88 protein-coding genes and 2 pseudogenes (1 of these 90 running past the window's edge) are annotated in these 115,343 nt (G+C 64.2%); 37 read left to right on the forward strand and 53 right to left on the reverse strand.

The genetic code is table 11. The annotated features are described in order from the left end of the window. The 5 genes and pseudogenes from R2N03_RS06610 to R2N03_RS06630 form a co-directional block, all read right to left on the reverse strand. Window positions 1–109, reverse strand: a pseudogene (locus R2N03_RS06610) (succinate dehydrogenase, hydrophobic membrane anchor protein); the annotation flags it as partial. Window position 110: 1 nt separating this feature from the next. Then, window positions 111–530, reverse strand: a complete 420-nt coding sequence (gene sdhC, locus R2N03_RS06615) for a succinate dehydrogenase, cytochrome b556 subunit (RefSeq protein WP_316656613.1) — start codon at window positions 528–530, stop codon at window positions 111–113. 87 nt (window positions 531–617) lie between these two features. Further along, on the reverse strand, window positions 618–1,073 hold the full coding sequence (locus R2N03_RS06620) for a DUF3429 domain-containing protein (RefSeq protein ID WP_316656616.1): 456 nt from the start codon (window positions 1,071–1,073) through the stop codon (window positions 618–620). After that, a complete protein-coding gene (locus R2N03_RS06625; RefSeq protein ID WP_316656619.1) occupies window positions 1,070–1,822 on the reverse strand; it encodes an SDR family NAD(P)-dependent oxidoreductase in 753 nt (250 codons plus the stop codon). Before R2N03_RS06625 ends, R2N03_RS06620 begins: the two co-directional genes overlap by 4 nt. A gap of 73 nt (window positions 1,823–1,895) precedes the next feature. After that, window positions 1,896–2,870 (reverse strand): MerR family transcriptional regulator, encoded by a 975-nt coding sequence (locus tag R2N03_RS06630; RefSeq protein WP_316656621.1) that lies wholly within the window; start codon window positions 2,868–2,870, stop codon window positions 1,896–1,898. 218 nt (window positions 2,871–3,088) lie between these two features. Between R2N03_RS06630 and R2N03_RS06635 the strand changes: the two genes are divergently transcribed. From R2N03_RS06635 to R2N03_RS06665, 7 genes are all read left to right on the forward strand, one after another. Continuing rightward, window positions 3,089–4,144: an NAD(P)/FAD-dependent oxidoreductase gene (locus tag R2N03_RS06635; protein ID WP_316656623.1), complete on the forward strand. Its 1,056-nt coding sequence runs from the start codon at window positions 3,089–3,091 to the stop codon at window positions 4,142–4,144. A gap of 104 nt (window positions 4,145–4,248) precedes the next feature. Continuing rightward, window positions 4,249–4,836, forward strand: coding sequence for a lipocalin family protein (locus R2N03_RS06640; protein ID WP_316657770.1), 588 nt, complete (start codon window positions 4,249–4,251; stop codon window positions 4,834–4,836). 14 nt (window positions 4,837–4,850) lie between these two features. Beyond that, a complete protein-coding gene (locus R2N03_RS06645; protein WP_316656625.1) occupies window positions 4,851–6,401 on the forward strand; it encodes an FAD-binding domain-containing protein in 1,551 nt (516 codons plus the stop codon). A gap of 8 nt (window positions 6,402–6,409) precedes the next feature. Further along, window positions 6,410–6,571 (forward strand): DUF2256 domain-containing protein, encoded by a 162-nt coding sequence (locus R2N03_RS06650; RefSeq protein WP_316656627.1) that lies wholly within the window; start codon window positions 6,410–6,412, stop codon window positions 6,569–6,571. Beyond that, window positions 6,568–7,869 (forward strand): DASH family cryptochrome, encoded by a 1,302-nt coding sequence (locus tag R2N03_RS06655; RefSeq protein ID WP_316656629.1) that lies wholly within the window; start codon window positions 6,568–6,570, stop codon window positions 7,867–7,869. Before R2N03_RS06650 ends, R2N03_RS06655 begins: the two co-directional genes overlap by 4 nt. Continuing rightward, on the forward strand, window positions 7,866–9,407 hold the full coding sequence (locus R2N03_RS06660; protein WP_316656631.1) for a cryptochrome/photolyase family protein: 1,542 nt from the start codon (window positions 7,866–7,868) through the stop codon (window positions 9,405–9,407). The genes R2N03_RS06655 and R2N03_RS06660 overlap by 4 nt, the downstream gene beginning before the upstream one ends. Before the next feature lie 112 nt (window positions 9,408–9,519). Further along, entirely contained in the window at window positions 9,520–10,446 is a 927-nt protein-coding gene (locus R2N03_RS06665) for a TIGR01777 family oxidoreductase (RefSeq protein ID WP_316656633.1), read from the forward strand. 30 nt (window positions 10,447–10,476) lie between these two features. On the opposite strand, the gene pdeM is transcribed toward R2N03_RS06665, so the two are convergent. The 5 genes from pdeM to R2N03_RS06690 form a co-directional block, all read right to left on the reverse strand. Continuing rightward, window positions 10,477–11,124, reverse strand: coding sequence for a ligase-associated DNA damage response endonuclease PdeM (gene pdeM, locus R2N03_RS06670; RefSeq protein WP_316656635.1), 648 nt, complete (start codon window positions 11,122–11,124; stop codon window positions 10,477–10,479). Then, window positions 11,121–13,736 (reverse strand): ligase-associated DNA damage response DEXH box helicase, encoded by a 2,616-nt coding sequence (locus R2N03_RS06675; RefSeq protein WP_316656638.1) that lies wholly within the window; start codon window positions 13,734–13,736, stop codon window positions 11,121–11,123. Before R2N03_RS06675 ends, pdeM begins: the two co-directional genes overlap by 4 nt. Then, the gene (locus R2N03_RS06680) at window positions 13,733–15,379 is read right to left on the reverse strand and encodes an ATP-dependent DNA ligase (RefSeq protein ID WP_316656640.1); all 1,647 of its coding nucleotides are present in this window, start codon (window positions 15,377–15,379) and stop codon (window positions 13,733–13,735) included. The genes R2N03_RS06675 and R2N03_RS06680 overlap by 4 nt, the downstream gene beginning before the upstream one ends. Beyond that, on the reverse strand, window positions 15,376–16,455 hold the full coding sequence (locus R2N03_RS06685; protein WP_316656642.1) for a ligase-associated DNA damage response exonuclease: 1,080 nt from the start codon (window positions 16,453–16,455) through the stop codon (window positions 15,376–15,378). The genes R2N03_RS06680 and R2N03_RS06685 overlap by 4 nt, the downstream gene beginning before the upstream one ends. 464 nt (window positions 16,456–16,919) lie before the next feature. Beyond that, complete coding sequence (locus R2N03_RS06690) at window positions 16,920–17,228, reverse strand: hypothetical protein (protein ID WP_316656645.1); 309 nt, start codon at window positions 17,226–17,228, stop codon at window positions 16,920–16,922. A gap of 195 nt (window positions 17,229–17,423) precedes the next feature. Between R2N03_RS06690 and R2N03_RS06695 the strand changes: the two genes are divergently transcribed. Together R2N03_RS06695 and R2N03_RS06700 are read left to right on the forward strand one after the other, a co-directional pair. After that, window positions 17,424–17,753: a hypothetical protein gene (locus tag R2N03_RS06695; protein WP_316656647.1), complete on the forward strand. Its 330-nt coding sequence runs from the start codon at window positions 17,424–17,426 to the stop codon at window positions 17,751–17,753. An 11-nt stretch (window positions 17,754–17,764) separates the two neighbouring features. After that, window positions 17,765–19,504 (forward strand): DUF2334 domain-containing protein, encoded by a 1,740-nt coding sequence (locus R2N03_RS06700; protein WP_316656651.1) that lies wholly within the window; start codon window positions 17,765–17,767, stop codon window positions 19,502–19,504. A 177-nt stretch (window positions 19,505–19,681) separates the two neighbouring features. Here R2N03_RS06700 and R2N03_RS06705 read toward each other — a convergent pair whose 3' ends face one another. From R2N03_RS06705 to R2N03_RS06715, 3 genes are all read right to left on the reverse strand, one after another. Continuing rightward, window positions 19,682–21,505, reverse strand: a complete 1,824-nt coding sequence (locus tag R2N03_RS06705) for a CocE/NonD family hydrolase (protein ID WP_316656652.1) — start codon at window positions 21,503–21,505, stop codon at window positions 19,682–19,684. Between the two features lie 517 nt (window positions 21,506–22,022). After that, window positions 22,023–23,420 carry an ATP-dependent RNA helicase DbpA gene (gene dbpA, locus R2N03_RS06710; RefSeq protein ID WP_316657771.1) on the reverse strand — a complete coding sequence of 466 codons (1,398 nt, stop codon included), beginning with the start codon at window positions 23,418–23,420 and terminating at the stop codon, window positions 22,023–22,025. Between the two features lie 14 nt (window positions 23,421–23,434). Continuing rightward, a complete protein-coding gene (locus R2N03_RS06715) occupies window positions 23,435–23,632 on the reverse strand; it encodes a hypothetical protein (RefSeq protein ID WP_316656654.1) in 198 nt (65 codons plus the stop codon). Between the two features lie 470 nt (window positions 23,633–24,102). Between R2N03_RS06715 and R2N03_RS06720 the strand changes: the two genes are divergently transcribed. Then, window positions 24,103–24,984, forward strand: coding sequence for a class II glutamine amidotransferase (locus R2N03_RS06720; protein WP_316656656.1), 882 nt, complete (start codon window positions 24,103–24,105; stop codon window positions 24,982–24,984). Window positions 24,985–25,221: 237 nt separating this feature from the next. After that, on the forward strand, window positions 25,222–31,062 hold the full coding sequence (gene uvrA, locus R2N03_RS06725) for an excinuclease ABC subunit UvrA (protein WP_316656658.1): 5,841 nt from the start codon (window positions 25,222–25,224) through the stop codon (window positions 31,060–31,062). Between the two features lie 173 nt (window positions 31,063–31,235). On the opposite strand, the gene R2N03_RS06730 is transcribed toward uvrA, so the two are convergent. The 8 genes from R2N03_RS06730 to R2N03_RS06765 all read right to left on the reverse strand — a co-directional run bounded on the left by R2N03_RS06730 (window position 31,236) and on the right by R2N03_RS06765 (window position 44,053). Continuing rightward, window positions 31,236–32,498 carry an MFS transporter gene (locus R2N03_RS06730; RefSeq protein ID WP_316656660.1) on the reverse strand — a complete coding sequence of 421 codons (1,263 nt, stop codon included), beginning with the start codon at window positions 32,496–32,498 and terminating at the stop codon, window positions 31,236–31,238. A 26-nt stretch (window positions 32,499–32,524) separates the two neighbouring features. Beyond that, complete coding sequence (locus R2N03_RS06735; protein ID WP_428984371.1) at window positions 32,525–33,310, reverse strand: peptidylprolyl isomerase; 786 nt, start codon at window positions 33,308–33,310, stop codon at window positions 32,525–32,527. Window positions 33,311–33,321: 11 nt separating this feature from the next. Beyond that, window positions 33,322–34,005, reverse strand: coding sequence for a respiratory nitrate reductase subunit gamma (gene narI / locus R2N03_RS06740; RefSeq protein ID WP_316656662.1), 684 nt, complete (start codon window positions 34,003–34,005; stop codon window positions 33,322–33,324). Between the two features lie 35 nt (window positions 34,006–34,040). Then, the gene (gene narJ / locus R2N03_RS06745; RefSeq protein WP_316656664.1) at window positions 34,041–34,751 is read right to left on the reverse strand and encodes a nitrate reductase molybdenum cofactor assembly chaperone; all 711 of its coding nucleotides are present in this window, start codon (window positions 34,749–34,751) and stop codon (window positions 34,041–34,043) included. Window position 34,752: 1 nt separating this feature from the next. Continuing rightward, complete coding sequence (gene narH, locus R2N03_RS06750; RefSeq protein ID WP_316656666.1) at window positions 34,753–36,279, reverse strand: nitrate reductase subunit beta; 1,527 nt, start codon at window positions 36,277–36,279, stop codon at window positions 34,753–34,755. Beyond that, on the reverse strand, window positions 36,276–40,055 hold the full coding sequence (locus R2N03_RS06755; protein WP_316656668.1) for a nitrate reductase subunit alpha: 3,780 nt from the start codon (window positions 40,053–40,055) through the stop codon (window positions 36,276–36,278). Before R2N03_RS06755 ends, narH begins: the two co-directional genes overlap by 4 nt. Before the next feature lie 429 nt (window positions 40,056–40,484). Further along, window positions 40,485–41,012, reverse strand: a complete 528-nt coding sequence (locus R2N03_RS06760; RefSeq protein WP_316656670.1) for a hypothetical protein — start codon at window positions 41,010–41,012, stop codon at window positions 40,485–40,487. 299 nt (window positions 41,013–41,311) lie between these two features. Further along, window positions 41,312–44,053: an FtsK/SpoIIIE family DNA translocase gene (locus tag R2N03_RS06765; protein WP_316656672.1), complete on the reverse strand. Its 2,742-nt coding sequence runs from the start codon at window positions 44,051–44,053 to the stop codon at window positions 41,312–41,314. A gap of 327 nt (window positions 44,054–44,380) precedes the next feature. On the opposite strand from R2N03_RS06765, the gene R2N03_RS06770 reads away from it, so the two are divergent. Further along, a complete protein-coding gene (locus tag R2N03_RS06770; RefSeq protein ID WP_316656675.1) occupies window positions 44,381–44,962 on the forward strand; it encodes a hypothetical protein in 582 nt (193 codons plus the stop codon). A gap of 15 nt (window positions 44,963–44,977) precedes the next feature. On the opposite strand, the gene R2N03_RS06775 is transcribed toward R2N03_RS06770, so the two are convergent. From R2N03_RS06775 to kdgD, 8 genes are all read right to left on the reverse strand, one after another. Further along, on the reverse strand, window positions 44,978–46,279 hold the full coding sequence (locus R2N03_RS06775; RefSeq protein ID WP_316656677.1) for an MFS transporter: 1,302 nt from the start codon (window positions 46,277–46,279) through the stop codon (window positions 44,978–44,980). Between the two features lie 61 nt (window positions 46,280–46,340). Then, the gene (locus tag R2N03_RS06780) at window positions 46,341–47,222 is read right to left on the reverse strand and encodes an SMP-30/gluconolactonase/LRE family protein (protein ID WP_316656679.1); all 882 of its coding nucleotides are present in this window, start codon (window positions 47,220–47,222) and stop codon (window positions 46,341–46,343) included. A gap of 4 nt (window positions 47,223–47,226) precedes the next feature. Then, a complete protein-coding gene (locus tag R2N03_RS06785) occupies window positions 47,227–48,072 on the reverse strand; it encodes an NAD-dependent epimerase/dehydratase family protein (RefSeq protein ID WP_316656682.1) in 846 nt (281 codons plus the stop codon). 1 nt (window position 48,073) lies between these two features. Then, window positions 48,074–49,675 (reverse strand): galactarate dehydratase, encoded by a 1,602-nt coding sequence (gene garD / locus R2N03_RS06790; protein WP_316656684.1) that lies wholly within the window; start codon window positions 49,673–49,675, stop codon window positions 48,074–48,076. A gap of 35 nt (window positions 49,676–49,710) precedes the next feature. Beyond that, a complete protein-coding gene (locus tag R2N03_RS06795) occupies window positions 49,711–51,120 on the reverse strand; it encodes an enolase C-terminal domain-like protein (RefSeq protein ID WP_316656686.1) in 1,410 nt (469 codons plus the stop codon). Between the two features lie 18 nt (window positions 51,121–51,138). Next, a complete protein-coding gene (locus tag R2N03_RS06800; RefSeq protein ID WP_316656688.1) occupies window positions 51,139–52,491 on the reverse strand; it encodes an MFS transporter in 1,353 nt (450 codons plus the stop codon). A 100-nt stretch (window positions 52,492–52,591) separates the two neighbouring features. Then, complete coding sequence (locus tag R2N03_RS06805; protein WP_316656690.1) at window positions 52,592–54,163, reverse strand: aldehyde dehydrogenase (NADP(+)); 1,572 nt, start codon at window positions 54,161–54,163, stop codon at window positions 52,592–52,594. A gap of 27 nt (window positions 54,164–54,190) precedes the next feature. Then, window positions 54,191–55,129, reverse strand: coding sequence for a 5-dehydro-4-deoxyglucarate dehydratase (gene kdgD / locus R2N03_RS06810; RefSeq protein ID WP_316656691.1), 939 nt, complete (start codon window positions 55,127–55,129; stop codon window positions 54,191–54,193). 349 nt (window positions 55,130–55,478) lie between these two features. On the opposite strand from kdgD, the gene R2N03_RS06815 reads away from it, so the two are divergent. From R2N03_RS06815 to R2N03_RS06835, 5 genes are all read left to right on the forward strand, one after another. After that, window positions 55,479–56,375: a LysR family transcriptional regulator gene (locus R2N03_RS06815; protein WP_316656695.1), complete on the forward strand. Its 897-nt coding sequence runs from the start codon at window positions 55,479–55,481 to the stop codon at window positions 56,373–56,375. A gap of 54 nt (window positions 56,376–56,429) precedes the next feature. Continuing rightward, window positions 56,430–56,795, forward strand: coding sequence for a hypothetical protein (locus R2N03_RS06820; RefSeq protein ID WP_316656698.1), 366 nt, complete (start codon window positions 56,430–56,432; stop codon window positions 56,793–56,795). A gap of 315 nt (window positions 56,796–57,110) precedes the next feature. After that, on the forward strand, window positions 57,111–57,758 hold the full coding sequence (locus R2N03_RS06825) for a cysteine dioxygenase family protein (RefSeq protein WP_316656700.1): 648 nt from the start codon (window positions 57,111–57,113) through the stop codon (window positions 57,756–57,758). Further along, complete coding sequence (locus tag R2N03_RS06830) at window positions 57,755–59,395, forward strand: rhodanese-related sulfurtransferase (protein ID WP_316656702.1); 1,641 nt, start codon at window positions 57,755–57,757, stop codon at window positions 59,393–59,395. Before R2N03_RS06825 ends, R2N03_RS06830 begins: the two co-directional genes overlap by 4 nt. Before the next feature lie 176 nt (window positions 59,396–59,571). Next, window positions 59,572–60,447, forward strand: a complete 876-nt coding sequence (locus tag R2N03_RS06835) for an EamA family transporter (RefSeq protein WP_316656704.1) — start codon at window positions 59,572–59,574, stop codon at window positions 60,445–60,447. A 6-nt stretch (window positions 60,448–60,453) separates the two neighbouring features. Here the strand turns inward: R2N03_RS06835 and R2N03_RS06840 are convergent, their stop codons facing one another. The 10 genes from R2N03_RS06840 to R2N03_RS06885 all read right to left on the reverse strand — a co-directional run bounded on the left by R2N03_RS06840 (window position 60,454) and on the right by R2N03_RS06885 (window position 72,881). After that, window positions 60,454–62,460 (reverse strand): putative bifunctional diguanylate cyclase/phosphodiesterase, encoded by a 2,007-nt coding sequence (locus R2N03_RS06840; protein ID WP_316656706.1) that lies wholly within the window; start codon window positions 62,458–62,460, stop codon window positions 60,454–60,456. Beyond that, window positions 62,457–63,026, reverse strand: coding sequence for a YfiR family protein (locus tag R2N03_RS06845; RefSeq protein WP_316656707.1), 570 nt, complete (start codon window positions 63,024–63,026; stop codon window positions 62,457–62,459). Before R2N03_RS06845 ends, R2N03_RS06840 begins: the two co-directional genes overlap by 4 nt. Beyond that, window positions 63,023–64,984 carry a TonB-dependent receptor plug domain-containing protein gene (locus R2N03_RS06850; protein ID WP_316656709.1) on the reverse strand — a complete coding sequence of 654 codons (1,962 nt, stop codon included), beginning with the start codon at window positions 64,982–64,984 and terminating at the stop codon, window positions 63,023–63,025. Before R2N03_RS06850 ends, R2N03_RS06845 begins: the two co-directional genes overlap by 4 nt. A 250-nt stretch (window positions 64,985–65,234) precedes the next feature. Further along, window positions 65,235–65,654, reverse strand: coding sequence for a F0F1 ATP synthase subunit epsilon (locus R2N03_RS06855; protein WP_316656713.1), 420 nt, complete (start codon window positions 65,652–65,654; stop codon window positions 65,235–65,237). Between the two features lie 167 nt (window positions 65,655–65,821). Further along, window positions 65,822–67,042: a TIGR03364 family FAD-dependent oxidoreductase gene (locus R2N03_RS06860; RefSeq protein WP_316656715.1), complete on the reverse strand. Its 1,221-nt coding sequence runs from the start codon at window positions 67,040–67,042 to the stop codon at window positions 65,822–65,824. A 3-nt stretch (window positions 67,043–67,045) separates the two neighbouring features. Further along, window positions 67,046–68,062, reverse strand: a complete 1,017-nt coding sequence (locus R2N03_RS06865; protein WP_316656717.1) for a putative 2-aminoethylphosphonate ABC transporter substrate-binding protein — start codon at window positions 68,060–68,062, stop codon at window positions 67,046–67,048. 55 nt (window positions 68,063–68,117) lie between these two features. After that, window positions 68,118–68,996: a phosphonoacetaldehyde hydrolase gene (gene phnX / locus R2N03_RS06870; RefSeq protein WP_316656719.1), complete on the reverse strand. Its 879-nt coding sequence runs from the start codon at window positions 68,994–68,996 to the stop codon at window positions 68,118–68,120. 47 nt (window positions 68,997–69,043) lie between these two features. After that, the gene (locus R2N03_RS06875) at window positions 69,044–70,795 is read right to left on the reverse strand and encodes a putative 2-aminoethylphosphonate ABC transporter permease subunit (protein ID WP_316656721.1); all 1,752 of its coding nucleotides are present in this window, start codon (window positions 70,793–70,795) and stop codon (window positions 69,044–69,046) included. A gap of 7 nt (window positions 70,796–70,802) precedes the next feature. Then, on the reverse strand, window positions 70,803–71,906 hold the full coding sequence (locus R2N03_RS06880; protein ID WP_316656724.1) for a putative 2-aminoethylphosphonate ABC transporter ATP-binding protein: 1,104 nt from the start codon (window positions 71,904–71,906) through the stop codon (window positions 70,803–70,805). Window positions 71,907–72,017: 111 nt separating this feature from the next. Next, window positions 72,018–72,881 carry a LysR family transcriptional regulator gene (locus R2N03_RS06885; protein ID WP_316656726.1) on the reverse strand — a complete coding sequence of 288 codons (864 nt, stop codon included), beginning with the start codon at window positions 72,879–72,881 and terminating at the stop codon, window positions 72,018–72,020. Between the two features lie 308 nt (window positions 72,882–73,189). Here R2N03_RS06885 and R2N03_RS06890 point away from each other — a divergent pair, with 308 nt between their 5' ends. The 5 genes from R2N03_RS06890 to R2N03_RS06910 all read left to right on the forward strand — a co-directional run bounded on the left by R2N03_RS06890 (window position 73,190) and on the right by R2N03_RS06910 (window position 79,249). After that, complete coding sequence (locus R2N03_RS06890) at window positions 73,190–74,890, forward strand: M30 family zinc metallopeptidase (protein ID WP_316656729.1); 1,701 nt, start codon at window positions 73,190–73,192, stop codon at window positions 74,888–74,890. A 387-nt stretch (window positions 74,891–75,277) separates the two neighbouring features. Further along, window positions 75,278–76,054 (forward strand): EAL domain-containing protein, encoded by a 777-nt coding sequence (locus R2N03_RS06895; protein ID WP_316656732.1) that lies wholly within the window; start codon window positions 75,278–75,280, stop codon window positions 76,052–76,054. A 130-nt stretch (window positions 76,055–76,184) separates the two neighbouring features. Next, on the forward strand, window positions 76,185–77,435 hold the full coding sequence (locus tag R2N03_RS06900) for a sensor domain-containing diguanylate cyclase (protein ID WP_316656735.1): 1,251 nt from the start codon (window positions 76,185–76,187) through the stop codon (window positions 77,433–77,435). A gap of 147 nt (window positions 77,436–77,582) precedes the next feature. Further along, the gene (locus R2N03_RS06905; protein WP_316656737.1) at window positions 77,583–78,518 is read left to right on the forward strand and encodes an SOS response-associated peptidase family protein; all 936 of its coding nucleotides are present in this window, start codon (window positions 77,583–77,585) and stop codon (window positions 78,516–78,518) included. Between the two features lie 119 nt (window positions 78,519–78,637). Then, on the forward strand, window positions 78,638–79,249 hold the full coding sequence (locus tag R2N03_RS06910) for a glutathione peroxidase (protein WP_316656740.1): 612 nt from the start codon (window positions 78,638–78,640) through the stop codon (window positions 79,247–79,249). A gap of 126 nt (window positions 79,250–79,375) precedes the next feature. On the opposite strand, the gene R2N03_RS06915 is transcribed toward R2N03_RS06910, so the two are convergent. Then, window positions 79,376–79,825 (reverse strand): hypothetical protein, encoded by a 450-nt coding sequence (locus R2N03_RS06915; RefSeq protein WP_316656742.1) that lies wholly within the window; start codon window positions 79,823–79,825, stop codon window positions 79,376–79,378. 683 nt (window positions 79,826–80,508) lie between these two features. Between R2N03_RS06915 and R2N03_RS06920 the strand changes: the two genes are divergently transcribed. Then, window positions 80,509–81,093 carry a PAS domain S-box protein gene (locus R2N03_RS06920; RefSeq protein ID WP_316656745.1) on the forward strand — a complete coding sequence of 195 codons (585 nt, stop codon included), beginning with the start codon at window positions 80,509–80,511 and terminating at the stop codon, window positions 81,091–81,093. A gap of 383 nt (window positions 81,094–81,476) precedes the next feature. Here R2N03_RS06920 and R2N03_RS06925 read toward each other — a convergent pair whose 3' ends face one another. Together R2N03_RS06925 and R2N03_RS06930 are read right to left on the reverse strand one after the other, a co-directional pair. After that, complete coding sequence (locus R2N03_RS06925; protein WP_316656748.1) at window positions 81,477–81,920, reverse strand: hypothetical protein; 444 nt, start codon at window positions 81,918–81,920, stop codon at window positions 81,477–81,479. Between the two features lie 202 nt (window positions 81,921–82,122). Continuing rightward, window positions 82,123–82,983, reverse strand: a complete 861-nt coding sequence (locus R2N03_RS06930) for a CHAD domain-containing protein (RefSeq protein ID WP_316656750.1) — start codon at window positions 82,981–82,983, stop codon at window positions 82,123–82,125. A 377-nt stretch (window positions 82,984–83,360) separates the two neighbouring features. On the opposite strand from R2N03_RS06930, the gene R2N03_RS06935 reads away from it, so the two are divergent. Beyond that, a complete protein-coding gene (locus R2N03_RS06935) occupies window positions 83,361–84,905 on the forward strand; it encodes a methyl-accepting chemotaxis protein (RefSeq protein WP_316656752.1) in 1,545 nt (514 codons plus the stop codon). Window positions 84,906–85,264: 359 nt separating this feature from the next. Here the strand turns inward: R2N03_RS06935 and R2N03_RS06940 are convergent, their stop codons facing one another. The 3 genes from R2N03_RS06940 to R2N03_RS06950 form a co-directional block, all read right to left on the reverse strand. Next, window positions 85,265–89,014: an EAL domain-containing protein gene (locus R2N03_RS06940; RefSeq protein WP_316656754.1), complete on the reverse strand. Its 3,750-nt coding sequence runs from the start codon at window positions 89,012–89,014 to the stop codon at window positions 85,265–85,267. A 489-nt stretch (window positions 89,015–89,503) separates the two neighbouring features. Continuing rightward, window positions 89,504–90,754, reverse strand: coding sequence for an EAL and HDOD domain-containing protein (locus R2N03_RS06945; protein WP_316656756.1), 1,251 nt, complete (start codon window positions 90,752–90,754; stop codon window positions 89,504–89,506). A gap of 929 nt (window positions 90,755–91,683) precedes the next feature. Next, window positions 91,684–92,010 (reverse strand): EthD family reductase, encoded by a 327-nt coding sequence (locus tag R2N03_RS06950; protein ID WP_316656759.1) that lies wholly within the window; start codon window positions 92,008–92,010, stop codon window positions 91,684–91,686. A 139-nt stretch (window positions 92,011–92,149) separates the two neighbouring features. Between R2N03_RS06950 and R2N03_RS21010 the strand changes: the two are divergent. Then, window positions 92,150–92,302, forward strand: a pseudogene (locus tag R2N03_RS21010) (type II toxin-antitoxin system HicB family antitoxin); the annotation flags it as partial. A gap of 84 nt (window positions 92,303–92,386) precedes the next feature. On the opposite strand, the gene gcvA reads toward R2N03_RS21010, so the two are convergent. Then, window positions 92,387–93,301, reverse strand: a complete 915-nt coding sequence (gene gcvA, locus R2N03_RS06955; protein WP_316656761.1) for a transcriptional regulator GcvA — start codon at window positions 93,299–93,301, stop codon at window positions 92,387–92,389. A gap of 268 nt (window positions 93,302–93,569) precedes the next feature. On the opposite strand from gcvA, the gene R2N03_RS06960 reads away from it, so the two are divergent. Next, window positions 93,570–94,250 carry a cupin domain-containing protein gene (locus tag R2N03_RS06960; protein ID WP_316656764.1) on the forward strand — a complete coding sequence of 227 codons (681 nt, stop codon included), beginning with the start codon at window positions 93,570–93,572 and terminating at the stop codon, window positions 94,248–94,250. After that, complete coding sequence (locus R2N03_RS06965; protein ID WP_316656766.1) at window positions 94,244–95,353, forward strand: flavin monoamine oxidase family protein; 1,110 nt, start codon at window positions 94,244–94,246, stop codon at window positions 95,351–95,353. The genes R2N03_RS06960 and R2N03_RS06965 overlap by 7 nt, the downstream gene beginning before the upstream one ends. A gap of 411 nt (window positions 95,354–95,764) precedes the next feature. Here the strand turns inward: R2N03_RS06965 and R2N03_RS06970 are convergent, their stop codons facing one another. Beyond that, entirely contained in the window at window positions 95,765–96,667 is a 903-nt protein-coding gene (locus R2N03_RS06970; protein WP_316656768.1) for a LysR family transcriptional regulator, read from the reverse strand. Between the two features lie 279 nt (window positions 96,668–96,946). Here R2N03_RS06970 and R2N03_RS06975 point away from each other — a divergent pair, with 279 nt between their 5' ends. From R2N03_RS06975 to R2N03_RS07000, 6 genes are all read left to right on the forward strand, one after another. Next, window positions 96,947–99,982 (forward strand): xanthine dehydrogenase family protein molybdopterin-binding subunit, encoded by a 3,036-nt coding sequence (locus R2N03_RS06975; RefSeq protein ID WP_316656770.1) that lies wholly within the window; start codon window positions 96,947–96,949, stop codon window positions 99,980–99,982. After that, complete coding sequence (locus R2N03_RS06980; protein WP_316656773.1) at window positions 99,979–100,794, forward strand: FAD binding domain-containing protein; 816 nt, start codon at window positions 99,979–99,981, stop codon at window positions 100,792–100,794. The genes R2N03_RS06975 and R2N03_RS06980 overlap by 4 nt, the downstream gene beginning before the upstream one ends. After that, complete coding sequence (locus R2N03_RS06985; protein WP_316656777.1) at window positions 100,791–101,366, forward strand: (2Fe-2S)-binding protein; 576 nt, start codon at window positions 100,791–100,793, stop codon at window positions 101,364–101,366. The genes R2N03_RS06980 and R2N03_RS06985 overlap by 4 nt, the downstream gene beginning before the upstream one ends. After that, window positions 101,359–102,912: an AMP-binding protein gene (locus R2N03_RS06990; protein ID WP_316656779.1), complete on the forward strand. Its 1,554-nt coding sequence runs from the start codon at window positions 101,359–101,361 to the stop codon at window positions 102,910–102,912. Before R2N03_RS06985 ends, R2N03_RS06990 begins: the two co-directional genes overlap by 8 nt. 10 nt (window positions 102,913–102,922) lie before the next feature. Further along, window positions 102,923–103,738: an enoyl-CoA hydratase/isomerase family protein gene (locus tag R2N03_RS06995; protein ID WP_316657773.1), complete on the forward strand. Its 816-nt coding sequence runs from the start codon at window positions 102,923–102,925 to the stop codon at window positions 103,736–103,738. Between the two features lie 114 nt (window positions 103,739–103,852). After that, window positions 103,853–105,208, forward strand: coding sequence for an MFS transporter (locus R2N03_RS07000; protein WP_316656781.1), 1,356 nt, complete (start codon window positions 103,853–103,855; stop codon window positions 105,206–105,208). Between the two features lie 185 nt (window positions 105,209–105,393). Here R2N03_RS07000 and R2N03_RS07005 read toward each other — a convergent pair whose 3' ends face one another. Continuing rightward, a complete protein-coding gene (locus R2N03_RS07005; protein ID WP_316656784.1) occupies window positions 105,394–106,395 on the reverse strand; it encodes a hypothetical protein in 1,002 nt (333 codons plus the stop codon). A 521-nt stretch (window positions 106,396–106,916) separates the two neighbouring features. Then, window positions 106,917–107,429 carry an NAD(P)/FAD-dependent oxidoreductase gene (locus tag R2N03_RS07010; protein WP_316656786.1) on the reverse strand — a complete coding sequence of 171 codons (513 nt, stop codon included), beginning with the start codon at window positions 107,427–107,429 and terminating at the stop codon, window positions 106,917–106,919. A 158-nt stretch (window positions 107,430–107,587) separates the two neighbouring features. Here R2N03_RS07010 and fdxA point away from each other — a divergent pair, with 158 nt between their 5' ends. Together fdxA and R2N03_RS07020 are read left to right on the forward strand one after the other, a co-directional pair. Next, window positions 107,588–107,926, forward strand: coding sequence for a ferredoxin FdxA (gene fdxA, locus R2N03_RS07015; protein ID WP_316656789.1), 339 nt, complete (start codon window positions 107,588–107,590; stop codon window positions 107,924–107,926). 84 nt (window positions 107,927–108,010) lie between these two features. Next, complete coding sequence (locus tag R2N03_RS07020; protein ID WP_316656791.1) at window positions 108,011–108,838, forward strand: crotonase/enoyl-CoA hydratase family protein; 828 nt, start codon at window positions 108,011–108,013, stop codon at window positions 108,836–108,838. Window positions 108,839–108,853: 15 nt separating this feature from the next. On the opposite strand, the gene R2N03_RS07025 is transcribed toward R2N03_RS07020, so the two are convergent. Beyond that, a complete protein-coding gene (locus R2N03_RS07025) occupies window positions 108,854–109,387 on the reverse strand; it encodes an Mpo1 family 2-hydroxy fatty acid dioxygenase (protein WP_316656793.1) in 534 nt (177 codons plus the stop codon). A gap of 155 nt (window positions 109,388–109,542) precedes the next feature. Between R2N03_RS07025 and R2N03_RS07030 the strand changes: the two genes are divergently transcribed. Together R2N03_RS07030 and fusA are read left to right on the forward strand one after the other, a co-directional pair. Next, a complete protein-coding gene (locus R2N03_RS07030) occupies window positions 109,543–110,262 on the forward strand; it encodes a Crp/Fnr family transcriptional regulator (RefSeq protein WP_316656795.1) in 720 nt (239 codons plus the stop codon). Between the two features lie 123 nt (window positions 110,263–110,385). After that, entirely contained in the window at window positions 110,386–112,488 is a 2,103-nt protein-coding gene (gene fusA / locus R2N03_RS07035; protein WP_316656798.1) for an elongation factor G, read from the forward strand. 54 nt (window positions 112,489–112,542) lie between these two features. Here fusA and R2N03_RS07040 read toward each other — a convergent pair whose 3' ends face one another. The 3 genes from R2N03_RS07040 to R2N03_RS07050 form a co-directional block, all read right to left on the reverse strand. After that, the gene (locus tag R2N03_RS07040) at window positions 112,543–113,727 is read right to left on the reverse strand and encodes an anion transporter (protein ID WP_316656800.1); all 1,185 of its coding nucleotides are present in this window, start codon (window positions 113,725–113,727) and stop codon (window positions 112,543–112,545) included. A 153-nt stretch (window positions 113,728–113,880) separates the two neighbouring features. After that, window positions 113,881–114,405 (reverse strand): helix-turn-helix domain-containing protein, encoded by a 525-nt coding sequence (locus R2N03_RS07045; protein WP_316656803.1) that lies wholly within the window; start codon window positions 114,403–114,405, stop codon window positions 113,881–113,883. Window positions 114,406–114,968: 563 nt separating this feature from the next. Then, a protein-coding gene (locus R2N03_RS07050; protein WP_316656805.1) for an error-prone DNA polymerase crosses the window boundary here: on the reverse strand, window positions 114,969–115,343 show its end. Its footprint extends 2,847 nt past the window's final position; the window shows 375 of its 3,222 coding nt (coding positions 2,848–3,222); its start codon lies beyond the right edge, outside the window; it ends in the stop codon at window positions 114,969–114,971.

Raw genomic sequence — 115,343 nt, forward strand, 5'->3', positions numbered from 1 at the left:
CGGTGTACACCGCCATGATCACCGCCGTCACGCGCTGCGCGAGGAAATCCTTCAGGCCATAGTGCGCGCCAACGACCAGGCGCTTGGGACCAATTGCGTGCTGTGTCATGTTATGCGTTTGCTCCAAACAATTTGAATGCCACGATTGCCGTGAGCGCCAACGACACCGCGAAAACGGCCATGGCCGTCCGCCGGCTGTTCATCTTGGTGGTGGCGTTGTGGTCCACGTCCATCCACAGGAAGCGCAACCCGGCGCAGAAGTGATGAAGGTACGCCCAGCTCAATCCCAGGACGACCACTTTTACAGGCAAGGTCGCCAGCGTCTGCCTGAAGCCGTCGAAGGCGGGCTCGGAAGCCAGGCTTCGCCCGAAGAGATGCAGCAGGAATGGCAGGGCCAGGAACAGCAGTGCACCACTGACCCGATGAAGAATCGACACCCTCGCCGCGACCGGCATGCGGTACTTGGTGGTGATGTCGGTGAAACCGATGTTCCTGTAGACGGCAGTTCCTTTTCTTGAATGGTTTGCCACGTTGTTCTCCAGACAGACTCCGTATAGATATGAGGTTGATCAAGCTTGTGGGCAGGCTCGGCGCCGTGGTGCGTCGGTCTCCAGCAATCAGCCTGTGCCTGCCACACCGGCGAGCGCAAGTGACACGGCCGCGACGGCGGTCAGCAGGCTGCGCAACCCGAAGTACCACGCCGGAATCGCTCTGCCCCGCCAGAACATGGCATCGACCACCCAGCAGACGGCCAGCACGATCGCCAGCCTGACGAGGGCAGCGCGAGGCTCCCCACTGATCGTCACGGCCCACGCGGCGAGCGACGGCACGACGCTCCAGGCAAGCTGAACGAAATGCCTGCGGGTGGCGACGGACTCGCGCAATACAAGACCCCAGTGCACGGCACCCACGAATGACGCGATGGACGCCCCATACATCAGCAGCGCATGTTCGTATTCACCGCTGGCGGCAGCGCTCCGCACGCAAAGCCACGCCAGCACAACGAACGGGATGAGACCGCCGATGCCAAGCACCACAGCAAGGACGCGCGCGTCCATCGATCGTCCGCTCATGATTTTGGCGGCACGAGCAACCGGCCATGGCCGCCATCCACGCTGATCTGCTGACCCGTGACCCAGGAAGCGGCGGGGCTGAGCAGGAATTCGGCAAGCGCTGCGGTGTCGTCACCCTGTCCGAGCCGGCCCAGCGGGTTGGCCTTTGCGAGTCGCTCCGCAACCGTCGGGGAGCCGGTCAGCCGTGCTGACATGGCCGACCTTGTCAGCCCCGGATGAATGCAGTTGACGCGGATGCCACGCTCCGCATACGTCGCGGCGGCGGACTGCGCAAGCTCCCCAACCGCAGCCTTTGCGCTGGCAATGGCTTCGTGATTCGGGAAGCCGGCAGTTGCGGCAACGGAGCCGATCAGCACGGCACTCGCGCGCGCCTTGTGCGCAATGGCCTGCTGCACGAACAGGCGCAGCACATTCCACGCTGAGACGAAATTGGTGTCGAGTGTCTGCCTGAGCTCGTCGTCCGACGTCAGGTGAAGCGGCTTGATGACGATGGATCCGACGCAATGCGCCAGCCCTTCCGGCGCACCGAACTGCGCGACACCTGCCTCGATGGCAAGCTGGGCACTGTTCTTGTCGATGACGTCGGCAGGGCAGACCAATACCTCAGGTGATGCAAGCGATGCAGCGAGCGTGTCCAACCGGTCCCGATCCCGCGCCGTCAGGACCAGCGGGATCCCCGCGTGGTTCAATCGCCGCGCGAGCGCGCTGCCAACGGCGCCGCTGGCACCGGTAATCCAAACAAATCCCATTGTTACGTCCTAACGTGTTCTGGCCTTGAAGCGACAAGCAACTGGCGCTGATGCATGGTGACCGCTGGCTCCGTCAACCGGCACGCGCCAGCTCGCGGTTCATCAATCCTTCCTGACGCACGATTTCCGCAAGCGCGGTCTCGAGCAGTTGGGCGGCGCGATTCGCGACGTTGCCAAGACGGCGGTGCAACAGGGCATCGCTCGGTGATCGCGATATGCATTCATCGCTGTAGCGTTGAAACGCACTGAGCTGCAGCACAAGTTCGGCAAGGTGCCGTGGGCATTCGCATTGGATGGCCGATGCGATGCCCGCGAGCGAGGCAAGCGCTTTCTCGTCGAACCGGCGCATTGCGCGCGGCGCGGTACCGGCATTCAGTCTGTCTGCCTGACGGTGCGCCGTCGCCCAGTCGGCCAGTTCTGCGATGAGGTGCGCGGGCCTGGCCTGCGTGTCGGCCCGACGGACAACGCGTATGCCCGCGAGCCCCGCCAATTCGGTCGCACGGCTGCTGCCAAATGCGTAGATCACACTGACCGCCTTGGCATGCACGGCTTCTGACAGCGACACGATGCGCGCAACCGTCTCGTCATGCAGCGAGGGGACGGAGACCAGCAACGCGTCCGCCGTTATCCCGGCATGGGCGTGTTGAAAAGCGTCTTCGAGGGAGCTCGCGTACGCGCAAATGCGCATACTGCCAAACGTCGCGCCGGCGCCCGGCATGTCGACCGGGCCGACCACCAGCAGAGAGAGCGTCTCGGGCAGTTCTGCCTGCGTGTCCTCGGGCGATAGCATCAGCGCCTTCAGGGCCTCCCAGTCCAGGCCAGCGATCGCGCTGATGGGGTGGCCTTGATCCACGAGAGTCCTGATCAAGCGCAGACGTCTCACGTCTTCGTCTGAATACAGCCGCTGCCCTGAGGGCGTCTTTGGGGGGGAGACCACGGCATACCGACGTTCCCAGATCCGCAACGTGGCAGCGGGCATCCGCGCCAGCCGCGCCGCTTCGCCGCTTCGATAGCGACGTGGCTCCATTGAGGTGAAGTGCTTTCCCACGGTCTCTCCTGATCACAACGTCAGGCTAGCGGCTGACTGCATCAGAAGACAAAACCTTTTTACGCCGGTGAAACGTCTCGTCAGTACATGAGTCGAGAATGTGTTGATATTCGTGGCCGAAACCGCGAGCAGAGGCGCACTGCGAACCGCCTGACGTCCCTATACTCAGGACCAAGTTCACAGCCATGCCGAAAGTCGCCCTCGGCCAGTTTCGTTTCATGAATCGAGAAGATGAGTCAGCCCGCGTCGCTGTCGTAGGCGGCGGCATTGCCGGCCTCGCTTGTGCGCATGTGTTGTCGCAAGGCGGACATCGGGTCACGGTGTTCGAGAAGAGTCGCGGTGTTGGTGGCCGCATGAGCACGCGCCGCGGTGACGGCTGGCAATGCGACCATGGCGCGCCGGACTTTCAGGCGCACGACGCGAAATTTGCAGGGGAGGTCGCGCGCTGGACAGCGGCGGGCGCGGTTGCGCCATGGCCTGCGCGCGTCGTGTCGTTGTCTCTGGGCATGCCTCCCGTGGCCACCCCGTCCGTTACACGATATGTGGGTGTGCCGGGCATGACGATGCCGGCTCGGCTGCTGGCTGCGGGTGTGAAGACGGTCACGGCCACGACCATCAACGCGCTGATACGCGAAGACCATTTCTGGCGGCTGTCGTCTGTCGAAAGCGGCCTCGTCGATGACCGGTTCGACATCGTCGTCGTCGGTGTTCCGTCGCCGCAGGCCGTGCCGCTGCTCGAGCGGCCAGCGCCTGATTTGGCGCATGCCGCCGCGAGTGCCCGGATGCGGCCGGTTTGGGTCGTGATGGCGCAGTGTGAAGGCGATGCAGACCTGGGCTTCGATGCGGCGGTGGTCAACGCAGGGCCGTTGGGCTGGATTGCAAGCGATACCAGCAAGCCCGGCCGCACCGGCCACGGAACGTGGGCACTGCATGCGTCGTCCGCCTGGACCGATGCGCATCTGGAAGAGGCGCCGGAGGACGTTGCGCGCATGCTGGTTGCCGCATTTCGCGAACTGGGCGGGCCGGCAGTGCACGCCGCGACAGCGCATCGTTGGCGTTATGCGGTACCCCTGGAGCCGAGGGGTGACGATGCACCGGGTTACATGTGGCGCGCACAGGACGGAATCGGTGTCTGCGGCGATTGGTTGGCGAGTGGCAGTGTCGAAGGGGCTTGGCTGAGCGGCAGCCGTCTTGGGGAAGCGATCCAACGTTCCCTGATGTCCCAAGCATGCGAGCCGCGCGCCGAGCCACAGGTGGTTGAGCAATCCAGTTGACAACACAACAGGTGAGAACGATGCACGATGAACACGCTGCTTCATGGAGATCCCCGATGCTCAAACGCATATCGAATGCATTGCGCCTGTTGAAGCGTCCCCTGATGCCCAGCGCGGTCACACAAGCGCGCCGTGGGCGGTTGCAATGGCTCGCGCTTGTGCTTGCGGGCGGTGTCTTGATGGCCGGCTGCGCGCCGACGACTCCGCCACCGGGCATCTCCCCGGTTGCGCCATTCGATCTCCAGCGCTACCAGGGCCGGTGGTACGAGCAGGCGCGGCTGGACCATTCCTTCGAGCGTGGCCTGACGGATGTTTCGGCGACGTACGAGCCGCAACCGGATGGGAGCGTCCGCGTCGTGAACCGCGGCTTTGATCCCGCCACGGGCATGTGGCGAGAGGCGATCGGCAAGGCCCTCTTCACGGGCGACCACGATACCGGTTCGTTGAAGGTGTCGTTCTTTGGGCCGTTCTACGGGGGCTACCACGTGGCGGCACTGGATCCGGGTTACAGCTGGGCGCTCGTGGTGGGGCCGGACCGTAGCTACTGCTGGATCCTGGCGCGCGACAAGCATCTCGACCCGGCGCAGCGCGAGTCGATCGTTGCAAAGGCGCGCGCGCTCGGCATCGATACCGCAGCGCTGATCCGGGTGTCGCAGGATCGACAGGATCCGGCTGCGGTTCCTGCAAGATAAGCGGGCGGGCGCCGATGACGTTTACCGTGGTGTGGTTCAAGCGCGATCTGCGGGTGCACGACCATGCCCCGCTGCTCCACGCCGCCAGGCAAGGACCGGTGCTGTGCCTCTACGTGGTGGAGCCGGGTTACTGGGCACAACCCGACGCAGCGCTGCAGCACTACCTGTTCTTGCAGGAGTGCCTGCAAGATCTCGATGCGCAGTTGCGCGCCTGCGGGGCGGCATTGCAGGTTGCGGTCGGCGACGTGACGCAGATACTCGCCCGGCTGCACGCAGCGGCGCCTTTTGCCCAGCTGGTGTCGCACGAGGAGACCGGCAATGGTCACACGTTCGAGCGCGACCGGGCCGTGGCGCGTTGGTGCCGGGATCACGGCGTGACCTGGCGGGAATGGCCGCAGCATGGCGTGGTGCGACGGCTGCAGACACGCGATGTCTGGCACGCGCGCTGGCGCACACACATGCATGCGCCTTGCCTGCCGGCGCCCAGCACCGGCAGCCTGAAGGGCGTCGGTTTGCCGTGGGGCAAACAGGTGTGGCCTGCTGGCACAGCGCTTGGGTTGGCAGCAGACGCACCACGGCGCCGTCAGCGAGGCGGACGTTCCACTGGCCAGGCATGTCTGCAAGACTTCCTGCTCGAGCGCAGTCAGCGTTATCGGGGCGGCATCTCTTCTCCGCTCACCGCCCCCAGCGCATGCTCGCGGCTGTCGCCATATCTGGCCATGGGGTGCCTGAGCATGCGCGAGGTCGTGCAGGCCACCGAGCAGCGCCTGCTGCAATTGAAGGGTTGCGCTGATCCCGCGGCAGCCTGGCAGAGCAAGGGGCTGGCGGCATTCATCAGTCGCCTGCATTGGCACTGCCACTTCATCCAGAAGCTCGAATCCGAGCCCGCGCTGGAGTTTCGGAATCTGCACCGCGGCTATGACGGCCTGCGGGAGGCTGAATGGAACCAGGCCCACTTCGCCGCACTGGTGAGCGGGCGCACCGGCTGGCCGATGGTGGATGCCTGCGTGGCCATGTTACGAGAGACCGGTTGGATCAACTTCCGCATGCGGGCCATGCTGGTTTCGGTGGCGTCCTATCCGCTGTGGCTGCATTGGCGGCCGGTGGGCCTGTGGCTGGCGAGGCAGTTCCTCGACTACGAACCCGGCATCCACTGGAGCCAGATGCAGATGCAGGCGGGTACGACCGGCATCAACACCACGCGCGTCTACAACCCGATCAAGCAGGCGCAAGACCAAGACCCGCAAGGCACGTTTGTCAGGCACTGGCTGCCTGCGCTGCGGCGTGTGCCAGACACGTGGCTGCTGCAGCCGTGGCGCATGCCGCCCGAGGTGCAGGCGCGCTGCGGCGTGCGCGTCGGCGTGGACATCCCCGAGCCGGTCGTCGATCTGGAAGCGGCAACCCGCCAGGCCAAGGCACGCATCCACGCCTTGCGGGGGCGCGCCGACGTACGAAACGCCAACGCTGCCATCGTGCAAAAGCACGGCTCGCGCTTGCGGCGCGACCGGGTTGACCGATCCTCTCGTGGAACGGCCATGCCCCAGCAGCAAAGTCTGGATTTCTGATCGCCTCCATGCACAAGAAGCAAAACCTGCCGAGCAAGCAGTGCCCTCAATGTGGCTTGCCCTTTGTCTGGCGCAAGAAGTGGGCAAAGACCTGGGATGAGGTCAAGTATTGTTCTGAGCGCTGCCGTCAGGCGCGCAAGCGCACCGCCGGAGCCGAGGTGGCCACTTGAGTACCGTACTGTTCTGGTTTCGTAACGACCTGCGCCTGCACGATCAGCCAGCATTGCGTGCGGCATGCGCAAGCGGGGCCCAGCACATCGTGCCGGTGTACTGCCATGCCGACTACGACGAGCCGACCGCATGGGGTTTCGCCCGGGTCGGCCGTCATCGCCGCGCGGTGGTGTCGGCAGCCCTGCGCGATGTCGACCGCCAGCTTGCCGGCTTGGGAAGCGGCTTGCTCGAATGTCGCGGTCCGGCGAGCACCACGCTCCCTGCGTTGGCACGCGCTGTCGGGGCCACCGCCGTGGTGTGCGAGGAAATCGCCGCGCCGCAGGAGCAGGCCGAGGTCGAAGCATTGCGCAAGGCGGGCCTGCAGGTGCATACCCTGTGGCAGAGCAGCCTGCTCGAGCCCGGTGATTTGCCGTGGGCGGTGCACGCCTTGCCGCGCACGTTCACGCCCTTTCGCCAGGCCGTCGAGCGCGCGAAGGTCAAGCCGCCAGTCCCCCTCAAGGCACCGGCAAGGGTGCCGCCCTGGCCCGCCGGGATCGATATCCCCCTTGATCTGCGTCTTGCGCCAGCATCGGACCGTGCCAAGGATGACGGCCCGGATGCGCGCGCGTCATTTCCCTATGACAAGCCTGCGTTCGATGGCGGCGAATCGGCCGGTCTTGCGCATCTGAAGCAGTATCTGGCGCGCGAACTCCCGCACAGCTACAAGCGCACCCGGAACGGTCTGTCTGGAGTGGACTACTCGAGCAAATGGTCACCGTGGCTGGCCACGGGTGCGTTGTCGGCGCGCAGGATCGTGGCCGAGCTCCAGCAGTTCGAGGCCACGCACGGGGCCAACGAAGGAAGCTACTGGTTGTGGTTCGAACTGCTGTGGCGAGACTACTTCCGTTTTCTGCACCTGCAGCACGGGCGGCGGCTGTACCGGGCCGAGGGGCTCGCTCAGCACCCGCCCATGCGACACAACGCGCAGGGGTTCGAACGCTGGTGCGAGGCCCGCACCGGCGAACCGCTGGTGGATGCGGCCATGCGCGAGCTGCAGGCCACCGGATACCTCAGCAACCGGCTTCGGCAGGTGGTGGCCAGCTATCTGGTGTACGAGCTGGGGGGCGACTGGCGCGCGGGCGCCGCGTGGTTCGAAGCCCAACTGCTGGACTACGACGTCTACAGCAACCAGGGCAACTGGCTGTACATCGCGGGCCGGGGGACGGATCCGCAGGGTGGGCGGCGCTTCAATATCCGGAAGCAGCTCTCGCAATATGACGCTGAAGGTCAGTACCTTCGCCTCTGGGGAATGCCGTGACGGATCGCGCCAAGACTGTGCGGCTGGTGCTTGGTGACCAGCTCAACCCGATGCACTCGTGGTTTGCGGAGGTGGATCGCCATGTGGTCTACGTGCTCATGGAGGTGCGCCAGGAAACCGACTACGTGCTGCACCATGCGCAGAAGATACTCGCCATCTTTGCGGCCATGCGCGACTTTGCGCGGCACCTACGGGGGCAGGGCCACCGGGTGCACTATCTCTGCATCGATGACGCGAACAACACCCAGTCGGTGACGGAGAATCTCGGCGCACTGGCGCAAGCGGTCGGCGCCGAACGCGTCGAATGGCAATCCGCCGACGAGTGGAGGCTTGACGCGCAACTGCATGCGTGGGCTGCAACCCAGACACTGACCACCCACGAGGCCGACACTGAACACTTCATGACTGGCCGGCGCGATTTGGCAACCCTGTTTGCAGGCCGCAAACAGTGGCTGATGGAGCGGTTCTACCGGGACATGCGCCGACGCCATCATGTCCTGCTGGATGACAAGGGCGATCCGGAAGGGGGGCAATGGAACTTCGATCACGAGAATCGGAAGCCTTGGCGCGGTACGCCCCGCGAACCCGCCGACGCGCGTCCGCTCCATGACCACCGGGACCTGTGGGCCACGGTGGAACGCAGTGGCGTCAAGAGCTTCGGCGACCCGCAGGCCGACCGGTTCCGCTGGCCCTTGAATCGCGCGCAGGCGCTGGCCTGCCTGGAGGCGTTTGTCAGTCAGGCGCTACCGCACTTCGGCGATTTTGAAGACGCGATGAGCAGCGCCAGCCCCAGGCTGTTCCATTCGCTGCTGTCGTTCGCGTTGAACGTGAAGATGCTCCACCCGCGCGAGGTGATCGCCCGGGTGGAAGCGGCGTACCGGGAGGGCGGGGCGCCGCTGTCCGCCGTGGAGGGTTTCATCCGCCAGATCCTGGGCTGGCGCGAGTACGTGCGCGGTATCTATTGGGCCCACATGCCGGGGTATGACGCGCGTAACGCGCTCGGCCATCAGACGCCATTGCCGGCTTGGTTCTGGAACGGCAAGACGCAGATGCGGTGCCTGCAGCATGCCATCGGACAGTCATTGGAAACGGCCCATGCGCATCACATCCAGCGGCTCATGGTGATCGGCAACTTCGCACTGCTGGCGGGGCTCGATCCCGGGGAGCTTCATCGCTGGTATCTGGGCGTGTACATCGACGCCTTCGAGTGGGTGGAGCTGCCCAACACCGTTGGCATGAGCCAATGGGCCGACGGCGGCCTCATCGCCACCAAACCGTATGTCAGCAGCGCCGCCTATCTCGGACGCATGAGTGACTACTGCAAGGGCTGCCGCTATGACAGCAAGCAGCGGATCGGGAAGGACGCCTGTCCGTACAACGCGTTGTACTGGGACTTTTTCGATCGGCATGCAGAGGTGTTCAGCCGCAATCCTCGCCTTGGCATGGTGTATCGGCAGCTTGCCAAGATGCCGGATGGGGAGCGCGATGCCCTGCGCACGCAGGCTGCGTGGCTGCGCGCCCGGCTGGATACGCTATGAAAGGCCACACGTGGCATTTACCGGATGTCATGCCGGGATGGAACGCCGACTGGCGTTCGGTTCCATGTGCCGCATGGCATCTTGATCTCAACGATTCAGAGGACCCATCACCTTGCGCATTTTGCTGACGGGAGGCACCGGCTTGATCGGGCGGGCCCTGTGCCACCACTGGAAAGCCCAGGGCCATGAGCTCATTGTCTGGAGCCGCACGCCGCTCCGGGTGCCGGCGTTGTGCGCTGGCGCACGCGGCATCGCCGCGCTGCAGGAGCTGGAGGATTCGCCGCCCATTGACGCAGTGGTCAATCTGGCGGGCGCCCCGATCGCAGACCGCCCGTGGACAGCGGAGCGGCGCAAGGTCTTGTGGCGCAGCCGCATCGACCTCACCCGGCATCTGGTCGACTGGCTCGGCACCCTTTCGCACCGTCCGAACGTGCTCGTGTCCGGCTCGGCAACGGGCTGGTACGGCGACCGGGGTGATGCGCCGCTCGACGAAGACAGCCCGTCGGGGAACTCCGACTTTGGCAGCGAACTCTGCGTCGCCTGGGAACAGGAAGCCGCGCGAGCCGAAGCACTGGGTATGCGGGTCGTCTTGTTGCGCACAGCCCCCGTGCTTGCCCGTAACGGCGGCATGCTGGCCAGACTGCGTCTGCCGTTCAGCCTGGGGCTGGGCGGGCGTCTGGGCGATGGTCAACAGTGGATGCCCTGGATTCATCTGGACGACGAAGTCGGGCTGATCGATTTCCTGCTGCAGCGCGAAGACTGCCAGGGCGCTTTCAATGCCTGCGCGCCCTACATGGTGCGCAATGTCGAGTTCACGCGGACCTTGGCCCGTGAGCTTCGCCGCCCGGCGTTCTTCTCGGTGCCGGGCTGGGTGTTGCGGACGGGCTTGGGTGAAATGTCGGTGCTGCTGCTCGGCGGCCAGAAGGCGCAACCCAGACGCGCGCTGGAGGCGGGCTACCGGTTTCGTCATCCGAGCCTCGACAGTGCATTGTCGGACCTGCTTACCGATGCCGGCAGCGGTACGCGGCGGGCAGGCTAGGCGGAACGGCAGCGCAATCCGATGCGGTAGTCATAGCCGCCAGACCTTGTGATCCGCAATGCCATAGAGCCTTTCACCGGGAGCGACGGGTGCCGTCCAGAGGCCGGTGAACTCGCCAAAGGCCGGTAGCAGTGCGCAAGTCTTGCCAAAGCGGAAGCATGGCAGGCGGAGCCTGTCCCTTCCGCGTCCGCTGAGGATGACGCCGGGATGCACGTGCCCGGCAATCACGTAGTGGCCCGCAACGTCCTGGGGTTCATGGCAAAGCGCAAATGGCCCCATGGTCCACGGTTCTTCCACCACGTTGAAATCGAGGCTCGCTGGCGGGTCGCCTGCGTGGCGGTCATGATTGCCGCGTACCAGCGTGCACGCGATCTGTGCATGTCGGGCGCGCCAGGCAGCAAGCGCCTCTGTCGCGGCAACCGCCTCTCGCGCGTGCAGCAGGTCACCCAGCCATGCGATATGCGCGACAGGCAGCCGCGCCAGCACCGCGTCCAGCCTGGCGACTGCCCGGGCAGTGCTGCCTGCCGGCACGGGCACACCACGCGCACGGAACGTTGCAGCCTTGCCGAAATGCGCGTCGGCCACCATCAGCATGCGCTGCGCGGGCCACCACAGGGCGCGCTCCGGCAGGAGCCACAGGGTGTCGCCCGCGCACGGGATTGCAAGGTCTTGCGTCATAGCAGCGGTAGCGGCTTGGATGCCTTGCGCGGGCGGCGCGCGCGGCGGCGCGTCTTGTCCCCCGCATCGGGTGCTTCCGTCATGCGCAATGCCGCCTGCACGTCAGCGTCGATTTCCGGTCGGCTCCCGGCATCCGGATCGGTTGGTTCGGGGCCGGCGGCGCGCTCGGCTTCCGCCAGCATGCGGGCAATGCGGTCGGCCAGCTTCTCGGTCGATAGCTGTTCGCGAAAGCGTTCCACCATCAACGGAAACCCGAAGGGCGACGGCCGTTCCAGCGCGCGCAATTCCAGTTGCAGTCCGCGCATGCGGATGAGTGCCGCCTCGATGCGGTCGAGGTCGAGCTCCTGCCGCAGCACTTCGTTTTCTGCTTGCGTGAGCAGCAGGTTGCCTGGGTCGTGGCGGCGAAAGACTTCAAAGAACAGACCGGACGACGCCTGCAACTGGCGCGTGCTCTTGTGCGCTCCCGGATAGCCCTGGAACACCAGGCCCGACACCCGTGCGATTTCCCGGAAGCGGCGCTGCGCCAACTCGCTTGCGTTCAGGCTGGCGAGCACGTCCTGCATGAGCGTGCCGGTCGCAAACAGCTCGCCTGTGGCCAGAAGCGCGGGCCAGTCGACCGGCGTGGCCGACACGAGTTCGAGGCCGTAGTCATTGAATGCCAGCGAGAAGGTGGCGGGCGTGCGGTTGGCCACCCGCCAGGCCAGCAGGCTGGCAAGGCCGAGGTGGGCGTGCCGCCCCGCAAACGGATACAGGAAGAGGTGCCAACCCTCGCGTGACTGCAGTGTTTCGGCGACCAGTGTCGAGGCAGTGGGCAAGGCAGACCAGCGCCCCTGCAACTCCAGCATCGGCCGGGCAGCTTCCATTTCCGGGCCGTCGAAGCGGCCCTGCGCGGCAGCGTCGAGCTGTGCGACCACGGCATGCGCCAGCTCGGTCGAGAGCGGCATGCGTCCTCCGTTCCAGCGCGGTACGGCGGCGCGCTTGCCGCTCGCGCGCTGCACATAGGCCGTCATGTCCTGCACGCGTACGAGTTCGAGCAGCCGGCCCGCGAACAGAAAACTGTCGCCCGGACGCAGCCGCGCAATGAAGCCCTCTTCGATCGAGCCCAGGGCGCCGCCGCCTGCGCCACGCCACCAGCGCACGGTCATGGTGGCGTCGCTGACAATGGTGCCGATGCTCATGCGGTGACGGCGTGCCAGGCGCGTATCGGGCACCCGCCAGATACCGCATGCATCGGGGATGACGCGGCGGTAATCGGGGTAAGCGGACAACGAGTGCCCGCCCTGGCGCACGAAGTCGAGCGCCCATTGCCATTCGCCGTCGAGCAGGTCTCGGAAGGCCCATGCGCGGCGCACCTCCTGCAGCAGCGCCTCGGGCGTGAAGCCGCCGCCCAGCGCCACCGTCACCAGATGCTGGACCAGGACGTCCAGCGGCTTGTGCGGTGAAGTCCGGGCCTCCACCTGGCCCGACACGGCGGCCATCCGTGCGGCAGACCCTTCCACCAGCTCCAGGCTGTGCGTCGGCACGACCGTCACCCGCGATGGCCGGCCCGGCGCGTGTCCCGATCGGCCGGCCCGTTGCAGCAGCCGTGCCACGCCCTTGGGCGAGCCGATCTGCAGCACCCGTTCGACGGGCAGGAAATCGACACCCAGATCCAGGCTCGACGTGCAGAACACTGCCTTGAGGGTGCCCTGCTTGAGGCCGGTCTCCACCCAGTCGCGCGTCGTCCGATCCAGCGAGCCGTGATGCAGCGCGATCAGGCCCGCCCATTCCGGCCGCGCATTGATGACGGCCTGGTACCACAGCTCCGCCTGCGACCGAGTGTTGAGAAACACCAGTGCGGTGCTCACGCTCTCCAGCGCTTCCAACACGCGCGGCAGCATCGCCATGCCGAGGTGGCCGGCCCATGGAAACCGCCCCACGCCGTCGGGTAGCAGCGTATCGATCACGATGCGTTTTGGGATGTATCCCTGCACAAGCGTGCCCGTGGACGGCGCACTGGCATCGCATAGCGTGTCCATTGCCTCGGTCAGGTTGCCCAGCGTTGCCGACAGGCCCCACACGATCAGCCCCGGTGACCAGGTGCGCAGCCTTGCGAGCGCCAGCTGCACCTGGACGCCGCGTTTGTTGCCGACCAGTTCATGCCATTCATCGATGACCACCACGCGTACCGAGCCCAGCGCTTCGCGCGCATCGGCCCGCGCCAGCAGCAGCGAGAGGCTTTCGGGCGTGGTCACCAATGCCGTCGGCAGCCGGCGCGATTGTGCGGCGCGCTCGGCGCTTCCGGTGTCGCCAGTGCGCAGGCCGAGCGTCCAGTGCGGCGCCAGCGCGTGTGCCGCATCGCTCAGCGCGCGCGTGGTGTCGGCAGCCAGCGCGCGCATGGGCGTGAGCCACAGCACCGACAGGGGAGGCGCACCGCCGCGCCCGCGCTGCTCGGCGAGCTTCTGCAGCGCGCCCAGCCAGACCGCATAGGTCTTCCCGGCGCCGGTGGTCGCGTGCAGGAGGCCCGATTCGCCACGGGCCATGGCAGACCACACCGCACGCTGAAACGGCATCGGTGTCCAGCCACGCGCGGCAAACCACGCATCGAGATCGGGCTGTGCGGATTCACTCATGATGCGGGTAGCAGGCTTTCCAGCGTCTGCAGCGTATCGGCTTCGCTGACCGGCTTGTCCTGGCGCCAGCGCAGCATGCGCGGAAAGCGCACCGCAATGCCGCTCTTGTGGCGCGTGCTGCGGGCGATCCCTTCGAAACCGAGTTCGAACACCATCGTCGGCGCCACGCTGCGCACGGGCCCGAAGGTCTCCAGCGTGGTCTTGCGGATCGCTGCATCCACCTGCCGGATCTCGGCGTCGCTCAGGCCCGAATAGGCCTTGGCAAACGGCACCAGCTTGCGGTCGGGCACCTCGGCGGGCGCGTCCCATACGGCAAAGGTGTAATCGGTGTAGAGGCTGGCACGGCGTCCATGACCGCGCTGCGCATAGATGAGCACGGCGTCCACCGAAAACGGATCGACCTTCCACTTCCACCACACGCCCACGTCTTTCGTGCGGCCAACGCCATAGTGCGCATCGCGGCGCTTGAGCATCAGCCCTTCCACGCCGAGTTCGCGCGAGGCTTCGCGCTGGCGGGCGAGATGGTTCCAATCTTCGCCCTGAAGAAGAGGGGACAGCTCCAGGGCCGGGTGGACATGTGCTGCGACCACCCGCTCGAGCTGCGCGCGCCGCTCGGCTTGCGGCCGGCTGCGCCAGTCTTGCCCCTCCCATTCGAGGAGGTCATAGGCGAGCAGCACGGCGGGCGCATCGCGCAGCACGCGGGCGGTGAGCGTCTTGCGCCCGATGCGTTGCTGAAGCCGGGCGAACGGCTGCACGCGCCCGTCTTGCCAGACGACGATCTCGCCGTCGAGAACCGTTCCCACGGGTAGCCTCTCGGCCATGGCCGACAGCTCGGGAAAGCGATCAGTGAGCAGCTCCTCGCCGCGCGACCACAACCAGGTGCCGCCGGCACGGCGCACCAGCTGGGCGCGGATGCCGTCCCACTTCCATTCGACTTGCCAGTCGCTGGCCGGACCGAGGAGTGGGGTGAACGCTTCCACGTCGGCTTGCAGCGGGTGCGCCAGGAAGAACGGATACGGGTGCCCGGCGTCGAGCGCATGACCGATGGCATCTGAATCGGCCAGCAGCGCGCGATAGCGCTGGGCTGTGGGCGCCTGGCTGATGTCCGTGTAGCCCATCAACCGCTGCGCGATGTGCTTCGGGTCAATGTGACCGACCTGGGCCAGCGCACGCGTGACCAGCAGCTTGGACACGCCCACACGGAACGCGCCGGTGATGAGCTTCATCAGCACCAGCCGGGCATGCAGCGGCAAGCCGCGGCATAGCGCGGCCAACTGGGGCAGCACCTGTTCTGGTGGTTGCCCACGCAGCGGCAGCAGGCGGGCCTCCATCCATGTGGCGAGGGAGGCGTCGTCCACGTGGTCCGCTTCGGGAAGCACCAGGGCGATGGTCTCGGCCAGATCGCCCACGGCCTGGTAACACTCGTCGAACAGCCATTCTGGCAGGCCCGATGCGGATTGCGCAAAGCGGGCCAGCACACGCACCGGCACGAGCTGCCGAGGCTTGCCGCCGGCCAGGAAATACACGGCCCACGCGGCGTCGGCATCCGGCGCCGTGCGGAGGTAATCCACGAGCGCGGCCAGCTTGGCGTTGCTCGACGTGGTCGCGTCGAGCCGGGCGTAGAGATCTGCGAAGGTTCTCATGCCTCTGGAGCCGCAGGCAGGATTGCATTGTCGGGCTGCGGACCGTCGATTTCCGGCGGCGCGCTCTCGTCGCCGTACTCCGTGGCGAATGCGCTGGCCTCCAGGCCACGCTCGCATAGCCAGCGGACCAGGGGCGCGACCTGCCCGTGCATGACCAGGACCCGCGAGGCGCCGGACGCCTCGATCGCCTGCTGCAAGCCGGGCCAGTCTGCATGGTCGGACAGCGCGAATCCGCGATCGACGCCCCGACGCCGGCGCGCGCCGCGAAGCTGCATCCAGCCGCTTGCGAAGGCATCGGCGTAGTCACCGAAACGGCGCATCCACGGCGTGCGCTGTGCCGAGGGCGGCGCCAGCACCAGCGCCCGGCGCAGCTCCGCGCGCGGGATATCGGTGGCCAGTCGGGTCATGGGGAGCGCAATGCCGGCGGCGCGATAGGCCGCGTCCAGTTGGAGCATGGCGCCATGGGAGACGATGGGGCCGATGCTGGTCTCGAGGCCCGACAGGATGCGCTGCGCCTTGCCGAATGCGTAGCAGAAGACGACGCTGGTGCGTCCGGCCTCGGCATTGCCACGCCACCACGCATTGAGCTGCGCAAAGAGCTCGTCTTGCGGGCGCCAGCGGTAGATCGGCAGCCCGAAGGTGGACTCCGTGATGAATGTGTCGCAGCGGACCGGCTCGAAGTGGGCGCACGTGCGGTCGGGCTCCACTTTGTAGTCACCCGAGACGACCCAGACCTCACCGCCGTGCGCGAGCCGCACCTGCGCAGAACCCAGGACATGGCCAGCGGGATGGAAGCTCACCTGCACACCGTGGTGGACGATGGACTCGCCGTAGGGCAGCGTCTGGAGCGGGATGTCGTCACCCAGCCGCGCGCGCACCACGCCGGCCCCTTCGCTCGCGGCAAGATAGTGCCCGTGTCCCGAGCGCGCGTGGTCGCTGTGCGCGTGCGTGATGATGGCGCGGTCAACGGGCCGCCATGGGTCCACGTAGAAATCGCCCGCAGGGCAGTACAAACCGTTGGGTGTCGAAACAATCAGGTTGGTTGGGCGCATGCCGGCTACGACTCGACGGTGCATGGGTGAATCGGGCCCGGTGTCACGGGCTCCGCCCCCTGGGGCGGCCACAAGCCGCATTGCGCTGCGGCGCGCCTCACCGGCCCGACGGGACCGGCTTACGTTGCGGGTAGCAATTTTGAGGCGCGCACCGTGACAAAGCGCACGATCGTGTCAACGCATGTCGACACCGTGCGGATCGGATCCGGGACGCAGCACCGTACCTTACCCGCGCGCGCGCGTCTCGGGATGGCAGGTCGGCGCATTTTTCCCACGCAAAGCCAATTCAGGCCCAATGCATTGGCTGCAACGTCGCGTCACGTGTCCCAGCATCTTATGCACGGGGCAGGCATCGCAGCCGGGCGCCGTGCGATGCGCAAACCTGGCCGACGGTGATCTCGATGTGCGGAGGCCGGCCCGGCCGAAGACCGCATCAGCCTGTTTCACGTGTGAATCACTTCTCACCGGTTGCCTGGAAAGCGGTCCCCCTAAAAACGGTCGGCCTGGGCGGAGGCGAGCCTTTGCATCGCCTGGCGCGAAATTTGCGCAACTTGCCAACCTGTGCAGCGCACATCGTTGCGGAGACATCCGCCATGACGCGGAATCATCCAGACTGCCCGCAATCCCGCCTCGGACGCCATGACGGTGGCGACTTCGCATCCCATGCGCGTGACGGCCGACAACGTCGGCCATGCCGTCGACGCCACGCCGTGGCGCAAGGTTTCGACGCGCTGAACCCCCTTGGCCGCAACGCCGCTACAACCCTGAAACGATTTCGATTCCAGGGCGAGGGCCAAGGCGCCTGCAGGTCAGTTGCATGCATGCGGTCACGACGCCGTTCGCCGTTCACGTGACGGCACTGACAGGACAACACCAGGCGTCGGGAGGGAATGGCACGAGGGCCGTCGAATCCGTGGCATGGCAGTGTTTGGCAAACCGGGACGAGCGCCTCTTCAAGGTGAAAGAGGCGCATTGGGTCAAGGGGACGAATCATGACATGCAAACATTGCGCGCCATCGTGGACGTGGATGCGGCAGGGCCTGCTGGCCGCCACGCTCGGCTTGCTGGCAACCACTGGCCTTGCCGCGCCCAATGCGGCAAGCGGGCAGGGCAGCGCAGCCGGCAATCAGGGGGCGAGCGTTTCGTCGCATCTCCAGAACGGCAAGGTGGTCCCGCCACCACGCCCCTCCGTGCCAACGGTGATCGTGCCGGGTATGCCGCGCTCGCTCATGCGTGAAGCAGAACACGGCCATAGCACGGGCGGCACGATCGTTTCTCCGGCGTCGGTGCATCGCCAGAACGGCAATGTCTGGGTCGACTGACGGAGACGATCATGAAAAAGCTCATCCTGGCATGCCTGCTCGCATTGAGTCTGCTCGTCGTGTTCCGGCCGATGTCGATACCCTCGGCGCAGGCAGCGACGCCAATGAAGGTGCTCGTCCTGTATGACGCACCACCAAACGACCCTTACACCAACCTGGGGCTTGCCTACGCAATCATGCTGCGCAACCTGCTCGGGCATTGGAACACCTCGGTCAGTCTGGTACCGATCCAGAACTACACCGCGGGCTCTGTGCAGGCCAACCAGGCCACGTTCTACCTGGGCGATTACTACAACAACACGATTCCGCCGGCGTTCCTGCAGGACGTGATGTCGACCACTTCCACCGTTGTCTGGTTCAAGTACAACCTGTGGGAACTCGCGTGGGACACGGTCGATTACGCCAACCCGACCTTCACCCAGAAATTCGGCATCGCCTTCAACGAGGTGTACGGCTTCAACGGCAATGTCTATCCGTCGTCGAGCAATCCGAATCCGGGGTTCTTCGATACCGTGACCTACAAGGGCATGTCGATGGTGAAGTACTACAACTTCAACTCGACGACAGGCGTGGTCAGCGCGGACCCCGACATCGGCGTCACGCAAGTCACCGATGCAACGAAGGCGAAGGTGCTGGTGAACATCACGGACAGCCAGACCGGGGCCGTGGCGCCCTATGTGGTCCGCTCGGGCAATTTCTGGTATTTCGCGGATCAGCCGTTTTCGTACATCGGCCCGCGCGACCGCTATCTGGCGTTCTGCGACCTGCTGCACGACATTCTGGGCGATAGCGCGTCAACGGTGTACGCGCACCGGGCCATGGTCCGCTTCGAAGACATGAATGCGTACACCAGTACGAGTTCAATGAAGAAGCTGACGGACTATCTGTACAACAAACATATTCCGTTCTCGATGGCGACCATTCCGGTCTACACGGACCCGAACGGGTATTACAACAATGGCGTGCCGGAGACCATCACGCTGGCCAACGCGACAGGGCTGAAATCGGCGATCAACTACGCGCTCAAGCGAGGGGGCAGGGTGATGATGCATGGTTACACGCATCAGTACGAGAATGTGCCCAACATCGACAACGCGGTCAGCGGCAACGATTTCGAGTTCTGGTATGCAACGACAAACACGCCAACCGACGACGACTCGCTCCAGTGGGCGGGCGGGCGACTGGATGCGGGCCTGCAGCAGTTCACCAGCAACGGCTACACGCCGTTCGCCTGGGAGGCACCGCACTACGAATCGTCGCCACTGTCGATTGCCGCCGTACCGCCGCGCTTCAACTCGACGTACCAGCGCGTCGTGTACTTTGCGTGCACCAACAACACAACGAGCAGCGTCACCAACACCAATACCATCTGCAGCAATAGCGACCTGTACACCCTCAATTCAACGGCCAACAACCACGCATTCGCGGTCGGACAGTTCTTTCCGTACGTGATCTATTCCGACTACTACGGACAGCGCATCATTCCGGAGAATCTCGGCAACATCGAATACAACATCTGCAACATCGATCCGTTCTCGTGCCTGACCTACACCTGGCAGGACATCTATCTGAATGCGCAATATGCGTGGGTCGTACGTGACGGCTTCGCGTCGTTCTTCTTCCATCCGTTCTGGCTGGATTCGGATATGTCGGGGACCGCTGCGTCCAACGCATTCCAGGATTTCCAGAGTCTGGTGAAAGGCATCTCCGGTCTCGGATATCAGTGGGTGGACGCGAGCACGCTCAAATAGTGGCCGACGCTCATGGCAAGGCGGTGGACATCACGTCACCGCCTTGCCTCGCCTTTGACGGGTCAACCGGTTGTCGCGCCGCGCATCTGGTCATAACGGTCAGGGCAGGGCTGCTTCCGGCAGCCCCACCCGCGACGCTCGCGCAGCGGCATTCAGACAATCACACTGCGCGCTCCATCACTGGCTGAGTTGGCTGTTGGGGTACGCACCCGGCACCAGGATCGGTAGCTCCACGTCGGTCGCAGAGACGTTGTAGACGTTTGGCACTGCCGCCGTCGACAGATCGAGAGCCGACGTCACCGGAGGAATCTGCGTGCCAAGCGCAAAGTTGACGACGTTGGTTGCGTTCGGCAGCGAACTCGCGCTGACGATCGCGGCGTACTGAACGTGCTGCGGATAGAACAGCAGGCCAACCTGGTCGCCGTCCTGCAGTTGCTCGCCGATGGCGGGCAGCAAGACAGCGCCCGCATTCAAGCCCGGATCGTCTTGATGGTCGCCTTCCGCAAAGGCAGTCACCTGATCGTCCACCAGAATCAGCTTGCCGCCACGCAGAATGCCGACGCCGACGTAGGCAACCGCAGCCTGGACCGCACCTGTTCCGCGCGTCACCGCCAAGTCCGCGATGCGCGGCACGCCGGCCAGCACGCGTCCGCTCCCGCTGACGGTCTGGATCGGCACAAACACCGGGCTGGTTGCGCCCAGCGGCACGGAAGCGGTCAGGGTGGAGGCACTCGTGGGAATCGCCCCCGGCCCCGATAGGGACCCGACCGGGATGTGGTCCATCACCAATCCGACCGGCTGTGTGTTGGGGGCGCCAACCGTATCCGCCACCGACAGGCAGACCTTGGGGATCGCGTTGAATGCGTCGGAGTCGATGCCCTTCAACTGCCTGTCAAACCACGTGAGGATCGACGCCACACCGTTGACGCCTCCGCAATTGGCGGTGCCCTGGGATTGCCCTGCCAGCGGATTCATGTGCCCGCCTTCGGTCGTCAGCACCCGCACGTCCGCGCCCGTCGACGCAAAATAGCGCGCGTTCAGGTAGGCCTCGGTCACGTTGAACAGCACATCGCGGTTGCCCTGCAAGAACAGGGCTGGCACCTTGCGCAGCACCGCCTGGGTTTCGCCAAAGTTCCACGCTAGGCCGGCACGCTGCTGGGCTTCGAAATACCCGGTGCCGTGATCGAAGAAGAATTGCGTCAGCTCACTGCCGGACACGGGGCGCGGAGTTGCCGTCGGCAGACTGGCCAGGTTGAACAGATCGGTCTCGGTTCGCACGGTGCTGGCGAGCGGCCCCTGCACGCCGATGGTGTTGCACAGTGTTGCCACCAGCGGCGTATTCGACACGCCGTGCCCGCCGGGGCTTGCGGTCGTGGCGGTGGTGGCCAGCAGGCAAAGCAGCCCGCCATACGAGAGTTTCATGCCTTGGCCTGGCAGCAGGCTGTACAGCAAGTCGTACCAGGTGCCGTTGGGTACGATGGTATCGATGCGCGGGTCGAGTGCTGCCAGCGGCATCTGGAAACCGCCCCCGTAGCTGTAGCCGATCGTCCCGACCTTGATGTCTTTGGGGATGCCCGTCTGCGGCTCGGTCTGCACGTAAAGACTGTCGGCGTTGTCGTAGGCCCAGTCCAGGATGGCACGGGCATCCTGGACCTCGGCGCGCGGATCGATGATGCGGGCATTGCCGCCACCATTGGCCGGCACGCTGTCACCGTGCCCGCGTTCGTCGTAACTGATGACAACGTAGCCGTGGTACGGGAGCGCCTGGACCAGTTCGTCGATGGAGGTGAAATGCGGGTCGTCCGGGTGCAGGTCACCATTGGCGGCCAGTGTCTTCAGACGGTTGCCGCCGTAGCCATGGCTGTGCAGGACCACCGGAAAACGATCCCCAGGACAGCGCGAGGGCAGCATGACGGAAAAGTAGACCCGCGTCGTGGGCGTCGGATTTGCGGTTGGATCGAAATCGGACGGCACCGGCACGACGATCGAGTCGTTGACCACACTTGGCGCCAGGGGCGTGGCGCAGGCAGCCGCTTGTGAGGCAGGCGGCGCGGCCACAGTCGTGGAGGGCGAGCCCGCGGCACTGGCTGCAGAATCTGAGGAACCGCCTCCACAGGCAGCCACGAACAAACAAAGACTGGCTGCCAGGCAGCCATTGCGGATGTGCAGCATGTAGTCTCCTCCTGCCTCGGTCGATGTTTTCCATGTACGTGTGCCGAGGCTGCAAGGATTCTATTGACGCCGTTCTGTTTGAGACAGGCTGTTTTTTAGAGCCTCCCATCGAAAGGAGGGCGATGCTGGTTAACCCGGGCAACCGGGCGCCAGACTGACTGTCTGGCGCAACTTGCCATCCGCGCAGGAGGGGGCGAAACGCCATTCTGCGGAACATGCGCAAATCTCTGCCAGTCCCCAACCTCGGGACCTCCTTGACCTGATCCGGGCGGAGTCAGTCAACGTGCGCGCAAGGAATCAGCGGCAGGGCGGCTCGCTGATGTAAGTGTCGGCGCTGGCGCCGGCATCATTCTTCCATCAGCCTGACCCTGACCTTCTTGCCCTTCATCGTGCCGGCGTTGAGCTTGCGCAGCGCGTCTCGCGCGATGCCGCGCTCGACCGCGACGTAGGTCGAGAATTCCGTCACGTTGATCTTGCCGATCTGGTCGCCGCGAAAACCCGCATCGCCAGTCAGCGCGCCGAGCACATCGCCGGGGCGGATCTTCTCCTTGCGTCCGCCGAGGATCTGCAGCGTTTCCATGGGCGGCAGCAGCGGTGCATCGTTACCGGTATCGAGCTCGTCGAGCTTGTGCCATTCGACCTCGCGGCCCATCGCCTCTTCGATATTGCCGACGCGCCCCATCTCGTCCATGCTCGCGAGGCTCAGCGCCCAGCCGTTTTCATCGGCGCGGCCCGTGCGGCCAATCCGATGCACATACACCTCGGGGTCGGGCGTCACGTCAACGTTGATCACCGCTTCCAGTTGCGTGATGTCGAGCCCGCGCGCGGCAACGTCGGTCGCCACCAGCACCGAGCAACTGCGGTTGGCGAACTGGATCAACACCTGATCGCGCTCGCGCTGCTCGAGTTCGCCGTGCAGCGCCAGTGCGTGAATGCCCTGCGCGCGCAACACGTCGAGCAGGTCGCGGCATTGCTGCTTCGTGTTGCAGAACGCGAGCGTGCTGACGGGCCGATAGTGCTTGAGCAGCAGCTCGACCGCATGCAGCCGCTGGCTGTCGGTCACCTCGTAGAAGCGCTGGCGAATCTTGCTGTCGTCGTGACGCTCTTCGAGCTTCACTTCCTTCGGATTGCGCAGAAAGCGCTGGCTCAGCTTCGCAATGCCTTCCGGGTACGTTGCCGAGAACAGCAGCGTCTGACGATCGGGTGGACATTGGCGCACGACCGTCGCGATGTCATCGAAGAAGCCCATGTCGAGCATGCGGTCGGCTTCGTCCAGCACGAGCGTTTTCAATGCGCCGAGCGCGAGATTACCGCGCTCCAGATGGTCCATGATGCGTCCCGGCGTGCCGACGATGACATGCGCGCCGTGCTCGAGGCTTGCTGCCTGCGGACGCATCGGTGTGCCACCACAGAGGGTCAGCACCTTCACGTTTTCTTCGGCGCGTGCGAGGCGGCGGATCTCCTGCGCAACCTGGTCGGCAAGCTCGCGCGTGGGGCAGAGCACCATCGCCTGCACGTCGAAGTTGCGCGCGTCGAGCCGCGCGAGCAGAGCCAGCGCAAACGCCGCGGTTTTGCCGCTGCCTGTCTTGGCCTGCGCGATCAGGTCGTGTCCCGCGAGGGCGATGGGCAGGCTGGCAGCCTGGATCGGCGTCATGTCGGTGTAGCCGAGCTGCGCGAGGTTTGCGAGCACGGTTGGAGCGAGCGCTAGGGTACTGAAAGGTGTGGCGGTCGGTGCGATGGTCATGTCGTTGCGCTGGGTCACTTGTACGGCTTGCCTTCGAGTTGTTCGTAGACGACGGTGCCGTCGTCCGCTTCGAAGCGCTCGACATAGTTGCGTGCGCCGCATAGCGCGCAGCGGAACAGCGGCCCCTGGCCCTCATCCTTGATGACGACGTCGGACAGCTCCCACTGCGTGCCGCAGCTCTGGTTTTTGCAAGTGAATACGGTGGTCTTCAATTGGATTCGGTTGCGCTCGGTTGGGGATGAACAAGGTGGATCGAGGGTGCACCATCGATCGCCCTGAGCAAGGTCAGCGGATTCTCTCCCAAGTCGGGCCAGGGAGAAGCGAGAGTCTGGTTGTACCTAACTTTTCGGGGTCGATGTTAACTTTCTGCCGTGTTCTGCTCGACAGGAGGGCGGCCAACGAACCCGGGCGAGACCCATGGCAGGATTCGTTGGACTGCCGACCGCGATCTGGGTAAATCGCATATTTAACATAAGATACATTATGAGATTAAACGGGATCGAGGCGGGTGGCGATAACGTCGCGTCGCCTCCCCATCCCGAGCGCCAGTGAAGCCCGCTTCGCATCTGGCCAACAAGCGTTGCAGCACCGACACACCGCTTGGACGCGTCGGGGATTTTCCAGTCCATTCGCCGGCGCGTTGGTTAGACTGAATTCTCAAGGCGTTCCCCAGGTAAGGATCATGTGTCGCTGGCTGGCCTATTCAGGCAATCCCATTCAGATGGAGACGGTGCTGTTCCGGCCCCGGCACTCGTTGATCGACCAGAGCCTGCGTTCGCGCCTCGGTCACACGACCACCAACGGCGACGGGTTCGGCATCGGATGGTACGGACGCCACTCCGAAGTGCCGTTCCGCTACCGCTGCCTGCACCCCGCGTGGAACGATACGAACCTGCGCGAAGCCGCGCGGGCGATCCGGTCGTCGATGTTTGTCGCGCACGTGCGTGCGGCAACCGACACCCCCGCGCAGGAAACCAACTGTCACCCGTTCCGCTATGGCCGGTGGCTCTTTGCCCATAACGGACAGATACGCGACTACCCGACGGTTCGCCGTGATCTGATGATGGAAGTCGCCCCCGAGCTTTTCCGCTGGATCGAGGGCTCGACGGATTCCGAGATCATGTTTTTCCTGGCCCTGACCTTTGGGCTGGACCGTGAGCCGCAAGCCGCGCTTGAGCGGATGGTCGGCTTGATCGAGGATGTCGGCCACCGCAACGGCATCGAGCATCCGCTCAACATGACCGTATGCGCGACCGACGGCACGCAGATCGTTGCGGCTCGGTATTCCAGCGAGCGGGATTCGCGCTCGCTATTCCACAGCACGTCGTTCCGGCATCTGCGTGCGCTCTATCCAGATGATTCCAGCATCACCGATGCCGGGGACGCGGCATTTCTGGTCCTGTCGGAACCGCTCGTCGACCTGCCCGACGCCTGGGCGGAAATCCCCGAAGAGACCGTGGTGATCGCCAAGGATGGCCGGGTCGAGCATCACCGGTTCACGCCACGGCGGCCCGGTTTCGAGCTCCCGGCCAACCAGCCGACCTACGGCCGCGAGGCAAGCTGACCACCCCCAACCTTGGTGTGGAGAAAGAATCACACCAACCTGCATGCTCCCGCACTGAAACCTCCTGACAAAACGGTGTCAGGAGCCCCGCGTTACCCTGCCGCCCGCGACTTGTGCTGTAGAGCAACCGGATTTCAATAATCCGCTACAGTTTACGGCCCGAATTCTGATTGCCGGCGCAGCCTCAGCAATGCGGCCGCCACCGGCATCTTCCACCGCTTCCAAGGAACGCCCTCCATGTCCTCCGGTGTCATTCGCCTGCGCGGAGCCCGTCAGCACAATCTCAAAAACCTCGATCTGGACCTGCGCACGGGCGAGATGACCGTCGTGACCGGCCCGTCGGGGTCCGGCAAGTCAAGCCTCGTTTTCGACACGCTTTACGCAGAAGGCCAGCGCCGCTACGTCGAGACCTTCAGCGCCTACGCGCGCCAGTTCCTCGACCGCATGGACCGGCCGCAGGTCGAGCACGTTGAAGGCGTGCCGCCCGCCATCGCCATCGACCAGACCAACCCGGTGCGCAGTTCGCGCTCGACGGTCGGCACGATGACTGAGCTGAACGATCACTTGAAGCTGCTGTTTGCACGCGCCGCACAACTGTTCGACCGCGACACCGCGCTGCCGGTGCGCCACGACACGCCGGAAACCATCTACGACGAGCTGCTTTCGCGCACGCGCGAGGGCGATCCGCGCCTGGTGGTGACGTTTCCCGTCGAGCTGCCCGCCAATACGAGCCCCGAAGAAGTCACGCAGTGGCTGTCGGTCAGCGGCTATACGCGCGTGCAGGCCGAGCGCGTGGTCGAGTCGTCCACGGGCAAGCGCAAGCTGCTCGACGTGGTGGCCGACCGCTTCCGCCTGCAGGGCACCGAGCGTGCCCGCGCGCTGGAGGCCATCGAGTCGTCGCTCAAGCGCGGCGGTGGGCGCGTCAGCGTCTACGTGCTCCCTGCCGATGAAGGTGCGGAGCCAACCATCTGGCGCTTTTCCACCGGCCTGCACTGCCCCGAAAGCGACCTGCGTTACGCAGACCCGCAACCCGCGCTCTTCTCGTTCAATTCCGCTTACGGCGCGTGCGATGCCTGCCGCGGTTTCGGCCGCGTCATCGGCGTCGATCTGGGGCTGGTGATTCCGGACGAGCGCAAGACGCTGCGTGACGGCGCCATCAAGCCGATGCAGACGCCAGCCTGGAAGGAATGCCAGGACGACCTGATGCGCTACGCCGCCGCGGCCGACATCCCGCGCGGCACGCCGTGGGCCGAGATGACCGAAGCCCAGCGCAACTGGGTCATCAATGGCGACCCGGCTTTCAAACGCGGTGGCTGGAACAAGCAGTGGTACGGCGTGCGCCGCTTCTTCGACTATCTGGAGTCGAAGGCGTACAAGATGCACATCCGCGTGCTGCTCTCCAAGTACCGCAGCTACACGACGTGTGAGACCTGCGGCGGGGCGCGCCTGAAAACCGAGTCGATGCAATGGCGCCTCGGCAGCAAGGAAAACGCGGATGCCGTGCTCGCGCCCGAACACCGCTTCATGCCGCGCGGCGTGGCCTGGAGCCGCGCCCAGCTCGAAGCCCTGCCCGGCCTGACCGTGCACGACCTGATGCTGCTGCCCATCGAGCGCATCCGCCGCTTCTTCGATGAGCTGACGCTGCCGTCCACGCTGCTCGACGACGCGCTCAAGCTGCTGCTCGACGAGGTGCGCACGCGCCTGGCGTATCTGTGCGACGTCGGTATCGGCTACCTGACGCTGGACCGCCAGAGCCGCACCCTCTCTGGCGGCGAGGTGCAGCGGATCAACCTGACGACGGCGCTCGGCACGTCGCTCGTCAACACGCTGTTCGTGCTGGACGAACCGAGCATCGGCCTGCACCCGCGCGATCTGGACCGCATCGTCCAAGCCATGCAGCGCCTGCGCGACGCCGGCAACACGCTGGTGGTGGTCGAGCACGATCCTTCGGTGATGTTGGCGGCCGACCGCCTGATCGACATGGGCCCCGGCCCCGGCGAGCGCGGCGGCAACATCGTCTTTGACGGCACACCGGCGGCCATCCGCCAGGCCGATACGCTCACGGGCGCGTATCTGTCCGGACAGCGGCGCGTGGCTGATGCAACCGACTGGCAAGCGCGCGCCGTCTATGACGCCACGCCGCGGCTGGTGCTCGAAGGCGCGGCGGAACACAACCTGCGCGATGTCACGGTCGAGATTCCGCTGCAGCGCCTGGTGTGCGTGACCGGCGTGTCCGGCTCGGGCAAATCGACGTTGATCCAGGACGTGCTGCACCCCGCGCTGGCACGTCACTTTGGCAAGGCGACGGAATCGCCCGGCGCATTCCGTGCCCTGCGCGGCGCCGACCAGATCAGCGATGTGGTATTCATCGATCAGTCCCCCATCGGCAAGACGGCGCGCTCGAACCCGGCCAGCTACGTTGGCGCGTTCGATGAAATCCGCAAGCTGTTCGCCAAGGCGCCGATGGCGCTGCAGCGCGGCTACACGGCGGGCACGTTCAGCTTCAACTCGGGGGACGGCCGTTGCCCGACCTGCGGCGGCTCGGGCTTCGAACACGTCGAGATGCAGTTCCTCTCCGACATCTACCTGCGCTGCCCGGATTGCGACGGCACGCGCTATCGCGCCGAAATCCTGGAAGTGAAGCTGCCGCGCGCCGGCCGTGCATTGTCGGTGGCCGATGTGCTGGAGCTGACGGTGAGCGAAGCCGCCAGCGTGTTCGCCGATGACGCTGACGTGCTGCGCGTGCTGCAACCCATCGTCGACGTGGGCCTGGAGTACGTGAAGCTTGGCCAGCCGGTGCCGACGCTCTCCGGCGGCGAGGCGCAACGCCTGAAGCTGGCGGGCTTCCTGGCCGAAGCCGCACAGGCTGCCCAGGCGGCCGCCCGCAAGCGCGTGAAGCAGGACGTGCCCGCCAACGCGGGCCGCCTGTTCATGTTCGACGAGCCGACCACCGGCCTGCACTTTGACGACATCGCCAAGCTGATGCGCGCGTTCGGCAAGCTGCTCGACGCCGGGCATTCGCTGATCGTGATCGAACACAACCTCGACGTGGTGCGCGCGGCGGACTGGATCATCGATCTCGGCCCCGAAGGCGGCGACGCCGGTGGCCTGCTGGTCTGCGCCGGCACGCCTGCGCAGGTCAAAGGCTGCGCCGCATCGCACACGGGCGCCGCGCTCAAGCAATACGAAGCCAGCGTCGGCCAGCCGGAAGCCATCGAAGGCGTGCCGCTGCAAACCGCCCTGGCTGAGCGCCGCGCCAAGCGTGCGGCGCTGGCGGAAGTCCAGGGCGAAAACGTCGTGCGCATCGTCCACGCTCACGAGCACAACCTCAAGGGCCTGAACGTCGATATTCCGCACGGCAAGTTCAACGTGGTGACGGGCGTGTCGGGTTCGGGCAAGTCGACGCTGGCGTTCGACATCCTCTTCCATGAAGGGCAGCGGCGCTATCTTGAATCGCTCAATGCGTATGCGCGTTCGATCGTGCAGCCTGCCGGGCGGCCGGAAGTGGATGCCGTGTACGGCATTCCGCCCACCGTGGCCATCGAGCAGCGCCTGTCGCGCGGCGGCCGCAAGAGCACGGTGGCGACCACGTCAGAGGTGTGGCACTTCCTGCGCCTGCTGTATGTGAAGCTGGGCGTGCAGCATTGCATCCACGACGGCACGCCGGTGTCGGCGCAAAGCCCGGAGGCGATCTTTGCCCAGCTCATGCGCGATCATCGCGGTCAGCACATCGGCCTGCTCGCGCCGCTGGTCGTGAACCGCAAGGGCGTCTATACCGACCTGGCCAAATGGGCCAAGGCGCGCGGCTATACGCATCTGCGCGTCGATGGCGAATTCCTGACTGTGGACCCATGGCCACGCCTGGACCGCTTCCGCGAGCACACGCTGGAACTGCCCGTGGGCGACATCGTTGTCTCGCCGGAAAACGAAGCCGCGCTGCGTGCGTTGCTGGAGCAGGCGCTGGAATACGGCAAGGGCATCATGCACGTTCTCGCGCCGCTCGACGGCCTGCAACACGCCATGCACAACGGCGGCACGGCGCACGTCGGCAACGTGAAGGTGTTTTCGACCAAGCGCGCGTGCGCCACCTGCGGCACCAGCTACCCCGAGTTGGACCCGCGCATGTTCTCGTACAACAGCAAGCACGGCTGGTGCCCAAGCTGCGTCGGTACCGGATTGGCGCTCACGCGTGAACAGCGTGCTGCGTTTGACGACACCGTGCTCGGCGGTGACGATCGCGGCCGCGAGCAGACGCTGCCATCGGAGGAAGTCGATCCGGAAGGCATGACCGACCTGCCCTGCCCGGATTGCCACGGCACGCGCCTGAACCCCACGGCGCGCGCGGTGACCTTTGCCGACAAGCCCATCGTCGACATTGCACAGTGGACGGTCAGCCAGACCCGCCGCTGGGTCGAGCGCCTGGACCTGACCGGCCGCGACGCCGACATCGCCCGCGACGTGGTGGCCGAAATCCACAGCCGCCTGTCGTTCCTGGAGGAGGTTGGGCTGGGCTACCTGAGCCTGGATCGCGCCGCGCCGAGCCTGTCAGGCGGCGAAGCGCAGCGTATCCGCCTGGCAGCGCAACTCGGCAGCAACCTGCAGGGCGTCTGCTACGTGCTGGACGAGCCGACCATCGGCCTGCATCCGCGCGACAACCAGATCCTGTTGGACGCGCTGCGCAAACTGGGCGACAAGGGCAACACGCTGGTGGTGGTCGAGCACGATGAAGACACCATCCGCCGGGCCGACCACATCATCGACATCGGCCCGGGCGCCGGCAAACGCGGCGGCACACTGGTCGCTCAAGGCGGTGTGGCAGACCTGGCAGCCCAGCCGGATTCGCTCACGGGCCGGTTCCTGTCGCAGCCGATCGAGCATCCGTTGCAGCCGCGCCGCCAGGTGGTTGCGCCCCGTGCGGGCGCACAAGCGGTGCCCGAGCAGTGGCTGACGGTGCACGGCGCCAAGCTGCACAACCTGCGCAACGTGACCGCGACGATGCCGCTGTCGCGCCTCGTGGCGATTACGGGCGTGTCGGGCTCGGGCAAATCGACGCTGGCGCGCGATGTGTTGATGACGAACCTGCTCGATGCGGTCGGCCGTTCCGTGCTGTCTTCGCCGGCAACCCGCCGCGCACGCAAGGCCGCGCAGGCTGAGACGCCTGAGGCGAAGATGCCGCGCAAGCTCGACGTCAAACACGACTGGCACGGCTGCGACAGCGTCACCGGATGGGAAACCATCGACCGCGTGCTGGAAGTCGACCAGACGCCGATCGGCAAGACGCCACGCTCCTGCCCCGCCACGTACATCGGCGTGTGGGACACCATCCGCAAGCTCTTTGCCGACACGCTGGAAGCTCGCGCGCGTGGTTACACCGCCTCGCGCTTCTCGTTCAACACGGGCGACGGCCGCTGCCCTGCCTGTGAAGGCCAGGGCGTGCGCACCATCGCCATGAGCTTCCTGCCGGACGTGAAGGTCGGCTGCGACGTCTGCCACGGTCAGCGCTTCAATGCAGAAACGCTTGCCGTCACCTGGCGCGGCAAGAACATCGGCGATGTGCTGACCATGGAGATCGACGAAGCAGTCGAGTTCTTCGGCGCGATGAACAGCATCGCCCACCCGCTGCAGTTGATGAAGGACGTCGGCCTTGGCTATCTGACGCTGGGCCAGCCCTCGCCCACGCTGTCCGGCGGCGAGGCGCAGCGCATCAAGCTCGTCACCGAGTTGTCGAAGGTGCGCGATGACGTGACGCGCCGCGGCCAGAAGGCGCCCCACACGCTCTACGTGCTGGACGAGCCTACCGTCGGCCTGCACATGGCCGACGTGGCCAAGCTGATTCGCGTGCTGCATCGCCTGGCAGACGGCGGCCACAGCGTGATCGTGATCGAGCACGACCTCGACGTGATTGCCGAGGCGGACTGGATTCTCGATCTCGGCCCCGAAGGCGGCGATGAGGGCGGTACCATCGTCGCCGCATGCGGCCCCGAGGCGCTGACGCAGGTGAAGGCCAGCCACACGGGGGCCGCACTGGTGCCGGTGCTGGCCCGAGGACAGGCACTGGAGCAGCGTCGCACGGGTTGAAGGCCAACCACGTCGAAACAAAGGGCGCCCCTGGCATCGCTTTGCCGGGGCGCCCTTTTTGTTTCGCTTTCCTGAGTCAGCCGGGGCCGAGGTGTGTTTGATCTCCCCCGCTCGGCGCGCTGGAAATTGCTTGCTGGCCCTCGCGCCGGTCCGTCATGGGTTCTCTGCGTGCGTCATCCCGTCAGTTTCGCCCGCCGCACTTCCGAAAAATAGATGAGGATCAGCGACACCCAGACAATGCCGTAAAGGAACATGAAGCACGACGAGCGCACCCTGAAGATGTCGAGCAGTCCGCCAAACAGGATGGGCAGCAGAAAGCCGCCCAGGCCACCGGCCAGCCCCACAATGCCCGTCACCACGCCCATGTTTGCGGAAAAATCGTCGGACACATACTTGAACGTCGACGCCATGCCGAAGGCAAACACGGCGCCCATCAGAAAGATCAGCGTGATGAACCCGGCAAGTGGCAACTGAAGACGCAGGCTGAATGTGCCGTCGATGGTGTGGATGACGACATCGGTCGGCGGGTACGAGAGCAGGAACAGGCAGATCCACGCCACCCACAGGCCCCACCAGGTCACGCTGTGTGCGCCGAAGCGGTCGGCAAGCAACCCGCCCACGGCCCGAAGGATCGACCCCGGCAGGGAGAATCCCGCAGCAAACGCCGAGGCCGCCACCAGCGTCATGCCATATTCGTTCTTCAGGTACTGCGGCATCCACAGTGACAGCGCCGTGAAGCCGCCGAACGTGATGGAGTAGTACTGACACAGCCGCCAGACGCGCCGATCGCGAAGCACCCTGAAGGAATCCAGCCACGATCCCGAAGATTTGCCCGCGCCCGGGTCGGGCGCCGAAGCAAACCAGAAAATGACCGCCGTCACCAGCAGCGCTATCGCATAGACGCGCGGCACGAAACGCCAGCCATAGGCGGCCTGCAACGACGGCGTGAGGAACAGGTTGACCGCGGCACCCGCCGTGCCGGCGCCGAAAAAACCCATTGCAAAGCCACGGCGCTCGGGTGGAAAGAAGCGGGCCACATAAGGCGTTCCTACCGCGAACGATGCCCCCACGCAGCCCAGAAACAGGCCGATCAGCAGGAACTGCCAGAACGCGGTGGCGTAGCTGACGATATAGACAGGCACCGCGCAGATGACGAGCAACGCCGTCATGACGGTACGACCGCCGTAGCGATCCGTCCACGCGCCGAGCGGCAGCCGCATCAGCGCCCCGGTGAGTACAGGCGTGGACGTGAGCAACCCGAATTCGGTGCCGTTGAGGCTCAGGTCTTCACGCAGTTGGACGCCAATCACACCGAACATCATCCACACCACAAAGCAGACCATGAACGCGAGCGTGCTGGCCAGCAGCACCGACCACGCCTGCACCGAGACAGTGGGCCCGCCGGCCCGAACCTGCGTTGCGCCATGTGCGTGCATACCGCTCTCCCCTTTTCCCGCGCGGTCTATTGAACCAGCGGGCCGTTGGCCTGCCCGAGGTCTACGCCTTCGATGTGCGCCCGTGCCGCCAGGATCGACACATACTGCTGCATCGCCTTCTGTCGCACACGCTGCTGGAGGTATTGCGCAATGCCGGCATGCGCCGCCTCGAACGGAAGCGCTTCGCCGGGTACCCGCTGGTCGATGCGGACGATGTGGAACCCGAATCGCGTCTTCACAACGCGGGGCAGCAGGCCGGTGTCCGTCGTCTCGAAGATGGCCCGCTCGAATTCAGGGACGCTGTCGCCACGAAGCAATTGCCCGAGGCTGCCGCCGACGCCGCCGGATGGGCAGTTGGAAAGCGCGCGTGCAAGCGCCTCAAAGCTGTCCGGCTCGCCCTTCAGCTGGAGCAGTGTCTGCTCGGCCTTCTGCAGGATCAATGCCACAGGTGCGCCTTCCGTTACCGCAAAAAGAATATGGCTTGCATACACGATGTCATTGCGACGGAACTGCGCGGCATGGTTCCGGAAATAACGCTCGCAGTCGTCCCGCGTCGGGGCCGGCAGGGTCAATTCGCGGTCGAATAGCGCGTCGGTGCAGGCATCGTCCAGCACGGCGGCTTCGGGCAGCAACTCCAGCTCGACCGCGCGCTGCCGTAGCAATTCGCGGATGGCCAATGCATAGCTGGCCGCCGCGAGAGGGTCGGGTGCATTGGGGTGGTGCAGGCTCTCCTGCGTGATCGATGCCGCGTCGAACACCACGTCATTGACCCGCACCACGCCCGCACGGGCTTCCGTGTCGGATGACATCATGCTGCGTTCCCCTAGCGCTTGCGCACAAGCTGGTAGGGCCGCAGGACGTAGGCCAGTGAAGCCAGACCGCTCCAGATGTGCACCATCCGCGTGAAGGGTGTGACAAGGAAGATCGTGAAACCCAGCAGGATATGGAGCTGGTACGTCAGCGGCACGCCAACGAGCAGCCGCGCCACACCGGGGCGAAACGTGACGACGCCCTTGACGTAATCGGTCAGCAACTCAAACATGGCGCCGTCCATATGCTGCATGGACAGCACCACCGTCCAGAGGCCCAGTGCGAGCTGCAGCCACAGCATGAGCACGATCACGATGTCGCGCACGCGGCTGTTGCGACGAATGCGCGGGTCCGTGAGCCGACGGTGAATCAGCATCGTGAGCCCGATGATCGAAACGAGGCCAGCGGCCCCTCCTCCCACCATCGCCAGCAGTTGATGCCCCGACGCCGACAGGAACGGCGACACCATCCAGTGCGGCGCGAGGAACCCCGCGAAATGTCCGACCACCACCACGAGCACGCCCCAGTGGAAGAGGTTGCTGCCGAGCTGCAACGTCCCTCTGCGCAGCATCTGGGAGGTATCGCTCTTCCAGGTGTACTGCTCCCGATCGAACCGAATCAGGCTGCCCAGCAGCAGGACGGACAGGCAGACGTACGGGTAGATGCCGAACAGGAACTCGTGAAGGTAGTCAGTCATGTCAGACCTCCAGGCTATGGGGTTGCCCGCGCGGTTCAGCGGTCTCGACCCGGGCGCCGGTCGTAGAAATGGACCGGCTCGGTAACAGGGACTTGGGCGCCGACAAAGCGCACCGCCTCGTCCGCGTAGGCCGCGTCGAGCGCCCGGAAATCAGCCGGGCTCGGGGGGGCGTCGGCCTCGTCGTCCGTACTTGCATGGTCGGGCAAGACATCGACGTGGAGTCCGGCCAGCGACAGCAATGCGGCCACGACAAACCGATAGCGGCTGCCCCGTTCGGATAGGCGGGTCGTGATGGCCTGCAGGATGTCGCCGGTCTCCGCCAGGAGTTTGCAAGCCTCCGATTCAGGCAGGCGCGACAGGTATTCGAGAAATACCGGTAGGTAGTCCGGCAGCTCTCCCTGCCGCAGCCACAGGCCGTGCTGTTCATACATGTGCAGCAGGTCGACCATCGCCTGGCCGCGATCGCGCGACTCGCCGTGTACGTGTTCGAACAGGTACAGGGAAGTCGCGCGGCCCCGGTCGAACAGCGCGACATAGCGTTCCTGCAGCGTCATCAGATCGCGCTGGCCGTAATCGTCGATGAACCGTTCCAGGCCAGTGCGCACATGCGGCGGGAACGCGCGCGCAGCGTGCAGCAGCGCACGCGCCTCGGGCAGCGCATCCTGGGTGGATGGCTCCGGATAATCGAGCAGCGCCGACAGCACGGAGTAAATCACGCTCGTCGCAGGGCGGGAGGCGGTTTTCATGTCACGACTCCTGCCGGATGGGAATCGTCCGACCACCCTTGCGGGAACTGAACAGGCCGGCTTCCGAGGTACCACCGGAGCAACCGTTGCCGAAGGAAAAACCGCACGATGACCGCAAGTCGAAGGCGTCTTCGGCATATTCTCGGTGCGTGGTCGGGATGACGAAACGGTCTTCGTAGTTCGCGATCGCCAGATAGCGATACATGTCTTCGACCTGGGCCACGGTGAGCCCCGCCTGCATCAGCACGCCGGGCGCTTCGACCTGGTCAACATGCCGTGCCCGCATGAAGGCCCGCATGGCAAGCATGCGTTCGAGCGCGAGCTTGACAGGCGCTTCGTTGCCCGCCGTCAGCAGATTGGCCAGATAGCGCAGCGGAATGCGCAGCGACTCGACATCCGGCAGACAGCCGTTCATGCCGAGTTCACCGCTATTGGCGGCTGCGTTGATCGGCGAGAGCGGCGGCACGTACCAGACCATCGGCAGCGTACGGTACTCAGGGTGCAGCGGGAAGGCGATCTTCCAGTCGATCGCCATCTTGTAGACGGGTGAGCGCTGCGCACTCTCGATCCATGCGGCCGGGACGCCATCGCGCGCAGCCTGCGCAATGACCTGCGGGTCGTGCGGATCGAGGAATAACGACAATTGCGACGCGTAGAGATCGGACTCATTCTCGGCGCTGGCGGCCTCGCTGATACGGTCTGCGTCATAGAGCACGACGCCAAGGTAGCGGATGCGCCCCACGCAGGTTTCCGAGCAGACCGTAGGCTGTCCGGCTTCGATGCGGGGATAGCAGAAGATGCACTTCTCCGCTTTCCCGCTCTTCCAGTTGAAGTAGATCTTCTTGTACGGGCAGCCCGACACGCACATGCGCCAGCCCCGGCACTTGTCCTGATCGACCAGGACGATACCGTCCTCCTCGCGCTTGTAGATCGAGCCGGACGGACATGCAGCCACACAGGCCGGGTTCAGGCAGTGCTCGCACAGCCGCGGCAGGTACATCATGAAGGTGTTCTCGAACTGCCCGTAGATGTCCTTCTGCACGTTTTCGAAGTTGTAATCCTTCGCGCGCTTGTCGAACTCGCCGCCCAGGATTTCCTCCCAGTTCGGACCCCATTCGATCTTCTCCAGACGCTCGCCGCTGATGAGGGAGCGTGGCCGCGCGACGGGCATGGCAGCCGAATCGCCCGCGGTCTGGAGGTGCGCGTAATCAAAGGTGAAGGGCTCGTAGTAATCGTCGATTTCGGGCAGATGCGGGTTCGCGAAAATCTGCGCCAGCACCCGCCATTTACCACCGAGCTTCGGTTGCAGCTTGCCGTCGGCCTTGCGTATCCAGCCGCCCCGCCACCGCTCCTGGTTCTCCCAGTCCTTCGGATAGCCGATGCCGGGCTTCGTCTCCACGTTGTTGAACCACGCGTACTCCATCCCTTCACGGGTGGTCCAAACGTTCTTGCAGGTGACGGAGCAGGTATGGCAGCCGATACATTTATCCAGATTCAACACCATCGCAATCTGTGCACGGACTTTCATGGGCGCGCTCCTGCTGCCAGCTGATTTTCGGTGTTTGCACGTGTCGTCCCGGGCGAGGTGTCATCAAGCCAGTCGACGTGTTTCATCTTGCGGACGATCAGGAATTCGTCCCGGTTCGACCCGACGGTGCCGTAGTAATTGAACCCGTAAGACAATTGCGCATAGCCGCCGATCATGTGAGTCGGCTTGACGGCGATCCGGGTGACCGAGTTGTGAATGCCACCCCGTGTACCGGTAATCTCGGAGCCGGGCGTGTTCACGATCTTCTCTTGTGCGTGGTACATCATCACCATGCCGCGTGGCACGCGCTGGCTCACGACGGCGCGGGCGCAGAGCGCGCCATTGGCGTTGTAGCACTCGATCCAGTCGTTGTCGGCAATGCCGATCTGCTTGGCGTCGGCTTCCGCGATCCAGACGATCGGGCCGCCGCGTGACAGGGTCAGCATCAGCAGATTGTCGGTGTAGGTGCTGTGGATGCCCCACTTCTGGTGTGGCGTGATGAAGTTGAGCACCAGCTCCGGGTTGCCGTTGGATCGTTTGCCCACCATCGCTTCATAACTGCCGGTGTCGATCGGCGGCTTGTACACGCACAGCGACTCTCCGAATGCACGCAGCCACGCGTGATCCTGGTACAGCTGCTGGCGCCCGCTGATCGTGCGCCACGGAATCAGCTCATGGACGTTGGTGTACCCCGCGTTGTAAGAGACATGCTCCGACTCGATGCCACTCCACGTCGGTGAAGAGATGATCTTGCGCGGCTGCGCCTGGATGTCGCGAAAGCGGATCTTCTCGTCGGCGCGCGCATCGGCCAGATGGGCGTGGGCGATTCCCGTCATCGCGGACACCGCCTCCCACGCCTTGACCGCGACCGCACCGTTGGTTTCGGGCGCCAGCGACAGGATGACCTCGGCCGCGTCGATCGCCGTGTCGATGCGCGGCCGCCCACTGGCACAGCCTGCCTCGCTCACGCGATAGTTCAGGTCGCCGAGCAGCGAGACTTCATCCTTCGTATCCCATGCGATGCCCTTGCCGCCATTGCCGAGCTTGTCCATCAGCGGCCCGAGCGAAGTGAACTTCCGGTAGGTGTTCGGATAGTCCCGCTCGACGGCAATCACCGCCGGCATGGTCTTGCCGGGTATCGGTTCGCATTCGCCCAGCTTCCAGTCCAGCACGTCGAACGGCTGCGCCAGTTCCGCCGGTGAATCATGCGCGATCGGCGCCAGGACCACATCACGCTCGACGCCGAGATGACCGACGCTCAGCTCGGAGAAGCGCTTGGCGATCCCCTTGAAGATTTCCCAGTCGCTCTTGGATTGCCACGCCGGATCGACGGCGGCCGACAGCGGATGGATGAACGGGTGCATGTCGGACGTGTTCATGTCGTCCTTCTCGTACCACGTGGCGGTTGGCAGCACCACGTCGGAGTACATGCACGTGGTGGACATGCGGAAATCGAGCGTCACCAGCAGATCGAGCTTGCCCTGCGGTGCCTGCTCATGCCATGTGATGTCTTCCGGACGCTTGCCGCCGTTCTTGGCCACCTCCTCGCCCTGCACGCCGTGCACTGCGCCAAGCAGGTGCTTGAGGAAATATTCATGCCCCTTGCCTGACGAGCCCAGCAGATTCGAACGCCAGACAAACATGTTCCGGGGAAAGTTCGCTGGGTTGTCCGGGTCTTCGCAAGCCATGCGCAGTTCACCCGAGGCCAGGCCGCGGGCTACCGAGGCTGGGGCATCCGCTCCACTGGCGAGGCCGCGGCCGACATCCAGCGGGTTCGCTGTCAGTTGCGGCGCGGAAGGCAGCCAGCCCATGCGCTCGGCACGCACGTTGTAATCGATGGGCGCGCCGTGAAAACGTGCCTTGTCGGCCAGGGGCGACAGCAACTCCGTCGGATCCATCGGGTCGTACCGCCACTGGTCGGTGTGCGCATAGAAGAAGGACGTACCGTTCATGTGGCGCGGCGGCCGATGCCAATCCAATGCAAACGCCAGTGCGGTCCACCCTGTCTGCGGCCGCAGCTTCTCCTGCCCCACATAGTGCGACCAGCCGCCACCCGACTTGCCGATGCAACCGCACATGATCAGCATGTTCATGATCGCGCGGTACGACATGTCCATGTGGAACCAGTGGTTGATCCCGGCGCCGATGATGACCATCGACTTGCCCTGCGTCTTGTGGGCATTCTCGGCAAACTGCCGCGCGACCGAGATCACGTCGGCGCGCTTCACGCCGGTGATGGCCTCCTGCCATGCCGGCGTATAGGGCACATCATCGTCATAGCTGTGGGCGATATCTTGTCCGCCCAACCCCTGGTCCAGGCCGTAGTTGGCGATGAACAGGTCGTACACCGTCACGGCCAGCATCTCGCCATCGCGCGTCTTCAGGCGCCGTGCACCAAGCGAGCGGGACAATTCCGGCGCGTGGTCGGTGTGGTTGAAGTGCGGATGGGTGCGATTGCCGAAATACGGAAACAGCACGTCGACGACTTCGTCATGCCCCTTCACCAGCGACAGCTGCGGAACGATGGCGTCACCCGACGAGGTTTCGGACTTGAGATTCCATTTGCCCTTGTCTTCTCCCTCCTTCTGGCCCCAGCGGAACCCCACCGATCCAACCGGCACGACGACCTTGCCCGATGGCTCGTCGATCATCACCGTCTTCCATTCGGGGTTGTTCGCCTCACCCATGGCGCCTTCGAAATCCGACGCACGGACCAGCCGGTCGGGCACATATCTGTCGCCCCGCTTCACGAGGCGCACGAGACATGGCATGTCGGTGAAGCGGCGGCAGTAGTCGATGAAGTAGTCGCTCTTGCCCGCCAAGTGAAACTCCTTGAGGATCACGTGGCCCATGGCAAGGGCCAGCGCCGCGTCGGTGCCTTGCTTGGGGTGCAGCCAGATGTCGCCGAACTTCGCGCCTTCGGCGTAATCGGGAAACACGGAGACAATCTTCGTGCCCTTGTAGCGGGCCTCCACCATGAAATGCGCGTCGGGTGTACGCGTCTGCGGCACGTTGGAACCCCACAGCATGATGAACGTGGAGTTGTACCAGTCTGCCGATTCGGGCACGTCGGTCTGCTCGCCCCAGGTTTGCGGCGAGGCGGGCGGCAGATCGCAGTACCAGTCGTAGAAGCTCAGGCACACGCCACCGATCAGCGACAGATAACGCGAGCCGGCGGCGTACGACACCATCGACATGGCCGGGATGGGCGAGAACCCGATCACGCGGTCGGGCCCGTACCTGCGGATGGTATGGACGTTGGCGGCCGCGACGATCTCATTGACTTCGTCCCACGTCGAGCGAACGAAGCCGCCAAGGCCCCGCCGAGCTTGATAGCCGCGACGCGCGGCGTCGTCTTCGACGATCGATTGCCAGGCGCGCACCGGGTCCATCGTCGTGCGGCGCTCACGCCAGAGCTTGACGAGCGCGCTCCGGACCATGGGATATTTCAGGCGGTTTGCGCTGTACAGATACCAGGAGTAAGACGCCCCGCGCGAACATCCGCGCGGTTCATGGTTGGGCATATCGGGGCGCGTGCGTGGGTAGTCCGTCTGCTGGGTTTCCCACGTGACGATGCCGCCCTTGACGTAGATCTTCCATGAGCACGACCCGGTGCAGTTGACGCCGTGCGTGGACCGAACGACCTTGTCATGCTGCCATCGCTGACGATATGCGTCTTCCCATTTGCGATCCTCGGCTGTGACAGCTCCGTGTCCGTCAGAGAATTCCGGTCGATCGGAGACAAAGAAACGAAGCCTGTCAACGAAATGACTCATGGACGCCCCTTCCTTGTTTGCTTTGGCAATGCGAAACCATTAAAGGAAGAGATTTGGCGGAAGTAAACTCTGACCAACTTCGGCGAGCGCATTCCCGCCCGCCATCAGGGCGTCCTTGTGCATCGCAAAAGCGTGTCAGGTGGGCGCCTGCAGGCCGCAGGCACGGCGCTTGATCATGCGTGCCGGCAAGCGTGCCGTTGATTCGTGGGAGCGTGAGACACCGCGCCTGGCGCAGTGAAGTGGTGTGCGCGTGCTGCGGTGCAAGCGCGGCACGCGCGAGCGGATCAGGTCAGGCGCGTATGAACCACCGCGCGGCGCAACGTCTTGTCCTGATCCAGCACGGCAATAGTCAGGCCCTATCGAGAATGGCAGGCCTTGAGTGTCCGGCGGCCATCTGGCAATGGTGCCCGCCGAGTTCAATGGACAAACTCACTTTGCTGGAGGTTGTTCACGCCAATATTGCTGGTGCCACATCATGTTGTTCATCATCTGGTCCTGCATGTTGACGTATTGATCCATCATGTACTGGCGCTGACGAAGCTGCTCGGGCGTGAGGTTTCGATAGTAGCCACCCATCCGCGACCAGCCTCCGCCATAGCCAGGGCCACCCATCATTCCGCCGCCCATCATGCCCCTGCCCATCCGGCCTGGCCCCATCATGCCCGGGCCCCAGAGGGCATGCATCGCGGCCATCGTATTGCGCATGGTGGCCCAGTGCTGGTCGAGAAGCTGCTGCCGCTGCTGCGGATCTTGCGTCTGGCGAATCTTGTCCATCTGCTCCTGCATCGTCTTCATCTGCTCCTGGACCTGAGCAAGCTGCTTGTCGAATTCGGCGGTGTCCTGCGCTGGCGCGGCAGCGGTTTTCGCCGACTGGGTGGACTGCGCCGCAACACTCAGGGGCAGACATTGCGTGGCAACTGCGAAGCCGATCGCAATGGCGGGGAGGAGCTTGTTCATGGCATGCGCTCGAAAGAGAGAATGAAGAGATTGCCGGACAGAACGTTTTCTGACCGACACCTCCATCTTTGTCGCTGCGTTTTCCTGCGTGTTGATCTACATCAGGCGGTGCGGAGACCTGGCCCGCCATTGGCCTGACGGGGTACGAGCGCATCATCAACAGGGGGTGTTGGATGCCTGGGCAATTGTCATTGCAAGCATGGCTATCGTGTCCCTGAGGGGCGGGCGCATCCCCCACCTGGGGGATGGTTCGGCGGCCGATGCCGATGGGTGCGGTCGCCCTGTGGTGGCGAGACGCGTCACTCCGCGCCGCCCGGGGCCAACACCTCTCGCTGGCCATTTCGGCCCATTGGCGACACCAGCCCCGCAGCTTCCATCTGCTCAATCAATCGCGCCGCGCGGTTGTAGCCGATACGCAGTTGCCGCTGCACAGAAGAAATCGACGCACGGCGCGTGTTGAGTACGAACGCGGCCGCTTCGTCGTAGAGCGGATCGGCTTCCGCATCGCCACTCTCTGCGCCAAACAGGTCACCGCTCGTGGCCGCTTCTCCGGGGTCACCGGCGAGGATCGCTTCGTCATACTCGGGTTCGCCGAACTGCTTCCAGTGTTCGACCACGCGGTGCACTTCTTCATCGGCAACGAACGCGCCGTGCACGCGCTGCGGATATCCCGTGCCCGGCGGCAGGAACAGCATGTCGCCCTGGCCAAGCAGCGATTCGGCGCCCATCTGATCGAGAATCGTGCGCGAGTCGATCTTGGATGACACCTGGAATGCCACGCGCGTGGGAATGTTCGCCTTGATGAGGCCGGTGATGACGTCCACCGACGGCCGTTGCGTCGCCAGGATCAGGTGGATGCCGGCGGCACGCGCCTTCTGCGCGAGGCGCGCGATCAGCTCTTCGATCTTCTTGCCGGCCACCATCATCAGGTCGGCCAGTTCGTCGATCACGACGACGATCAACGGCAGCGTGGACAGCGGCTCCGGCGCATCCGGCGTCAGCGAGAACGGGTTCGGCACCTTGCGGCCGGCCTGCTCCGCCGCGCGGATCTTCTGGTTGTAGCCGGCCAGGTTGCGCACGCCCAGGGCTGACATGAGCCGATAGCGCTTTTCCATCTCGCCCACGCACCAGTTGAGCGCGTGCGCGGCCTGCTTCATGTCGGTCACGACCGGCGCCAGCAGATGCGGAATGCCCTCGTACACCGAGAGTTCCAGCATCTTCGGGTCGATCATGATCATGCGCACGTCTTCCGGCGTGGCCTTGTACAGCATCGACAGGATCATGGCATTGACTGCCACCGACTTGCCCGAGCCGGTCGTGCCCGCCACCAGCAGGTGCGGCGCGCGCGCGAGATCGGTCACCACGGGGTTGCCTGTGATGTCCTTGCCCATGGCCAGCACCAGATGCGATCCGTGCGATCGGAAGTCCGCCGCGTTCACCACTTCGGAAAGGCGGATCATCTCGCGCTTCGCGTTCGGCAGCTCCAGGCCCATGCAGGTCTTGCCGGGAATCGTCTCGACTACGCGGATCGACGTCACGCCCAGGGCGCGGGCCAGATCCTTCATCAGGCCCACGACCTGTGCGCCGCGCACGCCGATGGCCGGATCGACCTCGAAACGCGTGATGACCGGCCCCGCCGACGCGCCGACGACCGTCACGGGCACCTTGAATTCAGCCAGGCGCTGCGCGATCAATTGACCGGTTTCCTCCAGATGTTCCGTCGAGACGGTTGCCCCGTTGACCGACGCGGCCGTCAGCAGCGCAGGGCTGGGCAGCCGGTAATCGACGTGGCGCGGCGCCGCTGGGGACGAGGCGGCCGCGGGCGCCGCCACGGTGTTCGACGGAGCCGCTGCGCGGCTGATGACCGCGCCCACCACAGCCGGCAGCACGATGCGAGGCTTGGTGGCCGGTAAGGCCTCCGGCAAGGGACCAACCTGCGCGGGCTGGCTTGCACGTTCGGCAACATGGGCTTCCGGCGTGTGCACCGGTGGTCCCGGAGGCGCCGAAGCCGTCGCGTCGGTGTCCAGTTGCGGCGGGGGCGATGACGCGCCAGACGTCACCAGCCCGCGCAACTCGGCAAGCAGTGCTTCAGCCTCATGGCGGACGGCTTCCAGGTCGACCGGCGAGGGTGCGGCCGCGACCGATTGCGCTTCAGCAGGGGCTGCCAGCGAAGGCTCTGCCGCGGCCCCGCTCATCGCTTCGTGCACCGGTGATGCATCTGTCGAAGCCGCCACGGGCGTCGACGGGGCCTGCGTGCGCAGTCCGAGTTGCGGCTGGTGAAACGGACTGCTGACGATCGTGGCGCGCGGCTTGGGGCGTGCAGGCGCGGGAGCAGGTGCCGATGGCGGCAGCGGCGCCGGCTTGGGCCTGGCACTCGCCGTTTTCGTGGTGCCGGCGGCGGGGTCTGCAGGCGCGGCCTTCTGCCGATCCAGCAACGGCCAGATCTCGCCCGGCTGCGGCGGCGATGGCCGCGTGCGCGGGGGCGGTTGCCATGCCGGCTGGCGGCGCGCCGAAACTGCCTCGATACCGCGATGGCGCGCCGTCTGCGGCGCAGCGCCAGGAGTGCCGGTCCAACGCATCTCTCCGACACCGCCCAGACCGAGCGCCGTCGGTTTGAGCGCCTCATCGCGCGGCTCGTCATGCCTTGCCGCCGGCGCGTCGGCGGATGCATCCTCCGAAGCGCGCCCACGTGTCAGCACCTGCCGCCAGGTGCGGCCAAATACCATCGGCGCCACCCATACCAGCACACCGAGCATCACGAGAAAAGCGCCTGTCCAGCCCAGCATGCGGGACAACAGCGACGACAGGGCATGCCCCGCTGCGCCACCTGCCTTGTCCTGCGGATCGCCGCCGGAGGTCAGTGCTTCAAGTGCAGCGCTGGCGCACAGCGCGACAACCGTCACCAGCCAGAGCCTGACGGTGCCGCGCCCGGTCAGGAAATCGCGCTCCCCCGCCAGCGCGCGTGTTGCGTACCGCCACGCCAGCGGCAGCAGCCACACGGTAGAAATGCCAAACCAGCCGAGCCCCATGTCAAACGCCATCTGCAGATTCCAGGCCGCGATTGTAGCGGGGCGCGCCAGCGCAATGAAAAACGCCGGGCGGAAAGTTGCATCGGGATGCGTACATCTGGGGGTGGAAGCGCGATCGCGCGCCCGGGCCGTGTGCTGCGATACGGACTCCGCCTGGCGTGAGCGTCACCTCGGGTGCGGTTCGTGGCCAGCCTGTCGTGCGCATGCCAGCCGTGCACATCCGACGTTGCCAAGCGCATTCCCCAGCCGCCGACATCCGGCGCGAGTCACCCCCGGGCGACTCATCGTCAGGCCTCCGACTTGCTTGCGCAATGGAAAACGCAATGCCAAGGAGGCCCCATGTCGCTGATCGTTGCCGCCCGGTTTGACACCTTCGAACGCGCAGAATGCGCCGCGCAGGCGCTCTCTGCGCATCGCTTTTCCGAAGAGGATGTGAGCGTCTTCTTCGTCAACCCGTCTGGGCAGCATGCCGCCTTTCCCATCGGCGGTGACCAGAATGCCGATCCGGGGGCCGCACGCGCGCATGCCGGCGCCGGCAAGGGTATGGCGCTGGGCGCCGCCATTGGGGCGGTGGCTGGGGTGGTCGTACTGATGCTGCTGCACGTCGCTGTGCTCTTCTCGGTGGTCGCGGCAGGCGTGGGCGCCTATATCGGTTCGCTCGCTGGCGCCATGTATGCCACGCGCGACGAGCCCAACCCGGAGCAACCGCCCGACGCCACGTTGCGCACGCGCCATTCCGGCGTGCTGCTCGCGGTGCGGGTCACACCCGAGCGCGAGGCCGATGCCGCACGCATTCTGGCCGCAGCCGGCGGCATGGACGTCGAAGAGGCTGCGGGCCGCTGGCGCAGCGGCGAGTGGGTCGACTTCGACCCGCTCCGCCCGGCCAGGCTGAATCCGAAGATCGGACAGCAGCCAGCGTGACTGGATGCCCGATCGTCAGGCCGCCGTGCTCGGCGCTGCTGCGCCCGCCTGCATTGGCACGGGCTGCGCCTGCTTGTCGTTGAGCATCGTCCACACGAGGATGGCCGCAACGATGTCAAACACGGCCAGCGCGACGAACAGCGGGTTGTAGCCGATGGTCGCGGCGAGGGAGCCGACCGCCAGCGAGAACAGCATGCCGCCCAGGTAGCCCGACATTCCGGCCAGCCCCACGGCTGTGCCCACTTCATGCTTGCCGAACATGTCGGATGTCAACGTGTACAACGCGCCCGACAACGTCTGGTGCGCGAAGCCGCCCACGCAGAACAGCGCAATCGCGGTGTATGGGCTCGTCACCAGCCCGATGCACGCCGGACCGATCATGCACAGGCAGCCGGTCACCATCACCAGCTTGCGCGAGGTGACCAGCGATACCGAGAAACGTTTCCGAAACCAGGGCGCCAGGTAGCCTCCGAGCACGCAGCCCACGTCCGCCGCCAGGAACGGGAGCCACGCGAACAGCGCGATCTCCTTCAGGTTCATGTGGCGCTCGGTGGCCATGTAGAGCGGAATCCAGTAGTTGAACGTCTGCCACGCCGGTTCCGACAGAAAGCGCGGGATGGCAATGCCCCAGAATCGCTTGCCGCTGATGATCCTGCCCCACGAAGGCTTGGGTGCATTCGCGGCGTCGTCGGAGACTTCCTGACCGGCGCGAATGTAGGCGTGCTCCTCCGCCGACAGGCGCGGGTGCTGCGTCGGCACGCGGTAGAGCAGAAACCACAGCACGCTCCACACCAGCCCGATGCCGCCGATCACGGCAAAGGCAAAACGCCAGTCGCCGTGGAGAATGCACCAGACCACCAGCGGCGGCGCCACCACCGCCCCGACCGACGAGCCGATGTTGAACCACCCCGTCGCAATCGAGCGCTCCTTGGCCGGAAACCACTCTGCCGTGGCCCGCAGTGCCGACGGGAAACCTGCGGCCTCCGTCATCCCCAGCATGGCGCGGAACGCGGCCATCGACAGCCATCCACCCGCCATGCTGTGCAACAGACACACCACCGACCACGCCCCGGCAAACAACGCAAAGCCGAGCTTGGTGCCCAGCACGTCGAGCACGTAGCCCGCCACCGGCTGCATCACCATGTAGGCCGCCTGAAATGCCGCCACGATGTAGCCGTACTGCTGGGTGGTGATGTTCAGCACCTTGTTGACTTCGGGTGCTGCCACGGCAAGCGCATTGCGTGCCAGGTAGTTCATGATCAGCCCGCTCAAGACGAGCCCGACGATCCACCAGCGCAGACCTTTGATGGGTTTCATGTTGTCTCCTAGGTGCCCCTGCTCTTCTTCTGTTCTGGGGCGGGTATGGCGTTCAGGTCATTCAGACAGATAAAGCGGGTTCCGGTAATCCGGTCACGCCCGGGCGCACTGCAAACGTGGCGCCCGAGAGCGGGTCGTCGCCGATCAGGATCGACGTCACGAACAGGGTGTCCAGTCCGGGCCCGCCAAATGCGCACATGGCAGGCTTGGACGTGGGAATGGGAAGGCTGCGGTCAAGGCGCCCGTCCGGCGTGAACCGATGGACGAGCCCTGCATCGTTGCCGCAGATCCAGTAGCAGCCTTCGGCGTCCACGGCGGCGCCGTCGGGCCGGCCGGGATGGGCGTTCATGTCGATGAAGACACGGCGATGATGCGGCGTGCCGCTCTCCACGTCGTAATCGAACGCCCACACGGTTTGCCGGCTTGCATGCGAGTCCGACAGATACATCGTGCGGCCGTCCGGACTGAAGGCGAGGCCGTTGGGAACAATCAGGTCGTCGATGACGCCGTCTATCCGGCGGGCGGCGGCATCGAGCCGATACAGCTTGCCAACGGGCAGGCCAAGCGAGGTGTCGAGCACCATGGTCCCGGTCCAGAAACGGCCCTGGCGGTCGCAGCGGCCGTCGTTGAAGCGCATGTCGGGCCGAGCGTGCTCGACCGTTGCGAGCCGCTCCAGCGGCGCCAGTGCCATGCCCGCCTGCGGCTGGCGCACGCGGTAGATTCCCGATTCCATTGCCAGCGCCCAGCCATCGGACGTCATGGCAATGCAGCCGGCCATTTCGGGCAGCGCCCATGCATCGCATTGGCCCGTCGATTGACTCCAGCGCCACAGCGTTCGGCCCGGGATATCCGTCCAGTACAACGCCTGTTCACCGCTGTGCCACACCGGGCTCTCGCCCACACCGCACTGCATGGTCCCGATGCGTTCCACGTTCGCGTACATCGCATCAGTCTCCGAACGGGCCGGCGTTGACGAAGGCGCCGCCCTGGTACTGCGCCGCGGGGTCATCGGCGGACAGCGGCGGTTGCGCCTCGACCTGGGCGCGAAAGATTTCGCTCGTTTCGGCGGGGGCGTAGCCAAGGTGCGCCGCATGGCGGTTGTCCCACCAGCGGTCGCGATTGGCGGACACACCATAGACGACGGTAAAGCCCACCTTTGGCACGAACAAGGCCCGGCGGACCAGTTGTTCCAGATCGTCATAGCCGAGCCACGTAACCAGCATGCGCCGGTCCTTCGCCTCCGCAAAAGACGAGCCAATGCGGATGGCGACCGTCTCGATGCCGTAGCGATCGAAGTAGAAGCTGGCGAGCTGTTCGCCAAACACCTTGCTCAGCCCGTAGTAACTGTCGGGCCGGGTGGGCGCCTTGCCGTCAATGACCTCGCCCTGCCTGTAAAACCCGATGGTGTGGTTCGAACTGGCGAACACAATGCGGCGCACGCCGTGGCGGCGCGCGGCCTCATAGATGTGGTAGGTGCCGTGTATGTTGGCGGGCAGGATCTCTTCAAACGGCCGCTCCACCGACACGCCGCCCAGGTGCACGATAGCGTCCGTGCCGGCTACGAGCGCATCGACAGCCCGCGCATCGTCCAGATTGCACGGCATGATTTCTTCACCGGCACGCGCCGCGCCAAGATCAGATATATCAGACAGGCGCAAAAAATCGGCGTACTTGGTCAGACGCTCGCGCAGCACGTTGCCGAGATGGCCGCCTGCGCCGGTCAACAGCAGGCGGTGGCAATGTGTCGCCACGCCTTCCAGCGGATCGGGTTGAACATTCACTTCAGTCGTCATATCAGGTCACCGGGGCGGGATTGAACAGGGCCAGTGCGTTGTGCAGGCCCAGCTTGTCGGCGCAAACTTGCTTGCGTCCGCTCGCCACGTCAAGAATTAAGTGGAACAGCTCCCAGCCGATGTCGGCAATGGTCGCCTCGCCGGTGGCGATGCGGCCGGCGTCGAGATCGATCAGGTCGTGCCAGCGCTCGGACAGCGCCTTGCGCGTCGACACCTTGATGACCGGCGCCATGGCCAGTCCATACGGCGTGCCGCGGCCGGTGGTGAAGACCTGCAGGTTCATCCCAGAGGCCAGCTGCAACGTGCCGCAGACGAAATCGCTCGCGGGTGTCGCGGCAAAGATCAGACCCTTGCGGCGCACCTTCTCGCCCGGACCGAGCACGTCGACGATGGGCGTGCTGCCTGACTTGACGATCGAACCCAGCGCCTTTTCCACCACGTTCGACAGGCCGCCCTTCTTGTTGCCCGGCGACGGGTTGGCGCTGCGGTCGGTCTGACCGCCGCTCAGGTAGTTGTCGTACCAGGCCATCTCGCGCAGCAGCGCACGGCCGACGTCTTCATCGATGGCGCGCGGCGTGAGCAGGTGAATGGCGTCACGCACTTCGGTGACTTCCGAGAACATCACGGTGCCGCCTGCACGTACGATCAGGTCGGCCGCAAAGCCGACGGCGGGGTTGGCCGTCACGCCCGAGAACGCATCGCTGCCCCCACACTGCACCCCGACCACGAGGTCGGATGCCGGGCAGGTTTCGCGCTGGCGCTTGTTCAGGTGTTCCAGGCGCCGCTCGGCCATCTCCATGATTGCGTCGGTCATGCCAACGAAGCCGTCGAAGGCTTCGTCCTGCAGGCGCAGCACGGGCGAATCCGCCGTGCCGGCAACTTCGATGGGAATGCGGCCGCCGGGTGCGAGCCTTTCCGGCACGAGGCGTTCGGGCACGAGCTTTTCGCAGCCCAGGCCGATCACCATGATCTCGCCGCCAAAGTTCGGGTTGAGCGCCAGGTTCTGTAGCGTGCGAATCGGCACGATGGCGGCCGGCGCGTTGATGGCGACGCCGCAGCCGTACACGTGGTTCAGCGCCACCACGTCGTCAACGTTCGGGAAGCGCGGCAGCAGCTCGCGCTTGATGCGACCAACGACGTAGTCCGTCACACCGGCCACGCATTGCACGCTGGTCATGATGCCGAGCACGTTTTTCGTGCCGACCGTGCCGTCTGCGTTGCGATAGCCCTCGAACGTGTAGCCCTCGAGTTTGGCGAGTTTGGGATCGGGGCGAGTGGCCAGCGGTAGCTCATCCAGCGCGGGAGCGGACGGCAACTTCACAGCGTGCTCGTTGACCCAGCTACCACGCTGCAGCGGCTTCACGGCATAGCCGATCACCTCGTTGTAGCGGATGATGGCGTCGCCTTCGGCCAGGTCGACCAGCGCGACCTTGTGGCCTTGCGGCACGCCTTCGACAAGCACGGTGCCATCGGACAGTGCCGTGCCAGCGGGAAGGCCGCGTGCGTTGACGACGATGGCGACGTTGTCACCGTCGTGCACGCGGATCGTCAGCGCCTTTTCAGTTGCGTTGCCGGCCTCGGGGGCCAGCGTCGGTTCAGACATCACAGACTCCGTGATTGGTTCAAGCGATATTCGGTTCAGCGCCCCAGGCTTGGCCGTTTCGGATCATACGTCCAGCCGGGCATGAGGTATTGCATGGCCATGGCGTCGTCACGCGCGCCAGGGCCCAAAGTCTTGTACAGCGCATGGGCAGCCATGACGCGCTCCATGTCGATTTCGATACCGAGGCCCGGACGCTCCGGCACGGCCACATGGCCGCCGTGGATGCGCAGCGGCTCGCGCGTCAGGCGCTCTTCGGCCTCCTGCCAGATCCAGTGCGTGTCGATCGCCGTGATGTTGCCCGGCGCCGCTGCGGCCACATGCGTGAACATCGCCAGGGACACGTCGAAATGGTTGTTGGAGTGCGAGCCCCACGTCAGGCCCCACTCGTCGCACAACTGCGCAACGCGCACGGAGCCTTGCATGGTCCAGAAATGCGGATCGGCCAGCGGAATATCGACCGCGTGCAGCTGGACGGCGTGGCCCATCTGGCGCCAATCGGTCGCGACCATGTTGGTGGCCGTCGGGATGCCGGTGGCGCGCTTGAATTCGGCCATCACCTCACGGCCTGAGTAGCCGGCTTCGGGGCCGCACGGGTCTTCGGCATAGGCCAGCAGATGCCCTTGGCCCTTGCACAGCGCAATCGCTTCGTTGAGCGACCATGCGCCATTCGGGTCCAGCGTGACACGGGCTTGCGGAAAGCGCGTCTTGATGGCGGCAACCGCTTCCATCTCTTCAGCGCCGGGCATCACGCCGCCCTTGAGCTTGAAATCGGCAAAGCCATAGCGCTCGGTGGCGGCTTCGGCCAGGCGGGCGATGGCGTCGGGCGACATGGCGGCTTCGTGGCGCAGGCGCAGCCAGTCGTCGGCGCCGCTGGCGCCATCCAGGTACGGCAGATCGGTCTTGCGGCGATCGCCCACGTAGAACAGGTAGGCGAGCATCGGCGCGCTATCGCGCTGCTGACCGGCGCCCAGCAGCTCTGCCACCGGCACCTCCAGAAACTGGCCAAGCAGGTCGAGCAGCGCGGCTTCCACCGCCGTGATGACGTTGTCCATGCGCAGGTTGATCTCGTGCGGCTGGCGCAGCACGGCGGCTTCCGAAGCGGAGGTCACCTGGTGCACCGTCGCCTGATGCGCGGCATTGCCGCCACCGGCCAGCGCCCGGCGAATGCTGTTCAGCACACCGTTGGTACGACCGATCGATTGACCAACCACCAGCGGAATCACGCGCTCCAGCGCCAAACGGATGCCCTCCCCGCCAGGCACCTCGCCCACGCCGGTATGCCCGGCGTTGTCCTTCAGGATGACGAGATTGCGCGTAAAGAACGGAGCATGCGCGCCGCACAGGTTCAGCAGCATGCTGTCGCGGCCTGCGACCGGGATCACCTGCATCTCCGTCACACGCGGCGTGTGCGTTCGTGCGCCGGACTCGATCGATTGCAACGTCACTTGCAAGGCTCCTCTGGCTTACAGCGGCTTGAGTTCCACACGCTTGATCTCGCCCACCATGAACAGGTAGCAGACGATGGCAACCGCCGCGTGGATACCGACGTACACCAGCGCACCGTTGAACGAACCCGTGGTGTTGACGATGTAACCGATGGCAATGGGGGTAGTGATGCTCGACAGGTTGCCGAACGTGTTCATCAGCGCGCCCGACAAGCCGGCGATCTGCTTGGGCGCCGTATCCGAGTTCACGGCCCAGCCCAGCGCCCCGAGGCCCTTGCCGAAGAACGACAGCGCCATTACCGCCACCACGATGGCCTGCGCGTCGACGTAGTTGCAGATCACCATGGTCATGGAGAGCAGCATGCCCAGCACGATGGGCACCTTGCGCGCCACCGACAGTGAAGTACCACGGCGAAGCAGCGCGTCAGAAATGATCCCGCCCAGAATGCCGCCCAGGAAACCGCAGACCGCGGGAATCGACGCGACGATGCCCGCCTTCAGGATCGACATCCCGCGCGCCTGCACCAGATACACCGGAAACCACGTGATGAAGAAGTACGTGAGCGCATTGATGCAGTACTGCGCGATGTACACACCCATCAGCATGCGGTTCTGCAGGAGCTGCTTCACGTAGCCGAGCTTCGGCCCCTCGGCCTTGGCCACGCCCGCGCGGTCCATGTTGACCAGGCCGCCCCCGGCTTCGATGTACTCGATTTCGGCGCGGTTCACGCCCGGGTGGTCCTTCGGTTCGTGCACGAATGCCTTCCACACGACCGCCATGACGATGCCGATCACGCCCATCACGATAAACACGTGATGCCAGCCAAACGCGTGCACCAGCCAAGCCATCAGCGGGGCAAACACCACCGTGGCGGCATATTGCGCAGAGTTGAAGATGGCCGCTGCGGTGCCGCGCTCATTGGCCGGAAACCAGGCTGCCACGATACGGCTATTCGCCGGGAAGGACGGCGCCTCCGCCGCCCCTACCAGGAAGCGCAGGCAGAACACCATCATGATGGCGGTGGCACCGGTAAAGAAGCCGATCGCGCCCTGCGCCAGTGTGAACAGCGACCACAGCAGAATGCTGAACGTGTACACGCGCTTGGAACCGAAGCGGTCAAGCAGCCAGCCGCCCGGAATCTGGGCAATCACGTAGGCCCACCCGAACGCCGAGAAGATATAGCCAAGCGACACGGCATCGATGCCGAGTTCCTTCTGCATGGCCGAGCCGGCAATGGAGATGGTCGCCCGATCGGCGTAGTTGATGGTCGTCACGATGAACAGCATCGCGAGGATCACGAAACGCACGCGGCTCATACGCTCAGCGCGCGGAACGGCCTGTGCTCCCACTGCAGGGGCTTTGATGTCCATCGTCTCCTCCTTAAGCCGGCACCCGTCGTGCCGGTCGGTTCAAGTTGCCGGGTCCTGTTCGGCCCGGCGTGTTGTTTTTTGCTATTCGACTGTTACGGCTTCAGGCCCAGCTTCCATCCACCAGGCGGCGCAGCTTGAGCGGATTGGCGTCCTGCAGGGCCTCGGGCAGCAGTTCGGCCGGCAGGTCCTGGTAGCACACCGGGCGCAGGAAACGCTCGATGGCCGCCGTGCCGACCGAAGTCGTGCGTGCATCCGTGGTTGCCGGCCAGGGGCCGCCGTGCACCATGGCGTGGCACACCTCGACGCCGGTCGGCCAGCCGTTGGCCAGAATGCGGCCCGCCTTGCGTTCCAGAATCGGCAGCAACGAACGCGCGATGGCTGTGTCGCCGGCGTCCAGATGCAACGTGGCGGTCAACTGGCCTTCGAGCGATTCGGCCAGCGTGCGCAGCTCCTCTGCATCGCGGCAGCGCACGACCAGGCCGGTCGCGCCGAAGATCTCGTCGTGCAGCGCCGGCTGCGCCTGGAAGCTCTTCGCATCGGTGATGTAGAAGCCGGCTTGCCCGCGGTTGGGTTGGTCGCTTTCTTGCCCGCGTGCGACGCACCGCACGTTGGCCTCGGCGGCCAGCTTGTCGACACCGCGCGTGTAAGCGGTGTGGATGCCGGCCGTGAGCATCGGCTGCGCAGCCACGTCGCCCATGGCGGCAGCGGCGGCAGCTTCAAAGGCATCAAGTTCCGGCCCATCAATGGCGAGCAGCAGGCCCGGGTTCGTACAGAACTGGCCCGCGCCCAGCGTGAGCGACGCCACGTATTGCTGGCCCAGCGCAGCGGCGCGCTTGGCCAGAGCATCGGGCAGCAGGAAGACTGGGTTGATGGCGCTCAGTTCGCCGTACACCGGAATCGGCTGCGGACGGGCCTGCGCGATGCGCAGCAGTGCCACGCCACCGGCGCGCGAGCCCGTAAAGCCAACTGCCTGGATACGCGGATCTGCCACCAGTGCGCCAGCCGCATCGTTATCCGCCAGGATGAGCGAGAACACGCCCTCGGGCAGCCCGCACTGGGCAACCGCCGCCTGAATGGCGCGACCCACCAGTTCGGACGTGCCCGGATGCGCCGGGTGTGCCTTCACGACCACCGGGCAACCCGCAGCCAGCGCCGACGCGGTATCACCACCCGCCACGGAGAACGCCAGCGGGAAGTTGCTCGCACCAAACACCGCCACCGGGCCCAGCGCAATGCGGCGCATGCGCAGATCCGAGCGCGGCAGCGGCTTGCGCTCCGGCAGGGCCGAATCAAGGCGCGCGCCCACGGCATCGCCGGCACGCACCACGCTTGCGAACAGGCGCAGTTGGTTGCACGTGCGGCCACGCTCGCCTTCCAGGCGCGGACGCGGCAGTGCCGATTCGGCCATCGCGCGTTCGATCAGCGCATCGCCCAGCGCTTCGATCTGGCTGGCGATGGCTTCCAGGAAGGCGGCGCGGGTTTCCGGCGCGGTCTCGCGGTAAACGTCAAAAGCCGCGGCGGCCAGTTCAGCAGCACGCGCAGCATCGGCCTTGGAGGCCAGGGTAAATTCGGGTTCGAGCCATTCCCCGGTGGCGGGGTTCATGGCGCGAACCTTGCCTGCAGCACCCGCTACGCGGGCGGCACCCAGCAACAGTTCGCCGCTCAAGGTCATGTTGATTCCCTCTCTATCCGGATGCGCTCAGGCGGCCAGCTTTTCCACTTCGGCAATGCGCGACACCAGTGCCGACAGCTCGGCCACCTCGGCATCGGTCAGGTCGGTCAGCGGGGCACGCACGGGGCCCGCGTCGCGGCCGATCACCTTCATGCCGGCTTTGACGATCGACACCGCATAGCCGCGCTTGCGATTGCGCAACTGGATGTACGGCAGCACGAACGCGTTGAGCATCCGGTAGACCTCGGCCTGGTCCATGGCCCGCACGGCCGCGTAGAAGTCCAGCGCAAACTTGGGCACGAAGTTGAAGATGGCCGACGAATACGTCGTCACGCCCATCGTGAGGTAAGGCAGCGCAAAGGTCTCGGCGGTGGGCAAGCCGCCGACGTAGGTGAAGCGGTCGCCCATGCGGGCGTAGATGCGCGTCATCAATTCCAGGTCGCCCACGCCGTCCTTGAAGCCGACGAGATTGGGGCAGCGGTCGGCCAGGCGCTCAAGATGGTTTTCGTCGAGGATCTGGTTGGCGCGGTTGTAGACGATCACGCCCAGCTTCGTCGCTTTGCAGACCTGCTCGACATGCGCGGCGACGCCATCGGCGGAGGCCTCGGTCAGATAAGGCGGCAGCAGCAGGATGCCGTCGGCGCCGGCGGCTTCGGCGGCCTTGCAGTATTCGATCGATTCCGCCGTACCGCGGCCGGCCGGGGCGATCACCGGGATCTTGCCGGCGGTTTCAGCCACGGCGGCGCGCACCACGCGGTCGGTTTCGGCAGCCGTGAGCGAGAAGAATTCACCCGTGCCACCCGCGGCGAACAGGCCCGCGGCATCGTGGCTGAACAGCCAGTTGAGGTTCGCACGGTATGCCGGTTCATCGAACGACAGATCGGAAGCCTTGAAGTGCGTGACCGGGAACGACAGCAGACCGGAGCCGATCTGTTGGGCGAATTCTTTGGGCGTGTATCGGGACATGTCTCGCTCTGCCTGATGCAGTGATGAAGATGTTGTTGGTGAGCGGAATTTTGCCTCCCGATTAATTCAAGTCCAAACCAACTACTATCTCGATCAATACAAGTCTTGTATTGATACAGGGTCTTCCCTAATCCGGGCTTTGGCTCCTGCGGGCGCGCATGACGTGGCGGCCGCCTGGTTCAGAGTCGCGGCGTCAGAAGGCCCGCCCGACTTCTGCGCTTTTCGTGGATACGCCCGGTGCCTGATGCTCGTTGTTGGCCCTTCCGGCTGACCCGCGAGCTGAGTCTTGCACCGGCGATCTTTCCCATTCAAGATAAGCGGCGGCTCCATCCATACAGGTTTTGAATCGATGTTCGAACTCAGCCAGCTCCGCTGCTTCGTCGCCGTGGCCGAAGAACTGCACTTCGGACGGGCGGCCGAGCGCCTGCACATGACGCAGCCGCCGCTGTCACGCCAGGTGCGCCTGCTCGAACATCAGGTCGGCACGGAGCTGCTGGAGCGCAACAGCCGCTCCGTCAAGCTGACGGCGGCGGGGCGCAGTTTTCTGCCCGATGCGTCGCGCATCCTGCGCCTGGCCGATGAGGCGGCGGCCACGGCCCGGCGCGTGGCAACCGGCGCGGCGGGCCAACTGGCGATCGGGTTTACCGCGTCGGTCGGCTACGGGAAATTGCCTTCGCTGGTGAGTGCCGTGCGTGCTGCCTCGCCCGGCGTGCGATTGACGCTCAAGGAGATGGTGAGCGGCGCGCAACTCTCGGCGCTGGATGCGCGCGAAATCGACGTCGGCCTGCTGCGCCCGCCGGTGGAGCACGGCGAACTGATTGCCGTACCGTGCTCGCAGGAAGCGCTGGTGATCGCCCTGCCGGAAGCGGTAGCCGACAACTGGCCGCAACGCCCCAGCCTGCGCGATTGCGAGGGCCAGCCGCTGCTCATGTATTCGCCATACGAGGCACGCTATTTCCACCAGATGGTGAGTAGCCTGTTCGAGCGCGCCGAGGTGTTGCCCGACATCGTTGAATACGTCAGCCAGATCCACTCGATGCTGGCGCTGGTGCGTGCGGGTATCGGCGTGGCGCTCATCCCGGCAGCGGCGGCCATGCTGCACTTCGAGGGCGTCGTCTACCGCCCGGTGCGCACCACGCCGGCCAAGCCGGTCGAACTCTGGATGGCCTATCGGAAAGACAACGACAACCCCGTGTTCAACCTGCTCAAGACGGTGCTGCACAACGCGCTTGCCGAGGGGCGCTGAACTCACGCGGCATCGCACTTGCTGAACCCTGGCGATCCCCACCTGGAGATTGCCATGCCGCAAATACCCCAGAACGTTCGACGCTCCGGCTTGTGGCTCGCCGCGGCAGCCATTGGCTTGACCGCGGTTGCGCTGCCGCCTCCCGCCCACGGCAAACTGCCGCCACCCACGCCGGCTGAGCAAGCCGCCGCTGCCAAGCAGGCCGAGACGGAGCGCGCACAAAAAGCGCAAGAGCAGGCCCAGCTGACCGACGTGCAGGACCGTCTGGCGGCGCGCTTTGGCAAGGGTGGCAACAACGCGCCAGACGCCGTCACTCCAGCCACCAACCTGCCCAAGAACGTTGCGGAAGCGCCAGGGACCGCTGGCCCGCACGGCGGCTCGCGACCCAGTGCGGAATCCCATTCGGGTAACGCGCGCTAGGCCACAAGCGCAAACGTGCGCGTCAAAAGTGGAGGCCCCCCTGAGCAGTTTCGGCCCTTGCCGAAATACGGCCCCCCACGTTGACCTCGCATCGATCGAGCCGTTGACCAATCGCGTCCTGCTCGATCACGCAGCCGAGGCAGGAGACGCCGGTGTGCCGCTGTCCATCATCAGCGGCGGCGGTGCAGCCGCATCCACCCGCGAGAGAACGACTTCGTGCTGCTCGCCGTCGCCCGCACGGCACTTGGGGTTTAGGTAGACGCCACCAACCAACTCCAGCAAGATGTGCAAGACCCCTACATCAGGAACCTCTCGATGAGCACGTCTGCCCTCGCTGCCGTTTCCGCTGAGGCCCCCGCAGAACCGCAGTCCATCGCGCCGCTGCGTGATTTCGTGACGGCGCTGTCGCGCCTGCTGGATCAGCAGCCGACCGAAGCCGAAATCCTCTCGCGCGCCGGCACCCTGCTCGGTGCGCTTGTATCCCGCGACGACTGGCTACCCGTCGAATACGCACAGCCGCACCCCGAACACTTCCAGCAGTTCCTGCTGCATGCCGATTCGGGCGAGCGCTTTTCCATCGTCAGCTTCGTCTGGGGCCCGGGCCAGCGCACGCCCATTCACGACCACACCACGTGGGGCCTGATCGGCATGTTGCGCGGCGCCGAATATTCGCAACCGTTCAAGCTCGACGCACAGGGCAAACCCCATGCCGACGGCCCGGCCATCCGCCTGGAGCCGGGTGCTGTCGAACACGTCTCGCCGCGCGTGGGTGACATCCACCGCGTACACAATGCCTTTGACGATCGCACGTCGATCAGCATCCACGTATACGGCGGCAACATCGGCGGCATCCAACGCTCGGTCTACACGGAAGACGGCGAGCGCAAGCCGTTCATTTCGGGTTACTCGAACACGCATCTGCCCAATCTCTGGGATCGCTCCAAGGACGCGCCTGCATCATGAGCTTCGTCACCGACACGACTGAATCGCCCGTTGCCGCTCCACTTGCGGACACGCACGTGCCCACACTGTCCTACGCCGACGTGCGCGCCACCCTGCTCGCCCGCAAGGAGGTCGCGCTGCTCGACGTGCGGGAAGAAGACCCGTACGCCCAGGCGCATCCGCTGTGGGCGGCGAACCTGCCGCTTTCGCGCCTGGAGCTGGAGGCGTGGTCGCGCATTCCGCGCCGCGATACGTTGATCGTGGTGTACGGCGAGCACGACGGCGTGGACCTCGCCGCGCGCGCTGCCGCCAGGCTCGTCAAGCTCGGCTATACGCGCGTGTATCTGCTCGAAGGCGGACTCGACGGCTGGCGTGCGGCCGGCGGCGAGGTCTTCCAGGACGTGAACGTACCGAGCAAGGCCTTCGGTGAATACGTGGAGGCACACCGCCATACGCCGTCGTTCAGCGCGCAGGAAGTCAAGGCGCTGATCGACGCCAGGCGCGATGTGGTCATCGTCGATGCGCGCCGCTATGAAGAGTTTCAGACCATGAGCATCCCCACGGCGACCAGCGTGCCGGGCGCCGAACTGGTGTTGCGCATCCGCGAGCTGGCGCCAGACCCGAGCACGCAGGTCATCGTCAATTGCGCGGGGCGCACACGCAGCATCATCGGCACGCAATCGCTCGTGAATGCCGGTATTCCCAACCCGGTGGCGGCACTGCGCAACGGCACCATCGGCTGGCTGCTGGCGGATCAGGCATTGGACCATGGGGCCAGCCGCCGGCACCCGCTGGACGTGTCCGCCAAAACGCGCGCGCAGGCGCAAGCCGATGCGCGTGCCGTGGCCGAACGCGCCAACGTACCGCGCATTGCGCTGGCTGACGTGGCCAAACTCGAGGCGCCGGACCGCACGCTCTACAAGCTCGACGTACGCACGCCCGAGGAGTACGCCGCGGGCCACCTGCCCGGCTTTGCCAGTGCGCCCGGCGGGCAGCTCGTGCAGGAAACCGATCATACGGCCGCCGTGCGCGGCGCCCGCATTGTTCTGGCCGATGACGATGGCGTGCGTGCCGACATGTCGGCCTCGTGGCTCGCGCAGATGGGCTGGGAGGTCTATGTCGTTGATCCGGTCTGCGCCAGCGAGCGCAGCGTCACCGGTGCATGGCAGCCGCCGGCTCCCCAGCCGCCTGCCGTACGCACCATCGACGCCCGCGCCCTGGCCGGCTGGCTGGAAGCCGGTGACACGGCCGTCATCGATGTCACGCGCAGCGCCCATTACGTTGCGCGGCACATTCCGGGCGCGTGGTTTGCCGTGCGTTCCGACCTGCGCGCCGCGCTCACGCGCATTCCGGCGGCACGCCGCTACGTGGTCACCTGCGGCTCCAGCCAGCTCGCCCGCTTTGCCGCCGTCGACCTTGCCGAGCTGACGCCGGCCGAAGTGTGGGTGCTGGACGGTGGCACTGCGGCATGGGTCGCTGCCGGCCTGCCGGTTGAAACCGGCGAATCCCGCCTGGCCTCAAATCGCATCGACCGCTACCGCCGTCCGTATGAAGGCACCAGCGCGCCGCGCGCCGCGATGCAGGCCTATCTCGATTGGGAATTCGGGCTGGTCGAGCAATTGCAACGGGATGGAACACACGGGTTCCGGGTGATCTGACGGGCTCCACCGCGCCTGGAATCCGGTGGTGCGCGTTTGCCGCGTCGACATGCCGTCGTTCCGCACGCCGTTATGGGCGTGCTTGCTAACGCCACTCACAACGAGCGATAGCAAAACTCGTTTTGCGCCCTACGTCACCTTGAGTAGCATCGGGGCTTGCTAGCCGAGGCCCCGCCATGTCCCCCTTCATCGCCCTGTGCCTGCTCATCACCTACGTGGTGTGGGGCACCACCTATCTCGCCATCCGCTTTGCGCTGACCGACCTGCCCCCCTTCCTGATGATGGGCTCGCGGTTCGTGGCGGCTGCACTGCTGCTCGCGCCGGTGGTCATGCTGCGCCAGCGCGAAAGGCCGAGCGCGCGCCAGGTGCGCAACTGTGCGGTGATCGGCGGGTTCATGCTGGTGGGCGGTATGGGCATGACCGCGGTGGCCGAGCAAACGATTTCTTCCGGTGCCACGACGGTGATGATTGCGTCGATGCCGCTGTTCTCGACGCTGTGGACGCTGCTCGCGGGCGGGCGCCTGCGCGTGTACGAGATGGCCGCCATCGGGCTGGGCACCGTCGGGATTGCCGTGTTGTTCCGTGGGGCGGAGTTTCAGGCCAGTACCGTGGGCGTGCTGGCGTTGACCACCGCCATTGCCTCGTGGTCGTTCGGCTCGCAACTCTCCAAGCGTCTCGATATGCCCAAGGGCATGACCGCATTCGTGCTCGAGATGACCTTTGGCGGTGTGGCACTGCTGCTGCTCAGCCGGATCGCGGGGGAAACATGGCCGACGCACATCGGCACGCATTCCGCGCTGGCGTGGGGCTACCTCGTGGTGTTCGGCTCCGCGATTGCCTTCACGGCGTACATGGCGCTAGTGGAACGCGTCTCCACCGTCATGGCGACCAGCTATGTCTACGTCAACCCACCCATCGCCCTGCTCATGGGCGCATGGCTGGCCGACGAGCGCGTCGCGCCGCAGACGCTGGGCGCCACGGGCATCATCCTGGCGGCAGTGGTGGTGCTCACGGCGGGCGCCACGCGCGCAACCCGGCGGGCCGCGGCCTGAGCGCGGCTAACCCGCGAGCGAGGACGGCAGCGCATTGGCCGGCACGATCTCATCGTCCAGCAGCTCTGTGGGCGCGTCCGCGCCGCTGTCCAGCCGCTTGATCCATGCCATCAACGGATCGGCCTGCAACGGGCGCGAGAACAGGTAGCCCTGCCCCAGGTCACAGCCGGCCCCGCGCAGCAGCATCAGCTGCTCGGGGTCTTCCACGCCTTCGGCCACCACCTCCATGTTCAGGCTATGGGCCATGGCGATGACCGCGCTGGCAATGGCCTCGCCATCGCCGGGCATCCGCTGTACGAAACTGCGATCGATCTTGAGCTTCTGGATCGGGAAGCGCTGCAGATACGCCAGCGATGAATAGCCGGTGCCGAAATCGTCGATCGACAGGCTGATGCCTGCCGCGTGCAGGGCCTCCAGCAGCGCGATGTTGGCCTCGATGTCTTCCATCAGCACGCTCTCGGTAATCTCCAACTCCAGCAAGTGTGGCGGCAGGCCGGTCTCCTGAAGAATGTCCAGCACGTTCTTGACCAGCGCGGGGTCGCGCGCCTGACGTGCCGAGAGATTGACCGACACGCGCAGCGTGGCTTCTTCCTCGCGCATCCAGCGCGCGGCTTGCAGGCACGCCGTTCGCAGCACCCAGAGGCCCAGCGGGACGATCAGGCCGGTCTCTTCCGCCACGGCAATGAATTCGCCGGGGCCGATGATGCCAACCTCGGGATGGCGCCAGCGCACCAGCGCCTCCACCCCATGCACGTGCGACGCCCCCAGCGACGTGCTGCCCTCCGCCAGCGCCTGCAGGCGTACCTGCGGTTGATACGTCAGCAACAGCTCCTCACGATCCAGCGCACGGCGCAGGTCGGCTTCAACGCGCAGACGTCGGCGCGCCTGCTGGTCCATCTCCGACGTGAAGCTCGAAGCCGCGTTCTTGCCGTGATTCTTGGCGTAGTACATCGCCGTATCGGCATTGCGGGTCAGCGTCTGAACATCGCGTGCATCGTGCGGATACAGGCTGACCCCCACGCTGGCGGTGACATAGATCTGGTGCAGGTCCAGCGCAAACGGCGCCGCCAGCGCGGCCAGAATGCGCTTGGCCAGGCCGTCGGCAATGGTGCTGGCTTCAGATTGGGCGATCTGGGCGCGTCCGGACAGCTCCGCGATGACCGCAAACTCGTCGCCCCCGATGCGGCACAGCACGGCCCGCAGGTTGGCCTGCTCGATCACGTCATTCAGGCGCCGCGCCACCTGGCGGAGCAGGCGATCGCCGTTGTTGTGGCCCAGCGTGTCGTTGACCACCTTGAAGTTGTCGAGATCGAGCAAGAGCAGCCCGACAGCTCCTGCCTGGCCCGCCCGCCGGAGCGACACCTGCAAGCGCTCGTTGAAGGCGTGGCGGTTGGGCAGTTCCGTTACCGAGTCGATGTGCGCGAGGTAGTCCAGGTGGGCCTCGGCCTGCAGCACCGCACGGCGCATGCGCGCAATCACCAGATACGCAAGCCCCATCGCGCCGATGCCCACGGACACCGTCAGGACCGCATAGCCGAGCAGTTGCATGTAAAGCTCGCGCAGGCTGGAGCGGATGACCACATAGCCGATCACGCGGCGCTCGGACTCCACCGGCTCCACGACATCGAGCGTCGTCAGCGTGGACTCATGGGCGTCACGCAGCATGGCCGCATCGGGCGCCTGCACGGGGTCTGCATCGCCGTGCTGGTAAAGCGCCAGCGGCTTGCGCAGCGCGGAAAATATGCCAGCTGCCCGCAGCGATGGTGAAGCCTCCAGCGCAGCAAGCGTCTCCTCTGCGGCGTGCCGGTCATTGAACAGCAGCGCTGCGACGCTGTTGGCGCCGATGATGCGCGCCTGCACATGCACGTCGCGCACCAGCGAGGCATGCAGCGCGATGAACTGGAACAGGATCAGCAGAATGCCCGCGATGGTCAGCGCCGCGCCTGCCCCGGCCATGTTGGCGCGCACCACGGTATGACCGAGCCGCGGCCGATGCGACAGCGGAAGATTCATTGCACGCTCCTTGCCAGGCGCAGCAGCTGGGAGCTGATATCGAGGTGGGCTTGCCGCGCGGCGGCGGCATCGATGTCGAACACCACGCGGTTGTCCTGCAACGCCAGCGCGACGATCGGCCCGGCACCTCCGCCAGTGCGCACGGCCTTGCCGGTATCGGAAACCGTCAAGACGGGCGTCGCGGCGTCGAGCGGCACCGTGCCCACGTGGTCATCGATTACCAGCACATGGCAGCCGGCAACGCTGCCGTTGTCGATCGATCGGATTTGGAGCCTGTGTCCGCGCACGGATTTTCCTGTCAGTTTTTGCAAGGCGGCTCGCAATGGGTGGTCTGGACTCACGCAAAGCACCATTGGAGCATCACCGGCTATTGCACCTGCTGGCCAGGTGGTGAACAACGCAAAGTTGTAGATGAAGGCCGCCTTGACCTCCACCTCGCTGGCCTGCATCTGCGCGTGAGCCACGCGCACCCATACTGCCCCGGCAAGCACGATGCCCAGGAAGGCACACAGCCTGCGGGGGCGAGGCCAAAAGAGAGGTCGAACCCGTCCTCGCAGGGCGCTCATCGCAAGGTGTACGTGAACTTCACGCGGAAGGTGCGGCCATCCCGCTGGAGGGCATCCGGCGCCATTTCCGGCCCGGCCGGATCGGCATAGCGCCGGTCGAACAGGTTGTAGAGACTGGCAGCCATTTCCAGATCGGGCGCCAGCCGTGTGGCCAGCAGCGTGAGGTTGACGACCCAGTAGCCCCCCACCCTGCCGGACAGGGTCAGCCGGTTGCTGAGATATTGCGCCTCGACACCGGCTCGCCAATCGTCGCGCCACACGGGCGTGGTTGTGTTGAGCTTGAGCATGTGGCGCGGCGAATTGCTCAGCGTCTGTCCCGTATCGACTTCTTCTGAATGCTGGAAGCTGTAGCTCGCCCGCAGGCGGGTACCGGCAGGCCAGTTCTGTTCGTAGCCCGCCTCTGCGCCACGTGTGCGCACGCGGGACAGGTTGCTGAAGAACAGCAGCCCGGTCGTCGGATCTTGAGCCTGGCTGATGAGGTTGGAGACGTTGTTCTGGAAGATCGACAGGACCGCCTTGCCGCCGGCGCTGACCTGTTGTTCCAGCACGGCTTCGTACGTGCGAATACGCTCAGCCGCCAGCCGCGAGTTGACAGCCTGGCCGCCGGGCGCGCTGGTCTGGTAATACAGCTCGTAATCGTTGGGCGCGCGATAAGCCATGCCGTAGATCGCCTTGATGGTCGTCGTGGCGGCAGCATGCCAGATCAGGCCCACGCGCGGACTGAAGATGCCAGGGACGAAACTGGTGTGGTCGTAGCGCAGGCCCGTATCCAGCACCCAATCCGGATGCAGCACGAATTGGTCCTGCGCGTAGACGCCGATGCGGTTGTTGCTGCGATGGTCATCGAGGTAACTCGCGTACGGTGCGAGGTCAAAGTTGTCCATCGCATCGCGATAATCCCGCTGCAGCTCCGCGCCCACGACCACCGTGTGACGTTCGATCGCCCGGGTCACGAGCTTGACTTCCGTGCCGTACCAGGCGGAATCGAACACGTCCCGGTTCTCGGTCAGCGGCGGATAGTCATACACATAGCGGCCAACCGATGTGTAGTGCCCCCAGTACAGACGCGCCGAGACATCGGTGGCGTCGCTGACCGCATGCTGCCAGGTGGCGTCCAGGATCTGTCGCGTATCGATGGTGCGCGAGCGGGAATCGCCGAAGACCTGGCTGTATGAAGCCGTCGGTACGCCTTTCGTGCGATCGGCATAACCGAATGTCAGGGCAAACTCGCCAAAGCTGCCCTTGGCAAACAGGCGATTGGCCCGGTCGAAATCCATGCCGCGCGCGACGCCGTCACTGACTCCGGGCCGGTTGAATTCAGGAAAGTACAGATCCTTCCCGGGGGCATCGTCCACACTGGCGGAGAGCAGCCACTCGGCGCCATTGGCGGCGCGGTCACCCCACGTCACACGGCCCTGCCGCGCATTGGCACTGCCGGTACTTCCACTCACCTGCGCGCCGCCAATGTCGCGTCCACGCTTGGTGATGATGTTGATCACGCCAAACAGGGCATTCGAGCCATACACCGCGGACGCTGCACCGGGGATGTATTCCACGCGTTCGATGAGATCGACGTCGAGCAAGGCGTCGGTGCCCACGGCAGCCTGGTCAAAAATGGAATCGTTGGCGCGATAACCATCGATCAACAGCAGGAAGCGGGTGTCATAGTCGCCGGCACGCAGGAAGCCCCGTGCCCCGAGCGTCGTGTAGTTGCGGTCGTAGCTGGAGTAGAGCCCCGGCAGACTGCCGAGTATGTCGGCCAACGTGCGCCAACCGTAGGCCTTGATGTCCGCCGCAGTGATGACCTGCACATTCGCAGGTGCATCATTGGCCGCTTGCGCGTATTTCGATGCGCCGGTGACGATCCGCACCTGCATGAGTTGTTCGATGGGCAGATCGGTCAGGTCCGTCTCGGCCTGCGCGGTCGCCCATGCGAGCAACGATGCCAGAGCAAACATTTGCGCGCTGCGTTTTCGCCACTGCAATCCAGACAACGGGTGCAACAGGCGCACTGAATGCAGACTCACGGCAAGCAACACCACACAGGCAGGGACAACAAAGGGCGACATCAGCGGACCAGCAGAACCGATCACGTCTTCCTGAAGACGTACAACGGGGGATTTCGATCATTCTGTTCTACAACGGAGGACTGGCGCCGTTCTTTACCCCTCCTCGTGCGGGGCACGCTGTTTGCCGCACGCCAGGCGCTTAGCGGCGACGTTTGCGCAAACGTTCGATGGCCGCTAGTTGCGCCACGGCTTCGGCCAGTTCTGCCTGGGCGCGGGCGTAGTCGATCTTGCTCTTGCTGTTCTGCATCAGTTCTTCCGCCGCCTTGCGCGCCTCCTGCGCCTTGGCCTCATCCAGATCGTGCGCACGCACAGCGGTATCGGCCAGCACGATCACCTGCTCGGGCTGTACGTCGACAAAGCCGCCGGCGACAAAAAGCAGCACCTCCTCGCCGTTCTCCTGGGTCACGCGCACGGTGCCTGGGCGCATGCGCGTGAGCAGGCGATCGTGGCCGGGAAGGATCCCGAGTTCGCCCTCGGTACCGGGAATGACAATGAACCTGGCGTTGCCCTCATACAGCCGTTCCTCGGCCGTGACGACATCAACCTTCAGCACCGGCATGGTGTCTCCTGTGTTGCGCGCATAGGTCCACAAGGTAGCACGATGTGCGCCCGGCGCCCTCCCCCAAAGCGACCCGTCCCTCTGCACACAACGAGCTGTTCAGCAGCCGAGACCCCTCACGCCCGCGCGGCTCCAACCGTGCGGGCGCTTCTGCAAGGCCCAAGCCATCAAGCCGTGGCCGCCGCGCGCAACGCAGCCGGAGGCGTCCATCGCGGCAGCGCCGTGCCATCGACGAGCGCGTCGACATGCCGATGGGCCAGCGCCGGTCCCACGCTCATGCCGATGCCGCTGTGCATGAGTGCAACGGTGGTCCTGCCATCGATGCGGGTGATCGAGAACGCGCCGCTGCCCGGGGCATGGCACTTGGCGCCATAGACGCCCTGCCAGCGTTCGACCACGCGCAGCTTGCTGCCGAGTGCATCGCGCGCAAGGTCGAGCAGGATGCCATCGACCGATTCGGCATTGAACGGGCGCGCGTCCTGGCTGTAGTCGTGCGAATCGCCGATGATCCAGTCGCCGTATGGTGTGGGACTCACGAGCAGGTGAATGCCGTGGCGCTGCAGTTCGGGACGCTGCTGTTCGATCTGCATGGCCAGCATGTGCGCAGAGGGCAGATCGGAAAACGCGCCATAGTGCGTGCAAGACAGGCCCGTGAGGACCGCGTGCTCGAGCGGGAAGCCGTCGTCGGGCGCGACGCGCAGCATCTGCAGGCGGCAGACCTGCGGTTGCAACGCGCGCAGCTGCTCGGCGCACAGCGTCTGGTAATCGTGCCCGCTGCATACGATCACGTGCTGGGCGTTGCACATACCAGCCGTCGTATCCAGCCGGCCGTCTTCAACATGACGTACCAGCGTGCCGAAATGAAAGCGCACGCCCTGCGTGGCGAGCCATGCGGCCAAGGTTGGAATCGCTTCACGCGAATACAGCTGCACGTCGTCAAACCCCTGCAACGCCGCGCGATGCCGCGTAAAGCGGCCGTCGTACAGGCTCGCCAGTTCAGCGCCGCGCAACAGCCTGACGTTGTAGTCGAAGGCCGGCGCGCGCGTTGCCATGAACTCTTCGAGCACGGCTTCTTCCGCGCTGTTGCGGGCAAAGAGCAATGCCCCCCTGGCGCGCGCGAAGATACCGGCCTTGGCCGCCCAATCGAGGTACAGCTCGCGGCTTTCGCGTGCGAGGTCAAGCATGATGCCAGGGGGCTGCCCTGTCACCAGCATCTGCCCGAAATTGCGGATCGACGCCCCAACGGCAATCTCGCTGCGCTCGAACACCGTGACGCGCAGGCCGCGCTTGACGGCGGCTGCGGCATGCGCCAAACCCAGAATGCCAGCACCGACGATCGCAACGTCCGTGCTGGCATCCAGGCTCCCTTGAGTGTCGGGAGCTTCCATCGCTTACTTCTTCTCCGACTTGCCGTCGTAACGCTGGGTCCACTCGGCAAGAATGCGGTCGCGGTTGGCGCTGGCCCACGTAAAGTCGTTCTTGATCAGACGCTTCTCGTAGTCGGCCGGCAACAGCGGATCGGGCTTGGAGAAGCCGGGCATGGCGACCACGGCAAAGTTCTTCTCATACAGCGCCATGGCGGCGGGGCTTGCGGAGAAGTCGGCCAGCTTCTTGGCGGCCTCCAGGTTCTTGGTGCCCTTCATGATACCAGTGGCTTCCACGTCCCAGCCCAGGCCTTCGGACGGCAGCACGATGTCGATCGGCGCACCTTCCTTCTTCGACTTCACAGCGCGGTATTCAAACGCGATGCCGATCGGAAACTCGCCCGACGCGGCCATCTTGCAGGGCTTCGAACCCGAGTGCGTGTATTGGCCGATGTTCTGGTGCAATGCGTCCATGTAGGCCCAGCCCTTCTGCTCGCCCATGGTCTGCAGCCAGGCGCTCACGTCCAGGTAGCCCGTGCCCGACGACGATGGGTTCGGCATGACGATCTTGCCGGCGTAAACAGGCTTGGTCAGGTCGGCCCACGAAGTCGGCTTCGGCAGGTGCTGTTTCTGGGCTTCCACGGTGTTGAAGCAGATGGCGGCGCCCCAGGCATCCATGCCCACCCATGCCGGCGGGTTGGCCTTGTCGCGGTACGTCGCACCAATCTTCGCCAGATCGGCCGGCGCGTACGGCGTCAGCATGCCTTCCTTGTCCAGGATGGCCAGGCTCGATGCGGCAAGGCCCCACACCACGTCGGCGCGCGGGTTGTTCTTCTCGGCCAGCAGCTTGGCGGTGACGACGCCGGTGGAGTCACGCACCCACTTGATTTCGATGTCCGGGTTGGCCTTTTCGAAGGCGTCCTGATACGCCTTCACTTGGTCGGCTTCCAGTGCCGTGTAGACGGTCAGCGTGGTCTTGGCAAAGGCCGACGAGGCCAGCGCCATGGCAGCGGCGGCGGCCAGGAGGGAAAGACGTGCGTTCATGGTTTCCTCGGTAAGGTGTGATGCGGCGGAAAGGACAACAGACAGAACAACAAACTCAGATGCACTGCGGCCGTTCACCGCGCGCCAGGCGGCGGTTGATGTCGGCCACGACGTCGGGCAGATCGGCAATCGTGTCGATCTCGTAATGCGGACGGCAGGCGGCAAAGCCCGCGGAGATGGCCACACGGTGGCGCGCGCATTCGTCGGCATCCAGCGCGGCGTATTGCGTGTATGGCAGGCCCAACGCATTGCCCGACATCAGCAACGCAACGGTCCACATGCCGGCGCGGCGGCCTTCCTCGATGCCGGGCACGGTGTCGTCCACCTTCACGCAGGCCGCCACGTCGCCAATCGCAAGATCCACCACACAGCGCAGCGCCTGTGCGGGCCACGGGCGAGCACGCGGCACTTCATCGCAAGCCACCACGCAGTCGGGCGTGTAGCCGGCCTTGGCGGCCAAGTCGACCACGCGGTCCATCACCACGCGCGGGTAGCCCGAGCACGAGCCGATCTTCAGGCCGGCTTCGCGCAGCGCGGCAATGCTCTCCAGCGCGCCAGGGATGAGGGCCGAATGTGCGCCCACCTTCTCGATCTGCAGCGGCATGAAGCGGTTGTAGATGGCGGTCACGTCGTCATCGGTCGGCATGCGCCCGTGTGCAAGCGAGAAGCGCGCGGCAATCGCGCCGTCGTTGCACAGCGTGCGGATGTGGTCCCACTTGCCCAGGCCCATCGGGCCGCGCGCCTCGTCCAGCGTGATGGCGACGCCAAACTCGGCAAACGCCTCCACGAAGATCTGCGTGGGGGCAAACGAACCAAAATCGACGACGGTGCCGGCCCAGTCGAGCACGGCGGCTTCCAGGCGCAACGGCGTGCTGCCCGGGTTGACGCGATCCGCGCCGGCCTGGCGGGTCGTCATCGGCGAAGAATCACCCATGGTGTCTTTCCTTTTTCCTACGAAGTGCGGTGTGCATGCGGATGGCGTCAATGCCCTGCCGTGCGCCATGCCTGCGTGCGGCGCACGATGCCGCGCGTGGCCAGTTCCAGCAGCAGCGACACAACGATCGACGTCAGGAGAATGAGCGTGGACATGGCCGCAGCGGGGCCGATGTCGCCGGCGTCATCCATGTTCAGCACAGCCACGGAGGCCAGGACCGTATCGGGGCTGTACAGGAAGATCACGGCCGACACGGTCGTCATGGCCGACACGAACAGGTAGCGCGCGCACGACAGCACCGCGGGCAGGCACATCGGCAACGTCACGCGCCAGTACGTGCGCAAGGCCGATACCTTGAGCGAAGCCGATACCGCCTCGAATACCGGATCCAGCTGCCCGAGGGCGGCCACGGACGTGAGGTGCGCAGCGGTGGCGCAATGCATGATCGTGCAGAGCACCATCAGCGCCATCCCGCCGTACAGGCCATTGAGCGGGTTGGCCGGATGGTTGAAGAAGAACACGTAACCGAGGCCGAGCACGAGGCCGGGCACCGCCATCGGCAGCAGCACGGCAAAGCGGATGACCGGATGCAGCCACGCGGCGGCGCGCGTCTTCTCCACCAGCCAGGCGCCCGTGAAGATGAGGGCAGTGCCGAACACGGTGGTGAGCGCGGCCAGCTTCAGGCTGTTGTGATAGGCGAGCCACCCACCGCCGTCCATGTTGTCGAAGTCATAGTTGCGCAGCGACAGCTCGAGGTTGTACGGCCAGAGCTTGACCAGCGACGCGCCAATGGCGGTGGCCAGCATCAGCAGAATCCCGCCGACCACCGACGCACTCAGCAACAGGAAAAGCCCGTCGCGCAGACGATCCGGCTGCGGGTGATAGGGTTGGGCGCGGCTGGCAAGCGCGGCGTGCTGGCGACGCTGCACGAGGCGCTCCACCGCAAAGGTCAGCAGCGCAGGCAGTAGCAGCATCAAGCCGATGACGGCGCCGCGCGCAAACTGCTGCTGGCCGACCACCGCCTTGTAGGCCTCCACGGCCAGCACCTGGTAGCTGCCGCCCACCACGGTCGGCACGCCAAAGTCGGTCGCGACCAGCGTGAAGACCAGCGCAAAGGCGCCAAACAATCCGTAGCGCGCGCCGGGCAGCGTGACCGTGCGGAACGTGCGCCACGGGCTTGCGCCCATGGCACGCGCGGCGTCATACAGGCGGCCGTCCGCCAGCGTGAGTGTCGCCAGCAGCAGCATCAGTGCATACGGAAACGTGTAGAACACCTCGCCCAGCACGATGCCCCAGAAGCCGTAGATGTTGCTGCCGTTCATCCACGCCTTGAACAGGCCCTGGTTACCGAACAGGTAGACCAGCGCAATGCCGGGCAACAGCGACGGCGCGAACAGCGGCAGCATCGCCAGCGTACGCATCGTGCCGCGTAACGGCATGCGCGTGCGCTGCACCGCGTAGGCAAACGCAAAGGCCAGCGGCACGACGATAGCCGCCACGGTACTCGATACCGCCAGGCTGCGGCCCACCATGTCGAGAAAATTCGGTGCCTGCACCACGTGGGCAACCAGCGCCAGGCCGTGCTCGTCTGTGCTGCGCACACTGGCGACCAGCCCCGTGGCCTGCAACAACATCATCGCTGTCGGCAACAGCAAGCCGATGGTGAGCAGCAGCAGCCAGCCAAGCTTCATACCGGTCAGCACGGGCGTATCGGTACGCCAGAAAGGACGGCTCGCAGCGCGAACCGGCTCCGATTGGGTGGCCACAACCACGTTCGTCTCGGGTGGCAGCATCGACATGGCAGGCTCAGGCATACACGCGCAGGCCGTCGCGCTTCAGCGCGATCCACAGCTTGCTGTCGCCAAGGCCGCCGCGGCCGCCTGACAGCGCGCTCGATGCCACCTCGGCCACCAGCGGCGTGTCGGCCAGGCCTTCGATCGACAGCGTCACACGCGTGCGGCTGCCCAGGTACGTCTGATCCAGTACGCGCGCCAGATGACGATTGGGCGCGTCTTCCTCCGGGTGCAGCGTCACCGACTCGGGGCGGCAGAACAGGCGGCCTTGCGCGAGAGTCCCGCCGGGCAAGGCTGGGTCAAGCAGCAGCGGCTGGCCCGCCAAGGTGGGCGTGCCATCGTCGGCGTGCTCCAGCGGCAGCCAGTTGGCCTGCCCCACAAAACCGGCGACGAAGCCCGTGGCCGGACGCATGTAGATGTCTGCCGGCGAGCCGGTCTGTTCAATGCGGCCGTTGGACATGACCGCAATGCGGTCGGCCATGGCCATGGCCTCATCCTGGTCGTGCGTCACCATCAGCGTGGTCACGTTCAGCTTGCGCTGCAGGCGGCGCAGTTCGGTACGCAGGTGTTCGCGCACCTGCGCGTCCAGCGCGGACATCGGCTCATCCAGCAGCAGCAGCGACGGTGCCGGGGCCAGCGCGCGGGCCAGCGCCACGCGCTGCTGCTGGCCGCCCGACAGTTGCGACGGATACTTGGCCTCGCTGCCCGCCAGCCCCACCAGGGAGAGCATCTCAGACACCCGCGCATGCATGCGCGCCCGGTTGCCATTGCGCATGTCCAGCCCGTAGCCCACGTTCTGCGCCACTGTCAGGTTGGGAAACAGCGCGTATGACTGGAAGACGATGCCGTAATCTCGCTCGCGCGGCGGCAGGTTCGAGATATCGCGGCCGCCGGCAACGATCTGACCGGCATCCTGCGCCTCCAGCCCCGCAATGATGCGCAGCAGGGTCGTCTTGCCGCAACCGGACGGCCCCAACAGACAGACGAACTCGCCCTGCGCTACGTCGAGCGACACCCCTTCGAGCGCGGTGAACGCGCCAAAGCGACGTGTGGCATGCCGCACGGACAGAAACGGCGCGGCGTGACCCGGAATCGGGCCGGTAGCAGGCTGGGGCATTGGCAGGGGCGATGGCGAAAACGGTCGCCACTGTAGCCAGCCGACATGTATCCCTTGTGGCAGTTACCCCAAAAACGCCAATGCGCGCATTTCCGGATTTTGGTCCGGTCGCTAACGGACCGGGCGGACCTCGCTCAGGAACGCCGCAATCAGCCTTGCGTCGCGCCGGTCCTGCAGGCAGTAAAGGTATTCGCTCAGCTCCGGCGCCCCGCCCTCGAAAGGCAGCACACGCAGATCGGCGTGGCTCGGCACCTCCTGACGGGCGATCACGCTCACGCCCAGGTTGCGCATGATGGCCTCGCGGATGGATTCACGGCTGCCGATCTCGACCGTGGAGGCCGCCGTGACGCCAGCCTGCGCCATCATCGTTTCGGTCATGGCCCGCGTGGTCGAACCGACCTCGCGCACCAGCAGCCGGCACTGGGACAGCGCGGCCACCGGCACACTCGTCTGCGCGGCCAGCGCATGCCCGCGATGCACCACCAGCACCAGCGGGTCCCGCGCGAGTTCAATGCGCAGAAACCGCGCATCGTCCACCCGCTGCGACGACGACGCGACGTCCACGCGGTACTCCTGCAGTGCCTCGAGCATCTGCACAGAGTTGCCGGCTTCGATGCTGACGTCGATGCCGGGGTGGCTTCTGCAAAATCGGTCGACGATGTCGAGGACGTAATACGGCGCGGTCGCGCCAATGCGCAGGTGACCCGCGCCCATGTCGCCGGAGTTGCGCAGGAAGAAGTCGATCTCGGTCTCCTGCCGCACAAGCTGGTCGACCAGCGGCATCAGGCGCACGCCCGCATCGGACAACGCCAGTCGCCGGCCGCCCCGGTAGAAGAGCTCCACGCCATACGCCTCTTCCAGGGCGCGAACCTGTGACGTCACCGTCGGCTGAGACAACCCGAGCTGCCTGGCGGCCAGCGTGATGCTGCCCAGCCGGGCGACCATGAAGAACGATTTGAGCTGCGCAACGAGCATCGGCGGGTGGCGTATCCGGCGCCTGCTGCTGCGCCGCGTGTGGGAGGGCGGCCCATTCTAGCGGACCCGCCTGTCACCAAAGTGACGCTGGCCACCCTCATCCGTTTTCTGGTTCTACACCTTCGGGCTACGACTTTTTGCACCTTTTCGCCCACGGATGGGTGGCGACACCCCCACATGGGGGGGAATTGGGGGCGGTGAAGCCCTCATTTCCACGGATCGAATGCGACGCTTCCCCGCCAGAATCCGTCCGCGCGGTGTGGTCACGAGCCGACCGTATGCAAGGATTCGGATTCGGAGCGAAGTGGATGGAACGCAGCAGCAGAAACGTGCACGGCACGAAGCAATGGACCATCGCGATGATGGTGGCAGCAGCAGGCACCCTGGCCGCGTGCGGCGGCGGCGGTGGCAGTTCGGGGGGCGGTTCATCGAATACGCCGCAAAGCGCGGCGGCCAGCATCACCCTGGCACCGGCCTGCAGCGGCACGAACTGCGGCGCGCTGGGCAACACCTACGCCGGCTCCGGCGTGGGCGTGTGGCAAGCCACCAATACGGGCGGCACGGCCGGTACGGTGAATGTGTCGATCGCCGGCTTCAAAGGCCAGAACCTCACGCTGATCTATACCAACCAGGGCGCGGCGGCCCAGCCGATGCCGTCCATCTCGCTGACGGGCCTTGGGCTGCTGAACACCACGAGCACGCCGATCGCAAAACCTGCGGCCGATGTGGCCGGCAATGACGGAAACGCCGCGTTCGACCGCCAGATCGCGGACTTCAACGCCCATGCGCTGGACGGCTATGCCACCGGGGCCGGGCCGCTCAAGACGCAAGGCATGTCCAATGACACGTTACTGCGCCCGCAATCGGTCGCCAGCGTCGGCGCACAGCGCACGTGGAATCATCAGCAACCGGATGGGACGGCTGTCGTCATCTCGGCAACGCTGCATCAGCAGGTCACTGCCACCGACGGCCGCATCGTCAACCTCTGGGTGCAGGACTCGGAATATGGCACCAGCAAGATCTCCGACAGCATCATCGACACGCTGGTCACCAAGTTCGCCTCGGGCGGACAATCGGTCTACACCCTGGCCACCTCGCTGACCGGTCAGCCCTGGGGCAGCTACTCCAGCTCCGCCAGCCTGATCGATCCAAACCAGGCGCTGGACGTCGTCGTGCTCAACATCCAGCCGGATGGCCAGCCTTACGGCCGCGTCGGCTACTTCTGGGCACGCAACAACTTCACCACCAGTGCGCAGCCGCTGTCGAACCAATCGCTGTCGCTGTATGTGGATTCGGAAACCATCTACCTGGGCGGCACCAGCGGGCTGAATACCGTCATTTCCACGCTTGGCCACGAGTTCACGCACATGGCCAACTTCTACCAGCGCGGCGTGCTGCACGGTTCGCAGACCATGTATGGCACGTGGCTGGAAGAAATGACGGCGATGACGATGGAAGACCTTCTGTCCAGCCAGATCGACCCCAGCTACGACAACGTGCGCGACAGCCGCTTCCCGGCCTGGCTGCAGAGCGCCTACGATTGCCCGCTCACGGCGTTCGATCCGTCGCTGTCTTCAACGTGCCCGGGGTATCCGATATCGGGCAGCCTGGGGGGCTTCCTGCTGCGCCAGTACGGCATTGCGTACTTCACCAACCTGCTTGCGAACTTCACCTCGACGGACTCGTCGGCGATGTTGGACAACGCCATCCAGGCGGGCGGCGGCATGGGCCTGGGCGATGCGCTGAGCCGCTGGGGCACAGCCGTGGCACTGCTGCCGGTGCCGGGAAGTCCGTCCGGCTTCGCATATCCGGCACGCGCGGAAGGCGGCTTCTCGATCCCGGCGCTCAACGGTCCGAACTACAGCAGCCAGCGCACCCTGCCGACCTCGGTCCCGGCAACGCTGCAAGGGTACGGCCAGTTCCCGGTCGCGCGCGGTACCAAGGTGGGGACCTACAGCGAGACGATCACGGTGCCGGCCTACTCGACGGTGTCGATCATCGCCAATTGAGTCGGCACGCCTGACAGGCTACGGACCGCCGGGGAGATCCCTCCGTGCCTGCGCACGCGATGGATCGCCCGGCGCGTTCTGCTGGACGGACCGGGTGGAACCACCTGGTCCGACCCAGCCGATCGCGGCCGGCCAGGCGCGGTGTTGGGTTGATGCATTCGCGATCACGAGTGCGCGTCATAGGCAATTGGTCTATCATCTGCGTCCCCCCTCCCCCGTGATGTAAGCGCGTTGGTCGCTTGCATTGATCCCGTCGTGGCGTCGGACTCGTCCTTGAGTGAATTCGGCGCCACACCAGCCTGCCCCGCAGGCACTGTTCCGCGTCCAACGTCCGCGCACTCCCCACGTGCGGCCGTCGCTTATCTTCAATTACTCATTCTTGCCAAGATGATTCAGATCCATGGCGCGAGTCGGCCATCGGCACCAAACGCTCGGTGCCCCGGATGCAGCTCCGATGATGGCCCGGCAATCGAGATGGCCTTTGCGTTCCAGCCGATCGTCGATCAGCGATCGGGCCGCGCCTATGCACACGAAGCACTGGTCCGTGGACCCAACGGAGAGCCTGCCGTATCGGTGTTGAGCCAGGTGGACGACGCAAAGCGCTACCGGTTTGACCAGCGCTGTCGCACCACTGCGATCGAGCAGGCCGCAGCAATCGGGATGGACACGTTCCTCTCCATCAACTTCATGCCGAATGCGGTATACCAACCCGCTGCATGTATCCGCACAACGTTTGAGGCGGCCGAGAAATTTGGCTTTCCGATCAACCGGATCATCTTCGAGACCATCGAGGGCGAAGACATCATCAATCGGCCTCACCTCCTGGAGATCTTCCGCGCGTATCAGTCGTTCGGCTTCCAAACCGCCATTGACGATTTCGGCGCGGGCCACTCGGGGCTGACGCTGCTTGCTGATTTTCAGCCCGACCTGATCAAGCTCGACATGGCGCTTGTCCGAGGCATCGATACGGATCTTGTGCGTCAGCGCATCGTTTGCGGTGTGCTCAATATCTGCAACGACCTCGGGATCCGCGTGATTGCCGAAGGCATTGAAACACTGGGGGAACGCGATTTCCTGGCTGCCGCGGGCATCACGCTCATGCAAGGCTATCTGTTCGCGAAGCCGGCGTTCAAGGCCATGCCATCGATCGCCAACACGCGCTGATTCCGCCACCGATTCCTGCACGGGCTGGGGACCAGCGCGACGCCTATCCACCTTGCGGTCTATCTGCCTGGTTGTCTTGGGGCGGATTCACCTCCATCTTGCCTGACAGTCCAACCGAGCGCGGCAGCGTATGAGCACACCACTATTAACGCTATTCGAGGCAGCCATCACGCAGGCGTGGAACGCCATCGTGATCACCGATGCCGATGTCGGTGCCGGTTGCCGCGTGCAATTTGCCAATCCGGCGTTCCTCGCCATGACGGGCTATTCCCTGGACGAGTTACACGGTCAATCCTTGAGGATCCTGCAGGGACCCAAAACCGATCCGAATGTGATCGATGAACTTCGCCTCTGCCTGAAAGAAGCGCGATTCTTCGAGGGCACGACAACGAACTATCGCAAGGACGGTTCAAGCTACACCGTTCGCTGGAGCATTTCGCCCGTTCGCGATGACAGCGGGCGGGTCACCAATTTCGTCTCGGTGCAGCAGGATATTTCTGCCTACGTGCAGGCGGAACACACGAACAGGCTGCTCGCACGTGCACTGGATGCAACCAGTGACCCGGTCATGCTCACGGACGCAAACGCCCGGATCATCTTCGCGAACACAGCCTTCGCCAAGTCCACGGGCTACACGGTAGACGAGATCCAGGGCAGCACGCCCGCCCTGTTCAAGTCCGGCAAGCACGACGAGACTTTCTACGCGGCCATGCGTCGCTCGCTTGCGAGCGGTCGAGACTTTCGCGCTACCTTCATCAACCGGCGTCGTGACGGCACGCTGTACCACGCAGAACAAAGTATCTCGCCGATCTTCGACGAGAAAGGCTGCATCAGCCACTACGTCAGTGTCAGCAAGGACATCACCAAACGTGTAGAGCGCGAGCAGGCCCTGCTGCGCGCGGCCACCAAGGACAAACTCACCGGCCTGCACAATCGCCACCACGGCGAGAAGGTACTCGCGGAGGCCTACATCACCGCCCGGACGCTGGAGCATCCGCTCACCCTGGTCATGTGCGATATCGACCACTTCAAACAGATCAACGACCGATTCGGCCACCCTACCGGAGACCGCATACTGGTCGAGCTGGCCGGCCTGCTGAAGCAAGCGGTTCGCAGCCGCGACGCCGTGATCCGCTGGGGTGGCGAGGAGTTCATGATCGTGCTCGAAGACTGCGCGCAAAAGGACGCCGTCGACCTCGCCGAGCGTATTCGCGATCGCGTCAACGCCTATGAAGACGCGGAAGTCGGCTCGCTGAGCCTTTCGCTCGGGCTCGCAACGCTGGCGCCGGATGAAGCGATCGACAAGCTCATCTCACGTGCTGACTCGGCGCTTTACGACGCGAAACGTAGCGGACGCAACCGGCTATCCGTTGCAGTGTGATGGGTCCACCCCGCATGCGGCAGGCTGCTGCATCGAGGGCTTGGCTCCCGAGAGGAGCGCGTAGCGTGAGGCCACCCGGACACTGAGCACTCAGTCATCAATTGGCGCGCAGTATCATGGGCTGACCCACCACCAGGGTGTGCGCCCATGTGCTACTCCGCTCAGATCAAGGCCGACTACCAGCGCTTCGTACGCGAATACGGCGCCGTCATGTCGTTCGATGACTTCGCGAAGATGGTGCACGAATACTTCGACAACCCGAAGATGCGCGTGCCCAAGGCCATGACCGCGCCCTTCCTCAAGGCCGCCGAGACCGAGGAAGAACGCCAGATCGCCGAAGTGCTGCGCGCCCGCCTGGCCGCAGACGAGCTCGAGCTCCTGCAGGAGCTCGCCAGGCAGACCGAGCGGCTGGAGAAAGCCCAGCAAGCGCTGGCCACCAAAGCCACCAAGAAGGCCGCAGAAGAGGTGCGCATTGCCACCAACAAGATCGCCTGGGCCAAAGGCAAGCTCGAAGAACTCAAGCGCACCGAACTCACCCCGCGCGACTCGCGCATCTTCCCCGGCTGGTACGCGCCCGTGATGGTCATGGAGAACGGGCGGCGCGTCGTTAAACCGATGCGCTACCAGTGCCGCCCCGCCGGCAAGCCGGCCTTCTACGACACGCAGTTTCCTGGCACCTACAACGCCCGCCGGGACAATCTGCGCGGCTTCTGGAAAGGCCAGTACGGCCACACGCACGGCCTGGTCCTGGTCGACGCGTTCTATGAGAACGTGACCGGGCCAGACGGCAAAAACGTCATCCTCGAATTCAGCCCCGACCCACCGCAGACGCTGCTCGTCGCCTGCGTGTGGTCACACTGGCGCGCGACCAAGCCCGGCGAGAAAGATCTGCTGTCGTTCGCCATCATCACCGATGATCCGCCGCCCGAGATAGCCGAGGCCGGGCACGACCGCTGCCCGGTACCGATCAAGCCGGAGAACATTGATGCGTGGCTGAACCCGCAAGCGCAAGATTTGGCGGCAATGGATAGAATCCTGGATGACTGCCCGATCGCGCGCTACACGCACCGTGTCGAGACGTAGAACATCGCATCCGCACAATCAAACGAAGTCCTTCTGCGATGGCAGAAGAAGACTGCATGCGACGCGGTTCGAAGCGTCAAGCGGGCAGCTTTGCTACACGCTTCATCTCAGGAGTCGGCATGAAATTCTGCACACCCGTTTTCATCACTGCCCTGCTGGTCATGCTCAGTGCGCCCGTACTCGCTGCAACGGGAACCACGACGACGGCACCCCCTCCCCAAGCCCTTCAGGCAAGCCCTGCAACGCCCGCCAGCTGCCCTGCTCTCCTGAACTACACCTTCCCGCGCCTTCAAGACGAAAAGCCCCAGTCGCTATGCCAATACGCGGGGAAAGTTCTGCTCGTCGTCAATACCGCAAGCTACTGCGGATTTACCTACCAGTACAAAGGGCTTGAAGCCCTGCATGAACACTACAAGAACAAAGGGCTCGTTGTCCTTGGATTTCCATCCAACGATTTCTTTCAAGAGAAAAGCAAAAACAAGGATATCGCGGATTTCTGCTACAACACGTATGGCGTCGTCTTTCCGATGTTCGCAAAGACAGCCGTACGCGGCAGCGATGCCAATCCCTTTTACCAGCAACTGGCAAAGCAGACCGGGCACGCTCCGTCCTGGAATTTCAATAAATATTTGATCGACCGATCTGGCCACGTCGTCGCTTACTACTCGAGCATGACCGAACCGTCGGATAAGGATTTTCTGGCCAAGCTCGATCAACTGCTTGCCCAATAGTCGAAAGGGAAAACTGCGCTGGATACTCGCCCGTTTTGGCCAGGTATTCAGCCAGCGTCACCGGCGCCGATTCATGCACAAGGGCAAGGCAGATAGCGCCCCGCCACGCGTGGGGTGCGGTATTCGTCAGTGACGTGCGGTGGGCCAAAGAACATCCGGGGCCTCTCCAAGGGCTTCGGCAATTGCATGGCGAACGCGCCTCGCCCCCTTGCCCGCGATAGAAGAGGAAAGCAGTTGCGGCGTGACCCCAACCAAGCCCAGTTTGTCTGACAGCTCGCGCAACGTCACGTTGCCGAAGCGCTCGTTGAGAAGGTGCCTTACGAGAGGAACGTAACCAGGAAGTTCGCGGGGATCAACCGTCGCCTGCGCCGTTTGGCTCCTTGATTCCCGTTCTTCTGAATGGAGGGATAAGCCGATCCGTTGAGGAAGGCCCTCGTCCGATATGAATCGTCCCAAATTCAACAACGCTTCAGCTATGTTCCGCCCAGTGCTGGAGCACATCGCCTCTGGCGCCACCAACACTGCGAAATAGTGCCCGTTCTCTTGGTACAACTCGACCTTGCAAATCAAATCCATACTGGTATCGGCACCAAATCGAATCAGGCTTTTTTATTATTCTCCGATGTAGAAACCCCGACCTCCCCGCCGCTGCTGACCGCCAAAACCCGCGGCGCAGGTAGCGCCACGGGATTGGAGACAGCCAAAGGCATGAGAACCCCCCCACTCTTCAGATAAGCGTGAATCGTTCTTATCTTGCTTGCATCAACCTTGGGTTGATGCTGACCTGCAAATCAGCGCCGGTGCAACATCGCCAAACCCCGAACCCGAAAGACGTCAAATCCCGTCCACGAATCGGTCCTGGCCTGCGGCGGCTAGATGACTTGCAGGCATCCCCGTTCTTCTTCCCGCTTTGCTCTCGTGGCAATACGCGGGCGCTGAACATTCTTGTCTGGCATGACGCTAACGCGACATGCGCATCCTGACGGTAACAGACGTGGCACGGATTGGCACCCTGCTAATCAGAGGGCAGGTATCTGCCCTGCGGCTGACACTCCGACCGTCCACTCATACCGGGCTGGCCACCTCGCCTGTCGGGCCAACGAATCCGACGGTCGGAAAATGGTGGCAAAATCAAACGACGGCAGGCCCGTGCAAACGTGTGCCATTGCCGACGATTACAGCCATGTCCGATAATGAATATTGAGATATTGGCGGCCGACCATCGATTATCTTGTAGTGCAATCAAAAGCGGGCAGACCATGGAAGTCCTCAATGAAGTGAGCGCGATCGCCTTGGCTGATAGTCTTCCGGACGCTGTCTTCCTGGTGGACGAGGTCGGGCGGATTCGTTACGCGAATTCAGTGTGGGAAGACCTCCTTGGATATCAGCCTTCCTCGCTGGTCGGCCAATTCGTTCTCGAGCTCGTGTCGCCGGACGACCGCGACAGGACGCGAACGGAAGCGGGGCGCGTTCGGGCAGGCGCCAAGCGCACCGGCTTCGAGAATCGATATCGGCACCAGCGTGGCGCCGATGTTCACCTATCGTGGTCGGCGCAGTGGAGCACGGAACATCGGTTGCGCATTGGCGTGGCACGCGATGTCACCGCACTGCGGACGCCGTCCGAGCTTAGCCATCTCGGGCAACTGAAGGCGCATCTGGCACCTCACGAATGCAAGGTGCTGCACCTGTTGTTGACCGAGGCCGCGGAAAAACAGATCGCGGACCAGCTTGGCCTTGCCACTTCGACCACCCACTCTTACATCACCAGCATCTATCGCAAATTCGGCGTGCGTGGCCGCGCGGGGCTGATGAGCCTTTGGCTTCAAGAGATGCTGAAACACTGACGCGATCGGCATGGCTTTGCCAACGCATCGGTATAGATCATCCGATTGTCGTCGGGAAAGGATGCGCCCCGGCTGGAGGCGTTGCCGGGTGTCGCCCGCTTCGAGCGCATCGGCAATCGAGGATTGGCGGCCCATCGTGAGACCTGACGCTCACCGCAACACTGCCGCCCCCCAGAGCCGCCCCTCATAAGGGGAGGCGTCGCTCCGGATGGACTCCAGCCCTGGAGCCCGCAACATGGCGTATGTGACAGGATCTTGTCACAGCTTGCGTGTCATTTGGCGCGGCGGCGAGACAGCTCCCCCGCCGTCTCGCCACGTGCAGCCAGATGGCTGCGTTTATCCCTTCGACTACCGCCTCCATCCAACCGTTGGATTGAGGGCAATCACGCCTGGGGCTTTGCGGGGCGGCCGGTCTTGACCGACTCGACGCTTGCCACTGCCGCGAGCAGCCGCTTTGCGGGGAGCGATCCCAGCAAGGCGAGGCCAGCGCGCAGCAGTTCGCTTTTCTTGACCTTCTGCCCGCCAGCGAGACACCGGTCCTTCAGTTCGGCCAGCTTTCGATAGTCCTCTTCGGGCATCGTGAAACTGTCACGTATGACCTTGGCCTTTTTCGGTTTTTTGTCGGACGAAGCTTCCGGCAGGTTCACCACATCATTGGCGCGCTTCCCCTTCTTTGCGTTCTGCTCGCGTGCGGCAGGCGCTGCCTCCGCCTTTGACGTGCTGGCGTTCGACGCTCGTGCATCCATGCTCCGTGCAGATTTGGTGCGGGCAGCCTTCCTTGCAGCGCTGGTGGACGCGGGCTGATCCGTTGTCGCTTGCTTGGCCATGTCAAGATCCATTTCCCAACTCCTTTTTCTGATCGTCCGGAAAACAGTATATACAGTTTCCGTTGCGCCAGAATCCGGGTACGCCGATCCGACCTCAGTGCGCCAAGGGCCTGCGAAGAACAAACGGCGTGACGCGCGGCTTTTGCGGAATCGGTTGCGTACTACCCGATCTGATCGACATGCGAGAGCGCCATGTCCAAGGCTATAGGTGGAGGCGCCGCAGAGCGGTAATGGCCGCGCGCCGCTTCGCCTTCTTCTCCTTTTTCAGCCACCGCACGAACATCTCGTGGGCTGTCGCGTACTCGGGGCTGACGGGAACACGCGCGAGGTAGCTTGCACCGACAACCACATCGTTCAGTTCTCCGAGGGCGTCCTGAAGCTGTTCAAGCCGCCGAATCCGTTTGATGTCCTTTTTGCCAAGCACCGGCGAGAAGAACTCAAGCAGGTAACGCAGACGCTTGATCTGGATGCGCGTCTGATGCAATTCCTGCAAGCCGCCGCGGGACGCGCGACGAAGCGCCTTGGCGACCCGCCTGGAAGCGTCCGCAATGCTGGCGTGCGCAAGTTTCCCGAGCGTCTCACCGTTCTCCGGCGCCGCCTGGGCCGTCCGCGCCGTCGCTTCGGCGAAGGTGATCATCAGCTTATCCGGCTCAAGGCTGTTGAAGGCGGTGCGGCTTTCGGCCCGGGCACGTTGCCTGAGGTCTTCCAACGCTTCGAGCAGGATCAATGCGGTCGGTTGGCTTGGCGGAACCGCGGCACGCAGCAGCACGTTGATGATGATGTCCCAGTTCCTCGGAGGCCCGATTTGTGCCGCGACATCGCCGAGCCGGTCTCGCCATTCGTCGGCCAGCGCCTTCGATAACGGTTGCCGATAGGCCCATAGCAGCGCCCTCAGCCGGCGGATCGCGACTCTGAGTTGATGGCCGATCTCGGGATCGTTGCTCAGCAGATACTCTGGCGCGCAGCGCTCGAATACCGCGATCTCAGGCGCAGCCAGCCGAGCGAACATCGCGAGGGCCGGTGCATCTGCATGCAAAGGGGAGGATGCGGCGGGATGGGTCATCGTCGTTGCTTACCGAGATCGGCGCACCGTTTGCAGCGAGCGGCTCAATCTCTTAATCGAATCCATGCGGGTGGCTTGCTGCTGCGCGTGCGGCCTCAGGGGCCCATGGCGAGGCGGACTGAAGCCAGATGCATTGGTCACAAGACTGTAAGCCAACTCTAGCCGAGGCCTTGGCATCGGCCTTGACGCCTATCAACCGCGAACACAGGACGGACGCCGAGGACTGCCGCGTCCATCCAGACCGAGCGACCTACGCAGCATGTCTCTCTGCAGCAATCGAGCACTGCTACCAATTCTCTCAAGTGACGCGCAGATCGGCCGATATCAGAACGTCACGGCGAACACCTTGCCACGCCGACGTTGCCATCCAACACGCAATGAAACTGTCGACCAAACTGCCCTTAGCCTTTGGACTCGCTCTGACACTCATATTGTCCGGAGCCATCTACGGCATCGCCTCGCTCAACCACTCCATCGTCGAGTACAACACCACGGTACAGGCTCGCGTGGCCGACGAGCGTGCGGTGACGAACATGCTCGTGACCTTCAAGACGCAGGTGCAGGAATGGAAAGACACGCTCCTGCGCGGTGAGGACCCCGTCAAGCTCGATAAATACTGGGGCGCCTTCCTGAAGGGAGAACAGGATGTGGCTGACCAGGCAAAGGCACTGCAGCACTCGCTGCCGCCCGGCAAGAGTCGAGACCTGATCCAGCAATTTTCCGCAGCCCACATCGCCATGGGCACCGGCTACCGTAAGGGCCACGATATGTTCGTCGCCGCCTCGTTCGATCCCACGGTGGGCGACAAGATCGTGGCAGGCGTGGACCGTGAGCCGGCGCGCCTGCTGGATGAGGCGGCCCAGGAAATTGCAAAGGAAAGCGCGGCCATCTCGGCCAAGACGGCCGAAGCGGCGCATACCGCCCTTCTGGTCAGCTCCGTACTGATGTTCGCAGCGTTCGGACTGGGACTGTCCGGCGCCTTTGTGTTCAGCCGGACCATTACCCGGCCGCTCGCACAGGCGATTGACGTGGCCAGCGCGGTATCCCAGGGCGATCTGGCCCACCCGTTTGAAGCGCGCGGCACTGACGAGATCGGCCAACTGCTCAGCGCCCTGAAGACCATGCAGATCAGTCTCGCCAGCGTGGTGAGCGAAGTGCGCCGCAATGCCGAAGGCGTGGCCGCAGCCAGCTCGCAGATCGCATCGGGCAACCTCAACCTCTCTTCGCGCACCGGAGAGCAAGCGGCCTCACTGGAACAAACCGCCGCCAACATGGGCGAATTGACCTCGACCGTGCGCCGCAATTCGGAGAACGCCGAGCAGGCGTGCACGCTCGCCGGTCACGCTTCGGACACCGCTGCACGCGGCGGCAAGGTGATGAGCGACGTGGTGCAGACCATGCAAGGCATCTCGGAAAGTTCCACCAAGGTGGGCGAGATCATCGGCGTCATTGACAGCATCGCTTTCCAAACCAACATTCTCGCGCTGAACGCCGCGGTTGAGGCCGCTCGCGCCGGTGAGCAAGGCCGGGGCTTTGCCGTAGTAGCCGGTGAAGTGCGAACGCTGGCCCAGCGCAGCGCCTCGGCAGCCAAGGAAATCAAGAGCTTGATCGGCCAATCGACTGAACGTGTGGAAGCCGGCGCACGGCTGGTGCAGGAGGCGGGCGGCATCATCGACGATATCGTCGTCTCGGTGCATCGCATGACCGAGATCGTGGGCGAGATTTCTTCGGCATCCGCAGAGCAAAGCACCGGCATCGAGCAGGTCAACATTGCCGTGGGCCAGATTGAAGACGTCACCCAGCAGAACGCTGCGCTGGTTGAAGAAGCCTCTGCAGCGGCCCGCGCAATGGCCGATCAGGCGGACGCGCTGCGCCGCGCAGTCGCTGTTTTCAGGCTCAGGGGCGCCACGGTGGCTGCCTGACCGACAGGCTACCAGCAACGCAACGAGCCGCTCATGCGCTTGAGGGGCAGGCAGCACCTGTGGCCGGCGCCAGGCAGTCCGTTGCTTGCCGGCACCTTGCGTGCGCAACGGCTGTGAGCATGACGACGCCGCCGTTGATGCTCGCCAGGCACTGCAATCCTCGTGTGCCCCCCGCACCGGCTTCAGCACCTTCCAGACTTGGAGGTTTCCGGTGTCGTTGAATCGACCGTCAAGGCAGCATCGTGCAGATGCATGCCGGATGCTCAATCGCTCAACGGTACGGTTTCCTGGTGTCGGGTCAAGTCGCTGCAAGCGGTGGCGGAAATTCTCTTGAGGCGATGCATCCACGACCCGCAATCTCAGGGCTTTTCGCCCGCCACGGATTCGTTGAACAGGACGCCCGACTTCAACCAGCCGTCCACCGCATCAAACGGCATTGGACGTCCGATGTAGTACCCCTGCCCAAAATCGCAGCCAGCCGTGCGAAGCATCTGCATGCTCTCTTCCGACTCAATACCCTCCGCCGTCACGGAGATGCCCAGACTGTGCGCAAGCGAGATGATGGATAGAACAATGGTCCTCGATGCGTGGCTTTCGGAGAGATCACTCACGAAGGATTGATCGATCTTCAGGTCATCCACCAGCAGCTTCTGCAGGTAAGCGAGAGAGGAATACCCGGTCCCAAAATCATCGATTGCGATCCTGACGCCCAAGCCATGGAGTTCTCCAAGCGCTCGCAGCGTGCGATCGGGATCTGCCATGACAGCGCTTTCCGTCACCTCGAGCTTGAGATGGTTCGTCGGGAAGCGGTGTTTCTCAAGCAAGCTTTCAACACGCGAACTGAAGTTCTGATCCATCAGATTGCGCATCGAAACATTGACGGCAACGAATGTATTGGGCCATCTGTTGATGATGGACTTCAATTGCAAGACTGCTGTTTCGATGACCCAGTCCGTGAGCGGATGGATGAGATCGCTGACTTCAACCATCGGCATGAACTCGCCTGGGCCCACAACCCCGAGTCGCGGATGGTTCCAGCGGATGAGGGCCTCGAAGCCGAAGTGCGGCTGACCCTGGAGCGGAATGATTGGCTGGAGCAGCAGGAAGAACTCCTCTTCCTGCAGCGCCCGCCGCAATTCACTCAGCAAAAACGGGCGTGGCGTTCCGGCATCGACTCTGTCCGTGAGCGTGAATCCATGCCCTTCCTTCTTGGCCACGTACATGGCTGCATCCGCACTGCGCAGGAGGGTGTCCACGTCAACCCCCGCACCCGGATATCGGGCGGCACCGACGCTGCCATTGATCGCCAGGTCGAGCCCCGAGATGCTGAACGGTCGGCGAATGGACTCCATCACCGCCTCGATGCGCGCCACGATTGCAGCACCATGGCCCTCATCGATGACGAAGGCGAATTCGTCTCCTCCCAAACGGCCGACGTCAGCGTTGGGACCCAGCTGGTCCGATAGCCGTTCAGCCACGCCACGAAGGAGCTGATCCCCCGTTGCGTGCCCCAGGGAGTCATTGACCTCCTTGAATCCATCAAGATCCAGGATGGCGATCACGGGGCGGCGCTCGTGGACGTCCGCTCGCTGCAGTCGAGCCTCGAGCGCGGCCACAAAGCTCGGACGGTTCAACAGCCCCGTCAAGTCATCGAATGTTGCGCGACGACGTAGCTCGGCCTGCTGCCTGCGACGCTCTGTCGTATCGATAAAGGTAACGATCGAGCCGGCCACCCGGCCGTCCCGCACGATGGGATACGCCCAGTACTCAACGGGCAAGGACGTACCATCACTCTTCCAGAACACCTCGCTATCGACATGGACATGCGTCCCCGAAGCAATGCTGTTCTGAATCTGGCACGAGGCGAGTTCATAAGGTGAGCCGTCTTCGTGTCTGCCATGTACCAGCGCATGCATCGGCTTGCCGACCATCTCTTTCGCCGAGTAGCCAAGCAGTCGTTCGCAGGCGGCATTTGCGAACGTACAGCATCCGTTCTCATCCAACCCGCAGATGGCTTCGATCGTGGATCCCATCAGCAGTGAGAAGAACTCCTTCTGCTCGCGAATGGTGTGAGTCAGCGCGCTCCGATAAGTCACGTCCGAAATGAGCGTGAGCGTTGCGTGCGTTCCCTGGAAGCGGATCGGGAAATAAGCGACCTCCACCTCCAGCGTGTCTCCTCGCGCATCACGATGCAGCGCTACGCCCTTTGCCGCCACGGGCGGTGCCTCGCCGCCTGCCGAGGTCGGTCCACGCTCGTCGGCCTGGCGGTCTGGCGCATCCAGGTCGCTCACCCGCAAAGCCAGAAACGCCTCACGAGAGAACCCGTAGTGTTGGATGGCGCTATCGTTGACCGCGAGAAACCTTCCGCTCGTTCTTTCCGAAACCCACATCGGATAAGGATTCGTCTCGAAGAGCGAACGGTATTCCGCCTCGGACTGCGCGAGAGCCTCACCCGTCTGGTACCGGTCAATCGCGACTGCGGCGAGCTCCGCTGCCATTCGACTCACAGGAAGTTCGTCCGGCCTTGGCGCTCTTTGCTCGTTGAAATAAAGCGCAAATGAACCGAAGACGCGATCTCCGGTTGAGATGACCGGGTAAGACCAACACGCGCGCAAGCCATGCGCTGTAGCGAGATCGCGAAAATCCGCCCATAAAGGGTCACTTTCGATGTCCTCGGAGACAATGACCCTGCGCTCCGTAATGGCCGTGCCGCAAGAGCCCGCACCGCTCATCGCCCGGGCGCCAATGAGGTTTTTACAGTACGTCTCGGGCAGCTTGGGGGCAATGTAGCGCGTGACATACCGGTCCTCATCGACGAGCAGCAGTGATGCCTGAGCACCGGGCACCTGCTCTTCGGCAAACTCGCAGAGGGAGCGAAGAATGCCGTCGAGCGGCTCGGCTTGCGCGATCCGCCTCAAGAGGTCGACCTGATGTGACTGCCGCTCGATCGAGGACATCCAATCGCGCTCTCGCAGTTCCAACTCCTTCGCCATTTCGCCGAGTTGCACCGCGATCAGCTGGAATTCGCTACCCGAAACTTCATGGGCAACCCGCGTGCGGAAATCGCGCTCTCGCAAGCGCGCGGCGGCGTCAGCGATGCGGCGAATGTTCTTTCCGATCAATGCATTGGTGCCCGTCCACCCAGCGCTGACCGCGAGCGCAATCAAGGCGAGCGCCGCGAGCGCCCGCAGCCATAATTCGCGATACAAGCCGGCGAAAACAATCGACCCATGGGACGTGTAGAGAACAGTGATTGCCGATGGGTCGTCATGGGGGCCCGCTGGCATGGAGCCGAACAGCCGGAAGGGCTCTTTCGCGTCCGCTGCGATGCGAACATCGGTGGAGCGTGCCATGAAGGCTTCGCGCAACGTGGAGCCCTGAAGTGGCTCTCCAACCCGGCCGATCATCGGATCCGAAGCCAACAGAATCAACCCATTCCGATCGAGAACCGCAATGCGCGCCTCGCTGTCGACCGTGTTGGGGCTCTCGCGCTCGAGGGATGACAGCTTCAACGACGCGAAAACGACAGCGAAAGGTCTTCCAGCTTCATCGCGCATTGCCGTGGCGACAGAGACCGCCGGCAGCCCCGTCAGCCTCCCTATCTGATAGTCGCCAACAGCCAAACCGGGGCGCTTCAGAGCACGCTGAAAATAGCTGCGATCGGCAAAATTGGGTGACGTCCCTGTCAATGCGGGGACCCCGCTACACAGCAGGTTCCCGTCCAGGCCGACCACGCCGATATTGGAATAGCGGTCGGCGCGCTGGGCGACAAGTCTATGCAGATACGCATCGCAAAGCGCCCAGTTCCGGTCTTGTATGGCCGGTGTTGCCGAAATGGCGGCAAGCGCCTCGCCCGCCCCAAGAATCTCCGATTGTGCGTACTCTGCAGCGAGCCTGAGAAACTGGTTGGCCTCTACGCGCGCCGCACTGCGCACAAGGTCAGCTTGCTTGTACAGATAATAGCTAGACCCGATGAGCAACGGGAACGCCGCTGTGCATATGACGAGGAAGATTCGCGTATGAAGACTTCTGATTCGTACATAACTCACCACACGCGCCCCCGCTTGCCATGAAAAGACGGCTTGATTCTTGATTTTGTTTTGCTCCATACATTACACAAAGATGGAGCGGCGCGATAGCGCGAACATCTGCGCCTCCTGGATGGGCGCCACACTGAAGCGACACATGTTGGACGATCAGCCGCAACACTTGCACCGTGGTGTCGGCGTCGGCTGCGAGGACTGATGGTTTTCCCGGTGTAACGGTTCGCTACTGGCCATCCATGATGGCCCGGAAGAAAGGATTCGCAGCCAGCAAACGCCCCGGATATGCCGCGCGATCGCTGGCGCATGCATGATCGGCCAACGACGCTTCCGACTACCCGCCGACATCTCGATCGCATCCCGCTTGAGCCGGGTCTGATGCGAGCATGAAAAAACGGGAGCCGCTGCCGGCTCCGGCCAACCCATCAGCGGAGCACAGCAGCCCACGGAACGAAAAAAACGCTCGCGGGGAAGCGAGCGCAAGAGTCAGCCCCTCTGGGGGGTGCGGAGCTAACTGCGGTAATGGATGGATGGCGGAATCGGGCGCGTGAGCAATCAAGCCCGCAAGTCCTGCGCAACGCCAAAGTTCGCCTGATAGTGCAGCGCCATGATCGTCCGCTCGGACAAGCCAAGTCGCGCGATGGCATCTGCGGGACTGCGGTCCAGATCGATGGCTTCAGCAATGCGCAGGATGTCACCGAGTGTTCCGTTGCCTGCCTCGATGGCAGACCGCTGCGCAGCCGGGATCGACCATTGAGAAAGAAACTCGGCACGCGGTTGCCCTGTCAGCACATGCAATAGCGAGTACACCCCCGTCTGATACGCCGCATCGGACATCGAGCGATTGCCCGCCACCACAGCCTCCGACAGCAGCTCCATAAACCGGGCCCGCACAGCCACCATCTGAAACAGCGGGTTCGCTGCAAGATCGACCTCGCAGTCCCCCGCAAACAGCAGAAGCTGCACCCAACGAGAAAGCGCCTTGATTCCCACTCGCATGATCGCCTCAGATACCGTCAACGTCTCGCCGTCTGACTTGCCATAGGCGGCCGACTGCGCAAGCTTCATCAACCGGGTCAACAGAACCGGACTCTTCTTGACCAGCGCCTCCAGCTGGGCAATGGACGGGTCCTGCGCGAGCAGCTTCAACAGGCACAAGAGGGTGCTCGCAGACTTGGGTAACTGCCGCTGGGCCAGCAACTCTGGCCGCGCGAAAAAGAAGCCCTGGAAGAGGTCGAATCCTTGTTGCCGCAACTGCGCATACTGCTCGGGCGTTTCCACCTTTTCGGCCAGGACTTTCCACTGGCTGCGCTTTGCATCGGCCAAGATGCGCTCGATCGCCGGGGCGGGCGTCACGCTGACGTCGACCTTGACCACGTCCACCAGATCCAGCACCTCGCGCGGCACCGACGAGAGATCGACAACGTCGTCCAATGCCAGTGCGTAGCCCTGTTCATGGAGCGCCTTGCACTCCGCGATGGTCGCGGCGTCGAACTCCACCGTTTCGAGCAATTCGAGCGTGAATCGCTCTGGCGCAAGCACGGCAAGCTGCTCGCGGTCGATCCACTGCTGGCAGATGTTGACGAACCCCCCCATCGTTCCCAGGACACGGTCGGCGCCAAACTCGCTGACCGTATTCAGGATGACGTTGGTGGTTGCCCGCACGCCATCGTCAATCGTCGCCGTCACACTGGCGCACTCGCGTCGAAAGAGCAGCTCGTATGCGACCAGCGCGCCGCTGCGGTCAACGATGGGCTGGCGCGCGATCAACGCCTGTCTGGGCTCTGCGTCTATTTGCGCATTCATGAATGTCTCCTGCGCGAACGCCGCTCTCTGTCATGTACAAAGCGGCTGCGTTTGCCAGCCGCTTCAACCTCGCGCTGTTCAAGCTGGCTTGCTGCCGAGCGTAAAGCCAGGGCGTGGTGATCTGACGCTACAAAAGGCCTAGGCAAAAAAAGTTTCGGCGCAACAACGATCGAAATAATGGATCGCAAGCGCAGCGCATTGACGCCGATCCAAGCAATTGACGCGCGATCAGGTGGGGAGTCAGTGCACGCCACAGCACCCGCCTGCCAAGGGCCGCGATCGTTTGCGACCGGGTCCGGGTACGTGCCCGGATCATTTGCGGCCGCCGGGTGGCTCCCTTCGCTCTAAACCTTTGGATCGAGATGGACGGAGATGGGGACTTTCCATTAGCGACGAAGCCCGGCCTCGCGTCTCGCAACGATGTGCAGCGTGGTGCACGTACGGAGCGACTTAAAGATGTGCGCCTCTTGTATGTTTACAGAGGGCTTACAGGCGTCTCTTGTTAGCAACGTCTATTTCTGATCTTCGTATAACTTAAAAGACCCCAATTCGGGGCCGTCCAGCCACGTTCATCGGCTGGCTGGCCATCTGCAAGACCGGCCACTTCATGGCACCACCGCGCATCAACACCGCGCCCGCCGCCGCCCGCACATTGGCCAACCTCGCCCCGAACCGTTACCCCCGCCGACGTCGAGCGCGCGCTGCAGCTGCTCAACAACAAATCTACCGGGCAGCCTCCTACACCGGCATGCTCATCGCCTTACAGGCCCACGGTGCCAAAGAGGTGGTCGTCGTCATCTCAGCCGGCAGCGTCCGGCACAAGCGCGCCCGCGCGCTGACTGACCTTGCGCGGGCGTCGGTGCAGATTTCGGATGGGATTGCGGCGGGGCTGCAGGGATGGTCTTGTCGTCAGACGCGATCGGGTGCGTTCAACGATCCGACCGCTCGACGACGACCTCGCTGATCTGGAGCACCGGCGCGATGTCGGTGTAGTTGGCGATGTCGCCCAGGATCTCCGCGCCGTGTACTTGCATCGCGGCCTGGAAGCCTTCGGCAGAATCACAGATCAACGCGCACATCCCCACGAAGGCGGGCGGTGTACCGGGCGCTCCGCCTGCCAAGCCTTTTTCGACGGTGTAGTACGCACAGGCGCTGCCCAGTCTGGCCTTCACCATCGGCATGTGCCGGTCGCGATAGTAGTCGTGGTCGAAGCGCGCGCCTTCGGTGTACGGGTACATCACGTTGACCTTGATCATGCAGTTCTCCTTGCCATCATTGACGTCGACGTCACCGAGAAAATCTCGTGACTGCCGATGATCATAACCGTCTCGAGTCGACGGGGCATGGGACTTCCGCTCGCTTCCCGTCAGACCAGGCGGACCGCACGGATGACCCTTGCGCGCAACCGTTTTCCCCAGTGCGCTTCACCAGGACGAGGCAGGCGCCTATGACGACACGGTCCGAGACATTCCCCGCGCGCACTCGTGGGGCGATGCCATCGATGACGCGATCCGCAATACGCGCGAAGCCCTCGCGGGTCGTCTGCAAACCCGGACAGCGCATCGCGAAACGTCGACCGACTCCGCGCAAGGTTTTCATGCGCTGCAATCACCATCCACACGCGAGATTTGTCTATTCTTTTCCCGCTTCGCGAAACACCCAGTCGCGAAAAGCGCCAAGCCTGGACAGGCCGGCACACTCGGCGCGATACACCACGTAGTAAGCCAGTGCAGACGTAAACGTCACTTCTGGAAACAGCCGCACCAGCCGCCCTGCGGCAAGATCATCCCGCGCCATGACGCTACGCGCCAATGCGACGCCATGACCGTCGATGGCTGCTTGCAGTACCGCAGCAGAGTTGTTGATTCGCATGCCGCGGTTGGTGGTGACCGTCGACGCCCCTGCTTTCTCCAGCCAGGCATCCCACGATGCGAATCCAGCATGACTATCCACCGACAGGTCATGAATCAGCGTTGCCCTGGCAAGATCCGCGGGGACGCGCAGCCGTCGTTTCTGCCGGAGGAGCGCTGGGGAACAGACGGGATAGATCTCCTCCCCCATGAGCTTTTCCGCCACCAGACCGGGCCAATTTCCCGCGCCATACCGCACACCAATGTCAATCCCCTGGGCGACGAAGTCGACTGGTTTGAGATTGGTATCGAGCCGCACATCCGTATCGGGCCACGCCGCCTGGAAGCGATCGATGCGCGGCAACAACCACTTGGCCGCAAAGGCCGGACTGACCGCCACCGTGAGCACGCCGTTCGCCGAAGCCTCCTTGAGCCGCTCCACGCCAAGGCTCAATCGTTCGAATCCTGCGCGGATGTCCGGCAACGCCCGCAGCGCGGTTTCCGTGAGAAGCAGCCGCGCCCGGCCGCCACTGCTCCGATGAAACAGCAGCGTTCCGAGCGACTCCTCCAGGCTGCGGACAAGCTGGCCGACCGCCGCCGGAGTGACGTTCAACTCTGTCGCGGCAGCCGAGAAGCTTTGATGTCGAGCGCTGGCTTCGAACGCACGCAGCGCATTCAGGTGGGCTGGAAGCCTCATCTTTAGATAGATTTTCTTTTAGGAAGGCGCAGATTAACTCAGTTGCGACTTGGCTCGGCTGATCGAACAATCACTAAACCCGTGTTTTCATCTGGCAAGAGCAAGTCAATGCTCGTCGCCACGGCTGGATTGATCCCGAATACGAATACATAGTTTTTCTTCCACGGTTGCCAGCCCGGCCAGCGGCAGCTCCGACACCCGAAGAAAGTCGGGGCTCGGTGCCCCCCTGGTCCTGGTTGGCGGCGCTCTGCTCGGTTGTCCCCTTGCCATGCTCATTCGTCAAAATTTCTCTCAGCGTGCAATGGTCACGCCGGACCAGTACCAGTGGGTCGCCTCGCCACAGCGTGGCGTAGACCGCGTGATGCTGGATCGGGTGGGTACGGAAAAGGCGCGCGCCACCAGCGTGGTTCGATACGCTCCGGATTCACACTTTCCACCCCATCCGCATCCGGGCGGAGAAGAGATCCTGGTCATCGCTGGTACGTTCATGGAAGGCGAGCGCCGCTATCCTGCGGGCTGGTATCTGCGCAACCCGCCGGGCTCGTTCCACCAGCCCTCGACTGACGAGGGCGCGCTGCTGTTCGTGAAGCTGCAGCAGATGTCCGACGACGAGCACGAGCCCGTGCGCATCGACACGCGCGACCCGGCCCGCTGGACTCGCGCGGACATGCGCGATACGTGCGTGCTGTATGTCGGCCAAACCGAGCACGTTTCCATTGAACGTCTCGAACCGGGCATCGCGCTGTTCGGCAAGCCGGCCGGCGGCGCAGAGTTGTTTGTCCTGGAAGGCTCGCTACATGAAGGCACGCGCCAGTACGAGCCAGGCGCCTGGATACGGCTGCCGCCGGGCGACTGGCCGGCCATCGTCGCCGGTCGCCGGGGCGCCACCGCGTACCTCAAGACAGGCCACTTGTCATCGGGCAAGGAGACCCAGGGGGCCTCATGCTGACGACGCGCATTGCGATCATCGGCGGGGGCCTGAGCGGCCTCTACGCGGCCACGCTGCTTGACCAACAAGGTATCCACGACTATGTCCTGCTGGAGGCGCGCGATACGTTTGGCGGCCGCATCATGTCGTTGCAGGCAGACACCTCAGGTGCGCGCTACGACCTCGGCGCGACATGGTTCTGGCCGGCCCTGAATCCGGACCTGGCGCGCGTCGTCAACGCGCTGGGGCTGCAGACCTTTGCGCAGTTCGAGACGGGAGACATGGTGATCGAGCGTTCATTGACGAGCGCGCCCGTCCGTACGCCAGGTTATGCCAGCGCAGTGGAGGCGCTTCGCGTAGTGGGTGGCATGGCCGCGCTCACGGATGCCCTGTACGAGCGTCTCAGGCCGGCAGCCAGCATCTCCGGCCATCGCGTGCGCAGGCTGCGGCATTTGGGAGACTGCATTGAGCTGGAAGCTTACGACGCGCTCGGTTCGATGCTCTGCCATCGAGTCGGGCACGTGCTGCTCGCCGTACCGCCGCGGCTGGCATCGAGCACCATCGAATTTGCGCCGATGTTGCCGGAGGCGACCGCTCGGCAATGGCAGTCTTGCGATACATGGATGGCGCCACATGCCAAGTACGTGGCGGTATTCGACACGCCGTTCTGGCGCGCGCAAGGCCTTTCCGGCGAGGCGCGCAGCGCTGTCGGACCACTGGCCGAGATTCACGACGCATCGGCGCACACCAATGGCGGTGCGCTGTTCGGCTTTCTGGGCGTGCCGGCGCAGGTGCGGAGCCGAACCCTGGAGGCCACGCTGCTCGGCCATTGCCGGGCCCAACTGGTGCGGCTGTTTGGAGATCAAGCGGGTGCGCCCAAGGCCGAGTTCCTGAAAGACTGGGCGAGCGACCCTTACACCGCTGTCATCGCCGACCATAACCCTGGCCCGCACCATCACGGCCTACCCCTGCCGGCGACGCCGCCGGGGGCTTGGCAAGATCGACTGATTGGCATTGCGAGTGAATGGTCGCCGCGCTTTTCGGGCTATGCGGCCGGCGCGCTGGATGCTGCGCAGCGCGGTGTGGCGGCATTGCTCGCGCGCTTCGAGTCAATATCGACGTAAGGACCCCGGAACACTTCTGGCAAGCCGTTGCCAGGCGCTCGGCACTCAAAACACCTCGCAAACCGTCGCCCTGCATGAGCAGAATGAACAGTCAATGTTCAACAGTGATCGATTGCCGCGCACCTGCCCTCGCGTTCTGAACATCGCAATGCCCGAAATCGGAGATGCCCGATAGTCACGGTTAGCTGTCGGCAGATCAGCTGCACTGCGCAGCCATCCAGTTCTCAAGTGAGTGTCGCGCACCACCGCTGTTGCCCAGCGCCCGCGATTCCCTCATTGACTTGGGTAAGTCGACCTGCATCCCGTGAAGCCAATTTCAGCGGGTTCTCACTGGCGCATGACATGCATGCACTGGCACACCTGACTTGGATCGTGGCCGAATGCGCCGCGCATCGACCGGCCCTCCCGCCGCTACGCAACCCCTGAAACCCGCTTGATCTCTTCGGTCACGATTGCAATCAATGCCTCAGTCGCCGTGCTCAAGGGCCGCTGAGGATGGCTGACGCAAACCAGGTGCCGCACGATACGCGGCGCAACGATGGTATGCATGCGCAGTCGACCCTCTTCCACAGCGCGCTGCACCACGATGCGTGGCAATACAGTGGCGAAGCGCGTAGCTTCCACGAACTGTACGATGGTCCCCAGGATGTCAATTTCGAACTTGGGCGCCAGCGTGACGTCATGAGCCTGCGTGGCTGTGTCCAAAACCACGCGCAGGCCGTGCGACTTCGTCGGCAACACAAGCTCCAGCGCAGGAAGTTTCGCCATCTCCACCGATTCCGGTAGTTCAGGACCATTCGCGGCGCTCGTCACCAGAACCATCTCTTCATCATGCAGCGACTGGACCTGCAGTGCCAGCCGGCCCCGTTGGCGATGGACCACCGCTGCATCTAGCTGGCCCGCGGATACCAGGTTGATGAGTGCCGCACTGAAGCCATCCGCAACAGACACCTCAACGTTCGGATAGCTCGCGTTAAAGCGTGCCAGGGCTCCGACAAGCACGCTCTCCGTCTCGGAAGCCACCATGCCGATCGTGATGCGGCCGGCCATCAGCTCCTCGCGCTGCATCATCTGCTGCCGAGCACTCGCGAGGTCGCGCACGATAGGCAAAAAGAGTCGATGCATCATCCGGCCAGCAGCAGTTGGCGCCATACCGTGCGGGATGCGTTCAAAGAGCTTCTGTCCGAACTCATCCTCGAGCCTGGCTATCTGCATGCTCAGGGCCGGCTGCACGATATTCAATCGCTTGGCTGCCCGCGTGACGGAACCCTCTTCGAAGAGCGCGATGAAGTACTGGATTTGCTTGAGGTCCATATTCGGATGCGTGTGTACGGTACCGCGTGGCGACATCAATCTTTGTGGTCCGTCCCACGCAGGCTATGGCACCCGATGCCACCAGTGATGGGACGCGGTCATTCCCCAACCGGTCAACGCCCACGCCGGAAGTGCATCGCGTCCGGTATCAGAATAAATTATTTTGTTGATCACTAAATAATATTAGAAGTTATACCACGATCTCACTAATCTGCGATGGACGTTACGCAGTCCCGCCGATCCTCCGGCGCGGTCCCAATGCGTACAACGGAGTCGCAAATGAAGAGAATCGATGCTGGCGAGACGACCGGCACGGCGCAGGAGACACAGCGGACAACGGGGGAGCCCTACGTCGGCCGTCCGATGCAGCGCGTCGAAGATGCCGCCATCCTCATGGGCCGCGGCCGCTATGCCGACGACCTCGGCGTGAAACCCGGCACGCTCCACGCTGCCATACTTCGCTCGCCACACGCGCACGCTGAACTCGGTGTGATTGATGTCGCCGCCGCGCTCAGGGCGCCAGGGGTTCGCGCGGTGCTGACCGGAGCCGACCTGCCAGACTGGTCCAAGCCCTTCGTGGTGGGCGTCAAAGCGCCGATGGAGCAATGGGCTCTGGCAATGGACCGCGTGCGATACGTCGGTGAGCCCGTCGCCGTGGTGGTGGCCGAGAGCCGCGCCTTGGCCGAGGACGCACTCGACCTGATGCGGGTGGATTACCGTGTGCTGCCCCCCGTGGTGTCGATCGAAGCCGCAATTGCCGACGCAGCTCCTGTGCTGCACAGCGGCTTGGAAAGCAATGTCGCCAGCGATCGTCATTTCCGCTACGGTGACCCAGAGACAGCCTTCGCCACCGCACCGCATCGCGTTTCGCTGACCGTGCACTACCCGCGCAACACATGTACGCCCATCGAGTGCGGCGTGGTGATTGCCGAGCATCTGCCGGGCAACGAGGGCTATCAGGTCACCTCTAACTTCATGGGTCCGTTCTCGCTGCACGCCGTGATGGCGATGGCTCTGCAGGTACCGGCCAACCATCTCCGCCACATCGCTCCGCGCGACTCGGGAGGCAGCTTCGGCGTCAAGCAAGCCGTATTCCCCTACGTGGTGTTGATGTGCCTTGCCTCGCGCAAGGCCGGCGCACCCGTGAAATGGGTGGAGGACAGACTCGAACACTTGAGTGCCGCGACCTCGGCCACCGCACGCCTCTCGACCATCGAAGCCGCTGTCGAAGAAGATGGCCGGATCGTCGCGCTTGCCTACGATCAGCTCGAAGACTGCGGTGGCTACCTGCGCGCACCTGAGCCCGCGACCTTCTACCGGATGCACGGTGTACTGACAGGCGCTTACGCGATACCCAACCTGCGCGTTCGCAACCGCGTCGTGCTCACCAACAAGACCCCGACCGGCCTCGTACGCGGCTTCGGCGGACCGCAGGTGTATTTCGCGCTGGAGCGGCTCGTGCAGCGGATCGCGGTCGAGCTGAACCTCGATCCGCTCGACGTCTACCGCCGCAACTTCGTTCCGTCCAACGCCTTTCCCTACCGCGCTGCAGCCGGCGCGCTGCTCGATTCCGGCAACTACCAACTGGCGCTGTCTCGCGCGCTGGAAACAGGCGGCTACGACGAACTGAAGCACCGCCGCGACTCCGCGCGAGCAGAGGGGCGGCTCTATGGCATCGGCTTTGCGGCGATTGTCGAGCCCTCGGTATCGAACATGGGCTACATCACAACCGCCACGCCGGCGGAGGCACGCCGCAAGGCCGGCCCGAAGAACGGCGCCATCGCGAGCGCTACGGTCAGTGTCGACCTGCTCGGCGGCGTGGTGGTGACGATCGCATCCACGCCCGCCGGGCAGGGCCATATGACTGTGTCTGCTCAGGTCGTGGCCGACGTGCTCGGCATCGACCCAGCCGACGTCGTGGTCAATGTCGAGTTCGATACCCACAAGGATGCGTGGTCGGTGGCCGCTGGCAATTATTCCAGCCGGTTTGCGGGAGCCGTGGCAGGCACCGTTCATCTGGCTGCAACACGGGTGCGCGACAAGCTGGCGCGCATCGTGGCCTCGCATCTTGACTGCGACCCAGACGAACTGGTCTTTGCTCATGGGCGTATCGCGCGCAGGGATTCTCCCGAGACAGCCCTGGTGTTTGCCCGCGCCGCAAGCAATGCGCCGCATTGGTCGCCGCAATTGCTGCCCGCCGGTGAGGAGCCAGGTCTGCGCGAGACCGTGTTCTGGTCGCCGCCGAACCTTGACGCACCGGACGAGCAGGACCGCATCAACACCTCCGCATGCTATGGCTTTGCGTTCGACCTGTGCGGCGTGGAAATCGACCGCGCCACCGGCCGCGTACGCATTGACCGCTACGTGACAGCGCACGACGCCGGCAAGCTGCTCAACCCTGCGCTCGCCGACGGGCAGATTCGGGGCGCATTCGCGCAAGGGCTGGGCGCGGCGCTGATGGAGGAATTCCGCTACGGCCCGGATGGCAGCTTTCAGTCCGGAACGTTAGCGGACTACCTGTTGCCCACGACATGCGAGGTGCCCGATCCGATGATCGTGCATCTGGAGACACCGAGCCCGTTCACGCCCCTCGGGGCAAAGGGGCTCGGCGAAGGCAACAACATGAGCACGCCCCCTTGCATTGCCAATGCCGTGGCCGACGCCCTCGGCGCGCGGGATATTCGGTTGCCTCTGACGCCCGCCAAGGTCATGGCGATGATCGGTTTCGAAGACCCTCCGCCCTCGCGCCCCGAACTGTCGGAGACGGCAACCGCCAACGCTACCGGAAGCAAAGAAAGGGGCAAGGGAGCAAAGGCTCTGAGTGCACGTGGAACGGTTGATTTGGGCGCACCGCCCGAGGCCGTCTTCGCTGTGCTGCTCGATCCGCAAGCCCTGGCCCAGGTCGTACCTGGCTGCCACGTGTTAGAGCCCATCGGTGACAACCGCTATCGCGCCGACGTGACCGTCGGGGTGGGCATGATCAAAGCGCGCTACGAGGCCGAGATTGCGCTGTCCAACCTGGAACCGCCACACCGGCTGCGACTGTCCGGAGCCGGCCTGTCGTCGCTTGGCAGCGCGCGCGGCTCGGGCATGGTTGAACTCGTGCCGCACGAGGGTGGCACTCGTCTTACATACGACTATGAGGCTGAGGTATCCGGCAAGGTCGCAGCGGTTGGAGGCCGCATGCTTGAAGGCGCGGCCAAAGTCGTGCTCCGCCAGTTGTTTGAATCCCTCGGCCGGCAAGCGGGCGGTAAGCCAGCGCGCAAACCGGGTTGGGTCGCGCGCCTGCTCGTGCTTCTTGGAGCCCGTCGATGAAACCCGCCGCCTTTGACTATCTGCGCGCAGAGTCCGCGCAGCATGCCCTGGAACTGCTCGCACATACAGGTGAGGACGCTCGTGTACTGGCAGGTGGCCAGTCGCTGATGGCCGTTCTGAACATGCGCCTCGCGCAGCCGCAACTGCTGATCGATATCTCTCGCACCGATGATCTGAACACCGTACGAGTCGCCGACGGTCACCTTGAGATAAGCGCAGCAGCCACACAGGGCACCGTGGAGTGGCGTCCGTCGCTTGCCGACGAGGTGCCGCTGCTGAAGCTGGCTTTCCCGCACATCTCGCATTTCCAGATTCGTAACCGCGGCACGGTGTGTGGCTCCGTTGCCCACGCCGACCCGAGCGCCGAGCTGCCACTGGTGCTCACTGCACTCGGCGGGGAAGTGGTCCTGCGTTCTCTGCGCCGTCGCCGCGTGATGCCGGTCACCGATTTCTTTCAGGGAATGCTGATGACCGCGCGCGAGCCTGACGAGCTGGTGGAAGCCGTGCGCTTCCCACTACGGCAGCCCGGTGCGCGCCACGGCTTCACTGAGTTTTCTGCCCGTCATGGTGACTTTGCCCTGGTCGCGTGCGCGGCCATCGTCACCGACGATGCCATCGCCCTGGCCGTGGGCGGTGTAGCGGACCGTCCGGTACTCGAGCGTTGGCCGCGCCTGGAAGGCAAGGCGCTTGCAGACGCCATCAACGATTTCAGTTGGAAGCTGGGCGCCCAAGACGACGCCCATATCAGCGCGCAGTACCGCCGCCACCTCGTGCGGCAGCTTGGCATGCGCGCAATCGAGGAGGCAAGATGAGCAAGACCATGAAAGGCGGCGCGCCATCCAGTGCGCTCGCTGTGATGCGGCGAGAGGAGCGCCACCGCATCGCCCTGACATTGAACGGAAGCCCGCGCACCGGTCTGTGTGAACCGCGCGCGTTGCTGTCCGACTTCCTGCGCCATGAGCTCGGCACCACCGGCACCCACGTCGGTTGCGAGCATGGCGTATGCGGTGCCTGCACGGTGCGCGTGGACGGCGTTGCCGCCCGCTCCTGCCTGATGCTGGCCGTGCAGGCCGAGGGCCGTGCGGTCGACACTGTCGAAGGCCTCGCAACGCACGACGGATTGAGCGACTTACAGGAGGCTTTCCGCCGCCATCACGCCCTGCAATGTGGCTTCTGCACGGCCGGCATTCTCATGTCGTGCGCCGACTACCTGGAGCGGGTGCCCGAGCCGACCGAGGCGCAGGTGCGCGACATGCTGTCCGGCCATCTGTGCCGTTGCACGGGCTACACACCGATCATTGCCGCCGTCCTTGACGTCGCCGCCAACCGCGCACGGGCACGGCAGATGACTGCGCCGGCTTCCGAGGAGACCTGCAATGCTTGACCTCGGCCGCACATTCCTGCAGAGCGTGGAGCGCAGCCCCCACGCTCTCGCCATCGTCGACGGTGAGCTGCAACTATCCTATGCGCAATGGTTGACGCGCATCCGCAGCGTGGCTGCAGGCCTGCTTGAGCTCGGCCTGCGCCCTGGCGATCGCCTGCTTGCGATCCTGCAGAACCGATGGGAGATGGCAACCATTCACTGGGCCTGCCAGTTCACCGGCATCGTCATCGTCCCGCTGAATTGGCGTGCCAAGCCCGAAGAGCTGGACTATTGCGTATGTGACGCTGGCGCGAAAGCGCTGGTGTTCGAGCCGGTCAGTGCCGACGCCGTTCTCGGGAGTCCCGCCGCGCTGAACATCCCCCGTATCGCACTGGACAGCGCGCCATACGCTTCGCTGTCATTTGACACCCTGATCAGTACCGAGCCCCGGGCAGAAAGCGCCCTGTCCGAAGCTGATGACGTATCGCTGATGCTGTACACCTCGGGCACAACCGGACGGCCAAAGGGCGTGCCCCGCCGCCACAGGCAGGAGCGCGCTGCCGCGCTGGCGCACGTCGCCCAGAACCTGTACCGGCGCGGCGAGCGCACGCTTGGGGTGATGCCGCTGTATCACACGATGGGCGTGCGCTCCCTGCTGGCGATGGCACTGGTGGACGGTCTCTTTGTCTGCGTGCGGCGCTGGAGCTCGTCGCAGGCGCTGCAGGCTATTGCTGACCATCACGTGAGCTGTCTGTACCTCGTTCCAACGCTTTACCACGACCTGCTGGCCGATACAGGCTTTGACGCATCACGCGTGCGCTCGGTGACCAAGCTCGGCTTCGCAGGTGCCGCGATGAATGATGGTCTGCTGAAGCGGCTGGAGCAGGCGTTCCGCCCGGAGCTGTTCGTTAACCACTACGGCTCATCCGAGGTCTACACGTTCAGTATCGAGCAGCGCGCGGCAAGCAAGCCCGGCAGTGCAGGTCGTGCCGGGCTCAACACACGGCTGCGCCTCGTCCGCTTGGACACCAGCTCGCCGGATGCGGTCGTGGCCCCGGGAGAAGAAGGGCAGATCATCGTCGAATTGCGTGGCGACGAAGCTTTTGAAGGCTACTGGAACCGCGACGATGCCAACGCGAAGTCTCTGCATCAGGGCTGGTACTTCACCGGCGACACCGGCTACTTCGATGCAGAGGGAGACCTCTTCGTCAGCGGTCGCGTGGACGACATGATCATCAGCGGTGGCGAGAACATTTCGCCTGCTGACATCGAGTCGATCCTCTCACTGCACCCTGCCGTGGATGAGGTCGCCGTAGCCGGTTTGCCGGATCCGCGCTGGGGCCAAAAAGTCGTCGCCTTCGTCAAGCCCCACGGCGACGTAGATGCCCACACGCTCGATACGTATTGTCGCGACTCTGAACTGGTCAATTTCAAGCGCCCGCGCGACTACGTATTCGTAGCCGACATTCCAAAGTCACCGGTCGGCAAGATCCTGCGCCGCAAGCTGTCCGCGGGGGAATACACCGCCCTCCCCAGCCCTTCTTCCCACGATCTGAACAAGGAGTAACCACATGGATATGACCCAGGCCTTCGCATTGGCCCATCCCGATCAGCAACGACTGCAGGACCTTGACGGCTTTTCCGTTGAGATCGACCCGGCCCGCGAACGTGCGGACATCGTGTTGCACCGACCGCCTTACAACGTGATCTCGATGGCCGCCCGCGACCAGCTGCGCGCAGTGTTCGAGACACTGGACGCCGACGACCGCGTGCGCGTCATCGTTTTGCGTGCGTCGGGCGAGCATTTTTCGAGCGGCGGCGATATCAAGGGCTTCCTGGAAGCCTCGCCCGAGCATGTTTCCAAGCTGGCGTGGAACGTGGCCGCACCAGCACGCTGCAGCAAACCGGTCATCGCGGCAAACCAAGGTTACTGCTTTGGCGTGGGCTTTGAACTGTCGCTGGCGTGCGACTTCCGCATCGCCACCCATACGACCGAATACGCGCTGCCGGAGCAGAAGCTCGGCCAGATTCCGGGCTCAGGTGGCTCGGCGCGTCTGCAAAAGATGGTGGGCGTGGGCCGTACCAAAGACATCGTCATGCGCTCGCGCCGCATTCCTGGCCGCCAGGCATACGACTGGGGGATCGCCGTGGACTGTGTCGCTGACAGCGAACTGACAGCTGCCACAGACGCGCTGGTCGACGAGTTGCGGGCCTTTTCCCCTCTGGCTCAGCGCACAGCGAAAAAACTCCTGAACGACACAGAGGACGCACCGCTGTCGATCGCGATCGAACTGGAAGGGCACTGCTATAGCCGCCTGCGCAGTTCAGATGATTTCCGCGAGGGCGTAGAGGCATTCCATGGAAAGCGTAAGCCCGCATTTCGCGGCAGCTGACCGGATCGGCGGGCGAAATTGCACCGCCCGCCATGTAGGGCGCGAAGAACGGACCACGATGCTCATCGTGGCGTCGTAGGGCACCGTAGGTTCAGAAAACAACAGGAGACGACAATGGAAATGCTAGCTGACGATAAGGCGCCGCCCGATAGCGGCGCAGGGAGCATCGCACCACCGACTGTGAGCAACCGGCAGGTGCTGGGGGCAGTCACGGCTTCGTGCATGGGATGGGCACTCGATCTGTTCGACTTGTTCATCCTGCTGTTTGTCGCGCCGGTGATTGGCAAGCTTTTCTTCCCATCCGAGCATGCCATGCTGTCGCTGGCAGCGGTGTACGCATCGTTTGCGGTAACGCTACTGATGCGACCGCTAGGGTCAGCGATCTTCGGTTCCTATGCGGACCAGCGAGGGCGCAAGGGCGCGATGGTGATGGCCGTCACCGGCGTCGGCGTGTCCACGGCTGCCTTTGGGCTCCTGCCGACCGTCGGCCAGGTCGGCCTTCTTGCTCCGGCACTGTTTATCTTGCTACGGCTCGTGCAGGGGGTCTTCGTTGGCGGCGTGGTCGCATCAACGCATACCATCGGCACGGAGTCGGTCCCGCCGTCCTGGCGTGGCGCGGTGTCGGGGTTGGTGGGCGGCGGTGGCGCAGGTATCGGCGCACTGCTGGCATCAATCACATATATGACCGTCACCATGCTTTTTCCCGGCGAAGCATTTGAGACCTGGGGCTGGCGCTGCATGTTCTTTGCCGGCATCGTCAGCTCTGTGCTCGGGCTCGTCATCTTCAACTCGCTGGAAGAGTCCCCGCTGTGGAAACAACTCCAGGCTACCAAGACACACACGAAACTGCAGGCGCATCCGATACGGACGCTATTCTCGCCGGAATATCGCGGCATCCTGCTGGTCAACATCCTGCTGACCATCGGCGGCGGCAGCGCCTACTATCTGACGTCCGGCTACCTACCGACATTCCTGAAGGTGGTGATGAAAGTATCCGCCGGAGAGTCCGCCGCACTGCTGATGGTCAGTAGCCTGGGCGTGATCGTTGCCTCGGTAGCGGCCGGCCACCTCAGCTCGTTGATAGGGCGCAAGCGCGCGTTCCTGCTGATCGGTGCGACCGCACTGGTACTGATGCCGCTGCTCTATCAATGGTTGCCCGCCGCCTCGACCATGACCGCGAGATTCGTTTATACAACCTCGCTCAGCATGCTCGGCTGCGCTGGATTTGCACCGATCCTGATCTTCCTGAACGAGCGATTTCCCACAAATATCCGTGCCTCCGGAACAGGACTCTCATGGAATATCGGTTTCGCAATCGGCGGCATGATGCCGACACTGGCATCGCTGATCGCGCGCACACCAGCCGATCTGCCGCATGTTCTTGGCGTCACCATCGGCGCAGTGACGTTGCTGTATCTGGCCGGCGCACTCATCGTGCCAGAGACGACCGGCCGGCTTGGTGACAGCTAGCGGTAGCTTGAGCCGCCGCCCAGAACGACGTGGCTGTTAGCGGTTTTCTGTTCGAATCGCCAGCCGATTGGCGATCGCGATACCGAGTAATCCTCCGACCTCTCAGCGCGAAGACTTTCAGCGCAGCGAGCAGGTCGGAGCCCAACGTCTGCATCAGGAAGAGATCGAGCCCCCGGTGGCCGGTATCACTGATGCGCCGGGGTCGAGAATCCGAACCACTGCCCCCAGCCGCTTATGTAAGCAATTCCAAGGAAAAGGAAGTAACTCGAACTCGACCAGTTCGAAACCGTGTCGCCGTCTCTTAGGCGAACCGACCACTCATACTTCTTTCCGGGTTCGAGAGGCATCGCCACTTGATATCTCGGCTCGCGCAGGCCCTCTGCATATGCAACGAGAGGCCCACGTATGCTGCCCACGCCCAGTGCGGCAGAGCTGATACCCACAACCTCATACAGCGCGAAGTCATAGCGGATATTGCTCTTGGTGGAAGGCTTCCACTCCAGCACCGGCGTCAGGGTTGCGACAAGCGGGTATCCAGGCGTTGCACTCGTGCCGACCGCCTCGACACCCCGCAGGCTGCCACTGCACTGGACCCCGCCTCGCTGCGAACAGATCCCCCAGACGTCCGTGTAAGTGCCCAGCCGCTTTTCGGGTCGCATTAGTTCTTTTGCCGGCGCGCGCCTCTCCTCATTCAGGCGCGCCAGATTCCTCTGCACGGCAGCAGCGTAGTTGTCTTCAACGCCGAACGTATAGCGGCCTCTATCGACGGCAATGTGCAGATCTCCGAGGTATGAAGCGATTCCCGGCGAGGGCACGCTGAAGGTCACCCATAATCGTCCCCTCGTCGAACCGATGGCGTATGCGGCGACAACATATTGTCCGGGTGGGAGCGACCAGACGAAGCTACCATCCCCCTTGATACGATAGCCTTTTACGACATCGCCATCGAGCGATCGGACCGCAACGCGAAAGCCGTCAGAGAGGAGACCCGTTCCCCAGTCCTTCTCCTTGCCATCGATCACAAAGACGATGCGACCAAACACTAGCCCAGGAGTGGCTTGATCCGCGTTCACTTGCGGGCGGCCATATTCAGCTGGCACGCCGGCACAGCCCAATACGGTGAATGCCCCAACAATAACGGCACACAGCAGTAGCCGGCTACAGGTTGGAGAGTCTTGCCTGTTCACGGTCCCATCCATGCCATTGCAATTCGCGAACCTACTCGATCGACTTGGTTATGCCCCCGTGCTTGCGGATTACGGTATCGCCGCCGCCCATTCATGAAGTCATCAAAGCCTACATTCACCGCTTGGCTAGCGTAGTCGACGATGTCAGTCTCAGTCGCGGCATCGACATGCCAGATCCTCATGCACAGTCGATCCAGCTTACGTCGGTCGACCAAGGAGATCGCCATCCATGGCGGTCAGCAAGAACCGATACCCGCCCACACCATGCACCATAGAATGCGCTGCGTATCAGGCCTTGATGCGAATCAATCCATGAATGCTGGAGGGTGAACTTGCGTGCAACCTTCAAGAACAACTGTCCAGGCAACAACATCGGCTATCCCACCCGGCACTTGGCAGCCATCACGTGTACGAGTGTTGGTTTGCTCGGAAGGCTGACCCGCCTCCGACAGCAATCTGCATCGAGTATTGCTCCACGCAGAACACTGACCTAGCCGGCAACGGACTGGAGAACGGAGTGATCAACGTGGGTATATCGCGCAACATCCGACGCTGGCGCTGTCGCGATCAGATCCCGACGAAAATACGCCAGCAGTCCACAAGGCAAGCGCCATACCGGCTGAAGACGAAACGAGGAAATTCTTAGAGAAGAAAGAGCGAGAAGTACGCCTGACGTCAAACATCTTGCGAAACGTGGGGACGAGCATTTGGCCCGCCGTTGCAAGCCGGTTAACGAAGGCAGAGCGCACCACGTCCACTACCGGGAGATGAAGAACGCCCGCGCGGCTACCGAGCGTAACGGCCAACATTGGATTGCCAGCTTGAGGTTGATAAGCCCTTAGCCGATCGAAGCCAGCCAATACCTTTGAGATGTTGTCAGCCGCCGTCTCGACTTGACTGGCAATATGCCAAGCCATTTTGTTTTCATCGAGACCACTCATATCACCAAGCGCAAATGTTGGAGTGGAACCGACAACACGCAGCTCAGGGGGGATCTTGATCCGACCCTGCACGCTACCAGCGCGTTCTTGCACTTGGCTGTCCAGCGTTGGATGTCTTCTTCCATCTTCGTGCTCATCGTCACCCCACTTATCTTTTCCGTAGCCTCACGCAGTCTGTCCCCATCAGCATTCAGAGCGATACGGCATAATTCCCGACAAATGTTGAACAGGGCTTGTCCGCCCGCGCCGTTATGCCTTATGTCGTCACCGAATCCTGCATCCAGTGCAAATACACCGACTGCGTGGCGGTCTGCCCGATGGACTGCTTTCATGCAGGGCCCAATTTTCTGGTGATCGATCCGGATGAATGCATCGACTGCTCGATCTGCGCGCCGGAGTGCCCGGTGGGCGCGATCTATCCCGAGGCTGAGGTCCCGCCCGATCAACAGTCATTCATTGCACTCAATGCGCAGCTGTCGCGCCGGACTGACTGGCCTCGCCTGACACAAGTGCAGGCCCCGCTGGCAGACCACGCGCACTGGGCACAGATCAAGGACAAGCGCGACGCACTGGTCATCGCGCCCGAATAACAATGTGCAGCCGTCGCGGCGCGTCATGCGATGCCGCGCACGCTGCGCTCAACCGTCACCCTGCCCCGCACGCAGATACCTCTCATGACTGAACGCATCCTGCTCAACATCGAAGCTGGCGTTGCCGACGTCCGGCTCAATCGTCCGGAAAAGATGAACGCGATTGACCCGGCCATGTTCGAGGCCCTGGTCGCCACCGGCGAGCGCCTGATGCATGAAGCGGACCTGCGTGCCGTGGTGCTGTCGGGCGAAGGTCGCGCCTTTTGCGCCGGGCTTGACATGGCGAGCATGGCCAGCCTCGGCCAGGACAGCGCCGGGTCGGATATCAGCGGTGGCCGCCTGGCCAGGCGCACCCACGGTTCCGCGAATCTGCCGCAGTACGCTTGCACGGTATGGCGCGAACTGCCGGTGCCGGTATTCGCCGCCGTGCATGGCGTCGCTTACGGAGGCGGCCTGCAGATTGCGCTCGGCGCGGACATGCGCTACGTGACAGCCGACACGCGCCTATCGATCATGGAGATCAAATGGGGCCTGGTGCCGGATATGGGCGGTATGGTGCTCACACGCGGCCTCGTGCGCCCGGACCACCTGCGGGAACTGATCTACACCGGCCGCGTGGTGACAGGCGACGAAGCATGTGCCCTGGGGCTGGCGACCCGCGTGGTGGAAGACCCGCGCGCGGCTGCACTGGCCGCCGCGCGCGCGATCGCGCAGAAGAGTCCAGATGCCATCCGCGCCGCCAAGCGCCTCATGCGCCTGACAGAAGACAGTGACGCGACTGCCATTCTCGTGGCGGAATCCGTTGAGCAGGACCGGCTGATCGGCGCAGCCAACCAACGTGAGGCCGTGCGTGCCGCGATGGAAAACCGAGCGCCCGTTTTTCAGCCAGCCACCGAGCTGACAGGCAGCTAGCCGATCGTGAAGCGTTCAGGCGGCAGCATGCTTGCCGCCGAGCGCAGCCCGCATGGCGCGCGAGTGGCTGACCACCTCGTCGCGCAGGCGCGCGCGCAGCCCCATCGCAAATGCCGTCTCGGCCACCAGGAACAGCGGGCCGACGACCAGCCCGGCAAGATCATCGACAAACGCAGGCTTGCGGCCTTCGTAATAGTGACCGACAAACTGGATGATCCAGCCGATCACAAACAGGCCGATGCCCACGGCCAGCCAAGCGGCCGTTGAATGCCCGGCCACCTGGCCGCCTGCCCACACGCACAGGCCGATCAGGGCAGACATCACCACGCCGAACGCAGCATCCAGGCGCAGGTAGAACACGGTCACCGCCGCCAGCAGAATGAGCGCGGGTGTGACGTTCACCCCGTTGACCGCGGCGAACACGGGCCTCGACAGCAAGATCGCCACGGCCAGCACGATGGCTGGAATTCCCACGAAATGCGTGGCGATATTGCGGCCGTCCTGATGATAGGCAGCGTAGTTCGACAGGTGATCAGACAGGGTGCGCATGATGGTCTCCGGTTTTGTGCGTTTGCAGCATGGACGCCGCAATTGCCCCCTCGTTATGATCTTTTCATCGTAGTCAGTGAATGGCGCTGCGCTCTGTCGCATAGCCGACAAACTGCCCCCTCCCAAGACGGCTCCGGCCACTCCGTCACCGCCCCATGGATCGCCCCCGTTTCTCGCCGACCGCATCGGATGGCCTCCCCTATCGCGAGCGCTTGCACGCCAGTAGCTGGTTCGGCGCGCTCGAGCCCGCCTTGCAGGATGCCCTGATGAGCATTGCGACCGTGCGGCGGCTCCGGATAGGCGATGTGCTGTTCAGGCGCGGCGACCCGCCTGACGGCCTGTATTGCGTTGTGGAAGGCACCGTCTGCATCGGTGCCACCAGCCCTGACGGACGCGAAGCACTGCTGGCGGTGCTGGAGCCCGTCAACTGGTTTGGAGAGATCGGCGTCTTCGACCGCCAGCCGCGTACGCACGACGCCCGCGCCGACACCAATACGACCTTGCTTCACATGCCGCAAGCCGCGCTGATCACGCTGCTCGAGACCACGCCGGCGCTGCTGCACGCCTTTGCCCTGCTGCTGACCCACAAGCTGCGGCTGACGTTCACCGTGCTGGAAGAAACGGCCCTGCTGCCCGCTCCGGTACGGGTGGCCCGCCGCTTGCTGCTGATGGCCGACGGCTATGGCGACTTGCGCCTCGGCACGCACCGTGTGCTGCGCGTGCCACAGGAGCAGCTTGCGCAGCTGCTCGCGCTGTCCCGCCAGACCGTCAACCAGGCGCTGAAAGACCTCCAGGCGCGGGGCATGCTCAAGCTGGCCTACGGCGAAATTGAACTGCTGGATGTCCAGCGCCTGCGCGATCTCGCCCGCGGATGAGTTGGCATCCAATTCCCCACATGCGATGCGCCAGGAGGAATCCTATAATGTGTTCCCACTCGCACATTCGCCCTTTGCATGGTGCGGAGTCGGCGATGCGAGCCCTTCTCCAAGAGAACCATCATGCCCCGCCAGACCCCCATCGAGCGCTATCGCAACATCGGCATCTCGGCGCACATCGACGCCGGCAAAACCACCACGACCGAGCGCATCCTGTTCTACACCGGGGTCAATCACAAGATAGGCGAGGTGCATGACGGCGCGGCCACGATGGACTGGATGGAGCAGGAGCAAGAGCGCGGCATCACCATCACGTCGGCGGCCACGCACTGCATGTGGCGCGGCATGGCCGGCAACTACCCCGAGCACCGCATCAACATCATCGACACCCCGGGCCACGTCGATTTCACCATCGAGGTGGAACGCTCCATGCGCGTGCTGGACGGGGCCTGCATGGTCTACGACTCGGTCGGTGGCGTGCAGCCGCAGTCGGAAACCGTCTGGCGTCAGGCCAATAAGTACAAGGTGCCGCGCATTGCGTTCGTTAACAAGATGGACCGTATCGGCGCAGATTTTTTCCGCGTCGAGCGCCAGATGCGTGAACGCCTGAAGGGCAACCCGGTGCCGATCCAGATTCCCGTTGGCGCGGAAGACGGTTTCCGCGGCGTGGTCGACCTCGTCAAGATGAAAGAGATCTTGTGGGACGATGCCTCGCAAGGCGTGAAGTTCGAATACACCGACATTGACCCGGCGCTGCTGCCCATCGCGCAGGAATGGCGCGAAAAGATGGTGGAAGCCGCGGCGGAAGCGGACGAGGAATTGCTCAACAAATACCTCGGCGGCGAAGAGCTGACCGAGGAAGAGATCAAGCGCGCCTTGCGCAAACGCACCATTGCCGGCGAAATCCAGCCGATGCTGTGCGGCTCCGCTTTCAAGAACAAGGGCGTGCAGGCCATGCTGGACGCGGTGGTCGACTACCTGCCTTCGCCGGTGGACATTCCCGCTATTGAAGGCCATGGCGAGAAGGACGAGCCGCTTGAGCGCCATCCCAGCGACAGCGAGCCCTTCGCCGCCCTCGCCTTCAAGATCATGACCGACCCGTTCGTCGGCCAGTTGGCGTTCTTCCGCGTGTACTCGGGCAAGATCAATTCAGGCGACACAGTCTACAACTCGGTCAAGCAGAAGAAGGAACGCCTGGGCCGCATCCTGCAGATGCATGCCAACCAGCGCGAAGAGATCAAGGAGGTGCTGGCTGGCGATATCGCGGCAGCGGTCGGCCTGAAAGACGTCACAACGGGCGAGACACTGTGCGACCCCGAGCACGTCATCGTGCTGGAGCGCATGGAGTTCCCTGAGCCCGTGATCAGCCAGGCTGTCGAGCCCAAGACCAAGGCCGACCAGGAAAAGATGGGGATCGCCCTGAACCGCCTGGCACAGGAAGATCCGTCGTTCCGCGTGAAGACCGACGAGGAATCCGGCCAGACGATCATCTCGGGCATGGGTGAGCTGCACCTGGAAATCCTGGTTGACCGCATGAAGCGCGAGTTCGGCGTGGAGGCCACCGTCGGCAAGCCGCAGGTGGCCTACCGCGAAACCATCAAGAAGGCCGCTGAAGACGTCGAAGGCAAGTTCGTCAAGCAGTCGGGCGGTCGCGGCCAGTACGGCCACGCGGTCATCACGCTGGAGCCGAACGAAGGCAAGGGCTATGAGTTCGTCGACGAGATCAAGGGCGGCGTGATCCCGCGCGAGTTCATTCCGGCCGTGGACAAGGGCATCCGCGACACGCTGAATACCGGCGTGCTGGCCGGCTACCCGGTGGTCGACGTCAAGGTGCGCCTGACCTTCGGCTCTTACCACGACGTGGACTCGAACGAAAACGCCTTCCGCATGGCAGGCTCGATGGCCTTCAAGGACGCCATGCGCAAGGCCGGCCCGGTGCTGCTCGAGCCGATGATGGCAGTCGAAGTGGAAACGCCAGAAGACTACATGGGGAATGTGATCGGCGACCTGTCTTCACGGCGCGGCATGGTGCAGGGCACGGAGGATATTCCGGGTGGCGGCGGCAAGGTCGTTCACGCTGAAGTGCCGCTGGCCGAGATGTTCGGCTACTCCACCAACCTGCGCTCGCTCAGCCAGGGTCGCGCGACATACACGATGGAGTTCAAGCACTACGCCGAGGCACCGCGCAATGTGTCGGAAGCGGTCATGGCAGCCAAGAAGGCCTGATCGAGCTGGCGCTGCATCCACACTGTGCGGCCACCTTCGGGTGGCCGTTTTCGTTCAGCGCAGCCACGTCAGCCACGCGTAGATCACCACCGAGGCCACGGCCAGGAAGGGGACGGAATACGCATGGAACAGCAGCCAAGCACGGCGGTCGCCCGCCATGCGCAACGCGATCAGGTTGGCGAGCGAGCCGACGAGCGTACCGAAGCCGCCCGCGCTCACCGCAAATGCAATCATCGGCCAGTCGTGCGAATACTCGGCCAGCAGGATCGCCGCCGGCACGTTGCTGATGATTTGCGACACACCGATACCGGTCCAGTACAGATGCAGCGGGTTATCCAGCGCCAGCGCATCCAGCGCTTGCCGCACAGCGCCAAGCTGCGCCACCAGTCGCAGGTCAATGAACATCAGCACGAACACCAGCAACAGGCCCCAGTCGACCCGCGCCAGCACATAGCGCGCGCCGGCAAGGTACAGCACGACCAAACCCGCGAGGGCGGCCAACGGGTATCCGAAATCGGTCAGTACCAGAAACGGCACGTACAGCGCCAGCGCCGGCAGCAGTAGACGCTTGTGCAGTTCAACCTCACCGGTTTTCGCGTGCAGATGGATTTCATGCGCGGGAAACGCCAGCCACGTCGCCAGCAGCAGCAACACCGTCAGCAATACCACCAGCGGGACCATCTGCCACACGAAGGCGCCGAACGACAGGCCCGACTGGTGCCACAGGAACAGGTTCTGGGGATTGCCGATCGGCGTGAGCGCCGAGCCCGCATTGACCGCCAGCGCCTCGAAGATGACGAGCCGCGTCACCGGCAGCTGGGCCACCTTCCGCAGACCGACAGTCAGCGGCACGATGACGAAAAGCGCCACATCGTTTGTCAACAACGTCGACAACGCCGCAGACGCGCCCACAAGGCTGAGTGCGAGCACGCGTTCACTGCTGACCGCATCGACCAGACGGACACCCAGCAGTTGCAGCATGCCGCTGGACTCAACGGCTTTGGTCAGGATCAGCAGCCCGGCAAGCGCCGCGATGGTGTGCCAGTCCACCAACCCCGGGTATTCCGGAAGGCGTTGCGGTGCGGCAAACGTGAGCACGGCGCAAACCGACAGCAGCAGCCAGAAGAAGACGTCTTGCTTGAGGGTGTGCCAGAACGGCGGGTGATGGGGAACGGCAGGGACCGTAGGAGAAGACGGCACGGCTTCGATCGTGCGCGTGCGTGGCGAATCGCCGTGCATATGACAGACTGGAAAACGTTGGCGCAAGCGCGCACAAATCGGCCCGGCGCCGTTTGCCGGGAGGATTGTACGCGTGCCGCTATCCGGCGCTCAATCTCTGACCGGCCACGCGTGCGTGGGCCGGTCAGTGCGCGGCGATACCGCTTACGATTCTTACGATTCGCGCGAGCCGGAACCCGAGCCCGGGCGGTCGGAACCGCCGGACGCGCCGCCCACGCCCGGTCGGTCAGACCCGGCCATGCGCGAGCGGTCTTCGGTGCTACCGGCGTGCGGTGCACCCTGCTGGCCCGCCTGGCTGTGAGACGCGCCGGGGTGATAGGCGGACTGCGGATGGCGCTCAGGACCGCGGTACTGGCCCGCCAAGCCGTGTCCACCCGTCGAGCCCCCCATCGATCCGGACTGTGCCGATTCTGCGCCCGGCGCGGTGGCGGCGAGCGGTTGGGTCGGGCGGCTGGCGATCACGCGTTCGATCTCGGCGACGGCCTCACGCGGGGCCAGCACCACTTCGAGGCCCAGCGCGCCGGCCACCGCCATCAGCGTCGACAGGCGAGGATCGGCACGCCCGGATTCCGCGCGCAGATACGCCTCGCGAGAGATGCCGGCCATCTTGGCGACATCTTCCTGTTTGAGCTTGCGCGACTTGCGCAGACTGTGCAACTGCTTGAAGGGCTGTTCCATCTGTTCGCTCCTGCACCTGAGATGGGAAACACCGCCGGGCCGGGGGACCCGGACGATGGGCTGAAAATATGCGGATATTCGGTGGACTGCACCTTGTCCGCGGTCATACACAGGCGTGGCAGCGGCGCTTTTGTTGCCTAGTGCACACCGTTGCACACGTTTTGGGTGGCGGCCTCCGTGATGTGTTTTCTACAGAGTAGACGTAATTTCGACTGCACCCAATATTGACGCGTGATGAAAGCGCATCCCGTCACATCTCTTCATCGAGACAAACCCGGCAGGCGGTCGGTTCCCGGGCAGATGCTGTTTTCTGCGCTTGGTGCACGGTTTTTGTGATGCCTCAAGCGCAAATCGTTGCACCTGCGTCTCGATCCGTCGATCCGCGCTTGCCCTATCCACCGTTTGGAGGGCCCCGATGCGTGAAAAACCGCCCCCACGCCCGGCAGCGCGGTTGTGAGGCCGCGCGCGGTTTCCGTCACGCAAGTGCCGTGCCGAACGTGACGCGGCGGCCCGCTGGAACAGGCGGCACCAAGCCGGCGGGAAGGCTGCGCCGTCCTTTCAGTTCAATGGAAGTCGCGGCTGGAGGTCGCCAGCCGGCCCAGAAGCGGGGTCAGATCCACCAAGTGCTGGGCGACGAGGTGTCTTGTCTCGCGCTCACACTGCCATTTGCCGTAAACCCCGAGCAACTGGGCATGCAACACCTCGCGGCGCTGGCGTTCGATCAGGTGCGGCCACAGGATGACGTTGATGGCGCCGGTTTCGTCTTCGATGGAAACGAAAATCGTGCCGTTGGCCGTACCCGGGCGCTGCCGCACCGTGACAAGCCCGCAGGCCCTCGCCAGTTGCCCGTTGCGGTAGTCGGCCAGCGTGGAGGCGGTGGCGAAGCGCATGCGCGAAAGTCGCTCGCGCAGCAGGCTCAGCGGATGGCTCTGCAAGGA

Source organism: Ralstonia condita (assembly GCF_958405655.1).
Taxonomy (GTDB): Bacteria; Pseudomonadota; Gammaproteobacteria; order Burkholderiales; family Burkholderiaceae; genus Ralstonia; species Ralstonia condita.

Coding starts and splice junctions, on each gene's coding strand:
- R2N03_RS06985 (WP_316656777.1), top strand. CDS start 100,791: ATGAGCAAGACCATGAAAGGCGGCGCGCCATCCAGTGCGCTCGCTGTG.
- R2N03_RS06925 (WP_316656748.1), bottom strand. CDS start 81,920: ATGGCCAAGCAAGCGACAACGGATCAGCCCGCGTCCACCAGCGCTGCA.
- R2N03_RS06755 (WP_316656668.1), bottom strand. CDS start 40,055: ATGAGTCATTTCGTTGACAGGCTTCGTTTCTTTGTCTCCGATCGACCG.
- dbpA (WP_316657771.1), bottom strand. CDS start 23,420: ATGACCATCGCACCGACCGCCACACCTTTCAGTACCCTAGCGCTCGCT.
- phnX (WP_316656719.1), bottom strand. CDS start 68,996: ATGGGTGATTCTTCGCCGATGACGACCCGCCAGGCCGGCGCGGATCGC.
- R2N03_RS06880 (WP_316656724.1), bottom strand. CDS start 71,906: ATGCCCCAGCCTGCTACCGGCCCGATTCCGGGTCACGCCGCGCCGTTT.
- R2N03_RS06850 (WP_316656709.1), bottom strand. CDS start 64,984: ATGTTTGCTCTGGCATCGTTGCTCGCATGGGCGACCGCGCAGGCCGAG.
- R2N03_RS06680 (WP_316656640.1), bottom strand. CDS start 15,379: ATGAGAACCTTCGCAGATCTCTACGCCCGGCTCGACGCGACCACGTCG.
- R2N03_RS06910 (WP_316656740.1), top strand. CDS start 78,638: ATGAAATTCTGCACACCCGTTTTCATCACTGCCCTGCTGGTCATGCTC.
- gcvA (WP_316656761.1), bottom strand. CDS start 93,301: ATGAGGCTTCCAGCCCACCTGAATGCGCTGCGTGCGTTCGAAGCCAGC.
- R2N03_RS06900 (WP_316656735.1), top strand. CDS start 76,185: ATGAGCACACCACTATTAACGCTATTCGAGGCAGCCATCACGCAGGCG.
- R2N03_RS06720 (WP_316656656.1), top strand. CDS start 24,103: ATGTGTCGCTGGCTGGCCTATTCAGGCAATCCCATTCAGATGGAGACG.
- R2N03_RS07030 (WP_316656795.1), top strand. CDS start 109,543: ATGGATCGCCCCCGTTTCTCGCCGACCGCATCGGATGGCCTCCCCTAT.
- R2N03_RS06915 (WP_316656742.1), bottom strand. CDS start 79,825: ATGGATTTGATTTGCAAGGTCGAGTTGTACCAAGAGAACGGGCACTAT.
- R2N03_RS06865 (WP_316656717.1), bottom strand. CDS start 68,062: ATGAACGCACGTCTTTCCCTCCTGGCCGCCGCCGCTGCCATGGCGCTG.
- R2N03_RS06760 (WP_316656670.1), bottom strand. CDS start 41,012: ATGAACAAGCTCCTCCCCGCCATTGCGATCGGCTTCGCAGTTGCCACG.
- R2N03_RS07040 (WP_316656800.1), bottom strand. CDS start 113,727: ATGCACGGCGATTCGCCACGCACGCGCACGATCGAAGCCGTGCCGTCT.
- R2N03_RS07045 (WP_316656803.1), bottom strand. CDS start 114,405: ATGGAACAGCCCTTCAAGCAGTTGCACAGTCTGCGCAAGTCGCGCAAG.
- R2N03_RS06650 (WP_316656627.1), top strand. CDS start 6,410: ATGCACAAGAAGCAAAACCTGCCGAGCAAGCAGTGCCCTCAATGTGGC.
- R2N03_RS06775 (WP_316656677.1), bottom strand. CDS start 46,279: ATGAAACCCATCAAAGGTCTGCGCTGGTGGATCGTCGGGCTCGTCTTG.
- R2N03_RS06780 (WP_316656679.1), bottom strand. CDS start 47,222: ATGTACGCGAACGTGGAACGCATCGGGACCATGCAGTGCGGTGTGGGC.
- R2N03_RS06950 (WP_316656759.1), bottom strand. CDS start 92,010: ATGATCAAGGTCAACGTGATGTACCCGTACACCGAAGGCGCGCGCTTC.
- R2N03_RS06635 (WP_316656623.1), top strand. CDS start 3,089: ATGAATCGAGAAGATGAGTCAGCCCGCGTCGCTGTCGTAGGCGGCGGC.
- R2N03_RS06645 (WP_316656625.1), top strand. CDS start 4,851: ATGACGTTTACCGTGGTGTGGTTCAAGCGCGATCTGCGGGTGCACGAC.
- R2N03_RS06820 (WP_316656698.1), top strand. CDS start 56,430: ATGCCGCAAATACCCCAGAACGTTCGACGCTCCGGCTTGTGGCTCGCC.
- R2N03_RS06855 (WP_316656713.1), bottom strand. CDS start 65,654: ATGCCGGTGCTGAAGGTTGATGTCGTCACGGCCGAGGAACGGCTGTAT.
- R2N03_RS06970 (WP_316656768.1), bottom strand. CDS start 96,667: ATGGACCTCAAGCAAATCCAGTACTTCATCGCGCTCTTCGAAGAGGGT.
- R2N03_RS06930 (WP_316656750.1), bottom strand. CDS start 82,983: ATGACCCATCCCGCCGCATCCTCCCCTTTGCATGCAGATGCACCGGCC.
- R2N03_RS06940 (WP_316656754.1), bottom strand. CDS start 89,014: ATGGAGCAAAACAAAATCAAGAATCAAGCCGTCTTTTCATGGCAAGCG.
- R2N03_RS06890 (WP_316656729.1), top strand. CDS start 73,190: ATGGAACGCAGCAGCAGAAACGTGCACGGCACGAAGCAATGGACCATC.
- R2N03_RS06875 (WP_316656721.1), bottom strand. CDS start 70,795: ATGTCGATGCTGCCACCCGAGACGAACGTGGTTGTGGCCACCCAATCG.
- R2N03_RS07025 (WP_316656793.1), bottom strand. CDS start 109,387: ATGCGCACCCTGTCTGATCACCTGTCGAACTACGCTGCCTATCATCAG.
- R2N03_RS06885 (WP_316656726.1), bottom strand. CDS start 72,881: ATGCTCGTTGCGCAGCTCAAATCGTTCTTCATGGTCGCCCGGCTGGGC.
- R2N03_RS06860 (WP_316656715.1), bottom strand. CDS start 67,042: ATGGAAGCTCCCGACACTCAAGGGAGCCTGGATGCCAGCACGGACGTT.
- R2N03_RS06945 (WP_316656756.1), bottom strand. CDS start 90,754: ATGAATGCGCAAATAGACGCAGAGCCCAGACAGGCGTTGATCGCGCGC.
- R2N03_RS06995 (WP_316657773.1), top strand. CDS start 102,923: ATGACCCAGGCCTTCGCATTGGCCCATCCCGATCAGCAACGACTGCAG.
- R2N03_RS06825 (WP_316656700.1), top strand. CDS start 57,111: ATGAGCACGTCTGCCCTCGCTGCCGTTTCCGCTGAGGCCCCCGCAGAA.
- R2N03_RS06800 (WP_316656688.1), bottom strand. CDS start 52,491: ATGGACATCAAAGCCCCTGCAGTGGGAGCACAGGCCGTTCCGCGCGCT.
- narH (WP_316656666.1), bottom strand. CDS start 36,279: ATGAAAGTCCGTGCACAGATTGCGATGGTGTTGAATCTGGATAAATGT.
- R2N03_RS06980 (WP_316656773.1), top strand. CDS start 99,979: ATGAAACCCGCCGCCTTTGACTATCTGCGCGCAGAGTCCGCGCAGCAT.
- uvrA (WP_316656658.1), top strand. CDS start 25,222: ATGTCCTCCGGTGTCATTCGCCTGCGCGGAGCCCGTCAGCACAATCTC.
- R2N03_RS06830 (WP_316656702.1), top strand. CDS start 57,755: ATGAGCTTCGTCACCGACACGACTGAATCGCCCGTTGCCGCTCCACTT.
- R2N03_RS07020 (WP_316656791.1), top strand. CDS start 108,011: ATGACTGAACGCATCCTGCTCAACATCGAAGCTGGCGTTGCCGACGTC.
- narI (WP_316656662.1), bottom strand. CDS start 34,005: ATGACTGACTACCTTCACGAGTTCCTGTTCGGCATCTACCCGTACGTC.
- garD (WP_316656684.1), bottom strand. CDS start 49,675: ATGTCTGAACCGACGCTGGCCCCCGAGGCCGGCAACGCAACTGAAAAG.
- R2N03_RS06730 (WP_316656660.1), bottom strand. CDS start 32,498: ATGCACGCACATGGCGCAACGCAGGTTCGGGCCGGCGGGCCCACTGTC.
- narJ (WP_316656664.1), bottom strand. CDS start 34,751: ATGAAAACCGCCTCCCGCCCTGCGACGAGCGTGATTTACTCCGTGCTG.
- pdeM (WP_316656635.1), bottom strand. CDS start 11,124: ATGACGCAAGACCTTGCAATCCCGTGCGCGGGCGACACCCTGTGGCTC.
- R2N03_RS06765 (WP_316656672.1), bottom strand. CDS start 44,053: ATGGCGTTTGACATGGGGCTCGGCTGGTTTGGCATTTCTACCGTGTGG.
- R2N03_RS06625 (WP_316656619.1), bottom strand. CDS start 1,822: ATGGGATTTGTTTGGATTACCGGTGCCAGCGGCGCCGTTGGCAGCGCG.
- R2N03_RS07000 (WP_316656781.1), top strand. CDS start 103,853: ATGGAAATGCTAGCTGACGATAAGGCGCCGCCCGATAGCGGCGCAGGG.
- fdxA (WP_316656789.1), top strand. CDS start 107,588: ATGCCTTATGTCGTCACCGAATCCTGCATCCAGTGCAAATACACCGAC.
- R2N03_RS06845 (WP_316656707.1), bottom strand. CDS start 63,026: ATGAGCGCCCTGCGAGGACGGGTTCGACCTCTCTTTTGGCCTCGCCCC.
- R2N03_RS06785 (WP_316656682.1), bottom strand. CDS start 48,072: ATGACGACTGAAGTGAATGTTCAACCCGATCCGCTGGAAGGCGTGGCG.
- R2N03_RS06640 (WP_316657770.1), top strand. CDS start 4,249: ATGCCCAGCGCGGTCACACAAGCGCGCCGTGGGCGGTTGCAATGGCTC.
- R2N03_RS06990 (WP_316656779.1), top strand. CDS start 101,359: ATGCTTGACCTCGGCCGCACATTCCTGCAGAGCGTGGAGCGCAGCCCC.
- kdgD (WP_316656691.1), bottom strand. CDS start 55,129: ATGTCCCGATACACGCCCAAAGAATTCGCCCAACAGATCGGCTCCGGT.
- R2N03_RS06700 (WP_316656651.1), top strand. CDS start 17,765: ATGAAAAAGCTCATCCTGGCATGCCTGCTCGCATTGAGTCTGCTCGTC.
- fusA (WP_316656798.1), top strand. CDS start 110,386: ATGCCCCGCCAGACCCCCATCGAGCGCTATCGCAACATCGGCATCTCG.
- R2N03_RS06735 (WP_428984371.1), bottom strand. CDS start 33,310: ATGATGTCATCCGACACGGAAGCCCGTGCGGGCGTGGTGCGGGTCAAT.
- R2N03_RS06620 (WP_316656616.1), bottom strand. CDS start 1,073: ATGAGCGGACGATCGATGGACGCGCGCGTCCTTGCTGTGGTGCTTGGC.
- R2N03_RS06975 (WP_316656770.1), top strand. CDS start 96,947: ATGAAGAGAATCGATGCTGGCGAGACGACCGGCACGGCGCAGGAGACA.
- R2N03_RS06815 (WP_316656695.1), top strand. CDS start 55,479: ATGTTCGAACTCAGCCAGCTCCGCTGCTTCGTCGCCGTGGCCGAAGAA.
- R2N03_RS06905 (WP_316656737.1), top strand. CDS start 77,583: ATGTGCTACTCCGCTCAGATCAAGGCCGACTACCAGCGCTTCGTACGC.
- R2N03_RS06960 (WP_316656764.1), top strand. CDS start 93,570: ATGCTCATTCGTCAAAATTTCTCTCAGCGTGCAATGGTCACGCCGGAC.
- R2N03_RS06920 (WP_316656745.1), top strand. CDS start 80,509: ATGGAAGTCCTCAATGAAGTGAGCGCGATCGCCTTGGCTGATAGTCTT.
- R2N03_RS06965 (WP_316656766.1), top strand. CDS start 94,244: ATGCTGACGACGCGCATTGCGATCATCGGCGGGGGCCTGAGCGGCCTC.
- R2N03_RS06695 (WP_316656647.1), top strand. CDS start 17,424: ATGACATGCAAACATTGCGCGCCATCGTGGACGTGGATGCGGCAGGGC.
- R2N03_RS06685 (WP_316656642.1), bottom strand. CDS start 16,455: ATGCACCGTCGAGTCGTAGCCGGCATGCGCCCAACCAACCTGATTGTT.
- R2N03_RS06835 (WP_316656704.1), top strand. CDS start 59,572: ATGTCCCCCTTCATCGCCCTGTGCCTGCTCATCACCTACGTGGTGTGG.
- R2N03_RS06805 (WP_316656690.1), bottom strand. CDS start 54,163: ATGACCTTGAGCGGCGAACTGTTGCTGGGTGCCGCCCGCGTAGCGGGT.
- R2N03_RS06675 (WP_316656638.1), bottom strand. CDS start 13,736: ATGAGTGAATCCGCACAGCCCGATCTCGATGCGTGGTTTGCCGCGCGT.
- R2N03_RS06770 (WP_316656675.1), top strand. CDS start 44,381: ATGTCGCTGATCGTTGCCGCCCGGTTTGACACCTTCGAACGCGCAGAA.
- R2N03_RS06895 (WP_316656732.1), top strand. CDS start 75,278: ATGATTCAGATCCATGGCGCGAGTCGGCCATCGGCACCAAACGCTCGG.
- R2N03_RS06840 (WP_316656706.1), bottom strand. CDS start 62,460: ATGAATCTTCCGCTGTCGCATCGGCCGCGGCTCGGTCATACCGTGGTG.
- R2N03_RS06935 (WP_316656752.1), top strand. CDS start 83,361: ATGAAACTGTCGACCAAACTGCCCTTAGCCTTTGGACTCGCTCTGACA.